101 protein-coding genes (2 of these 101 running past the window's edge) are annotated in these 115343 nt (G+C 44.0%); 38 read left to right on the forward strand and 63 right to left on the reverse strand.

Annotation, left to right across the window (positions count from 1 at the left end; all coding sequences use genetic code 11):
- The 7 genes from CSH92_RS04410 to trmJ form a co-directional block, all read right to left on the reverse strand.
- Positions 1–930, reverse strand: partial view of a RodZ domain-containing protein gene (locus CSH92_RS04410; RefSeq protein ID WP_100656408.1) — the 5' portion only. Its footprint begins 81 nt before the window's first position; 930 of the gene's 1011 nt are visible here — the first part of the coding sequence; its start codon is at positions 928–930; the stop codon falls past the left edge of the window.
- 10 nt (positions 931–940) lie between these two features.
- Positions 941–2266 carry a type IV pilus biogenesis/stability protein PilW gene (gene pilW / locus CSH92_RS04415; RefSeq protein ID WP_100656409.1) on the reverse strand — a complete coding sequence of 442 codons (1326 nt, stop codon included), beginning with the start codon at positions 2264–2266 and terminating at the stop codon, positions 941–943.
- Between the two features lie 96 nt (positions 2267–2362).
- Positions 2363–3496 (reverse strand): dual-specificity RNA methyltransferase RlmN, encoded by a 1134-nt coding sequence (rlmN, locus tag CSH92_RS04420; RefSeq protein WP_164084666.1) that lies wholly within the window; start codon positions 3494–3496, stop codon positions 2363–2365.
- 110 nt (positions 3497–3606) lie between these two features.
- The gene (ndk, locus tag CSH92_RS04425; RefSeq protein WP_100656411.1) at positions 3607–4038 is read right to left on the reverse strand and encodes a nucleoside-diphosphate kinase; all 432 of its coding nucleotides are present in this window, start codon (positions 4036–4038) and stop codon (positions 3607–3609) included.
- 93 nt (positions 4039–4131) lie between these two features.
- Positions 4132–5310, reverse strand: a complete 1179-nt coding sequence (locus CSH92_RS04430) for an IscS subfamily cysteine desulfurase (RefSeq protein WP_100656412.1) — start codon at positions 5308–5310, stop codon at positions 4132–4134.
- A gap of 26 nt (positions 5311–5336) precedes the next feature.
- Positions 5337–6167 (reverse strand): serine O-acetyltransferase, encoded by an 831-nt coding sequence (gene cysE, locus CSH92_RS04435; RefSeq protein ID WP_100656413.1) that lies wholly within the window; start codon positions 6165–6167, stop codon positions 5337–5339.
- Between the two features lie 12 nt (positions 6168–6179).
- Positions 6180–6935, reverse strand: a complete 756-nt coding sequence (gene trmJ, locus CSH92_RS04440; protein WP_100656414.1) for a tRNA (cytosine(32)/uridine(32)-2'-O)-methyltransferase TrmJ — start codon at positions 6933–6935, stop codon at positions 6180–6182.
- A 213-nt stretch (positions 6936–7148) separates the two neighbouring features.
- Here trmJ and suhB point away from each other — a divergent pair, with 213 nt between their 5' ends.
- Positions 7149–7922 carry an inositol-1-monophosphatase gene (suhB, locus tag CSH92_RS04445; protein WP_100656415.1) on the forward strand — a complete coding sequence of 258 codons (774 nt, stop codon included), beginning with the start codon at positions 7149–7151 and terminating at the stop codon, positions 7920–7922.
- Between the two features lie 115 nt (positions 7923–8037).
- On the opposite strand, the gene secF is transcribed toward suhB, so the two are convergent.
- From secF to CSH92_RS04475, 6 genes are all read right to left on the reverse strand, one after another.
- Positions 8038–8979 (reverse strand): protein translocase subunit SecF, encoded by a 942-nt coding sequence (secF, locus tag CSH92_RS04450; protein WP_100656416.1) that lies wholly within the window; start codon positions 8977–8979, stop codon positions 8038–8040.
- 11 nt (positions 8980–8990) lie between these two features.
- A complete protein-coding gene (gene secD, locus CSH92_RS04455) occupies positions 8991–10835 on the reverse strand; it encodes a protein translocase subunit SecD (RefSeq protein ID WP_100656417.1) in 1845 nt (614 codons plus the stop codon).
- Between the two features lie 43 nt (positions 10836–10878).
- Positions 10879–11214 carry a preprotein translocase subunit YajC gene (gene yajC, locus CSH92_RS04460; protein ID WP_100656418.1) on the reverse strand — a complete coding sequence of 112 codons (336 nt, stop codon included), beginning with the start codon at positions 11212–11214 and terminating at the stop codon, positions 10879–10881.
- Positions 11215–11237: 23 nt separating this feature from the next.
- Positions 11238–12350 carry a tRNA guanosine(34) transglycosylase Tgt gene (tgt, locus tag CSH92_RS04465; protein ID WP_100656419.1) on the reverse strand — a complete coding sequence of 371 codons (1113 nt, stop codon included), beginning with the start codon at positions 12348–12350 and terminating at the stop codon, positions 11238–11240.
- A gap of 66 nt (positions 12351–12416) precedes the next feature.
- On the reverse strand, positions 12417–13451 hold the full coding sequence (gene queA / locus CSH92_RS04470) for a tRNA preQ1(34) S-adenosylmethionine ribosyltransferase-isomerase QueA (RefSeq protein ID WP_100656420.1): 1035 nt from the start codon (positions 13449–13451) through the stop codon (positions 12417–12419).
- Between the two features lie 219 nt (positions 13452–13670).
- Positions 13671–13934 carry a DUF6471 domain-containing protein gene (locus CSH92_RS04475; protein ID WP_100656421.1) on the reverse strand — a complete coding sequence of 88 codons (264 nt, stop codon included), beginning with the start codon at positions 13932–13934 and terminating at the stop codon, positions 13671–13673.
- Positions 13935–14125: 191 nt separating this feature from the next.
- On the opposite strand from CSH92_RS04475, the gene CSH92_RS04480 reads away from it, so the two are divergent.
- The 8 genes from CSH92_RS04480 (at position 14126) to CSH92_RS04515 (ending at position 20182) form a co-directional block, all read left to right on the forward strand.
- Complete coding sequence (locus CSH92_RS04480; RefSeq protein ID WP_100656422.1) at positions 14126–14524, forward strand: YjfI family protein; 399 nt, start codon at positions 14126–14128, stop codon at positions 14522–14524.
- Between the two features lie 17 nt (positions 14525–14541).
- Positions 14542–15222 (forward strand): PspA/IM30 family protein, encoded by a 681-nt coding sequence (locus CSH92_RS04485; protein ID WP_100656423.1) that lies wholly within the window; start codon positions 14542–14544, stop codon positions 15220–15222.
- Between the two features lie 8 nt (positions 15223–15230).
- Positions 15231–16286, forward strand: coding sequence for a potassium channel family protein (locus CSH92_RS04490; protein WP_205662121.1), 1056 nt, complete (start codon positions 15231–15233; stop codon positions 16284–16286).
- A 3-nt stretch (positions 16287–16289) separates the two neighbouring features.
- The gene (locus tag CSH92_RS04495) at positions 16290–16934 is read left to right on the forward strand and encodes a YjfK family protein (RefSeq protein WP_100656424.1); all 645 of its coding nucleotides are present in this window, start codon (positions 16290–16292) and stop codon (positions 16932–16934) included.
- 174 nt (positions 16935–17108) lie between these two features.
- Complete coding sequence (locus tag CSH92_RS04500; RefSeq protein ID WP_100656425.1) at positions 17109–17525, forward strand: DUF350 domain-containing protein; 417 nt, start codon at positions 17109–17111, stop codon at positions 17523–17525.
- A 9-nt stretch (positions 17526–17534) separates the two neighbouring features.
- A complete protein-coding gene (locus CSH92_RS04505) occupies positions 17535–18152 on the forward strand; it encodes a DUF1190 domain-containing protein (RefSeq protein WP_100656426.1) in 618 nt (205 codons plus the stop codon).
- Position 18153: 1 nt separating this feature from the next.
- Positions 18154–19344 (forward strand): glutathionylspermidine synthase family protein, encoded by a 1191-nt coding sequence (locus CSH92_RS04510; protein WP_100656427.1) that lies wholly within the window; start codon positions 18154–18156, stop codon positions 19342–19344.
- Between the two features lie 250 nt (positions 19345–19594).
- Positions 19595–20182: a BON domain-containing protein gene (locus CSH92_RS04515; protein ID WP_100656719.1), complete on the forward strand. Its 588-nt coding sequence runs from the start codon at positions 19595–19597 to the stop codon at positions 20180–20182.
- A gap of 77 nt (positions 20183–20259) precedes the next feature.
- On the opposite strand, the gene CSH92_RS04520 is transcribed toward CSH92_RS04515, so the two are convergent.
- Genes CSH92_RS04520 through CSH92_RS04530 form a run of 3 tightly spaced genes read right to left on the reverse strand, consistent with a single transcriptional unit; the run spans position 20260 to position 25139 of the window.
- Entirely contained in the window at positions 20260–20925 is a 666-nt protein-coding gene (locus CSH92_RS04520; RefSeq protein WP_100656428.1) for a CerR family C-terminal domain-containing protein, read from the reverse strand.
- Positions 20922–24011, reverse strand: coding sequence for an efflux RND transporter permease subunit (locus CSH92_RS04525; protein ID WP_100656429.1), 3090 nt, complete (start codon positions 24009–24011; stop codon positions 20922–20924). The genes CSH92_RS04520 and CSH92_RS04525 overlap by 4 nt, the downstream gene beginning before the upstream one ends.
- Positions 24012–24026: 15 nt before the next feature.
- The gene (locus tag CSH92_RS04530; protein WP_100656430.1) at positions 24027–25139 is read right to left on the reverse strand and encodes an efflux RND transporter periplasmic adaptor subunit; all 1113 of its coding nucleotides are present in this window, start codon (positions 25137–25139) and stop codon (positions 24027–24029) included.
- A gap of 276 nt (positions 25140–25415) precedes the next feature.
- On the opposite strand from CSH92_RS04530, the gene CSH92_RS04535 reads away from it, so the two are divergent.
- Entirely contained in the window at positions 25416–25565 is a 150-nt protein-coding gene (locus CSH92_RS04535; protein ID WP_100656431.1) for an entericidin A/B family lipoprotein, read from the forward strand.
- Between the two features lie 38 nt (positions 25566–25603).
- Here CSH92_RS04535 and CSH92_RS04540 read toward each other — a convergent pair whose 3' ends face one another.
- From CSH92_RS04540 to CSH92_RS04570, 7 genes are all read right to left on the reverse strand, one after another.
- The gene (locus CSH92_RS04540) at positions 25604–25990 is read right to left on the reverse strand and encodes a hypothetical protein (RefSeq protein WP_100656432.1); all 387 of its coding nucleotides are present in this window, start codon (positions 25988–25990) and stop codon (positions 25604–25606) included.
- Between the two features lie 54 nt (positions 25991–26044).
- On the reverse strand, positions 26045–26965 hold the full coding sequence (locus CSH92_RS04545; RefSeq protein WP_100656433.1) for a mechanosensitive ion channel family protein: 921 nt from the start codon (positions 26963–26965) through the stop codon (positions 26045–26047).
- 5 nt (positions 26966–26970) lie between these two features.
- A complete protein-coding gene (locus tag CSH92_RS04550) occupies positions 26971–28302 on the reverse strand; it encodes a DUF2254 domain-containing protein (protein WP_100656434.1) in 1332 nt (443 codons plus the stop codon).
- Between the two features lie 87 nt (positions 28303–28389).
- Entirely contained in the window at positions 28390–28608 is a 219-nt protein-coding gene (locus CSH92_RS04555; RefSeq protein WP_100656435.1) for an HVA1 family protein, read from the reverse strand.
- Between the two features lie 4 nt (positions 28609–28612).
- A complete protein-coding gene (locus CSH92_RS04560) occupies positions 28613–29050 on the reverse strand; it encodes a hemerythrin domain-containing protein (RefSeq protein ID WP_100656436.1) in 438 nt (145 codons plus the stop codon).
- 156 nt (positions 29051–29206) lie between these two features.
- On the reverse strand, positions 29207–30556 hold the full coding sequence (gdhA, locus tag CSH92_RS04565) for an NADP-specific glutamate dehydrogenase (protein WP_100656437.1): 1350 nt from the start codon (positions 30554–30556) through the stop codon (positions 29207–29209).
- A 2-nt stretch (positions 30557–30558) separates the two neighbouring features.
- Entirely contained in the window at positions 30559–32208 is a 1650-nt protein-coding gene (locus CSH92_RS04570) for a diacylglycerol kinase family protein (RefSeq protein WP_100656438.1), read from the reverse strand.
- Positions 32209–32319: 111 nt separating this feature from the next.
- Here CSH92_RS04570 and CSH92_RS04575 point away from each other — a divergent pair, with 111 nt between their 5' ends.
- On the forward strand, positions 32320–32844 hold the full coding sequence (locus CSH92_RS04575) for a DUF2878 domain-containing protein (protein WP_164084652.1): 525 nt from the start codon (positions 32320–32322) through the stop codon (positions 32842–32844).
- On the opposite strand, the gene CSH92_RS04580 is transcribed toward CSH92_RS04575, so the two are convergent.
- The 8 genes from CSH92_RS04580 to CSH92_RS04615 form a co-directional block, all read right to left on the reverse strand.
- On the reverse strand, positions 32833–33351 hold the full coding sequence (locus CSH92_RS04580; RefSeq protein ID WP_100656440.1) for a hypothetical protein: 519 nt from the start codon (positions 33349–33351) through the stop codon (positions 32833–32835). The two genes, CSH92_RS04575 and CSH92_RS04580, sit on opposite strands and share 12 nt — an antisense overlap.
- Before the next feature lie 361 nt (positions 33352–33712).
- Positions 33713–33904 carry a hypothetical protein gene (locus CSH92_RS04585; protein WP_100656441.1) on the reverse strand — a complete coding sequence of 64 codons (192 nt, stop codon included), beginning with the start codon at positions 33902–33904 and terminating at the stop codon, positions 33713–33715.
- Between the two features lie 58 nt (positions 33905–33962).
- The gene (locus CSH92_RS04590) at positions 33963–34139 is read right to left on the reverse strand and encodes a DUF1328 domain-containing protein (protein ID WP_100656442.1); all 177 of its coding nucleotides are present in this window, start codon (positions 34137–34139) and stop codon (positions 33963–33965) included.
- 173 nt (positions 34140–34312) lie between these two features.
- Positions 34313–36253, reverse strand: a complete 1941-nt coding sequence (locus CSH92_RS04595; RefSeq protein WP_100656443.1) for a response regulator — start codon at positions 36251–36253, stop codon at positions 34313–34315.
- Between the two features lie 9 nt (positions 36254–36262).
- Positions 36263–36673: a response regulator gene (locus CSH92_RS04600; RefSeq protein ID WP_100656720.1), complete on the reverse strand. Its 411-nt coding sequence runs from the start codon at positions 36671–36673 to the stop codon at positions 36263–36265.
- 19 nt (positions 36674–36692) lie between these two features.
- Positions 36693–38207, reverse strand: a complete 1515-nt coding sequence (locus tag CSH92_RS04605) for a sensor histidine kinase (RefSeq protein ID WP_100656444.1) — start codon at positions 38205–38207, stop codon at positions 36693–36695.
- Entirely contained in the window at positions 38200–38430 is a 231-nt protein-coding gene (locus CSH92_RS04610; RefSeq protein WP_100656445.1) for a hypothetical protein, read from the reverse strand. Before CSH92_RS04610 ends, CSH92_RS04605 begins: the two co-directional genes overlap by 8 nt.
- A gap of 24 nt (positions 38431–38454) precedes the next feature.
- On the reverse strand, positions 38455–39792 hold the full coding sequence (locus CSH92_RS04615) for a sigma-54-dependent transcriptional regulator (protein ID WP_100656446.1): 1338 nt from the start codon (positions 39790–39792) through the stop codon (positions 38455–38457).
- 144 nt (positions 39793–39936) lie between these two features.
- Here CSH92_RS04615 and CSH92_RS04620 point away from each other — a divergent pair, with 144 nt between their 5' ends.
- Both CSH92_RS04620 and CSH92_RS04625 read left to right on the forward strand, forming a co-directional pair.
- Positions 39937–40479 (forward strand): rhomboid family intramembrane serine protease, encoded by a 543-nt coding sequence (locus CSH92_RS04620; protein WP_100656447.1) that lies wholly within the window; start codon positions 39937–39939, stop codon positions 40477–40479.
- A gap of 47 nt (positions 40480–40526) precedes the next feature.
- Entirely contained in the window at positions 40527–41249 is a 723-nt protein-coding gene (locus CSH92_RS04625) for a VC0807 family protein (RefSeq protein WP_100656448.1), read from the forward strand.
- Positions 41250–41273: 24 nt separating this feature from the next.
- Here the strand turns inward: CSH92_RS04625 and CSH92_RS04630 are convergent, their stop codons facing one another.
- Complete coding sequence (locus CSH92_RS04630; RefSeq protein ID WP_240612746.1) at positions 41274–42662, reverse strand: alkaline phosphatase; 1389 nt, start codon at positions 42660–42662, stop codon at positions 41274–41276.
- 102 nt (positions 42663–42764) lie between these two features.
- Entirely contained in the window at positions 42765–43721 is a 957-nt protein-coding gene (locus tag CSH92_RS04635) for a chemotaxis protein CheV (RefSeq protein ID WP_100656449.1), read from the reverse strand.
- A 283-nt stretch (positions 43722–44004) separates the two neighbouring features.
- Between CSH92_RS04635 and CSH92_RS04640 the strand changes: the two genes are divergently transcribed.
- Positions 44005–45600 carry an isocitrate lyase gene (locus CSH92_RS04640; RefSeq protein ID WP_100656450.1) on the forward strand — a complete coding sequence of 532 codons (1596 nt, stop codon included), beginning with the start codon at positions 44005–44007 and terminating at the stop codon, positions 45598–45600.
- A 63-nt stretch (positions 45601–45663) separates the two neighbouring features.
- Here the strand turns inward: CSH92_RS04640 and CSH92_RS04645 are convergent, their stop codons facing one another.
- Both CSH92_RS04645 and CSH92_RS04650 read right to left on the reverse strand, forming a co-directional pair.
- Positions 45664–46458 carry an esterase/lipase family protein gene (locus CSH92_RS04645; protein WP_100656451.1) on the reverse strand — a complete coding sequence of 265 codons (795 nt, stop codon included), beginning with the start codon at positions 46456–46458 and terminating at the stop codon, positions 45664–45666.
- Positions 46455–47918 (reverse strand): WS/DGAT/MGAT family O-acyltransferase, encoded by a 1464-nt coding sequence (locus tag CSH92_RS04650; RefSeq protein WP_100656452.1) that lies wholly within the window; start codon positions 47916–47918, stop codon positions 46455–46457. The genes CSH92_RS04645 and CSH92_RS04650 overlap by 4 nt, the downstream gene beginning before the upstream one ends.
- Before the next feature lie 397 nt (positions 47919–48315).
- Here CSH92_RS04650 and CSH92_RS04655 point away from each other — a divergent pair, with 397 nt between their 5' ends.
- The 4 genes from CSH92_RS04655 (at position 48316) to CSH92_RS04670 (ending at position 53793) form a co-directional block, all read left to right on the forward strand.
- Complete coding sequence (locus CSH92_RS04655) at positions 48316–49257, forward strand: LysR family transcriptional regulator (RefSeq protein ID WP_100656453.1); 942 nt, start codon at positions 48316–48318, stop codon at positions 49255–49257.
- Between the two features lie 135 nt (positions 49258–49392).
- Positions 49393–51576: a malate synthase G gene (locus CSH92_RS04660; protein ID WP_100656454.1), complete on the forward strand. Its 2184-nt coding sequence runs from the start codon at positions 49393–49395 to the stop codon at positions 51574–51576.
- A 92-nt stretch (positions 51577–51668) separates the two neighbouring features.
- Complete coding sequence (locus tag CSH92_RS04665; protein WP_100656455.1) at positions 51669–52502, forward strand: patatin-like phospholipase family protein; 834 nt, start codon at positions 51669–51671, stop codon at positions 52500–52502.
- 166 nt (positions 52503–52668) lie between these two features.
- Positions 52669–53793, forward strand: coding sequence for an acyltransferase family protein (locus CSH92_RS04670; RefSeq protein WP_100656456.1), 1125 nt, complete (start codon positions 52669–52671; stop codon positions 53791–53793).
- Positions 53794–53900: 107 nt separating this feature from the next.
- Here the strand turns inward: CSH92_RS04670 and CSH92_RS04675 are convergent, their stop codons facing one another.
- The 3 genes from CSH92_RS04675 to CSH92_RS04685 are packed head-to-tail and all read right to left on the reverse strand — an operon-like array spanning position 53901 to position 57025.
- Complete coding sequence (locus CSH92_RS04675) at positions 53901–54917, reverse strand: NAD-dependent epimerase (RefSeq protein ID WP_100656457.1); 1017 nt, start codon at positions 54915–54917, stop codon at positions 53901–53903.
- Positions 54918–54926: 9 nt separating this feature from the next.
- Positions 54927–56207 (reverse strand): Vi polysaccharide biosynthesis UDP-N-acetylglucosamine C-6 dehydrogenase TviB, encoded by a 1281-nt coding sequence (tviB, locus tag CSH92_RS04680; protein WP_100656458.1) that lies wholly within the window; start codon positions 56205–56207, stop codon positions 54927–54929.
- Between the two features lie 41 nt (positions 56208–56248).
- Positions 56249–57025, reverse strand: a complete 777-nt coding sequence (locus CSH92_RS04685; protein ID WP_100656459.1) for a S1 family peptidase — start codon at positions 57023–57025, stop codon at positions 56249–56251.
- A 207-nt stretch (positions 57026–57232) separates the two neighbouring features.
- On the opposite strand from CSH92_RS04685, the gene CSH92_RS04690 reads away from it, so the two are divergent.
- The 3 genes from CSH92_RS04690 to CSH92_RS04700 are packed head-to-tail and all read left to right on the forward strand — an operon-like array spanning position 57233 to position 59946.
- Positions 57233–57979: a PEP-CTERM/exosortase system-associated acyltransferase gene (locus CSH92_RS04690; RefSeq protein ID WP_164084653.1), complete on the forward strand. Its 747-nt coding sequence runs from the start codon at positions 57233–57235 to the stop codon at positions 57977–57979.
- Positions 57980–57991: 12 nt separating this feature from the next.
- The gene (locus CSH92_RS04695) at positions 57992–58852 is read left to right on the forward strand and encodes a ThiF family adenylyltransferase (protein WP_240612734.1); all 861 of its coding nucleotides are present in this window, start codon (positions 57992–57994) and stop codon (positions 58850–58852) included.
- An 8-nt stretch (positions 58853–58860) separates the two neighbouring features.
- Positions 58861–59946 (forward strand): hypothetical protein, encoded by a 1086-nt coding sequence (locus CSH92_RS04700; protein WP_100656462.1) that lies wholly within the window; start codon positions 58861–58863, stop codon positions 59944–59946.
- A gap of 77 nt (positions 59947–60023) precedes the next feature.
- Here the strand turns inward: CSH92_RS04700 and CSH92_RS04705 are convergent, their stop codons facing one another.
- Both CSH92_RS04705 and CSH92_RS04710 read right to left on the reverse strand, forming a co-directional pair.
- Positions 60024–60734, reverse strand: coding sequence for a hypothetical protein (locus CSH92_RS04705; RefSeq protein ID WP_124916916.1), 711 nt, complete (start codon positions 60732–60734; stop codon positions 60024–60026).
- A 113-nt stretch (positions 60735–60847) separates the two neighbouring features.
- Positions 60848–63784, reverse strand: coding sequence for a tetratricopeptide repeat protein (locus CSH92_RS04710; protein WP_124916917.1), 2937 nt, complete (start codon positions 63782–63784; stop codon positions 60848–60850).
- 271 nt (positions 63785–64055) lie between these two features.
- Between CSH92_RS04710 and CSH92_RS04715 the strand changes: the two genes are divergently transcribed.
- From CSH92_RS04715 to CSH92_RS04730, 4 genes are all read left to right on the forward strand, one after another.
- The gene (locus CSH92_RS04715) at positions 64056–66791 is read left to right on the forward strand and encodes a tetratricopeptide repeat protein (protein WP_164084654.1); all 2736 of its coding nucleotides are present in this window, start codon (positions 64056–64058) and stop codon (positions 66789–66791) included.
- A 147-nt stretch (positions 66792–66938) separates the two neighbouring features.
- Positions 66939–67802, forward strand: coding sequence for a PEP-CTERM sorting domain-containing protein (locus tag CSH92_RS04720; protein ID WP_100656466.1), 864 nt, complete (start codon positions 66939–66941; stop codon positions 67800–67802).
- 474 nt (positions 67803–68276) lie between these two features.
- A complete protein-coding gene (locus CSH92_RS04725) occupies positions 68277–68984 on the forward strand; it encodes a GDSL-type esterase/lipase family protein (protein WP_100656722.1) in 708 nt (235 codons plus the stop codon).
- On the forward strand, positions 68933–70009 hold the full coding sequence (locus CSH92_RS04730; RefSeq protein WP_100656467.1) for an acyltransferase family protein: 1077 nt from the start codon (positions 68933–68935) through the stop codon (positions 70007–70009). Before CSH92_RS04725 ends, CSH92_RS04730 begins: the two co-directional genes overlap by 52 nt.
- A gap of 177 nt (positions 70010–70186) precedes the next feature.
- Here the strand turns inward: CSH92_RS04730 and wecC are convergent, their stop codons facing one another.
- Together wecC and wecB are read right to left on the reverse strand one after the other, a co-directional pair.
- Entirely contained in the window at positions 70187–71428 is a 1242-nt protein-coding gene (gene wecC, locus CSH92_RS04735; RefSeq protein WP_100656468.1) for a UDP-N-acetyl-D-mannosamine dehydrogenase, read from the reverse strand.
- Entirely contained in the window at positions 71429–72547 is a 1119-nt protein-coding gene (wecB, locus tag CSH92_RS04740) for a non-hydrolyzing UDP-N-acetylglucosamine 2-epimerase (RefSeq protein ID WP_100656469.1), read from the reverse strand.
- A 105-nt stretch (positions 72548–72652) separates the two neighbouring features.
- Between wecB and CSH92_RS04745 the strand changes: the two genes are divergently transcribed.
- Genes CSH92_RS04745 through xrt form a run of 3 tightly spaced genes read left to right on the forward strand, consistent with a single transcriptional unit; the run spans position 72653 to position 76319 of the window.
- The gene (locus CSH92_RS04745; RefSeq protein ID WP_100656470.1) at positions 72653–74149 is read left to right on the forward strand and encodes an oligosaccharide flippase family protein; all 1497 of its coding nucleotides are present in this window, start codon (positions 72653–72655) and stop codon (positions 74147–74149) included.
- Between the two features lie 53 nt (positions 74150–74202).
- Positions 74203–74928, forward strand: a complete 726-nt coding sequence (locus CSH92_RS04750) for a hypothetical protein (RefSeq protein ID WP_100656471.1) — start codon at positions 74203–74205, stop codon at positions 74926–74928.
- Between the two features lie 29 nt (positions 74929–74957).
- Positions 74958–76319 (forward strand): exosortase, encoded by a 1362-nt coding sequence (gene xrt / locus CSH92_RS04755; RefSeq protein WP_164084655.1) that lies wholly within the window; start codon positions 74958–74960, stop codon positions 76317–76319.
- 14 nt (positions 76320–76333) lie between these two features.
- On the opposite strand, the gene CSH92_RS04760 is transcribed toward xrt, so the two are convergent.
- Entirely contained in the window at positions 76334–77356 is a 1023-nt protein-coding gene (locus CSH92_RS04760; protein ID WP_100656473.1) for an endonuclease/exonuclease/phosphatase family protein, read from the reverse strand.
- Positions 77357–77412: 56 nt separating this feature from the next.
- Between CSH92_RS04760 and CSH92_RS04765 the strand changes: the two genes are divergently transcribed.
- Positions 77413–78777 carry an alkaline phosphatase family protein gene (locus CSH92_RS04765; RefSeq protein ID WP_100656474.1) on the forward strand — a complete coding sequence of 455 codons (1365 nt, stop codon included), beginning with the start codon at positions 77413–77415 and terminating at the stop codon, positions 78775–78777.
- Between the two features lie 139 nt (positions 78778–78916).
- On the opposite strand, the gene CSH92_RS04770 is transcribed toward CSH92_RS04765, so the two are convergent.
- Together CSH92_RS04770 and CSH92_RS04775 are read right to left on the reverse strand one after the other, a co-directional pair.
- A complete protein-coding gene (locus tag CSH92_RS04770) occupies positions 78917–79975 on the reverse strand; it encodes a glycosyltransferase family 4 protein (RefSeq protein WP_100656475.1) in 1059 nt (352 codons plus the stop codon).
- Position 79976: 1 nt separating this feature from the next.
- Positions 79977–81212, reverse strand: coding sequence for an O-antigen ligase family protein (locus CSH92_RS04775; protein ID WP_100656476.1), 1236 nt, complete (start codon positions 81210–81212; stop codon positions 79977–79979).
- A 221-nt stretch (positions 81213–81433) separates the two neighbouring features.
- Between CSH92_RS04775 and CSH92_RS04780 the strand changes: the two genes are divergently transcribed.
- Positions 81434–83731 carry a hypothetical protein gene (locus CSH92_RS04780; RefSeq protein WP_100656477.1) on the forward strand — a complete coding sequence of 766 codons (2298 nt, stop codon included), beginning with the start codon at positions 81434–81436 and terminating at the stop codon, positions 83729–83731.
- Positions 83732–83849: 118 nt separating this feature from the next.
- Positions 83850–84797, forward strand: coding sequence for a sulfotransferase domain-containing protein (locus CSH92_RS04785; protein ID WP_100656478.1), 948 nt, complete (start codon positions 83850–83852; stop codon positions 84795–84797).
- A gap of 160 nt (positions 84798–84957) precedes the next feature.
- Here CSH92_RS04785 and CSH92_RS04790 read toward each other — a convergent pair whose 3' ends face one another.
- The 9 genes from CSH92_RS04790 to CSH92_RS04835 all read right to left on the reverse strand — a co-directional run bounded on the left by CSH92_RS04790 (position 84958) and on the right by CSH92_RS04835 (position 95903).
- Complete coding sequence (locus CSH92_RS04790) at positions 84958–87051, reverse strand: acyltransferase family protein (protein ID WP_100656479.1); 2094 nt, start codon at positions 87049–87051, stop codon at positions 84958–84960.
- 339 nt (positions 87052–87390) lie between these two features.
- Positions 87391–88320 (reverse strand): GNAT family N-acetyltransferase, encoded by a 930-nt coding sequence (locus CSH92_RS04800; RefSeq protein WP_100656481.1) that lies wholly within the window; start codon positions 88318–88320, stop codon positions 87391–87393.
- Entirely contained in the window at positions 88317–89318 is a 1002-nt protein-coding gene (locus CSH92_RS04805; protein ID WP_164084656.1) for a polysaccharide deacetylase family protein, read from the reverse strand. Before CSH92_RS04805 ends, CSH92_RS04800 begins: the two co-directional genes overlap by 4 nt.
- Positions 89311–90507, reverse strand: coding sequence for a hypothetical protein (locus tag CSH92_RS04810; RefSeq protein WP_164084657.1), 1197 nt, complete (start codon positions 90505–90507; stop codon positions 89311–89313). Before CSH92_RS04810 ends, CSH92_RS04805 begins: the two co-directional genes overlap by 8 nt.
- Positions 90507–91655, reverse strand: a complete 1149-nt coding sequence (locus CSH92_RS04815) for a glycosyltransferase family 2 protein (RefSeq protein ID WP_240612735.1) — start codon at positions 91653–91655, stop codon at positions 90507–90509. The genes CSH92_RS04810 and CSH92_RS04815 overlap by 1 nt, the downstream gene beginning before the upstream one ends.
- Positions 91652–92158, reverse strand: coding sequence for a serine O-acetyltransferase (locus tag CSH92_RS04820; RefSeq protein WP_100656483.1), 507 nt, complete (start codon positions 92156–92158; stop codon positions 91652–91654). Before CSH92_RS04820 ends, CSH92_RS04815 begins: the two co-directional genes overlap by 4 nt.
- A complete protein-coding gene (locus CSH92_RS04825; RefSeq protein WP_164084658.1) occupies positions 92155–93282 on the reverse strand; it encodes a glycosyltransferase in 1128 nt (375 codons plus the stop codon). The genes CSH92_RS04820 and CSH92_RS04825 overlap by 4 nt, the downstream gene beginning before the upstream one ends.
- Positions 93272–94480 carry a TIGR04063 family PEP-CTERM/XrtA system glycosyltransferase gene (locus tag CSH92_RS04830; protein ID WP_100656485.1) on the reverse strand — a complete coding sequence of 403 codons (1209 nt, stop codon included), beginning with the start codon at positions 94478–94480 and terminating at the stop codon, positions 93272–93274. The genes CSH92_RS04825 and CSH92_RS04830 overlap by 11 nt, the downstream gene beginning before the upstream one ends.
- A gap of 10 nt (positions 94481–94490) precedes the next feature.
- Positions 94491–95903 (reverse strand): TIGR03013 family XrtA/PEP-CTERM system glycosyltransferase, encoded by a 1413-nt coding sequence (locus CSH92_RS04835; RefSeq protein ID WP_100656486.1) that lies wholly within the window; start codon positions 95901–95903, stop codon positions 94491–94493.
- Between the two features lie 151 nt (positions 95904–96054).
- Between CSH92_RS04835 and CSH92_RS04840 the strand changes: the two genes are divergently transcribed.
- From CSH92_RS04840 to CSH92_RS04855, 4 genes are read left to right on the forward strand one after another with little or no spacing between them, the layout of a single operon-like run.
- Positions 96055–96681 (forward strand): XrtA/PEP-CTERM system exopolysaccharide export protein, encoded by a 627-nt coding sequence (locus tag CSH92_RS04840; RefSeq protein WP_100656487.1) that lies wholly within the window; start codon positions 96055–96057, stop codon positions 96679–96681.
- Between the two features lie 51 nt (positions 96682–96732).
- Positions 96733–98334, forward strand: coding sequence for an XrtA system polysaccharide chain length determinant (locus CSH92_RS04845; RefSeq protein WP_100656488.1), 1602 nt, complete (start codon positions 96733–96735; stop codon positions 98332–98334).
- Positions 98334–99263: an XrtA-associated tyrosine autokinase gene (locus CSH92_RS04850; RefSeq protein ID WP_100656489.1), complete on the forward strand. Its 930-nt coding sequence runs from the start codon at positions 98334–98336 to the stop codon at positions 99261–99263. The genes CSH92_RS04845 and CSH92_RS04850 overlap by 1 nt, the downstream gene beginning before the upstream one ends.
- Positions 99260–100891, forward strand: a complete 1632-nt coding sequence (locus CSH92_RS04855) for a TIGR03016 family PEP-CTERM system-associated outer membrane protein (protein WP_100656490.1) — start codon at positions 99260–99262, stop codon at positions 100889–100891. The genes CSH92_RS04850 and CSH92_RS04855 overlap by 4 nt, the downstream gene beginning before the upstream one ends.
- A gap of 70 nt (positions 100892–100961) precedes the next feature.
- Here CSH92_RS04855 and CSH92_RS04860 read toward each other — a convergent pair whose 3' ends face one another.
- On the reverse strand, positions 100962–101999 hold the full coding sequence (locus CSH92_RS04860) for an XrtA/PEP-CTERM system-associated ATPase (RefSeq protein ID WP_100656491.1): 1038 nt from the start codon (positions 101997–101999) through the stop codon (positions 100962–100964).
- 79 nt (positions 102000–102078) lie between these two features.
- The gene (hldE, locus tag CSH92_RS04865; protein WP_100656492.1) at positions 102079–103500 is read right to left on the reverse strand and encodes a bifunctional D-glycero-beta-D-manno-heptose-7-phosphate kinase/D-glycero-beta-D-manno-heptose 1-phosphate adenylyltransferase HldE; all 1422 of its coding nucleotides are present in this window, start codon (positions 103498–103500) and stop codon (positions 102079–102081) included.
- Between the two features lie 43 nt (positions 103501–103543).
- Here hldE and CSH92_RS04870 point away from each other — a divergent pair, with 43 nt between their 5' ends.
- Entirely contained in the window at positions 103544–103861 is a 318-nt protein-coding gene (locus CSH92_RS04870; protein ID WP_100656493.1) for a GIY-YIG nuclease family protein, read from the forward strand.
- Here the strand turns inward: CSH92_RS04870 and CSH92_RS04875 are convergent.
- Positions 103848–104756 (reverse strand): DUF350 domain-containing protein, encoded by a 909-nt coding sequence (locus tag CSH92_RS04875; protein ID WP_100656494.1) that lies wholly within the window; start codon positions 104754–104756, stop codon positions 103848–103850. The two genes, CSH92_RS04870 and CSH92_RS04875, sit on opposite strands and share 14 nt — an antisense overlap.
- A 115-nt stretch (positions 104757–104871) precedes the next feature.
- Here CSH92_RS04875 and glnE point away from each other — a divergent pair, with 115 nt between their 5' ends.
- The gene (gene glnE / locus CSH92_RS04880) at positions 104872–107769 is read left to right on the forward strand and encodes a bifunctional [glutamate--ammonia ligase]-adenylyl-L-tyrosine phosphorylase/[glutamate--ammonia-ligase] adenylyltransferase (protein WP_100656495.1); all 2898 of its coding nucleotides are present in this window, start codon (positions 104872–104874) and stop codon (positions 107767–107769) included.
- 12 nt (positions 107770–107781) lie between these two features.
- Here glnE and CSH92_RS04885 read toward each other — a convergent pair whose 3' ends face one another.
- Both CSH92_RS04885 and lpxL read right to left on the reverse strand, forming a co-directional pair.
- The gene (locus tag CSH92_RS04885; protein ID WP_100656496.1) at positions 107782–108390 is read right to left on the reverse strand and encodes a toxin co-regulated pilus biosynthesis Q family protein; all 609 of its coding nucleotides are present in this window, start codon (positions 108388–108390) and stop codon (positions 107782–107784) included.
- A gap of 59 nt (positions 108391–108449) precedes the next feature.
- Entirely contained in the window at positions 108450–109376 is a 927-nt protein-coding gene (gene lpxL / locus CSH92_RS04890) for an LpxL/LpxP family Kdo(2)-lipid IV(A) lauroyl/palmitoleoyl acyltransferase (RefSeq protein WP_420807490.1), read from the reverse strand.
- Between the two features lie 159 nt (positions 109377–109535).
- On the opposite strand from lpxL, the gene CSH92_RS04895 reads away from it, so the two are divergent.
- On the forward strand, positions 109536–112640 hold the full coding sequence (locus CSH92_RS04895) for a PAS domain-containing hybrid sensor histidine kinase/response regulator (protein WP_100656498.1): 3105 nt from the start codon (positions 109536–109538) through the stop codon (positions 112638–112640).
- On the opposite strand, the gene CSH92_RS04900 is transcribed toward CSH92_RS04895, so the two are convergent.
- The 4 genes from CSH92_RS04900 to CSH92_RS04915 form a co-directional block, all read right to left on the reverse strand.
- A complete protein-coding gene (locus CSH92_RS04900) occupies positions 112628–112891 on the reverse strand; it encodes a DUF3081 domain-containing protein (protein ID WP_100656499.1) in 264 nt (87 codons plus the stop codon). The two genes, CSH92_RS04895 and CSH92_RS04900, sit on opposite strands and share 13 nt — an antisense overlap.
- 166 nt (positions 112892–113057) lie before the next feature.
- Positions 113058–113597, reverse strand: coding sequence for an outer membrane beta-barrel protein (locus tag CSH92_RS04905; protein WP_100656500.1), 540 nt, complete (start codon positions 113595–113597; stop codon positions 113058–113060).
- A gap of 16 nt (positions 113598–113613) precedes the next feature.
- Positions 113614–114849 (reverse strand): hypothetical protein, encoded by a 1236-nt coding sequence (locus CSH92_RS04910; protein WP_240612736.1) that lies wholly within the window; start codon positions 114847–114849, stop codon positions 113614–113616.
- Between the two features lie 29 nt (positions 114850–114878).
- A protein-coding gene (locus CSH92_RS04915) for an outer membrane lipoprotein-sorting protein (protein ID WP_100656501.1) crosses the window boundary here: on the reverse strand, positions 114879–115343 show its 3' portion. The gene runs 345 nt beyond the window's last position; the window shows 465 of its 810 coding nt (coding positions 346–810); the start codon falls outside the window, past its right edge — the gene reads right to left on this strand; it ends in the stop codon at positions 114879–114881.

The following is a 115343-nucleotide window of genomic DNA, read 5'->3' on the forward strand; positions in this document are numbered from 1 at the left end:
TGCCACATTCTGTGGTGCACCAAGGGTAACTTCAAAAGGTGGTACACCGCTAATTGGCATCACCCGACCACGGACTTTGGTTCCGTAGGCAATGGCTTCACCCGTTGCGTCAGTGATATTAACCCAACAGTCATCATTAAAGGTAAAAACCAGCTCAACCTGCTCGCCCTCTGCGGACGTTTCCTCCAGCGCACTCTGGGTATCTGGCGAAGTATTGCTCGCAACCACATTTTCTGCAGTTGCGACTGGATTGTTGCCAAGTGAATCTGCTGCTGTATCAGGTTCCGCCCCGTCAAAAACGCCTTCACCCGCAGTGACGGGTGCCACATCATCAAGTGATGATTCTGCTGGTGTTGAATCATCGAACGACGACTCTGTAAGTGTTGACTCTGGCTCTGTTTGACTTTGCAGCAATTGCTCTGCACTTTTTTCCACATCGCTTTGCTCGCTAGAGTCAACTCCTGCTTGACTAACAAAGCGCGCACTCGGATCGTCGTTTAGCTCCATCGCTGTAGTTTCAGCCTGCTGATACCACCATAGAATAAACAGCGCAATAACGACAATCAAAATGAAGTACGTCAACATCATCCAGCGACTGTCATTCGCTTCTTTAGAAACCCGCTTAGAGAAACTTTGCAGCTTATGAGGGGTCTTTTGTACATTCGCATCTTGGCTTAACTCAGCCAGTAATGGCTCCGGATCAAGTCCAACGTTCTTCGCGTACAGACGAACATATCCCTTAATAAAAGTCGGAGACGTGCCTTGGCTGGTGTCATCAGCCTCTAATTGCTCAATTACACTGAGCTTTAAGAATAACTTGTCCGCCAGCGCCTGCTGCGAAAGACCTTGAGCCTCGCGGGCAGCCTTTAGTTGTTGCCCAACGCTCGGCCCTGACTGCTGCTCTTCTTGTTCCGCTTGGTTTTCTGTCATAGAAATCGGTTTACTCGTTCGATAATGTTGCTGGGTCTACTACCCAAAGTGTCATGCCTCTTTGAATTGACCCGTTCTCGGGTAACTGGTTCCATTCAATTAGGCTGCTCATTTTAACGTTGTAACGCAGAGAGATTCGATACAAATTTTCGCCAGCGCTCACCACGTGTTGAGTGCTCGATTCGTCTGCGGCAGATTCGCTTGCGTTAGTTGTGCTTTGCGTGGATGCCTGCTCTTCCAATTCTTTAGTTACTGATTGCTCACTATCTACTAGCGGATTAGCCTCTGTTAAAGGTTCTGTTGATATGGTGGTCACATCTGCCGTTTCATTGACAGCAGTGTCAGTAGTACCCGCCGCACCTGCTTCATCGTTTTCACTTGCAGATTCATCTGCTTTAACTGCTGAAATCTCGTTATGCTCTGAAGCTTCACTCGCCTCAACTATGTTACTTGTCTCTTCGTCAGCAACCGGAAGCGTAGGTTCATTCGTAATCGGACTTTCTGACTCTACTGGAGGCGCTGGCTTGCTTTCGACTGTGGGTTGCGCTGCCACTTTATTTGTAACTTGTGGTTTAGTTAAGTTAGCTAAGTAACGTTGGGTTAACGGGTGTCGCGGATACATCCGCATCAGCATCTCACCATACCCTTTGGCATCATCCTGTTGGTCTAATCCTTGGGCTATTTGTACTTGCATCCATAACGTTTCGGCAGAGACCCGTGCTACCCGCTGATAACGTGCTAGCGTCTGTTTCGCTAACGCATATTGCTCTTGATCAATTTGCAATTCCGCGAGTAAAAACAAACTTTTGGCACGTGTCGGCTGATGTTTAAGTGCTGTTTGCAGATACTCAATAGCTTCATTTGGTCGCTCTTGGCTCAAGCTACATAGCGCGATGTTCTCATAAGTTTCTGCTGAGTTAGCGTACGTCTGGCTATTAACCGCTTGCATAAAAAACTTTTTCGCCTGATCGTAGCGCCCTTGCTGACAAAGGAATGCGCCGTAACTATTGGCGATGTCTGGATTTCTGGGGTCTAAATCAAGGGCATTTTGGTAGGATTGTTCAGCACGCTTCACTTCTTCAACGAGCTGATAGTAATAGGCCAAACTGTAGTGCGCATCTGCCAGCCGTGGCGCAAACTCCAACGCTTTATCTAAATTGAGTTTCGCCTGAGTATAATTGCCGTTTTTTAAATACGTTAGGCCAAGAGAAATTCGGGTCTTTGCGGCTTCAACCTGATCAAAATCATTACTTCTTTCGAAGCCTTCTGGCAATGGCTCACTAACACATCCAGCTAAAGTCAGTAAAAGCAGAAAACCTAATATTCGTCCAAACATTCAAATGCTCATTCAGGTCGTTAGAGTTATCTACGCAAATCTATCAGAATAGCGGCTAATAACAATGGTTTATCGGGTTAAAATCGGTGAATACGGCTATTCAGAGACTTTTACTGCGATAGGTTGACCTTTCTGCTGCTTTTTCATCAGTCGTTTGGTTCTGTCAACCACATCACCAACGAGCTGTCCACACGCTGCATCAATATCATCACCGCGCGTCTTTCTGACCACCACCGTAAACCCATAACTCATGAGTACCTTGGCAAAGCGATCAATACGCGAATTACTCGAACAGGTATAGGGGGAACCTGGGTACGGATTGAATGGGATCAAATTGATCTTACTAGGCGTATCTTTCAATACTTTTGCTAATTGATGAGCTTGGTCAGTGCTGTCATTGATTTGATTTAGCATGACATACTCAACTGTCACTCGACCTTGGTTCGCTTTAGACTTGGCTAAATAACGGCGTACTCCGGCTAAAAATGCATCAATATTGTACTTTTTGTTGATTGGCACAATTTCATTACGCAGTTCATCGGTAGGCGCATGCAGTGAAATGGCCAAAGCCACATCAATCTGGTCGCCCAACATATCGAGCGCAGGTACGACACCTGAGGTAGATAAAGTGACACGACGCTTAGATAAGCCAAAACCAAAATCATCTAACATAATATCCATCGCTGGCACGACGTTTTTGAGATTGAGTAATGGCTCTCCCATTCCCATCATAACCACGTTAGTGATTGGACGTTTACTGCTATCGTTAGACAAGCCTAACGTGGTAGCCACTCGCCAAACCTGACCGATAATCTCGGCAACCGATAAATTTCGATTAAAACCCTGTTGCGCGGTTGAACAAAAGGTACATTCAAGGGCACAGCCCACTTGAGACGATACGCACAAAGTGGCGCGGTCAGTTTCTGGGATCCATACTGTTTCTACTTCTTGACCGCCGTCAAGACGCAAGGCGAACTTGATGGTTCCGTCAGTAGCATTTTGCTGATAAGCAATTTCCGGTGCACGGATCTCACATTGCGCGGATAATTTTGCGCGCAATGATTTGTTCAAGTTGGTCATCTTGTCAAAGTCATGCTCGCCGTGCTGATAAATCCACTTCATCAGCTGATCGGCACGAAATGGTTTTTCACCAATGGTGGCAAAAAATTCACGCAGTCCAGCTCGATTAAGGTTCAGCAAATTAACGCGCTTCTGCTCTGGCTGTGCCATTTGAACAGAATCTGATTGAGTTTCGACGTTTGCACTAGTTGACATTTTTAGGCCTCATTGAATACGCAAAAAGGGAGCGATAAGCTCCCTTTATCGATTCTAGCTAGTAATTAGCGAGTGCGAGGGCAGATTTCTTCTTCAGAGAAGAAATAAGCAATTTCACGAGCTGCTGATTCTGGCGCATCTGAACCGTGTACCGCATTTTCATCGATTGATTCAGCATAATCGGCGCGCAGAGTGCCCGCAGTCGCTTCTGCTGGATTAGTTGCACCCATGATTTCGCGATTACGTACAACCGCATTTTCGCCTTCAAGCACTTGCACCATTACCGGACCAGATGTCATGAAGTTAACCAATGCAGTGAAGAAAGGACGCTCTTTATGCTCAGCATAGAAACCTTCAGCCTGCTCTTTGCTCATGTGCAACATTTTAGAAGCAACAATGCGTAGACCAGCAGTTTCGAAACGGTTATAGATTGCACCGATCACATTTTTAGCTACTGCGTCAGGCTTGATGATTGAAAAAGTACGTTCTAGAGCCATGCTCCATCTCCGAAAAAATAGGTTAATAAAATTTTGGTGGCGGATTATATGCAATTACGCCGCAAATGCCTAGTGTTGCCGTACAACTATTCATCAAGAGTTATGTATTGATGCCCGTTCACGCAGTTTGGGAACGACATTTTGGATGCAGTGCACGGCATAATCAATTTCAGCTTCAGTAGTAAAGCGCCCGATACTAAAGCGAATTGAACTCAAAGCGTCTGCATCGCTGAGCCCCAAAGCCTTGAGTACATATGAGGGTGCCACTGTTGCACTGTTACACGCAGAACCGGAAGATACCGCCAATTCACCCAGCGCCATTAGCAATGACTCGCCATCAATGTCGGGAAAACACACATTGAGATACCCGGCGCAGCGCTTGTCCCTATCACCGTTAAGTCGCATCATTGGAATTGTTGCTATGCCTTCCCAAAAACGCTGGGCTAGCGCAGCAATACGCTTTTGTTCTGCCGCCATCTCTTGGCCGGCCAGTTCAAACGCGGTGCCCATTCCCACAATCTGGTGCGTCGCCAACGTGCCCGAACGCATGCCTCGCTCGTGCCCACCACCATGGATCAGTGCTGCTACGCGCACTTTCGGCTTGCGACGCACAAACAATGCTCCAACGCCTTTTGGACCATAACTTTTATGCGCAGAAAATGACATTAAGTCGACAGCTAGGCTTTGCAAATCAATCGTTACTTTACCGGTGCTCTGGGCCGCGTCCACATGGAAGAGAATGCCTTTTTTACGGCAAATTTCACCAATCGACGCAATATCTTGGATAACACCAATCTCGTTGTTGATATGCATGACTGAAACCAGCACCGTATCGTCTCGCAGGGCTGCGGTGAGTTGTGCTAGGTCCAATACCCCATTGGGTAGCGGTTGCAAATAGGTAACCTCATAGCCTTCCTGCTCAAGCTGTTCACAGGTATCCAACACCGCTTTGTGCTCAGTGGCGAGAGTGACAATATGTTTGCCTTTCTCCGAATTGGCATAAACTGCCCCTTTAATCGCTAGGTTGTCAGACTCTGTCGCTCCGCTAGTAAAGATAATCTCTCTGGGATCGGCATTGACTAAATCAGCGATTTGTCCACGCGCAATGTCGACTAATTCTTCAGCTTGCCAACCGAACTTATGTGAGCGTGAAGCGGGGTTGCCAAACGCGCCATCAAGGGTCAAACACTGCATCATTTTTTCCGCCACCCGCGGGTCAACCGGCGTGGTCGCAGCGTAATCGAGATATATCGGAGTCTTAACAGAGTTCATTTCAATCTCATATGCAAAGCAGCCGCTTAAATTTGCGGATCGAAGGCTTCTTTTGCCTGTTCTTTCGTCAAGTTCACGGTGGGTTTTAAGCCGGTCTCAGCAAAGTCATCCACTGTTAACGAATGCAACGACTTAGTACACACGTTGCCCCCCATCGCTTGGATGGCGGCACACATTTCTTCTACCTTGGCATCCATTAAATGGACATGCTCTAACATTACGCCCATCGCGTTGGCCACAGGATCGGGATTGTCCGCAGCCACAGCGTAGGCGTCGAAGCCATATTTTTGTGCGATTTTACTGCGTCTCTCATTATCCACTGGATTGGCTGTTGTCGTCTCTGCTTTGGCAGCGATAATTCGCCCAGGGATCCCAACAGCAGTAGCCCCTGCGGGAACATCGCGAACTACAACTGAGTTTGAACCAACCTTGCCACCTTCTTCAATGGTGATTGGGCCTAACACCTTTGCTCCGGCTCCTACAACCACGTTATTCTTTAAGGTCGGGTGGCGTTTACCGCTTTTCCACGTCGTACCGCCCAGAGTTACCCCATGGTAAAGAGTGACGTCATCGCCAATCTCAGCCGTTTCACCAATGACCACACCCATGCCGTGATCAATGAAAAAACGACGCCCTAAGGTAGCACCGGGATGAATTTCAATGCCCGTGAGCCAACGTGAAAACGTCGATATCGTGCGTGCCAACCATTTCCAGTTGCGCCGCCACAACTTGTGACTCAAGCGATGGATCCAAATGGCGTGTAATCCAGGGTAATTAGTTAATATCTCAAAGGTATTGCGCGCCGCCGGATCTCGATGAAAGACGCTAGCGATATCTTCTTTGATACGCTCAAACATACGGCTAAAACCTTAACTATTATCAGCAGGCGGCTGGTCTGCCGCTGTCGTTGAAACTGTGGTGGATTTATCGATTGACGACAAGATACCACGCAAAATGTTTAACTCCAGAGACTCTGGACGCGCGCGATTGAACAATCGACGTAACTTAGTCATTACCATACCCGGATGGTTTTTAACGATAAAACCGGTTTTAGTGAGTGACTGCTCTAAATGTGTATAAAATCGTTCCAAATCTTCTGCAAGCGGATACTCTTCTTCTACGCTAGGGTGTGAGTCTTGCTCTAAGAAGGCCATGCGCACTTCGTAACACAAGGTCTGCACCGCTGCGGCCAAATTTAATGAGCTGTATTCTGGATTTGCCGGGATACACACATGAAAGTGACATTGCTGCAGCTCTTCATTAGTTAAGCCATTGTTTTCACGGCCAAACACTAACGCCACAGGATATTTCTGTGCTTCAGCGACCAGTTTTACCCCACAACCGCGCGGCTCTAACATCGGCCAGGAGTGCGTGCGCGAGCGTGCTGAAGTCCCAACCACCAATCCACAATCTGCGACAGCCTCTTCGAGCGTACTGACGGATTTTGCTGCAGCTAATACATCACCCGCACCCGCCGCCAAAGCTGACGACTTTCCGTCTGGGGGCGAGACTGGGTCAACCAATACCAATTGACTTAACCCCATAGTTTTCATCGCCCGCGCAGCCGAGCCAATGTTGCCTGTGTGTGAGGTGTTGACCAAAACGATACGAATGTTGTCTAGCATAAAACCTTATTGATACGTCACGTATTCCAGTAATAATGGCCGGAGTTTAGCACATTCGTATGTGACTGGCAGTGCCAAAACGATTTAACTCAGAACCGGAGTTTATGGATTAAATGATTGCAAAAAAGCGCGGTTCTGATAGTATCCGCTCGTTTTTTGGTCGCGCTATCTGGCGGACCGTTTTCTGTTCTTTGACAACTGATGGTGACTACAATGCATCCTATGCTAAACATTGCGGTGCGCGCTGCACGCGTGGCCGGAAATATTATTGCTCGCGGGTTTGAAAACCGTGACGACCTCGATACTCAGTCAAAAGCCAAAAATGACTTTGTGACCCGCATTGACAAAGAAGCTGAACAAGCCATCATCAGTAAAATCAAACAGTCTTATCCCGACCACGCCTTTTATGGCGAAGAATCTGGCAAACAGGGTAGCGACGAAACCTTTACTTGGATCATTGACCCGCTCGACGGCACAACTAACTTTATCAAAGGCATTCCACACTTCTGTGTATCAATTGCTTTATTGCACAAAGGCCGCTTAGATCAAGGCGTAGTATTTGACCCTATCCGCGGCGAACTATTCACCGCAAGCAAAGGCGCTGGTGCGCAGTTAAACGGGTACCGGATCCGTACAGGTAAGCAAAAAGATCTAGAGCAAACGGTCTTAGCAACTGCCTTCCCTTTCAAACAAAAAGATACGCTGGCAAGCTATACCGATAGTTTTACCCGAATTTTTACCGCAGCAGGTGATATTCGTCGCACTGGCTCTGCGGCACTGGACATGGCTTATGTTGCAGCTGGTCGCTTTGATGGTTATTGGGAGCGCGGTGTACAGCCTTGGGACATCGCAGCAGGTGAACTTTTAGTGCGTGAAGCTGGTGGTTTGGTTACTGACTTTAAAGGCAACAATGATCCACTTTACGCTGGCGAAATGGTGGCAGGCAGCCCGCGAGTAGTTCAGCAATTAGTTAAGCACCTTAAATAACGGCTTATTGCGAGAAGGTTAAAAGTGAAGCGTACTCGCAAGCACAATTACCAATCGACACTGACAAACAAAAAAACCGCTCGTTGAGCGGTTTTTTTTGCTTAGCGATTATCCCTTAGGGCATCGCGTCAAATTCTTCACCTTCTTTTTCCACTTGAGGTGGCATCAAATCTTCTTTGCTAATACCCAGCGACAACGCCACCGAACTGGCAACGTAGATTGATGAATAAGTACCAATGATCACACCAAACAACAATGCGGTTGCGAATCCGTGGATCAATGCACCGCCTTTAAAGAACAAGGCTAGCAATACTAATACCGTAGTCAATGAAGTAACGATGGTACGGTTCAACGTTTGGGTTAACGAGATGTTGATGATTTCTTCTGGCGTGCCTTTGCGCACCTTGCGGAAGTTTTCACGAATACGGTCGGAAACAACGATGGTGTCGTTCAGCGAGTAACCGATTACGGCAAGCACGGCCGCTAGGATCGTCAGGTCAAACTCTAGCTGCAGCACCGCAAACAAGCCTAAGGTTATGATTACATCGTGCGCCAATGCGCCAACTGAGCCCAAAGCAAAACGCCATTCAAAGCGCATGGCAACGTAGATCAAGATACAGATCAGTGCGACTAACATCGCCAATCCGCCCTGCTCGGTTAACTCTTCACCCACATTTGGACCAACAAACTCGATCCGACGCATATCCACTTGCTCACCTTCAGCGCGCAATGCAGCTAAGATCTGATCACCAATCGTGGCAGAGTTAACCCCTTCGCGCGGCGCAATGCGGATCAATACGTCTTGGCTGCTACCAAAGTTTTGTACGATTGCATCGGCAAAATCTGCTTCCGTCAACTGCACGCGAATTCGTTCTAAATTCGCGGTATTAGGGTAACCCACCTCAATCAAGGTTCCACCAGTAAAGTCCAAACCCAAGTTTAATTTATTGGTGGTTAATGCCACGATAGAACCAATGATCAAAATTGTCGATAGGATCATCATTGGCATGCGCAAGCGCATGAAGTTTACGGTTTCGGCTAATTTAAGTAATTGCATGATGATTCTCCTTAAATCGCCAATTTGCTTACTTTACGGCCACCCCAAATGAGGTTAACCAAAGTGCGCGTTACGATGATGGCTGTGAACATTGAAGTCGCGATACCAATCATTAAGGTCACTGAGAACCCTTTGATAGGACCCGTGCCCACAGCAAATAAGATGAGACCAGCAATAAAGGTGGTGATATTCGCATCAAGGATTGTAGAAAACGCACTATCAAAACCATGATGGATCGCCTGCTGAGGACTACGTCCTTCTGCGAGTTCTTCTCTTATCCGTTCAAATATCAGTACGTTGGCGTCAACTGCCATACCAACAGTTAGTACAATCCCAGCCATTCCCGGCAGGGTTAGCGTTGCGCCTGGGATCATCGACATAATGCCCACAATCATAACCACGTTGCCGATTAGCGCAATATTGGCTACAACGCCAAAGGCTTTGTAGTACACCAACATAAAGGCTAAGACCAAAACCATACCCCACATGATGGCTTGCATACCTAATTCAATATTCTCTTTACCGAGGCTTGGGCCAACGGTGCGCTCTTCAACGATTTGAATCGGGGCAATCAGCGCACCCGCGCGCAAAAGTAAAGATAGGTCACGCGCTTCTTTGGGTGAATCTAAGCCGGTAATACGGAAACTGCTACCCAGCTGAGCTTGAATAGTCGCGACGTTGATGACTTCCTCGTGCTTTTCGAACACCAACTTGCCATTCGCATCACGTTCATCAGTGGCCTTGTATTCAATGAATACTGTCGCCATTGGCTTGCCAATGTTACCGCGTGTATTACGGGACATTTTATTGCCACCGTCACTGTCTAACGAGATGTTGACCTGTGGAATACCATATTCATCCACGCCACTACTGGCGTCGATAATGTGGTTACCAGTCAGCATTATGCGTTTTTCCAGTAACTGTGGCACGCCATTACGATCTTCCAACAATTGTGAACCCGCCGGTACACGGCCATTCAATGCATCACGAATATCGTTGCGCTGATCCACCATACGAAACTCTAGCGTTGCCGTGGCATTAAGAATTTCTTTTGCGCGGGCAGTGTCTTGAATACCAGGCAACTGCACTACAATGCGGTCAGCACCTTGTTTCTGCACCAGGGGCTCAGCAACACCTAATTGGTTAACCCGGTTACGGATAATGGTGATATTTTGCTTAACCGCGTAGTCACGAATTTCTGCCAAACGAGTTTCAGAAAAAGTCGCTTCGATGCGCAAATCGCTCTTTTCTTCAAAGACTAAGTCACGATTGCGGTTACGTAAGAAAAACTCAGCGCTGTCCAATGTTTCTTGGTCACGAAAAACAATCTCAACACCATTCTCGATAGCGCGCACAGAGCGATAACGCAAACCTTCTTCACGCAACGCTGTGCGGAAGTCACCTTGCGCGTCCTCTAAGGCTTTTTCGATGGCCGAATTCATATCGACTTCCATCAAAAAATGTACCCCACCACGCAAGTCCAAGCCCAGCTTCATTGGTGCACCACCAATGCTAGAAAGCCATTCTGGCGTGTCCGGCGCAAGGTTCATGGCAACAAAGTAGTCATCTCCTAGCGCTTGCTGCAACACTTCACGCGCGACTAACTGCACATCGCCATCCGCAACGCGCACCAAAATTTGGTCATTGGCGAATTCAATACGCTTGCTGGCAATGTTATTTTCTTCTAGCGTGGCATTGATTTGCTCAACCATGCTTTGCGTGACTTGAGCGTTTCGCCCAGCGGAAATTTGCACCGCGTGATCTTCACCGTATAAATTAGGCAATGCGTAAAGTGCACAGCCAAATACAACGATTAATACCAACAGTGTCTTCCAAATTGGATTTTGATTTAACACAACAACATTCCTTTGAAGCCAAGCTCGCTTGGCGTCATTTCAATTAAATAGCTTTCATTGTCCCTTTGGGCAGAACAGCGGTTACCGCAGCTTTTTGCACCACGATGTTATTCGTTTCATTAAGGGCTATTTCAATGAAATCTTTGTCTTCACTCACTTTGGTGATCTTGCCGACAAGGCCACCTTGGGTGAGCACTTCATCGCCTTTACTCAATGATGCAACCAGGTTTTTATGTTCTTTAACGCGCTTCGCTTGTGGACGATACAACAAGAAGTAGAAGATCAGACCAAACACCACCAACATGATGATCATTTCAAAGCCGCCGCCTTGTGGGCTACCAGCTGCTTGCGCGTGTGCGTCAGAAATAAAAAAACTCATATCATTCCCCGTTTATTTTGTTGTTATAACGCCGGTACCGGCATGTTTTTCTTTGCATAAAAATCTTGTACGAAATCATCGAGTTCATTGGCTTCGATGGCATCGCGCAACCCTTGCATCACGCGCTGGTAATAGCGCAGATTATGGATTGTGTTCAGTCGTGCACCCAGTATCTCGTTGCACTTGTCTAAGTGATGTAAGTATGCACGAGAATAATTTTTACAAGTGTAACAGTCACAATTTTCATCCAATGGTGCGGTATCGGTTTTATGCGCAGCGTTGCGGATCTTGATAACACCCTCAGTGACGAATAGGTGACCGTTGCGCGCATTGCGCGTTGGCATCACACAATCAAACATATCGATACCACGTCTAACCGCTTCAACAATGTCTTCCGGTTTACCGACTCCCATTAAATAGCGTGGTTTATCCGCAGGAATTTTAGGTGCCGTATGTTCAATAATCCGGATCATATCTTCTTTGGGTTCACCGACCGATAGCCCGCCAATGGCATAACCATCAAACTCGATATCCATTAAGCCAGCCAACGAGACATCACGCAGGTTTTCGTACATACCACCTTGTATAATCCCAAACAATGCCGACTCACTATCACCATGCGCGTCTTTACTGCGCTTTGCCCAGCGCAGTGATAATTCCATCGATAGCCGGGCTTCTTGTTCCGTCGCTGGGTATGGCGTGCACTCATCGAAAATCATCACAATGTCAGAGCCTAAATCGCGTTGCACTTCCATGGATTTTTCCGGCGTCAGTAAGATTTTTTCCCCATTGATCGGCGAACGAAAAGTAACGCCTTCTTCTGTGATCTTGCGCAAATCGCCAAGAGAAAAAACCTGAAAACCACCACTATCAGTTAGGATAGGTTTCTGCCAATGCATAAAATCGTGCAGATCGCCGTGCTGGCGAATGATCCCGGTGCCGGGCCGTAACATGAGGTGAAAGGTATTTCCTAAACAAATATGCGCACCTGAAGCGTCAAGCTCTTCAGGCGTCATGCCTTTGACTGTACCGTAAGTACCTACCGGCATAAACGCAGGCGTTTCGACGACGCCTCTTTCGAACACCAATTGGCCGCGCCGCGCGCCTTTATCAGTGTTTAACAGTTTAAACTGCATGAATATTCCGACAACTGTGTTATTGCAAAAATTTGGGGCGCGATTATACCAGTTATCTCAAGAAGGTCATGTGTTATCCGCTTTTTCAATGAACATTGCATCGCCGTAACTAAAGAAGCGGTACTCATTTTCAATAGCTTGCTGATATGCGGCCATGACATGATCCCGCCCAGCAAAGGCACTGATCAGCATCATCAGGGTCGACTCCGGCAGATGAAAATTAGTAATCATGGCATCGACCACGTTAAACCGATAACCGGGATAAATAAAAATACTGGTATCATCAAAAAACGTGGCTATTTCACCACTACTGCCGGCGGTTTCTAATGACCGAACTGAGGTCGTACCGACGGCGACTACGCGTCCACCATTGGCTTTTGCGGCTTTTACCGCCGCAACCACGTCTTCGGGAACCTCAGCATATTCAGCATGCATTTGATGTTCTTCTATGTTTTCCACACGCACAGGTTGGAAGGTGCCCGCCCCCACATGCAAGGTAACAAAGGCTAACTGAACCCCTTTTTTGCGCAGCGCTTCCAGTGTTGCGTCGTCGAAGTGCAAACCCGCAGTAGGTGCAGCAACGGCTCCCGGCTTCTCACCATAAACCGTCTGGTAGCGAGTTTTATCGGAATCTTCGTCAGGTCTGTCAATGTAGGGCGGTAAGGGCATGTGCCCATACTGATCGAGCATGGCCAAAATCGATTCTCCGCCCTTAAACTCCAGCTCAAATAGCGCACCTTGACGTCCCACCACTTCAACATCAATGGCGTTCTCAAGTCGCAACAGGGTGCCAGGTTTCGGGGCTTTGCTTGCGCGCACATGCGCTAAAGCAGTGTTACTTTTTAAGATACGTTCGATCAATACCTCGACCTGACCGCCTGTCGCCTTTTGCCCCATCAACCGAGCGGGAATAACCTTGGTATTATTGAATACCAGCAAATCATTTGGCTGTAATAAATCCAGAATATCAGTAAATTTACCGTGCTTTACCTCACCGCTTTTACCGTCTAGCTGTAACAGCCGACTCGCAGTGCGTTCCGGGGTTGGATACTTAGCGATTAAATGTTCAGGTAACTCAAAATTAAAATCTGACAATTTCATAGGTATTCACTATATAGCGGTGGGTTTAGTCGAAGGGAAACTTACAGTGTGCGGATTTTACGTATCATTTCTAATACCTGCAATGCGTTTTTGATACTCTAATTGCATCGATAATCCCGTCGTTTCTGGCTAAAGTTTATACAACTTCACTTCTTCCATGTTGTAAACAGACAGTGTTGTTCTCCTAACTTCCTTATTGCTCGCTCCGGCGAGCTTTTTTTATTGTTGGATATCATCCAAGATTTCAGTAACGCTTTCAAAGTCTAACGAACGTACATTAAGTACAGACATAATTTGTAACAAAAGGTCGGCACCTAAAATTCCTTTATTAATTTTGTTGCGTAAGTTGTCTGCACTTTGCTGGATCCCAATGGCGTCAAGACGCTCACTCAACGCCTGATAAGTCACGTCCCGCTTGGACATTTCCATTTTGATCACACGTTGTAATGCAATGCGCCAAAGAGCATTCGTTTTTGCAGTCATGATACCTCACAAACGTAAATTATAATTCACAAATAGACTGTATTTGCTACTTTTGTTTAAAATTAATATTGACACGTTTAACCTCAAATGACTACACTTTTGAGCGTGCATTAACTGATACCCAAGACATAGTCTTATTTCTCGATTAAGGGTAGAGTATACACATAGTCCACAGTAACTGGAGAAAGTGAATGAGCTGGAACTTGCAACAACTGACGGAACTGCTTGCTGAGCAGGGTCAATATGTAGTCACACAGGAAGAACACTGCTTATTGATAGCTAACGAAGATGGCATTGATGCCTGGTTAGCCATTAGTGGCGAGCAAATTTTAGTCGAAAGCTTACTTTTCGCGGTTTCTGAAGTGACTGATACTAAAGCCCTAAATGACGAGATCTTACGCACCCATATGATTTTCCCATTGACGACCGTCGGCATCTCAACGGTAGGCAATGAGGATTATTACACTGCCTTTGGGTCGTTAAGTGCACAATCAAAAGCTGAAAGCGTGTTGATCGAGATTGAGACCCTGTTTCAAAACGTCGCAGGATTTCTCGATGCGTATCAATCTCACCTCAGTGTTAGCGTTTAATCAGTCAGGAGATTTTTATGTCAGTATGGCGAAAGTTAGTCACCGCGGTGAAAGGTGGTGCCACAGAAGCAGCGCAATCGGTTGTGGACAGTCAAGCAATCCGTATCCTTGAGCAAGAGATCCGTGAAGCGAAAGAAGAATTGCGTAAATCCGACCACGCGCGCACGCAAATTCTGGCTAAATGCAAACTCGCTCAACAAAAGGTGGATAGTCTTGACGCGAGCATCGCACAATATGAAGAACACGCGCGCAAAGCAGTAGATACAGACCGTCAATTGGCCTTGGACTGTGCGCAAAAAGTCTCTGATTTAAAAGCAGAACGTGAAGCTGAACAAAGCTATCTTGACCAGTTTAAAAAATCGGAAACTCAACTCGCGCAAAATATTTCCCAAGCGAAAGCCAACTTGCGCCGCTTGGAACAGCAAGTTGATATGGTTAAAGCCACAGAGTCTGTGCAAAAAGCTCAGGTAGCAGTTTCATCAAGACACATGGGTGCGAATAGCAAAATGAAGACGGCAACGGAGTCATTGCAGCGCATTCAAGAACGCCAAACTCTGCGCAACGCTGAATTGGAAGCAGCAGAAGAACTCGCCAGCAGCGAATCTTCTGATGATTTGGAAAAGCGTCTTGCTGCAGCGGGGATCAAAGGCGGGCAAAGCTCTGCAGATGATGAGTTAAGTCGTATTCTTGGCAAATAGAGACCACTATGAATTTGTGGGGTAAAGTCCGCAAAGTAATGTTGCAATACTTCGCCGAGGCGCGCTGGTACACCATCGCCTTGGTGTTAGTATTTTACGCCATAAGTAGTTGGTGCCTACTCTATTTAGCCGACGAAACCGCACTGCTGAGTGCGCATGATTTTATTTATTGGTTGGCCGTCACCGGTTCTACCGTGGGTTATGGTGATTATTCACCGGTAACCCCTGCGGGTAAAATGATTGTCGCGTTCTATATCATCCCTTTAGGTTTAAGTATTTTTGCGATGGTCGTGGGCCGCATTGCAAGTTGGGTTTCGCGCCAATGGCAAAAAGGAGTGTTAGGTTTGAAAAGTCTCAACGTTCAGGAGCATATTCTGGTTATCGGTTGGAACGACAACCGAACCTTACAATTACTCAAATTACTGCTGCAAGAGCGCGCTGACTCAAGTGATGCGCCTGACATCGTCTTGTGTGTACGAGCCGAAGTGAACAATCCGCTGCCAGGCGAGATCGAGTTTGTCAAAGTCGCGTCTTTTAATAATGATGAGATGGATCGTGCCGGTGTCGCCGATGCGAAAACCATTATTATCGATAATCCTTTGGACGATGTAACAATGACGACCGCATTGTATTGCGCGCAACGCAATCCCAATGCGCACTTGGTCGCCTACTTTCATGATGAAAACCTATCTAAACTGCTCGAAAAACATTGTCCGAATGTAGAGTGTACACCGAGCGTGGCGGTGGAAATGCTAGCAAAATCAGCATTTGATCCGGGTTCCAGTGTGCTCCATCACGACTTATTGGATGTCCAAGAAGGCCAAGCCCAATACTCTGTTACTGTGCCGCCAAGCGTAACTGAACTCTCATTAGAGGCGATATTTATCAATTTAAAGCGCCAGTACGAAGCCATTTTTATCGGTTACGCGCCGCAGGGAGATTATCGCCAAATGCGTGTCAACCCAGTGCTTAGCGAGTCAGTCTCTGGCGGCGACAAGCTCTTTTATATCGCTGATAAACGTATACCCTCAGTGGATTGGCAGCGCTTGGTGGCCGAGGGGTAATGCATGTTTAAGAAATGGTTCTCTAAACCTGAAGAAAATACGCCCAAAGCGCCAGAAATTATGGGCTTGTACTTGGGTGGTTCGTTTGAGTTAGATGCGCTAAAACTGCGTTTGCTGGTGCCGCAGCTGTTGATAGAAAATCCCGCCAGTAAACACATTATTCAAGCAGTTGGTGAAGTCGAGTTGGATAGCGGTGGCAAAATGCTGCGTTTTTATACTGACGATGATGCGTTTTTACAAGTTGTCCTTGATGGTGGCGACACAGAAGCGCATATCACTGACGTGAAGCTATGGTATTTCTACGATACCCAGACCATTGGCAATGATCAGCAATGGCAGGAAGCGTTGGCATCGGGTATTTCACAGCCAGAATACACTCTGGACGGTACTGTTTTCTCTCGGGTTTGGAATGCCGTCGGTGAAGTGTCTCCATCCGTTGCCTTTACCGAGACAACCTATGAAGAAGATGGTGATACCAGTCAGACTGATCAGTTTATGATGCTGTATGAACGGCAAATCGATGCAGATACTTTTGAATCTCTCTTAGTTGCCGGTGAAGAGAAAATCGTTAACCACAATGTAGACCGGTGTTTAGTGCGCAGTACCGGCTTTGATATTCAACCTGCGGATATAAAAATCAACGGTTAAAACAGGCTGGCGTTTAGGGATTAAGTTGATACTCTATTGCTCATAGTCAATAGAATGCAGACCTTGGCTTAACGCGAATAAGCTTACGCAAGGTCTTTTTTTGACCGACATTGGTGTTACAGAATTAGAGCCAATTTTTGCACTTTGCAGCATGAATTTAAAAAGGAAACTCATATGGACGCACTTTACGCATCAATCTCAAATCTAGACTCTTTTGCGATGTATTTCGCAATCAGTATCGTATTCTTATTTGTTTTTAAAATTATCTACGCCTTTGTAACCCCTCACGATGAATGGCATCTCGTCAAAGAGCAGCGCAGTGTTGCCGCAGCGATCGGTTTCGGTGGCGCAATGGTCGGGTTCGCCATTGCACTGGGAGGCGCGGTAGCAAATTCGCAATCACTCATTGATTTTGGCGTGTGGGGAGTCGTCGCGATTATTGCTCAAGCGCTGGCCTTTGCAGTGCTGCGCTTTACCTTCATGCCTAAGATTGCTGAACGGATTAATAATGATGAGATATCTGCAGGGGTTATGTTAGCCGCAGTCTCTATCGCAGTAGGTTTACTCAATGCAGCATGCATGACGTACTAAGGGGGGCTTATGTCAACACGTAAACGCTCTGGCAGTATTAATTTGCATCGTATGCGCAAAATGTTTGCGCTGAAACCCGTCGCCGTAGGTGTTGCTTCGATTTTCCTGACCGCTTGTGGCGATCGTCAGGAAGGGATCATCTACACCTCACTAGATGAATGTGTCAATGACAATCCGGCGTCGGCTGCTGATGTCTGCCGCGCAGCCTATGAAGAAGCATTAGCCGAGGCTGAACGCACAGGGCCCAAATTCGCTTCAGAGAATGACTGTGAATACGAATTCGGCCCCAATCAATGTCGCTACGTAGATACCAATCAAGGTTCATTCTTCATGCCTTTCATGGCCGGCTACATGGTTAGCGAATTACTATCACCGAAGAAACGCTACTATACACAGCCGATGTATACCTCCTACTCCCGCTATTCACCGTTTCGTGGGCGCTGGGCAATGGCAGATGGTTATGTATTTGACGGTGATATCCGCAATAATCGTTACCGTGTACGTGAATCAACCTTTGAGAAGAAACCAACGGTTGCACGCACTATCAAGCGTGGTGGGTTTGGCAGTACGGTAAGAGCCAAGTCCAGTTGGGGAAGCTCATCACGTAAAGGTAGCTGGGGCGGCTAATTTGTTACGCATTCCTATCGCTGAGCGCCCGCGCTGGCGCCAGCGGGCTGCTGAGTTCGGCTTTCATTTCCATACCATGTACGGTGAGCCCTATTGGGATGAAAGTGCGTACTACCAATTTACCCTTGCACAAATAGAAACTGATATTGAAGATCCAACGGCTCAGCTACATCAGATGTGTTTGGCAGCAGTTGCAACTGTGGTCAATAGCGATGAATGGTTACGTCGATTCCAAATACCTGAGACTTTTTGGGATCCAGTGCGTGAGTCTTGGCATACTCAACAGCCCTCGCTTTATTCAAGGCTTGATTTAGTCTATGACGGCAAAAGCCCGGCTAAGCTATTAGAAAACAATGCCGATACACCGACGTCTCTGTACGAGTCTGGCTTCTGGCAATGGCTTTGGCTAGAGGACAATGTGCAAAAAGGTGCGTTGCCCCGCCAATGTGACCAGTTCAATTCCTTACAAGAACGTCTGATCCAGCAACTTCGAGTGATTGCTAACTATTATCAATGTGAACACATGCATTTTAGTTGCTGCCAAGATACTGAAGAAGATCGCGGTACCGTGCAGTATTTACAAGACTGTGCCAGCGACGCGGGATTACAAAATAGTTTTGTGTATATCGAAGATATTGGCCTTGCAGAAGATCATTCTGGCAAGCTGATTTTCTCTGATCTCGACGATGCAGCAATCGCGTGTTGTTTTAAGCTGTATCCTTGGGAGTTTATGCTACGTGAGGAGTTCGCAAGCTCAATTGTTGAGGCGAAAACCCGCTGGATCGAGCCATTATGGAAATCCATACTCTCAAACAAAGCATTGTTGCCGCTACTTTGGCAGCTTTATCCCGACCACCCTAATTTATTGCCGGCTTATTTCAGTGCTGATTGGCAACAATTAAGCCATGCAGAAAAACAATCTCGCTGGGTGAAAAAGCCCATTTTTTCGCGTGAAGGTGCCAATATTAGTGTTATTCAGGGAGATGCCGCACTACTTAGCACTGATGGCCCCTACGGAGAGGAAGGATTTATCATGCAAGCGCATCACGCGCTACCACGCTATGCTGACAACTATACCTTAATCGGTTCATGGCTGGTAAATGACCAGCCCGCAGGGATTTCTGTGCGCGAAGATACCTCACCGATCACGCAAGATCTATCACGCTATATGCCCCACGTGATCCTTGGCTGAGCTGAAAGTACATTAAGCTACCTAAATCTACGCTCTTACGAATTGCAACGCTGAGTCCATGCACTTCGCAGTATTAAAAATGTTGCGTAAGGGTAACACTGGGTAATTTTTTCAGCCTCCCCTGTAAAGCTGCAACTTTGACTAGACCCACAAATTTACAATAATTAATTTTTTCATTATTAATCAATACCTTACCTGTTGGTACGCGATTAGCATGAGTAGTATTGAATTTTTAACGGAGGAAAAAATTATGAAACGCACATTACTTGCACTATCAATCGCTGGTCTTTTCACTGTAGCTGCACAGGCTAATCACCACAATGCAGCGATGGATAAAAACTCAAGCACAACCAATGCATGGCAGGATACTGCAATGGACGCTTGGATTGATGGTAAAGCCGAGGCGACATTGCTGTTCAACGGTAATTTAGATTCGTTCGACATTAATACCGATGTGAAAGACGGTGTTGTTACACTCACGGGTAAGGTTGATAGCTCAGTCGACATGAAACTTGCAGAGGAGTTAATTACCGGGATTGACGGAGTCAATGAAGTAGACAATCAATTGGTTGTGGTTGAGTCAGAAAGAGACATGTCAGACAACGATTCGATGCAATCCTTGACGGACGCCAAAATCGCGACTGTAATCAAAACGCGACTGTTATTTGATACCGATATTTCTGGGACAGATATCAACGTGGACGTAAATGATGGCGAGGTAATGCTCAAAGGCGTAGTAGATTCGTCTACCGAGAAAGACCTGGTGGTTCAAATTGCGGAAAATGCCACTGACGTCCGTTCAGTATCCGCTGACATTGCTATCGCGGAAACAGAATAGTGTGATAGCGTTATCGAACGTCATATGGCGTTCGACTTCAGACTAAGAGAAAAAAGAGCGCACTAGCGCTCTTTTTTTTATGCGTTCTGAATTATTGCTTTAACTTGCGCCTTGACAACATTCCTGATGAGCTCAATATGCTGCGTTTCAATGTGCGATATTTGCATGCCGCGGAGCAATGACTCTCGCGCAACCAAAAAAGCTAAAACCTGCCCAAATACGGCATGGCATTGGACCTTTACTCGATCACTATCAGCGGATTGACCGGTACACTGCGCCCAAAGCCTGTGCTTCAGTGCTTGCGCGTGGCAATAGTAGCGTTGATAAAAAATATCGTACGCGGCAGTTGGGGTAGCGTGCTCGCGCATTATAAATTGCGACCAGCGAATACTGTCTTCACCTTGTAAGAACAACTCACAGAAGGAGTCAATCAAACCCAGAAAAACAGTTTCTGCTTGCTCAGCATCTAGCTTGTCTACCTGCTCTATTGCATGTGCCAACGGAGGGCCTATTTCCTGCCAAATATTGTCAACAATGTAGTGCATACAAGCATCATATAAGCCACGCTTACTGCGAAAATAGTATGGGATTGACGCGATATTAGCGTTTGCTTGTTCTGCTACGTGCCGAGTCGTCGCCTTTAATCCAAATTGTCCGAATTGATCAATGCCGGCTTCCAGTAATGCAACCGCAGTTTGGCTGGCTAAAATGTCAGAACCAATAACAGATGGTGGAATAATCATACATACTTCTCGATTTTAAACATTAGACTGTAGAGCACCGGCACGACCCCTAAAGTTAACAAGGTCCCCACGGCTAAACCAAATGCAATTGCCCCCGCCATGGCGTAAAACAGAGCATCCTGGCCAATAATCAATGGCATCAAACCGAGAATGGTTGTTGCCGTTGACATAATAATTGGACGCAAGCGACGCACACTGGCGCTGATAATCGCATCAAAGCGTTGGCTTTTTTGCGTTGTATCATCCAGTTCTGCAATTTCACTATCGATCCGATCAATCAACACAATTGCATTATTAATGATGATCCCGGCCAGTGCATACAGCCCTAATATGACCATAAAACCAAAGTTACCCTGTAGCACATGCAAACCAACCGCTGCACCAATTATGATCAATGGAATAGTAGTAACAATGATCAAGGTTCTGCGGAATGATTTAAACTGACCGATCAATAACACCAGAATAATCGCGACACACAATGGCAAGTTCTTATTCAAAGACGCCTGCGAGTCTTTTGAGTCTTGGATCACGCCGTCATACTCAATGCTATACCCAAAGGGCAATGAAGCGCGTATCGCAGATATCTTTTGCTCTAACAAAGGCACCATGTCTTCTGCATTCATTAACGCATTCTTAGCCTCAATCGTCACCGTGCGAAACATGTTTTCTCGGGCGATGCGGGCGAAACCCGTTTCGTAATCCAATGTCGCCACTTGCATTAATGGAATGTTGCGCTCCAAACCAGAAGAGAACACCGTTGCCGTAGCTAACCGGTCAAGGTTAAAACGCTCTGATTCAGGGGCTCGAATGATAATTGGTAAAATATCATCACCCTCCCGAAACTCACTAACCACTAGCCCACTAAAGTAACTTTGCAACGACTGCGCAATATCTTGCGAACTCACGCCGGCGCGTCGCGCTTGCTGCTGATTTACGTTTATACGAATTTGCGTAACCCGATTTTCCCAGTTATTACGAATGGCATAAATACCGTCTATTTCACTGATATGTTTTTCAATTTCACGGGCCGTGTCGAATAAGTATTCCGCATCAGGCCCCTTAATCTGCAGTTCAATTTTGCTTGAATCAGACGGACCTAAGAACATTTTGGTAACCTTCGCCATGGCTTCTGGATACTCCTTAGCGAACATCTCGCGCAACGCATCAATCGTTGGCTGAGCATGCCGTCGATCGCCCACGTCCAGCATAAAAAACGATTTATGCGGCTCGGTATCAATCGGGGTAAGTGAGAGCACAAATCGGGGCCCACCAAAACCGCCATAGGCGACTTGTTGCTGAATGTATGGGAAGCGAGATTTGTCCTCTAAATCAACCATCACCCGTTGCATCAAACTAGTGGTCTCACGCATCGAGCTACCCGCTGGTAAATCTAAGTAGATTAAGACTTGTGAGCGGTCCGAATCCGGGAAAAATTTCACCGGAACTAGCGATAACGCATAGCCACCGAGGATGAACAAACCAAACATGGCGAGCAAGAACAAACTACGAAAACGCAATATTATACTAAGGCTTTTCTCGTAGGCTGGATTTAATTGATCGAAGACCGCATTAATTTTACGACGCACAACGCCGACGTCTTGCTCACGCTTAATTTTTACGAAGTGATAACACAGCAATGGTGTTACGGTCAGCGATAAAAACCAACTAACCAACAAGGAAATCAAAATGACTAAGGAAACCGAGCGGGTATACTCACCCGATGCGCTTTCTGCGAGCATTAACGGCAGAAATACCAATATGGTCGTAAGCGACGAGGTTAATAGGGGGATTGCTAGCGTCCTACCCGCCTCTGCTAGCGCTTGCTCGCGGCTTTCACCGTCCTCCAAGCGGCGTTTGAAATCTTCGGCAACAACGATGCCATTATCCACCAGTACGCCAAGTGCGATAATCAACGTGGCCAGCGACATGCGCTCCAAGGCCATTCCACTAAAGGCCATGACCGACATGGTTACCAGGATCACGGACGGTACAATAGAGCCAACGATCAAGCCTGTGCGCAATCCAAGAAACAGAATTACAACTGCTGACACAATACTTAATGTTTGAATAACGTTGAGACTCACGCCATTCACTGCAGCCGCAACCACGTCTGCTTGGCGCGTAATGGTGTGCAAACTAAAACCGGCGGGAATTGATGCCTGTAAATCTGCCAGTAAGGCCTCAACTTTAGGGGTATAGCTAAGCACATCGGCATTGTCATTTTTCGCAATCGCAAATACGACTGCTGGCTTTCCCCGATAAAATGCGGTTCGAACCGGCGGATCAACTTGCTTACGCGCAACTTTGGCGATGTCTTTTAATTGAATTGACTGCTCCAGCCCCGGTATTACGATCAGGGTATCCTCAATGTCCTCAATAGTGCGGTAGTTACCCGTAGGCTGAAGGGTTAAATTGGTCCCATTAGCATCAATTGCGCCACCTGGGCTGATAATATTTTGTTGCTGCAAGGCCTGTAATATCAGGTTCGGCGCAATGCCTAACTGGGCAAGCTTGGCGTTAGTAACTTCAATCACCATTTGCTCGGGTTGAACTCCCAGAATATCCACGCGCTTGGTGCCATCAAGGGTAAAAAGAAAATCACGGACATGCTGCGCAACATCAAACTGTTCACCCCAACTTATCCCTTCACTAGCCGTCATGGCGACAGTTAAAATCGCCACATCACCGAAGCTATCATTGATCCGAGGGGCTGATGAGCCTTGTGGCAATTGATTAACAACCAGATCAATTTCTTGCCGCAAGTCATCCCAAATTTGGTCCAATTCCGTGTATCTATCTTCAATTTGCACGTGAATAATCGACTGTCCAACTAAGGAAACAGAGCGTATCTCTTTGACCTCGGGTAAGTTTTGGATTGCCTCTTCTAGCGTTTTCGTGATCAGCAATTCCACGCGTTGGGCCGGAAACCCTTCCAATTGAGTCGTGACAACCGCTTCGCGCACGGTAATTTTCGGGTCCTCTTGGGCCGGTAAATTAAAATAACTAAACACGCCAAATAGCATGAGTGAAACGACCACCGCAATTAATAGGCGATTATAGCGTAGGCCTAATTCTGAAATATTCATGATAGTCGCCAACCTCTATTGGTTGATAGTTTGCGGATAAGCATCAGTGATGTGCACTTGCTGTCCATCGTGCAAAAAGTCCAGACCCACGCGGACAATCTGCGTTACGGGCTCGTGCGGAGTGAAAATCGCCATATCATCACGCATACTATTCACGTCAATTGCCACTTGTCTGACCCACGTTTTACCTGATTGCTGTTCAATCGCTAATACGTAGTGAGAATTACTCGATGCCGCTGCGATAGCTGACAATGGTGCCTGCAGAGCCCCCTCCGGAATAGCCAGATCATTCAGCGAAAACCTAACCTCAGCCGACATGCCTGGTTGTAAGGATTGTCCGAGGTTTTCTTCACCTAGCGCAATGGTCACAGGGAATGCATTAGCGCGTTGCGCTTGTTTTCCTTTTTCAAACACAGTCCCACTTAGTGATTGGCGTTGTTGATTCAGCAATACGTCAACCTGCACACTATCGCCTTTTTGCACTTGATTAATCATTGACTCAGGCACCAATACCGCGACTTCGAGCGCGTCCGACCCTTGAATAGTTAATATCGGTATATTCGGTGATATCTGTTGCGACGGTTCAACATGACGTTGAGCTACACTGCCAGCATAAGGCGCTACAAGTTGGGTGTCGGCGAGATCTTCTTGCGCGATTTCTAAGCGTGTCTGAGCCACACGGACTTGGTCAGCTAGCGATTGGAACCTTGAAGCAGCGAGATCAACTTCCGCTTGGGACACAGCTCCGGAGCTGACTAATTGCTGCTTACGCTTAAAGTCCAATTCCGCCTCAGTCAAACGTGCTTTCGCCTCAGATAATTGCCCCTGCTGCTGCTGTACAGCAAGCACGAATACTTTGTCATCAATCTGGGCGAGGACATCACCGCGAGCAAAGGTCTCCCCAAGGTTCACATTAACGCTTGCAACAACTCCAGGGATCTCAAAACTTAGTTCGCTCTGATCAACCGGTTGCAGTACGCCAGATAGCGTGCGCGATACCTGCTGCGACGAATTTATTGGATGATAGGCAATAACTGAACGAATGATAGGATCGTGTTGTGGCGGTTTAGAACAGCCGAGTAAAAGCAATAGCGTACCCGAAAAAATAACAATTTGGCGATAGTTCATGTGGTTCTCCAATATCCATTGACGACCATCTTAACAGATATAATCAACCGATTAAATCATTTGATTTAATCGGTTGATTATATTTTCTAAAGTTTAATTCTAAGGTTGATACCAGCGCATCGACTGTTCAGAATTAATACTGGGAAAAATTTTCCCAACCCCGGTACGCTTTACTTACTCGCTAATGGCATAAGCTTTTTTTTTATTAATTTTCAGCCACATAAAAATGGCGCGATTATCGCTTAAGAACAATCACCACTATCGAGGAGATATCAAATGTTGCAATCAAACTCATTCACAAAAACCAAACTTGCGGTACTTATCTTTTTTATTTCAACTGCACTGTCTGCTTGTGCCACCATGAAAGGATTCGGCGAAGACGTTGAAGCAGCCGGTGAAGCGGTGCAAGAAGCTGCAGAAAAATAATAAAAGCGCTGCTCCATGCTCCTGGAGCAGCACACCATTCATTTAGCTTGCTCTAACCACTCTTCCGCGAGGGAAAAAAGCTTTCCAATTGAGCGGTCCGCGACACAACGAGGTATATTAAACCTCTTAATATGCTGATTAATAATCGCTGCAGATGCAGTTTGATTGAGAATTAGAATACCCAAACAGCCGAACTCGAATAGTTGTACAAACTTTTTCTCAAGCGCAATTAAAGCATCTGGGGTTAGGCCAGCATTTTCATCCGGTATACACATCAAAACCCAAGATTGCCCTTCCTTGACCTCTGCCAGAATTTCGTTTTCGCACTGTTCTACTTCCTGTTTAGTGAAAAGTCGACTTGGTACATCGAAAACAATATTGTCATGGCTGAAAACCTTAACTTTGCCTTTCCAACTCACCATCATCGTGCCCTCATTGTTACCTTATTTTTGCCAAGGAAATTACGCAAAACGCTCTTCTTAATTAGCTGAGCTACTATTCGACGCTTGATACTGACTGACTATATTCGCTAATTTTTCGCCGCCTTTGGCGCCAAAATCCAGTGTCCTGATTGGGAATGGGATCAAGATATCGTGTTCTTTGAGCACATTATTTATAGTCACGATAGCGAGATGGCGAGCGTTCATGTAGCTCTCATCACCGGGATATTCAAGCCAAAACCACACGACGAGGTTTATACTACTTGCTCCAAATTCAGTAGCATAAACCGCTGTTTCGTCCTGTTTAATCACAAAATCCAGTTGATTAATTGCCGTGGTGATCACTTCAGCCGCCGTCTCAATATCATCGGCATAAGAAATACCCACAGGAATTTCGAGACGACGAATACCGCGCTTGGAGTAATTGGTAAGTATGTTGCGGAATAAAATCTTATTCGGAACGATTTCAACTTGGCCAAAGAAGGTTTCAACCAAGGTATTGCGCAGATTGATGGCTCGGACTTTACCGAATACTCCGTCTGCTTCAATGACATCATCGATCTGGAATGGCTTGCGGATCCCCATGGCAATCCCTGCAATTAGGTTTTCAGTCATGTCCTGAAAGGCAAAACCAATAGCCAAACCAACAATCCCAGCCCCAGCTAACAATGACGTAACAGTGCCGGTTAAACCGACAAACTCTAACGCAATGAACAATCCAACAATGATCACTGCAACCTTGACGACCGCGGTGAACAGGTCGGCGATTTGACGCGATTCGATACTTCGTCGCAACAGTTGTTGCACAATTCGCCCGATAAGCCGCGATAGCAAACCAAAAACAATGGCGATAACAATTGCGACAGCGATATTGGGTAAGTGCTTGATCCCAAGCTCTGCCCAAGTCTGAAGTTTTTCTTGGATGAGTAACCAAAATCTATCGAATGCAGTGATATCCATTATTATTACTCCTGGGCAGCTAGCAATTGGGCAGCGTTACACAGTGCCTCATAGCGCTGTGCTATATCGTTTGTATCCGCAACATGCATAGACTTCGTTTGAACGTGCTGAAACAAATGCTCGCCTTGTTGGAACACAATCGCCTTTTGCTGCTGATTACTGCATTGACGAGCTACGGTGGTCAGGACTTCGAGCATTGCAATAATCACGCAGGGGTGATCGACACACGCTTGTCGGATTTGGTCACAGGCGCTACGTACAATACCCTCGAAATCAATCACTTTGCGCTGCACGCGTACCACATCATCGGTATCTTTCACATTAGTGTGGGGAAATTCACAGTGACTTAACAAGCTCATTGCACTGCCTAAACGGTGTAAACAGGTGATTGCCGTCTGTGGATCATTGATACCTGGCGAGAGCGCGCGCAGAGCTAGCTCGACCATTTGCATAATCGCAAATTCAGGATCTTGCAACGGGGTTCGGGTGCGACCGATCAAAATATTGCGATGTAACTGATGCGCAATGTCACAGCGCACTTCACTGCGGACTGCGCCAATCAGCTCTCCTTTGACCACGTATGCACCAGGCTTAACATTCAATTCAAGGCCAGCATCAGCTTGCCGCAATGTAGAAACTAACGCTTCGATTTGAATGATCTGGATATAACCATCACGTTCGGCCCTTAATTCTTGACAATGAGAGCATGCAGCCCAATCAACATCATGAGAAACTTGCACTGTTGGCTGGCTAAGATACGGAAACATATTATGTAGATCACACGCCAAGTTGTGCCAGCATTGCTCAATAACGTTATCAGCCTGAATTGATGTGGCAACATGGTGGATTAAAAATACCAGGGTAAATACTGAGATAATTGCTAACATTAATGCTACACCGATGCCGAGGCCCGGAACAAAAGGGGTCTGGTCTCCCGAATTCACAAAACGAATGAGTGCTAAGCAGTAGGCAAACGTCGCCAGAAAGATGCCTAACGAGAGTTTAGTTTTCTGGTTCTGCATGAACGTGCGCAGTAGACGTGGCCCAAATTGTGATGAAGCCAATGTTAGTGTTACGACAATCATTGAAAAGGCAATACTAGTAACAGTAATAATCGCACTGGCGATAGTGGCTAAGACGGTACGGGCACCTTCCGGCTCAATCTCATACAAAACGCTTAATAGACCATCAGCTTGGGTTGGCAAAAGCCTATCTAGCCAGTGAGTCAGTGCGAGTAAAACGAATGCGAGTGACAGACAAATTAGAGGGATAAACCAAAAACTGGTGGAAACAGCATCAAACCCTTTCGCCAATTTTGGCCGCCAATAACTTAGCATATATTCCTCCGTGTCTAGCCAATCAGGTTAGTCGCTATTCGTTTGCGACTCCTGATGACTTGGATTTTTGGGATTTAAAGCGAATCCCTAGTTTGCTTTGCATATCTCAGACGCTGTTTTCAACACCATCGAACCATCGGTATGTTCGATAAGATAGGCCGGATAATTCTTGTCTGCATCCCGCGTAACCTCGGTACCGTTGAGCTTTTTAGTGACCCGCTCGGTATACTTGCGGCGAATATATCCTTCGCCGCAACCGTTTCCCCAAGGCCATTTCACTTTAGTATTAATTGCATAATGGCACATCGGTTTAAGCCCTTATTGGCTCCATCTCTGCACGATACTCTTCAGCAAGCGCTTCTTTCTCTGATTCGTCTAGAACACGACCCGCTTTTTGGAAAAACTCTTGTTCTTCTTCGTTCAAATGGTGCTCGACTTTATCTTTTAGCTGCTTAAATGTTTTCAACCACACTGGGCTACTCATATCAGTGTCATCAAGTGCTTCGATTAATTCGTCGATTTCATGATGTTCGGCGATGCCGTGTCGTGATTCTTCGATCGTTTTGTCGTCATCCATCAAGGGCTTATAGAAATACCGCTCTTCAGCCATCTCATGTTGCTTCAATTCTTTTTTTAACACGTCAAAGTAGTCTTTACGTGCTTCCGTTGCGCCGCTAGTTTGGACTAAGATTTTCATCAATAAGCGCTGACGTTCATGATCCTGGCGAATAGCTTCAAAAATTTGCATAAGTACCTCCTAGTTCAAAGATACTTCTTACTAAGCCATATTCGTGCCAGCCAAAAAACAAACGTATACCATTGATTTTTATGTGATTATTTCCACTCTAAAAATCACGAATCAAACACAACATGTAGTTTTTACAGGCTTTACAGAGTATTTTGCTCAGTAGCCCTGTGCAACAATTGCATCGGCGAGACGACGAAATCCAGCCACATTTGCACCGCGCACATAATCGATTGTCTTGTCGTTTAGGCTTGAAGGCATGCCATCACTCATGCACTGCTTATGAATATGCATCATCACCTCTTTGAGCTTGCCCTCCAATTGGCTAAAAGGTAATTGATGAAACTGCGCATTTTGCCCCATTTCAAACCCCGACATAGCAACGCCACCAGCATTAGAGGCTTTACCTGGCGCGTACAAAACCTGTGAGCTGCGTACAAGCTCCTCAGCATCTGCAGTTAATGGCATATTTGCCCCTTCAACCAAATACCTGAGTCCATTGTCAATGAGTTGCTCGATGTCTTGCTTGTTGACTTCATTTTGAGTAGCACAGGGCAACGCCACATCGCATTCAAATTGCCATGGCTTCTGCTTTTCTATCCACTTACCTACCCCCGAACTAGCTATTTGCTCAAGTGGGTTTTCACCTGCGCTGTTATCTAGCAGTGTCTGAATATTGCTAGCATTCAAGCCTTGTGCCACAAATAACGTCCCCTTACTGTTCGATAAGGTCCTAACGCACGCCCCACTGGCTATGGCTTTTTGCGCAGCAAACAATGCGACGTTGCCCGCCCCAGACACATTCACCTTCATATTCGCGAGCTTCTGATCTTGTTCTGCCAACATGCACTCGAGAAAAAACACCACACCATATCCGGTCGCCTCCAGACGAACATGGCTGCCACCAAAGGCCAAATCTTTGCCTGTGATAGTGCCAACAAATTCATTAGATAGGCGTCGATATTGGCCAAACAAGTACCCGATCTCACGTTGCCCCACGTTAATATCACCAGCGGGGACGTCAGTTTGGGGCCCAACGTGGCGATAAAGTTCGCTCATGAAAGCTTTACAAAAACGCATAATTTCCGCATCACTTCGCCCCTTAGGATTAAAATCACTCCCCCCCTTGGCGCCACCAAGCGATAAACCTGTCAGAGCATTCTTAAAACACTGCTCAAACGCCAAAAATTTCAAAATTGACTCATTCACTGAAGGGTGAAAGCGAAGTCCACCTTTATAGGGGCCCAATACATTGGATTGTTGCACGCGCCAGCCACGATTTATTTGTACGTTACCATTGTCATCCTCCCAAATGACTTTAAACGCGATAAGCCGGTCAGGCACCGCAAGTTGATATAATACGCGATGCGCCTTGTATTCCTCGTGAGCGTTAACAATTGGCACAACATCAGTCGCTATATCCGTGACTGCTTGGATAAACTCTGGTTGATGTGGGTTATGTTGCTCAGTATGCTCGATAAATGCATCAAAGTAAGACTGCTGTGCCATGTTTATTCCTTATTTTTTGATGTAGATGCGGCGCGCGTTGAGTCGCAGATTATGCTGAGTGAGTGTGGTTCACACTCTATTACTAAACGGTTATCCTGATAAACCTCGCCATCAAGCACGTAATCAATCGGTTGTTCAGCCTCAATCAAAACTTTTTTACTTTGATGAAATTCAATTGCATCACTAAATTGCCCATCGAGTAAGCCACTCACCGTTAGTTTCATTAGGGAATCTAAATCTGCGGTCAGCGTTGACGGATGTTTAAACCAGTTCACATCAAGTACCCCATCAACCACATTCGGGTTACCGCCGCCCTGTGCTAAAACTGTTGACGGTGGCGCTGCGTTGGCAATGATAAGGCTTTTGGAGAGGATCTTTCGTGGCGCACCATCGTCCAGCGCTATCGAGAGTGCGATGGGAGTTGCGTCTAGCATCGCACTTGCGAAATATTGTAAATATGCGCCTTGCCCTTTTTCGTCTTTTTCTGCTCGATCGGCTTGCTTGATCATGCTCGCTTCGACACCGATACCGCACACTAATAAAAAGCGACGCTGATTACATTTTCCAGTATCAATACGCTGGGTTTTACCATCCAAAATAGCCTCACACGCGCGAGCCACCGGTGCCACCTTACTCGACGAACCCAGCAGCACCATACTCAGTGCGTTTGCCGTACCAAGCGGAATTATGCCCATCGTTTGTTTGCTTCCCGCCAGCACATCTGCCACCTCGGCTAGCGTACCGTCGCCACCACAAGCAATAATCAGGTCAAAATTTTTAGCTAGCGCCGTCTCAGCTAATTGTTTCGCCGAGCAATCTTCACGCGTTTCATAGACCGTTAATTCATACTGCTCTGACAATCGATCCTTTATTTCGTCCTGTGCTTCTGGCCACTTACCACCGCCGGAGACTGGGTTAGCGATAATTGCAGCCTGCTGAGTCAGCTTCAGCCGACCAGCGCGCCGGACTTTTTCCAATGCCTTTTTTTGATTTTTATTTAGTCGCGCCGTACTGCGGGTTGACTGGATCTGCTGCATCGCGTCTTCCAATGTCAAAGCAGGATCTTGGCTTAGCATATAGGCCGCCGTAACAAATACGGAGCGCCCTCGTCCCAAGGCGCAGTGCACAACAACCTTCCCTTTGGTTTTGACTTCAGTATTGATCCAGTTGATCGCCTGTAATAATTGATCATCGTTAGGTGCGAGGTGGTCTAAAACCGGAATGTTTAAGTACCTTAGCTTCGCGTTCTCAGAGCTCCAGTCCAAACCATCAAATTCGGCAGTTACATCTAGAATGGCAGTAATTCCCTCATTTTTTAAGGTACCAATATCAGAAGGAAACAAGCGACAGGCAAGATAGACGTTATCGGTGATCTGCTGCAACGCCGGTACTTTGTCGCGCTTTCTTGCGACACTGTTGTATAAATTTGCACCCAATAAAAAGGGATAAAAAAGCCATCTTGTAACTAACGGAATTTGCCCATTTTCGCGCTTTCTGAAAATACTGGGGATGGCGAAAATATAGGCGAACGTAACGACACTTAGCGATACACCGCACCACAATAAAGGCACGGCAACGTAAAGGTTGTCCACTCGGTACGCTGCCCATAAAAAGACCGCACTGAGCAGCGCATAGTATTTGATCATTTTCATATTGTGCCTTGACTCCGGTTATGCTCGCTAAAATTGGTGACTGAGCAATCCATCGGCGAACTCTTAACGTAACGAATGACTCCATAGATATACGAGAATAAAGTTATAAACGTGCAGATAAATCGCCACACGGGAAAATTATTAATCAATGCCATCGGCTTCCAAGCCCTCTGGTTTTTGTGCGTACTCGGACAAGACTCGCTTATTTTGATACCCCTCGGAATACTGATTACACACATCAGTTTGAGTACAAACCGTAAACAGGAACTACTCATGATTGGCACTACCCTGCTCGTCGGGTCGATCTGTGATTCACTTTTGACGTATTGGGGAGTATTCAATTTTGCTAAAGATAACCTCATGTTAGGCATTATCCCTCTGTGGTTGGTAATACTGTGGGCAGGTTTTGGAGCTACCCTCAAGCACAGCTTAAATTACCTTTTTAAACATCTGCACCTGTTTCCACTGTTTTGTGCTGCCATTGCTCCGTTGAGCTATATAGCTGGAGAGCGGCTGGGAGCAGTATCGTTGCCGCTCCCTACGCTTCAAAGTTATGCAATACTCGCTGCTGCATGGGGCGTTGTCGCTCTGATTCTGCAATGGTTTGACCGACATCTTCCAGTACTAAATGATTGAGCGGGGTCCGCTATCTTTGATCACCGATACGACGTGTGCGCGGTCCACTTTATCAGTCAGGTGAACCACCACTGACCATTGCTTTTTACTGGCTGCGGCACGCAATTGTTCATTCATAACATCGTGATTGGGGCGCAAAGAAAATAATGCAGATACGAAAAGTCCAATAAACAGGCCTGGACTGATTAAGGCGATAAAAGTAAAGAGCGGGTTTTGCTGAGTAAAGGCAGGGCCATAGGCGATTAATAGCAGTGCTACCAACATTCCCATCAGTAGACCAGCCGAGCCCCACATTAGATGTTGCGCCAGCATATTCTGACCAATTGGTTTACTCTTACCTTCTACCTTACGACTAAATTGTTGATCATTAGGCGCGACAACGTGAACCTGCTCGCCGTCCAAGGCGGTGTTGTTAGTCACTTGGCGAGCCGCTGATTTCGCCTGGCTTCGTTCCGAAAATATGGCACCGACGCGCGGGTCCACAGAATGCATATTGATTGTAGACATAATGAATACCTCTTATTTGCTCACTTTCAAAACTGCAAGAGGCATACCGACTTTAGCTCTGGGCCCTACCCCTAGAATAAGTAACAAACTATTGATTTTATTGAGCTTATGAAATGGTGGGTCACTAACTAAATCTTCCTTAGCGGATCGCTATTGCAGAAATTACAGGCTACTCTGAGTTTTTTACTGACACCAATCAATGCGTATTACCCGAATAACAGGTGCTCAGTAAACCTAAACCCTGTGTTGTTTGAACAATAAACTATAGGCTTGTACTACTTGCAAAAAGAAAACCCCACATTGGCTATTCCAATAATGGGGTCTGGTCATGGGTTGATGTGCTTGGGCACGCATGTTTATGTTAGCAGTCCGTGTCTTCTGCCTTCACGCCTTCTTTAACATTTTCACAAGCATCTTCCACAGCATTCCCTGCGTCAGTGATCACTTCATCAATTTTCTCACCCGTTTCTTCAGCCGTATCGTCTCCACAGGCGCTTAAAAAAAATGTGAATGTAGCAACGGTAGCGATCTTAAATAGTGTTTTAGTTTTCATGTAATGTTCCTTTCAACTCTGTTAATTAAAAATGTTAATGGATTAAATGACGACTCAGCTACGCTGTGGGCGGTTTCCCCTTGATAGCGCGAACGAAAAGCGAAAGCACTAGCAAAAAGATAAATAAATAAAACAGGAACTGTGCGATGCCTGTCGCTGCACCTGCGATCCCACCAAAACCAAAAATGGCTGCAATGATTGCAATGACAAAAAAAGCAATTGCCCAACCTAACATGATGTTCTCCCTTTGCGATTTAGAATGACAATTAATCGTGCTTGTAATATGCCAAAATTTAAGTTGTTGTTAATTAGGGATTTATTTTAATTCAAAGGAAGCGTAAGCGCTGCGTCAAATAAAACTTACGCACGGGTGTGAACTTATTACAAAACGTTGGTCTGGGCTTTAGGTTAACCAAAAGATTCCAATAAAGCCGCTAAATCTAATTTGCTTACCGGCTTTAACAAAGCAGCATGCAGACCAGCCGTTGACTTTTCTTCAGCTGAGATTTCATACCCACTGATGAGTACGGTAAGTATCGACTCACGTTGTTTTGACAACTCAGTCGCAAACGCTAAACCATCGCCATCGGGTAGTTGACGATCAATCAAACACGCGTTATAGGTCTGATTTTGCCGCAGTTTTTGGTGCGCTTCGCTGATGCTAGCAGCAACATCAACCTGCGCTCCCATAGAATGCAACAAGATAGACATTAAGGCGGCAGCATCTTCATCATCCTCCAACAGCAAAATGTGCAGTGCAGATGAGTAAGTCGTCGGTAGACTTGGCAGAAATTCAACAAGCGTCTGAGCCATTGCGTTTGCGTCGATGGGTTTAGATACTACTGCACTAAATCCCTGTGCTAATAGCTCATCAGCGAGACTTTTGTGATTCGCTGCTGTTAACGCGATAACTGGACGCCTATCGTGTGCTGCACGGATCTCTCGAGTTGCCTCAATGCCATCCATCACAGGCATGTGAATGTCCATCATTACAGCATCTATAGGATCAGCCTCTTGCGTATTTTGCAGTGCGTGCAAAGCTGCAACCCCATTCTCAGCAAAACTGACTTTGGCCCCCATTTTTTGCAGTAAATGACCCGTTAGTCTGCGAATTTCAGGCATATCATCTACGACCAAGATGTGCCCCTCGATGTTTTGATAATTGGCTTGGGTCAGGGTTTGTTCGCTGCTTTTTAAAGCGAAATCAGTTACGCTGGTTCCATCAGGTAAATGAATAGGAACCATGAACGTAAAGGTACTCCCCTGCTCAACCTCAGAGTGCACTACAATATCTCCACCAAATCGGTGAACTATTTCCTGACAAATAGCCAGACCCAATCCTGCGCCTCCGCGCTCAGCCCTGATCACGTCATCAATCTGTTCAAAAGGCTTAAATATATTTGCCAGTTCTGATTGAACCATACCCACGCCGGTGTCGATGACGCTAAAAGCCAGTTGCGCATCCGCCTCTCGTTTATTGCAATCACGAAATTCTATCGACAGACGAATGCTTCCTTTATCGGTATATTTGATTGCGTTACTGATGAGGTTTATCAGTACCTGCCGCAATCTTACCTCATCAATCTCGATCTCCTGCGGAATCTTGCTGCTCGATTCGAAGATTAGTTGTAAGCCTTTATCATGCGCGGCGATCCGCATGAGGGAATAAAGATCTGTGAGAAAGCCATTAAAATTGATCTTACTCGGATTTAACTCAAACTTATTGGCGATAATCTTGGACATATCCAACAAATCATTAAGTAAACTCAGCAGGTGCTTCCCATTGTTTTTAATTACTTGCAGTTCATCTTTGACCGCAACCCCTCGTTCCTCGCTCAATAGAATATCCGTATATCCGAGAATAGACGTAAGTGGCGTCCGGAGTTCGTGCCCTAGATGGGCAAGAAAACGGTCTTTTGCCCGATTTTCAAGTTCTATCTTGGTGCGCTGCAAACGCGCATTTTCAACCTCTTTTCGCGCCAACGCATAGCGTAGAGCGCGTAAAAATCGATTAGAACCAATTTCTTGCTTGGCAAGATAATCGGTTGCTCCAGCCAACATCACATTCTCATCAATGCTAGGATCGGTTTGCCCTGATAGTACGACCACAGGTAAGTCAATATTGCGCTGTTGAAAATACGCTAAAACATCAAGCGCAGTCTCTCCCCCAAGCAGATAATCGCACAGGCATAAATCGAATACTTCAGCGTGCAGAAAATGACGCATTGATGCTGCGCTGTCAGCCCAAACGACATCAAAGGTCAAGCGCTCAACGTCGCGCAAATAATCTTGCGTTAGCAGATAATCATCTTCATCATCTTCAACTAACAGAATGCGAATAGCAGCCAATTATTTTTCCTAAGGCAATTCAACAATTTCGACCCAATAGCGGCCGAGACCACGCATCACCTCGACTAAGCCTTCAAAGTCGACAGGTTTGGAAATATAAGACGCAGCCCCTAAATCATAACCACGTAATTTATCTTCCTCTTCTTTTGACGTTGTTAATATCACCACTGGAATATTGCGTAACTCAGGATCTTGCTTAATTTCTTGCAAAGCCTCGCGCCCATCCATTCTCGGCATATTTAAGTCCAAGAGGATAAGCCCTGGACGTGGCGCAGCTTCAAGGTCGGTGTACTTACCTTGATGCCGCAGGAAATCTAGTAACTCAACGCCATCTTCAACACAGTAAAAATCATTGAGAACACGGCTTTCTTTGAGTGCATCGACGGCCAACATGCGATCATCTTCGTCGTCATCGGCCATCAAGATTGTAATACTTTTCTTATTCACTTAAATACTCTCCCTCGTCTTGAATACGTTCACTGTCAAATGGCTGATTCTGCGCAGCTAGGGTGATAATAAATTTAGCCCCGCGATTTGGCTCACTCAGTGCTCGAATCTGTCCATTGTGACGCTCGACGATACGTCGGCAAACAGCCAAGCCAATTCCCGTTCCGGCGTAACTTGAACGCGAATGCAAGCGTTGAAATGGGGTAAATATTTTATCTTCGTAGTCTTGATCAAAACCAATACCGTTGTCTTCAATGTAAATATCGAAATAGGTCAGGCTGGGATCTAAATCGCGCTCTGTCAATTCACTTTCCTTAACCTGACTAGCATACACATTGACAACTGGTTGTTGTTCCGGTGGCTGAAACTTCAGCGCATTTGAGACAATATTGAGAAACAATTGAGTGAGCTGTGAGCCGTCTGCTTCTATCGTAGGCAACTCGCCCAAATTGATGATTGCCGATTTTTCTTCAATCGCGACCTCTAAGTCAGAGGTCACTTGGGCCATAACCGCATTTAGATCAATGTCAGAAAATGGTTTACCGCGGGTCGACACGCGCGAAAACTCCAATAAATCACTGATCAATTGTGACATGCGGGCTGCAGCACTTAGCATGCGCGCTAGAAAGTCTTTGCCGCGCTCATCAAGCGCCTCCGCGTAGCCACTCTCTAAGCGATCACCAAACGCGCGTATTTTGCGCAGCGGCTCTTGCAAATCATGAGATGCTACAAAGGCAAAGTCTTCCAATTCGCGATTGCTTCGAGCAATTTCGTCAGAATACAGTTGCAGCGCTTCTGTCCTCGTTGCGACCTTATCTTCCAATTCGTTATTCTGTTGCTCTAATTGTTGTTGATACCGTTGCGCCTCTCGATTTGACCAATAGATAAGGCTAAACACTAAAAGCAATAAAATCGATGTGGTAATCGTTGAGATCACAAATGTAACTTTGGCACTTTTAGTAATTTGGCGAAGTTGTTGACGGTGCTGTTGCTGCAACGCCATTTCTTCTTTATTTATCTCGTTAAATAAAGCTTTGATTTGTCTATAGGTCGCAACCATCTCTGCGCCTGTTGCCGAATCTCTTTTGTTCAACTCTCCCTGTTTTGCTAACTCCACACGATTGACCGTTGTATTAAGCTTTTCTCTGGACAAACGTAACAACGCCTCTATTCGTTGCTGCTGTGGCTGCGCAGCAGAGCTTAAGGTAGCGACACTATTTAACTGTGCTGACATGTTATCCAGAGAACTGCGGTAATCGGCCAAATATTGCTCGTCTTGCGTTAAAAGGTAACCGCGTTGACCAGACTCGACCGTTAAAATAGCCACATGTAAATTGTTCAATTCATCGACAATGCGATCGGTGTTGGCAATCTTGGTCTCAGTTTCTGTCAGTTCATCGATGGTGTTTAACACCAAGAAAGAATTGGTCGTCAATACTATAACAACCATTAGACTAATAATGCCCCAACCATAGACCGTGCGAAAAAGCGCATATAATTTAGCCATTGCTAGATAACCGAGTTGCGATTAAGCGGCTTATCTCGCTCAAACAAGCGCTGGAGTCCTTACTTCCAGAGATAATGTTATCAAGCGCGACCAACGCCTTATCACGAGGGATTTCGTCATTTAAGGCCATTTTAATTAACTCCGCTTGCATTGCGAGCCGGTTTAAGGGCTTTCTGGCATCGTGGATCAGGGCGTCAAGCTGTGCTTGGATTGTATCTTCCACTACTTCCTCACTCCTTTTGCTGGCTTATTGGGGCTCGATATCACCATAGCTATGCAGTCGGTTATACAGCGTTTTCGTGCTTATACCGAGCATCTGTGCTGCAAGGGTTTTATTTCCATCAACCTTCTCCAGCGTGGCATAAATTAATTGTTTTTCCACTTCTTCAATGGTCTTTCCAGCGACTACGGCAAGATTATCTTGCTCTACATTGCGGGCAAAAGGTGATTCTATGCGTTGCGGTAACTGAATTTTGCTAGATTCAGGATCACTCATGATCACTGCTCGGTGAATAAAATGACGCAGTTCTCTAACATTGCCTGGCCAATCATATGCTTGCAAAAACGCAAACTGCTCTACGGTCCAGGCAAATTCAGTATCGTTCTCTGCATTCATTTGCTCTATGAACGCTTCAGCCAATAAAGGAATATCCTCTTTTCGCTCACGCAACGGGGGAATCGATATGGGGAAAACTGCCAAGCGAAAGTAAATATCTTCGCGCATGACTTTGCTACTCGCAATACTATTAACATCACGATTGGTAGCACTGATGACTCGACAATTAACCGGTAATTCTTTCGTTCCGCCAAGGCGCACAACAGTCTGATTCTCGAGTACTCGCAGTAAACTCGGCTGCATATCAATGGGCATCTCAGTGATTTCGTCTAAAAACAAAGTGCCATCCTGGGCTTGTTCAAAAACGCCTGTTTTCTTATTCACTGCACCGGTAAACGCCCCTTTTTCATGCCCAAATAATTCACTGCCGAGTAACTCCTTTGACAATGCGCCGCAGTTAGTCGCAACATACTCACCTTGGCAACCCGACGCTAAATGGATCGCCCTTGCGACAACCTCTTTACCAACACCACTCTCGCCCATTAACATAACATTCGCCGGTGTTTGGCTAACGCGTTCAATCATCAGATACAGTTCATGCATTACATCTGACTCACCAATCAGCCCCCCCATATGGCGCGTTACCTTAGAGCGCTGTTTCGGCGCAGATTTTACGACAGACTTGCCAGAAAGTACCCGTTCAATTTCTTCACGGTTTATCGGCTTAATCAAGTAATCCACGTTTGGGCCGGCTAGTTCGTTCACCACTTGTTTTACTGATGGGTGACCGGTTATTAAGGTAATTTTAGGTGAGTAACTTAAATTGCTAATATCATCAATTAAGTGAACGCCACTCCCATCGGGCAGCATAAAGTCGAGCAATACATGATCGATACGTTCCTGCTGCAACCACTGTCTTGCGTCGGCCAGATTGCTTGCCGTCAGTACTTCAAAACCGAGAAATTCAATGATGGTGGTAACGACGTCAGTAAACTCAGTATCATCATCAACGAGTAGTACAGTGAGCATAAAATCCTTGTAATTTGATACTTAACAATATCAATACGATACATCGGTAATTTGGATCTTTTAATCAACTTTTGTCAGAAATTCTTGTCGAACCCAAAACTGAGTATTGCAGTAAAAATCAAAAATCTGAATCGAGAGCGTTGCATGCAGCATGAATTAAAACAATCCGCGAAATTATTAGTTGCCTTTGCACTCGTACTTTTTGCTATTGAGTTAGTCAACCTGATCACTCAACGGGGACTTATCGAGTTTGGACTTTTCCCGCGCCAGTTAAATACCTTACCCATGATCCTTACGAGCCCCTTCATTCATGGCAGCTGGCAACACTTTTGGGCAAATTTTGTCTCGTTATTGGTATTCGCTGGGTTAATCCTATTACAAGGTAGAATGCGTTTTTTTGCGGTTTCACTGTGGATTATTTTATTCACCGGCTTGGCTGTATGGCTATTTGCTCGAAGTGCTATTCATGTTGGTGCTAGCGGCTTGATCTATGGGTACTTTGGTTATCTTTTACTGGCTGGTTGGCGTAGTAGACAAAAACGAATGCTTATTGTATCGCTGGTAGTCGCAGTGCTTTATGGTTCAATGGTGTTTGGCGTGCTACCCACACGCGGATTTATCAGTTGGGAATCACACTTATTCGGCTTTTTTTCTGGCTTAGTTGCCGCATGGTACTGGGCAAAATAAATTGCCACAGTATACTGGGCGTACAAGTAACTGAATGAAAATCGTTGATGTCTGAAGATAAGATCCCCAATAAACAATCCCAATCCGCCGAAAAGCCTAATAATGGTTTCTTTGGTAACTTGATTTTCAACATCATTATTCCTGTTGTGATCATGAGCTATGCCAGTTCGGATGAATGGCTAGGCCCAGCCTGGAGTATTGTCGCTGCCCTCAGTTTTCCTATCGGTTACGGTTTATGGGATTTGAAGGCGTCTGGTAAGGTCAATGCATTTTCTATTTTAGGGATAGTCAGTGTATTGCTCACTGGTGGGATCAGTTTGTTAGAGCTACCAGCAGAGTATATTGCCATCAAAGAGGCCGCTATACCGGCTATCATTGGACTGGCAGTAATAATTACGCAGTATTCGCACAAACCACTAGTCAAAATACTAGTACTCAATGATCAAATCATCAACTGGCCCCACCTCAATCAAGTCTTACATGAAAAAGGTAAAACTGAAGAGTTTGAGAAAAAGGTCGCGGTGAGCAGTTACATCGTGGCGAGTTCATTCTTTTTAAGCGCGGTACTCAATTACGTATTAGCAAAAGTCATTTTGGTTAGCCCACCGGGAACCACTGAATATACCGAGGAACTTGGCCGGATGACTGCACTCAGTTACCCGGTTATTGTCATCCCCAGCATGATCTTATTGATCACCGCATTATGGTATTTGTTCGCGCAAATTAAAAAAATAACCGGCGAAGATATCGAAGACTTCCTCAATCAATAAGCCCGCAATATGCGGGCTTGAGCACTACTCGCAGCGCCAGCTATCTTTGAACGAGCAGTCGCCATCGGAGCTTGCAGGATTGCTGGACTGAGTGTTGTCTTCGCGAATAACTGTAGTTGCGGCGGGATGCGCAGCAAGATAAGCAAAAATGCGTTTTGCAATATCGGTATTATCCATGGCACCGCGAAACGCTTCAGCCCCTTGCCCAAAAGCGAAAACGTCGACATCAACCCCTGTGTGCCCCCAAGTCGTCCAGCCAGTGTTAGTGCGCTGATCGATGATTTTCTTTAATTCCGCTTGTTGAGAGCGCTCGTCCAAGTTCAAATCGAGATTATTAAGGGTGGCTTTTTCCTCTTCGTTGAGGGTAAAACCAAACGCAGCTTCCACCGTTGCGATACGGTCATCTGATTCAGCTATCGCCTTGGTTGTTGCTTCAATCGAAGCCGTCATATTGTGTAAATACTCAGGGCTCCAACGGTAATCGCCATTGGCGCCAATAGTCAGACCGCCTGTGCTGTGATCGGCCGTTAAGACAACCAATGTATCCGGATTCTGCTTAACGTGCTCGCGTAAAAATTCCATGGTTACGGCTAGGTCATGCATTTCAGCCATAGCAGATGCAATATCGTTGGCATGCCCAGCCCAATCGACTTGACTGGCTTCTACTAACAAAAAGAAACCATTGGGGTTCTGTAAATGTTTAATTGCATGCTGAGTGAGGTAACGCAATCGATTGTGTCGCGTATCATCAAGGGCCCATGGCAAACCAACTGGGGCGAATAAGCCAAGCACGCGAGTTGGCTGAGTCAGTGTCGCGAGCTTATTGTATGTATCAACATATTGAAAGCCGGCGTCGATAAACTCAGCGGTAATGTTGCGCTCATCGCGCTCAAAGTAAATCTGCCCGCCGCCGAGAATAACATCCAGTGCAAAATCACCATTAATGCGGTCATCAAAATAGCTATCTGCGATTTGATTATAATTCCTGCGACTTTCATTCGCGGCAACATAGGCTGCTGGTGTCGCATGAACGACTTGAGAAGTCACTGCGACGCCAGTTTTCATACCTTGCAGTTTAGCTGCGTGCAAAACTGTTTTGACCGGTTGCTTATTGACGTCAACACCAATCGCGCCGTTGTAGGATTTAACGCCGCTGGCTAACGCCGTTGCGCTGGCAGCGGAATCAGTTACGTAGCCAGACACTTGAGCCGGATAAGTGCTGGCAGTACCAGTTAAAATTTGATCAAAAACGACATTTTCGACACGTGGTGTTGCCGGGTCATCGCGATAATTTCGATAGGCCGTCACGTATGCGGGACCCATGCCATCAGCAACCACCATAATAATATTCTTAGGCGCAGTGTTTGACTGCTCTGAAGTAGGCTGCAGCGCGGCTGTACATGCACTGACCATTAATAATACAGACGCCATCCCTAGAGACTGAAGTAGACGCATAATCGTAACTCTTGGATAAAAACGCAGCAATTGTAAAACAGCCGCTAGCAAAGTGGAACGTTAATTCTCGAGAAATTCCCGCATGCGCTGCTGTACCACGTCAACCAATAAATCGGGCTGGAATTTTGAGATAAAGCGATTACAACCGACCTTTTGCACCATCGCTTCGTTGAAACTACCACTCAGTGACGTATTCAGCGCAATAAACAAATCACTCATCCGCGGGTCCTCGCGCACTTCAGCAGTTAGACGATAGCCGTCCATTTCAGGCATTTCGGCGTCAGTAAACATCATTAATATTTTATCCGTCACTTTTTCACCTTGGTCAGCCCACGCGCGTAACCGTTTCAATGCCTTAAGACCGTCATTCTCTTCGATGATTTTGATACCCAGTTGCGCTAAGGTCTCACGTATCTGCTTCCGCGCCGTGGCTGAATCATCAACAATGAGCACGGTTTGGCCCTTCAAGTGCTCAATGACATTGTGATCGAGTACTTCCTCTGAAATCTCGATATCGTAGTCAATGATTTCTGCCAGCACTTTTTCGACATCAATGATCTCAACCAGCTCAAGCTTGTCATTAACTTCAATCTGAGTAATTGCGGTCAGGTAATTTGCCTTACCTATAGTGTTCGGTGGTGGTTGAATATCACTCCAAGAGGTATTCACTATATTCAGGACATCGCCAATCAGGAAGCCCTGCACACTGCGGTTATACTCGGTAATGATCACATTCGAATGCTGCTGAGCTGCGGCCTCCCCTTTCAGTGGTGCCATTTTGATTGCTTGGCGAAGGTCGATGATGGGGATTGCTGCACCGCGGTAATTCGTTACTCCTTTTAAGTTCGCGTGCGAACCAGGCATTTGGTTCAGCTTTGGCACAGTGATCACTTCTTTCACTTTAAATACATTGATCGCAAACACATGGCGAGTTCCCAACTTAAACATCAGTAGTTCAAGTCGGTTTTCCCCAACAAGTTTTGTGCGCTGATCAACAGACGCTAAAATGCCTGACATAAATACTCTTTATAATGCGTGCATCTTAGAAAGAATAGACCCTGAGATAACATCTGACAATTTTATCCGCTTGGCCACGCTAATCATCAGTTTTCATTGGGGTTTATCAGCATTTGCCGCATTTACCTGAGCCACTGAAGAGGTTTCAGCGGCAAAGCACCCACATAAACATTCACGCCATTTATACCGAACATGATAATTATACTGTTTCGTTATTCTGATAAAGCGCTTAGGATGCTCTCACACAACGATACAACCCTACTTCGACAGAGAGGAACTAACTATGTCACAGTATCAACAAGACTTAGCATCAGTAGCTAAATTACGCGACGCACAGAACGGCACATGGAATGGTATCAACCCTGATTTCGCTGCCCGTATGAAGGTGCAAAATAGATTCAAGACAGGTTTAGACATCGCGAAGTATACTGCGGCGATCATGCGCAAAGACATGGCGGAATATGATCAAGATAGCGCACAATATACGCAGTCTTTAGGATGCTGGCACGGATTTATCGGACAACAGAAGATGTTGGCCGTTAAGAAACATCAAGGCACTACTAATAAACGCTATTTATACTTATCTGGTTGGATGGTCGCGGCTTTGCGTTCTGAGTTTGGTCCTCTTCCTGACCAATCTATGCATGAAAAAACCTCAGTCGCTGCGTTGATTGAAGAATTATATACCTTCCTGCGTCAAGCAGATGCTCGTGAGCTCGGTGATTTGTTTAAGAAATTAGACGCGGCCAAAGCTGCTGGCGAAGATACTAGTGCTATCCAAGCTGAAATCGATAACTACGAGACTCACGTTGTACCCATCATTGCGGATATCGATGCTGGTTTTGGTAATGAAGAAGCGACCTACCTACTGGCGAAAAAGATGATTGAAGCCGGCGCCTGCTGTATTCAGATTGAAAACCAAGTATCCGATGCTAAGCAGTGTGGTCACCAAGATGGTAAGGTAACCGTGCCACATGAAGACTTCCTCGCCAAGATTAATGCCGTGCGTTATGCCTTCCTTGAGTTAGGTGTTGACGATGGTGTGATTGTTGCGCGTACCGATAGTTTAGGTGCAGGCTTAACGCAGAAAATCCCGGTGTCACAAGAGCCTGGCGACTTAGCTGCTCAATACAACGCGTTCTTAGATACAAAACCAGTGAATACTGTCGCTGACCTTAACGAAGGCGACCTAGTGATCAAACAAAATGGTCAGCTAGCTAAGCCTACCCGCTTACCCAACGGTTTATTTAAGTTCAAAGAAAACACAGGCTTTGACCGTGTAGTACTAGACTGTGTGACTTCATTACAGCACGGTGCAGACCTATTGTGGATCGAAACTGAAAAACCACACGTGGGTCAAATCGCTGAAATGGTGAATGCCATCCGTGAAGTAGTACCTAATGCGAAATTGGTTTATAACAATTCTCCATCGTTTAACTGGACGCTTAACTTCCGTCAGCAAATCTTTGATTTGTGGCAGGAGCAAGGCAAAGACGTATCGGCCTACGAGCGTAGCGCATTGATGAGCGTTGAATACGATGAGACTGAGCTGGCAGTAGCAGCTGATCAGAAGATCCAGTCATTCCAGGCTGACGCTGCACGTGAAGCAGGTATCTTCCACCACTTGATCACACTACCTACATACCACACTGCAGCGCTTTCAACCGATAATCTAGCCAAGGGCTATTTTGGTGATGAAGGCATGTTAGCCTACGTGCTAGGTGTTCAGCGTCAAGAATTACGCCAAGGACTCGCTTGTGTTAAACACCAAGCAATGGCAGGTTCAGATCTTGGTGATACGCACAAAGAATATTTCTCTGGTGACCAGGCACTAAAAGCATCGGGTAAAGACAACACCATGAATCAATTTGATGTTTAATCCCTTTCGAACGAAAACTTAAACCGTTAGTTCGATTTCCAAGCCCGCCACGTGCGGGCTTTTTTATGCCCGCTCGGGATTAGGGTAAAGCAACTTATGCATAATCTTCTGGCGGAAGGGTTGCCACGTTCCCTCTTCTTGTGCCAGACGATTGGCAATGATCCAGAGCACCTGAGGATTATGGCCCAAACCCATATGACTGCCTAAGACCTCAATATTTTCAGCGTGCTGGGACTCGTGCACCCAGTCATCACGACAGGCTTGCCAGTGCGCAATACCATCAGATTTGGAATAAATAGCGGATGAAGGCACTGGGGGTGGCTTCAACATGCGAGCCATTGAATCTGGTGAGCGTTCTGCAACATCGCCATTAATCAGTTTAAACAAGCGCGCAGCGATTGGCGCAGCGCCTTGTGGCCCGTTGAACGGACTACCTAAAGAAATCACCTGACGCACACAATCGGGTATTTCCCGCGCAATCTCGCGGGCTAAAATACCGCCTAAACTCCAGCCGACCAGACTAACCTTGACATCATATTTCACATGTTCAGTGATCACTCGATCAAGTAATTGATCGCTGATCACACGCTTACCATTGGTCACATGCGTACCCAAATTGCGCCCCAGTTCCCATCCACTGGCAGCATAGCCTTTCATCTTCAGGAACGTGCGCAACAAACCAGTGCTGCGGTCACTGGCCAGAAAACCTGGGATAACCATCACTGGGTGACCATCACCTTTCGGTGCACGCATTAACAAAGGCATCATCAAACCTGACGCCCCAAACTCCATCAATGCCCGACCTTCACGCAAGAGATTTAGCCTTGAAGGACGTTGGGTCGATAACGATTTACTCATAAATGTTGCTCTTCGTTACTAATCAATGCATTTAACGCTGCAAAGGCACGCACGCGCTGCTCCACTAACTCTTCGAGTTCCAACGCGGACTCCCGCAAGTAACGCGCAAACATATTCATGTCGGGCATAATGTTTGCTGCACTCGTTGGACTGATCGACAGCGTATTGGCGTAACTGAACACAGGAATAATAAGTCCCATGCCATCATAGACCGGTGCAGTGCCCATATTGACCAAAAGCTTGTGGCCTGACAGATAGACCGGAACTGGCGGCCCTGGCACATTGGTGATCACTAGATTGAAAAAAGGCTTATGTCGTTTTGCCAAAGCATGTTTGGCGTAAAACCGCGAAGCCACACCAGCAAGACCAAAGGGGATCAATTCAGCGAATCCCATTAAACTGCGCGCATCAACGGCTTCTTGATAACGTTTTTCAGCTTTAGTATTCGCAACAATGGCACGAAAGCGCTCCATCGGATCGGCTATCTCTGTGGCCAACTGCACATACATTGCGGCGACTTGATTACCCATCGCATTTTTTTCGTCTTCCGTACGCGTACTAACCGGTACCATAGCGACAATCGACTCGTCAGGTAATTGGTCTTTCTCCAACAAATATTTACGTATTGCGCCTGCACAAATAGCCAATACCGCATCATTTAAGGAGGCGCCTTTGACGCCTCGACGTAAGGCCTTAACGCGATGTAGTTCAAGCACCGCACTGTCCCACTTGCGCTCACGCTCAACAACTCCATTTAAGATTGATTTAGGTGCACTAAAAGGCAACGTAGGCGGCTTTATACCTTCAAAGCGGGTAAGGTAACTGGCTTTCAATGCCGCCTTTCCCGCATCCCAAATCAAACCGGGGATTTTACCTGGTCGTGTTACCCAGTTGACCGCTGACCGCCCTAATAATCCGAGATTCCCAGGGGCTTCCGGTGAGCCAACATTCTCCTCTTCCGGCGCTACGCTGTGTGGCTTGGGCGAGATATCAAACAGCATGCTCATCAGATCGGCACCGGACTTACCATCAAAGCCCGCATGATGAATTTTGCTGATCAATGCGATGGAGCCTTGCGGTACTTGCGCAATTGAATCGACTCCGCTGACGAAAACAAACTCCCACAAGGGTTTGTCTCGCTCAATTTGCCCAGAAAATATATCAGACGCTAATTGCCGTAATTCCTGCCACCCGCCAGGTTTAGCCAACGTTTCATGCCGAATATGCCGCTGCAAATCAAAATCCGGGTCATCTACCCAGTAAGGGCGGTCAATTCCCATCGGTACGCTCACCAACTTTTGCCGTAAGCGGGGAACTATGTGCACGCGCTGTTCGATAAACTCAACAAAGGTGTGATAATCGAGGGAGCCTTCAACAATCGCCACACCACCAATGTGCATGGGTATTGTGTCAGACTCTAGATATAAAAATGCGGCGTCTAGCCCGCTGAGCGACTCCATAATGGATCCTCAATAATTGTTAATTAGATGTTAATTGAGCTAGCACTGTTCATCAAGTCGCTTGTCTATTCAGAATTTCTATAAGCATCAGTCAAAATAAAGAATAAATGCCTCCCTTAAATTCAGCAAAGGCTTAATGTAACCATACAGCTATTGGCAAGTGCCGTTAATTGGGTCACCGCCTGTACCCAAATCATATCAGCACTTTTGATAACTGGATCCATACCGAAACATTGCGCTACCAGCGATTCATAAGCCCAGACACGTTGAATTACTTCGTCAGATAAATTGATACATATCAATCTGACTCATCTAAGACTAAAGACCTAGCTACTAATCTCTCGCAAAGTCTATATAATCATTTTTAAGAATAGAGCAAACCTAACCTATTTAAAGCATGAATATAGCAAAAGTGGATTTAAACCTATTGGTATACTTGGATGTATTGTTGCGTGAAGGCAGCGTAACCAAGGCGGCAAATCAACTCAGTATTACGCAGCCAGCCATGAGCAATGGACTTAAGCGTCTGCGTGATCTATTCAAAGATCCACTTCTGGTACGCACCAGCGACGGTATGACGCCAACCCAGCGAGCGTTGGAGCTCCAACCAATTATTCGTGATGTATTGGCGCGCTTAGAAACGTCTATTCAGCCAGAAACTGAATTCGACCCAGCCAATAGTGATCGCACATTTCGAATAATGACGTCAGACTACGCAGAATCGACCCTACTGTTGGAGTTAGTTGGGCGTCTACGTGAATTAGCCCCTAATATTACGCTAGATTTGATTACTCCTAGTGATGTTAACTTTCATGATGTTGAGCAAGGAAAAGTCGACATGGCGATAAATCGCTTTGACGAGTTACCTTTGTCGTTTCACCAAAAAGTCATTTGGTATGACACATTCTCATGCGTGATCAGTAGCAACAATCCACAGAAAAAGAATTTTGACTTAAACGCATACTTGAGTGGGCAGCATATTTGGGTAAGTAAAACTGGCTTTGGCGTAGGCGTGGGTATCGACCCGAACGAAGTACAAAAACTCGGGTGGGTTGACGCAGAACTAACCAAACTGGGTAAACAGCGGGATATTCGCGTGTTTACACGGCACTATCATGCTGCATTACAGATGGCCAAGACTCAAAACTTAATTGCGACGTTACCCAGTCGAGCAGCGCGCATTCTGGCAGATGATCCAGCAGTGAGCATTGTCGAGCCACCATTTGATATCCCACCCATTGCACTGAAGATGGCTTGGAGCGCGCTTTTACACCACGACGCGGGCCATATATGGTTACGCCGCTTGATTGCGGATGTGGGTAATGAAATCGCTAATTAAATATCACTGTCGCATTATTAGCCTGCAACTATCATTCACAGTGGTTATATTAGCCATGGAAGGCATAAATTAAACAACAGGCTCGATTCATGGTCTACTGCGCAATAATGTAATTATCGCGTGAGAGAGTTTTCTATGGCAATTTCAGAACAGCCAAGAGTTATTCGCAATCAACTGCATATCGCGCAGTGTCTATTTGATTTCATCGAAACAAAAGCCCTGCCCGGCTCAGGCGTCACGAGTGAGCAGTTTTGGTCAGGCTTTGCAGCTATTGCGGCCGAATTTACACCGCGAAATAAGGCGCTGCTAGCCAAAAGAGACTCAATACAAGCGGAACTGGACAACTACCACAAAAAACACCAGAAACTCGACCCTTCCGCATACAAAACTTTTTTGCAATCGATAGGTTACTTGGTGGATCCGCCTCAAGACGTAACCATTGAAACCCAAAATGTGGATGACGAGATTGCCCTAAAAGCCGGCCCACAGCTAGTCGTTCCGATCAACAATGCGCGTTACGCGTTAAACGCAGTGAATGCGCGCTGGGGCAGTTTATATGATGCGCTCTACGGCACCGATGTTATCGCTGAAACCGACGGTAAAGAGCGTGGCCAAGGCTACAACCCCACGCGTGGCTCCGAAGTTATTCGCCATGCAAGACTTTGGCTAGATACAATCGCTCCACTGCAACAAGGTTCACACGTTGACGCTACCGCTTATTCAATAAGTGAAGAAGGTTTGTTAGTTAGTTTGGCAGATGGCACGGTCACCCAACTAACAGAGCGCGGCGCTTTCGCTGGATATCAGGGAGATGTGACTGCTCCTTCAGCCATTTTGCTGCGCCATAACGGCCTCCATGCAGAACTTCAAATTGAGCCTGAACACCCTATTGCAAAGTCTGATCCTGCCGGATTAAAAGATATTTTACTTGAATCAGCCTTAACCACGATTATGGACTGCGAAGATTCAGTTGCAGCCGTTGATGCCGAAGACAAAACCTTAGTTTACAGCAATTGGTTGGGGTTGATGCAGGGCACACTGAGTATAGATGTCGACAAAGGTGGCAAAACCTTCACCCGCGCAATGAATGAAGACCGACACTATGATCGTTTACACGGTGGCAAGTATACCGTTTCAGGCCGCAGTCTTATGTTTGTGCGAAACGTCGGTCACCTAATGCGCAATGACGCCATTCTGTTCGATGGTGAGCCGATTTTCGAAGGGATCATGGATGGTGTCATTACCAGTTTAATCGGCAAGCATGATTTGCTCAGAAATAGCCCCTTTGAAAACTCAACGCAGGGCAGTATCTATATCGTTAAGCCGAAAATGCACGGTCCGGAAGAGGTCGCATATACGAACGACCTATTTAGTGCTGTTGAACAAGCGCTCACAATACCAGAGAATGCGATTAAAATGGGCATCATGGACGAAGAGCGCAGAACGTCAGTTAATTTGAAAGCCTGCATTAACGCTGCTAAATCACGAGTGGTTTTCATTAACACTGGGTTTCTTGACCGCACCGGTGATGAAATTCATACCTCCATGCATGCCGGTGCGTTCGCCGACAAAGCCACGCTTAAAACACTTCCTTGGATCAAAGCCTATGAACATGCCAATGTCACCATTGGACTGGAATGTGGGTTAAGTGGCAAAGCTCAGATTGGCAAAGGCATGTGGCCAATTCCTGATCAAATGGCGAATATGATGGAGGCCAAAATAGGCCACCCCAAGGCGGGGGCTAACACCGCGTGGGTGCCATCACCTACCGCAGCTACGCTGCATGCGCTGCACTACCATCAGGTTGACGTTTTTACTATTCAGGAGTCATTGCAAAGCCAAGCGTATGACGGATTAGATGATATCTTAACGATCCCTTTGGGCACGCCAGCCACTGACCTATCCGCTGAGCAATTGCAGCGCGAAATTGATAATAATGTGCAAGGTATTTTAGGGTATGTTGTGCGCTGGGTGCATCAAGGTGTTGGCTGTTCTAAAGTTCCGGATATAAATAACGTAGGCCTGATGGAAGACCGCGCCACGCTGCGGATCTCCAGTCAGCTTTTGGCGAATTGGTTGCTGCACAACGTGATAACAGCTGAACAAGTCATGCAATCTCTTGATAAAATGGCGGTAATGGTGGACGAGCAAAACGCCAATGATCCAGAGTATATTGCCATGGCCCCGGACCTTAACTCTTCAATTGGATTTCAGGCCGCGCGAGACCTTATTTTTAAAGGGTGCGAGCAACCTAGCGGTTATACCGAACCGTTACTCCACGCAAAGCGCATAGAGATGAAACGTGTGCTCGGACGCTAGAACAACAATACAGGGGCCTTTATCAGCATGATTTTCTGGCGTTTTTATTAAACGCAACTAGGCTTAGATCATCTGACTGGTTTAGGCTCGCTATGACAGAACAACCCATCGTTCCAATTTTTTCCGGAGGCGGTACTCGACTCCCCGCACACATTGGAATTTTGCAGGCATTGCATGATTTAGAACTTAGATTTGACACCTTGGTTGGCGTCTCAGGTGGTTCAATTGTGGCAGCGCTCTATGCGTCAGGGTTTAAGCTCGAGGAAATCTATAAATTAGCACTTGAGACCAACTTCAAGCAGTTCCGAGAATTCTCTATATTGCGTCTAATATTTCAAGGTGGCCTCGCCTCTGGGGAACGCTTTGAAAAATGGATGGATAAGCAATTAGACGGTCGTCTGTTTGGTGATCTGAATATGGACCTTAACATCTTAGCGACGGACATAAATGGCGGTGGACCGGTGGTGTTTAATCGTAGATTAACCCCCGACATTAAAGTGTCGAAAGCCATTCGCTACTCCATGTCTATCCCCTTAATTTTTAGCTTTCAGATCTACAAGCATCATGTAATGGTTGATGGTGCCATACTGGCCGAAGATGCTTTATTTGAGGACTGGCGTGGTGATGGCACGCCCAGTGTATGTTTTCGCTTAAAAAGTGAGATGCGCGAGCGCCCATTGAACGCGAAGCAACGGTTGATGCTTCCGCAATATGTTGGACTATTGATCCGCACCTTTATGACAGCGATTTCACGCGAATACGTACATGCCGACCACTGGCACAATACGTTAGTTATTAATACCGGCGATGCCTCTGCAGTGGACTTTGATATGACCGAAGAGCAAAAACACCAGTTATATCAAGTGGGTTATGAAACCGTAAAAAACTTCCTGCCAACGAAGTTACCTAAGGCTCGGAAAGCTTAAAAAAACCAAAGGTATTTCAACAAAAAGTTCGCCTATGTTCAAAACTAGCGTCCTCGTTCGAATCGTCATATGATAATTAGCCTATGTTACAAGCCTTGTAATTAAGCTTATACGCTGCCCAATAAGGCTTACCACTTCGATTTACGCGGCAAGGATTGATTAAGTTATGAATTTGATACCAAGGGAAAACCACTTTATTTGGATGCGGTACTTGGCAGCCTTTTCAATCATGCTATCTCATTCTAGACAGTTCAATACCGCACCAGACAATTACTCGTCGATCGCCGCTACTTTGACATGGCTTTATCCTGGCGTTCCGGTCTTATTCTTTATCAGTGGATTTCTTATTTCTTTGAGCTCTACTAATAGCAAGTCTTTGACAGAGTTTCTCGTCAAGCGAGTACTAAGAATTTATCCACCATTATGGGCTGCGTTTGGCGTTTCTGTCGTCACCATATTTGCCACCGGGATGGTACAGTTTGATACCTTAAACTGGTTATCTTTTATTGCTTGGAGTGCAGGCCAACTTACGTTTGTTTTCTTTTATCATCCTGATTTTCTAAGCCACGTGGGTACTGGTGTTTTTAATTGTAGTTTGTGGGTAATCCCCGTTATATTACAATTTTACCTAGTTGCGCCCATGTTAGGTCGCATAGACCGCAAATGGCAGGCCTCTAACAAACCATATCTGATTTATGGGGTGCTTCTTGCCTGTGCGATTTTTAACATAGTATTTCACTATTTCCACAATCACCACACCTCAAATGTGACCAAGGTTATTCATTTTTTAACGTTTCTGCCTTGGCTGTTCTTCTTTGTACTTGGCTACGTATTTGCCAGAGACTTTAGAAAAATTCAGCCTTTATTTAAAAGTGCAACATTCTGGGTGATCTGCCATTTGGTTTTGTTTTACCTACTAAACCAATTAGGCTTCAAGTGGGGTAGAAACGATATCAATCCGCTTCTTTTTGTGTTTCTTGCCATGTTTGTGATGAGCATAGGATTTAAACCGCAGAGTAAATTTAAGGCGTTTAATCAACTAGAAAATACGCTTGGACGGAATGATATTTCCTTCGGCTTATTCGTTTATCACATGGCTGTGCTTAATACGATAATGTATCTTGGGGTATTCGAGTCTAACTGGTTTGCTAGATGTTTATTATTCTTTGGTGTGACTATAGCGGTTTCGACAGCGAGCTTATTTTTACTGGAAAAACCGATAAGAAACCGCAGGGACAGCATTATTGCGCTGCTAACGTCGAGGCAAAAGAAAAGCTCTGATCCAGCCTAGAAAGGCTGAATGGGAATTAGATAACAAATAAAATCGTGGTCAGGATAGTCTGTCAATACAGTCAACCCAGACATATCACTGACCCAAAATAAATGTAACCTGGTGACCTATACCTGATAAAAGTCGCGATACCATTTTACGAAGTTACCAATCCCTTCTTGGATGGTGGTTTTCGGGCGGTAACCAACATCGTCAACCAATGCTTCGACATCAGCATAGGTATCAGGAACGTCCCCTAACTGCAGCGGTAACAAGTTCTTTTCCGCCGTCTTGCCCAAAGCCTTCTCAAGCGTTTCTATATATTCAAGCAAATGCACTGGCGTTTGCGCACCAATATTATACACCCGCCACGGCGCTTTGCTGGTACCCGGGTCAGGCTGCTTGCCATTCCAAGCATCATTGCTCGCAGCCGTATTATCGAGTGTGCGAATGATGCCTTCAACGATATCGTCAACATAGGTAAAGTCACGTCGATGGTTTCCGTAGTTGAATACATCGATAGGCTTGCCTTCAAGGATCGCTTTAGTAAACAAAAAGAGCGCCATATCTGGTCTGCCCCATGGGCCGTAAACAGTGAAAAAACGTAATCCTGTAGTCGGCAAACCATACAAATGACTGTATGTGTGAGCCATAAGCTCGTTTGCTTTTTTACTTGCTGCGTACAACGAAACCGGATGGTCCACATTGTCATGCACAGAAAATGGCATGCTCTCATTGGCACCATAAACCGAACTTGAGGATGCATAAACCAGATGCTGAACATTATTATGTCGACAACCCTCAAGGATGTTCATAAAGCCAACGATATTGGCGTCAATGTAGGCGTGTGGATTTTCCAATGAATAACGTACCCCTGCTTGAGCAGCTAGGTGCACAACTTTGTCAAACTTTTGCTCACTGAATAATGTCGGCATACCCTCACGGTCTTCGACTGCCATTTTGACAAAGCTAAAATTATGCCCATTTGGATGCGCTTTTACCCGCTCTAGTCGGGCTTCTTTAAGTGATACATCATAATAATCATTTAAGTTATCGACCCCGACGACTTCATCGCCACGCTCCAATAAATACAATGAAACGTGTGATCCAATGAAGCCAGCAGCTCCGGTTACTAATACTTTCATAACTTTTCCTTACAAGCGAATATCGACAGCCGCCTTGTCAAACATATATTTCAAATCAAAAATAACTGCATTGGGTTTGCATAAACCACGCAACTGCTCATTGCTCCAACTTTTAAACTGGTGGTGCGCAACCGCGCCAATAACCGCGTCATACTTCCCATTTTCTGGCTTGTCGATCATCGATAGGCCGTACTCATGATCAACTTCGTTTGCATCTGCCCATGGATCGAAAATGTCTAAATTCACATGGTAACTCTCGAGTTCATGAGCAATATCGACGACCTTTGTATTGCGAATGTCAGGACAATTCTCTTTAAAGGTGATGCCCAAAAGTAAAATATTGGCACCATTAACCATAATTTGCTTATTCAGCATAGTTTTCACTAAACGCGATACCACATATTCACCCATGCGGTCATTAATCCGGCGCCCAGCAAGAATGACATCAGGGTGATGCCCTAACTCTTCAGCCTTATGGGTAAGATAATAAGGGTCTACGCCAATACAATGCCCACCGACCAAGCCTGGTCTAAACGGCAAAAAATTCCACTTACTGCCGGCCGCTTCAAGTACTTCTTCTGTATCGATGCCGACCCGGTCAAAAATCATGGCAAGTTCGTTAATTAAAGCAATGTTTAGGTCACGCTGCGTGTTCTCAATGACCTTCGCCGCTTCCGCCACTTTTATCGACGATGCGCGATGCGTGCCGGCTGTGATAATTGAGCGATAGAGCGCATCAACCTTTTCAGATACTTCAGGGGTACTACCTGAAGTGACCTTGACGATCGTTTCAAGCCGATGCTTTTTGTCACCTGGGTTAATTCGCTCTGGTGAATAACCGGCATAAAAGTCTTGATTGAAAGTGAGCCCTGATTGCTGTTCTAAAATCGGAATGCACACCTCCTCGGTGGCGCCTGGATAAACCGTTGACTCATAGATAACTGTAGTACCCGCTTGTAATACCGAGCCGATCATTTGACTGGCCTTTTGCAGAGGAGTCATATCTGGCTGCTTATTTTTATCAATCGGCGTAGGTACTGTGACAATAATGTACTCACAATCCTTTATGTCTTGAGGATTGCTGGTAAAGCTAAGCTGTGAAGCGCCTTTTAGTTCTTCACCGGAAACTTCTAAAGTATGATCGACACCGTCTTTGAGTTCATCAATACGCGTCTGAGCAATATCGAATCCTACTGTTTTGTAATGGCGACCAAACGATACCGCCAGCGGCAATCCAACATAACCAAGACCAATAATGGCGATTGACACAGTCTTGTCGAGCTTATTCATGTGTTACCTATTCCTTGTTAGCATTCAAACGTGCTTGAGCTTTACAGTGCTACGTTATTTTTATTCAGTAAATCATATACATGTTTAATCGGAATCGCATACGTAATTCCACTGGGCGTTGAAAGTGCAGCTTCTCGCCCTCCCGATACCAATACTTTATTGATCACCCCAACCACCTTACCATCGCTTACCGCATACATGGGGCTGCCACTGTTACCGGGAAAAGCCGTTATATCCAATTGATAAACTTCAAAGGGCGAGCGTAAGCGCGACAACATCGCGATATCCAGCTGTTTACTATTGTTTGTAGGGATCACATCGGGTGCAATGGCTGCAATAATCCCCCGATGTGTCGCAGGATACAGCCCAATCACTGCTCCTATGGGAAAACCGGTGATCAAGATTTGATTACCCTCTGAACGAAACTCTCGCTCGGCTAGGGGCAAAGCGGGTAAAGCTTTAGCAATTTTTAATAGCGCGAGATCATGCGCTTTATCGATATCGATGATCTCTGCTTGAATAATGTCGGGGCGCTTACCAGTCCCACTAAACACCACTCGGTTTTGCACCACATTATCATCTAAAGGATCGGAAACCACATGATAGTTAGTAATGACATATTGGCCGTTTGCTACAACAAAGCCGGTTCCTGATAATACATTACTTGGAGATGCCAGGGGCGTTTGCACACCGACCCCGACGATCGAAGGCTTATTCTTTTGGATAACCGGGCAAAGTTCACAGGCATTTGCATTAAACTGCGCTGTACTGAGCAAAAGTACAAAAAAACTTAAGATTGTCGATAATGATTTATGCACGCGGTCTTCTCAAAACGAAGTCACTCTTTTTAAACAAATTAGTGACCTTTTTTTTGACTACTATACTATTGTATTAATATGCATTCTATTAATAATGCCGCCAGAGTCGAGATCGCTCGTATACAAAAGTACGACTCTACCAATGGATACCTGTGCGTAAACATTACAAGGCAATAAGTCATGCTCCAAAGGTTAAGGAAAGGATCCATGGATCAATCTATCGTAAAAGGCTTTAAAGAGTACTTCGACGTTAAAGTGGCGAGCAATCAAGCACTTAAAAACGAAGTATTCGGTATACGCCACCAGGTGTATTGCGAAGAGCTTAAATGGGAACCTGAGCGCGACAACAAAATGGAAGATGACAAGTACGATGGGCATTCAGTCCATTTGTTGCTACATCACACCACTTCCAAGCGATTTGCCGGCACGGCCAGACTAGTTATCCCAGGCAATAAACAAGATTGCACTATGCCGTTCGAGTCTTATTGTAAGGATAAAATTGATCCGGCTCTGATAGATTTTCCTGCGATTTCCCGGCTAGGGGTCAGTGAAATTTCGCGACTAGCCGTCCCGAAAGACTTCAGACGCCGGAAAGGTGAAGAAAACGTGCCCTTCTATATTGACCCAAAATCAAAGCCACACTTTTATACAGAGGAAGATCGCCGACTATTTCCCAACATCACAATTGGGCTGTATTTGGGGATCATAGCAGTGGCTAAGTATTATCAGCACTCCCACATGTTCATTGTAGTAGAAACTCGCTTGCAGAAAAGGCTCGGACGTCTTGGGTTTGTGTTTGAACCGTGTAGCCAGCCCTTCGAGCTTAATGGTCAGCGTGCGCTTTACTGCATGACAGAGGCGAATTTCTTATCGCAATTAAGTGAAAACATGCTTGCGCTGTATTATTGGATAGAAAAGTCCGTACACAAGCAATTGCAGAATCCGGCCAAATAACGAGGAATCATTGTGCCACATCCTTTTAACTACGATCTCGCATTTTCACGCAACCTAGGATGGTTCAGTGAAGCTGAGCAACGAACAATCAAGCAAACAAAGTTGGCAATATGTGGCGCTGGTGGTGTTGGTGCCTGGCATGCGCTTAATCACGCCAGAATCGGGTTTAGCCGCTTTTCCTTGGCTGACTTTGACCAATACGAAGTAGAAAACTTTAACCGACAAGCCTGCGCCAAGTTGAGTAATGTTAAAAAAGACAAAGTACAAGCGCTCGCGGATGAACTCTTGGATATTAATCCAGAGGCGGAAATTACCCTATTCAAAGACGGCGTACATGCAGAAAACGTTGATGATTTCCTCGATGGTTGTGATGTGTACCTTGATGGCCTCGACTTCTTCGCCATCGATGCACGTCGGTTGGTATTTCAAAAATGTGAGGAGAAGCGGATCCCTGCTTTAACTGCTGCGCCATTGGGCTTTGGTACCTCAGTTTTGTGTTTTGACGCTGAGTCTATGTCCTTTGAAGACTATTTCGGCTTTTCAGGAAAGTCGGAACTCGAACAATTTGCCCGTTTTTACTTTGGTCTTTCGCCTAAGGCAGGGCATTCCAGTTACTTAATTGAACCACAACGATTAGACCTTAGCGCGAAGAAAGGCCCGTCATTAAACCCAGGCTGTATGCAAGCATCTGCCGCGATCAGTGCCAATACTGTGAAGCTGATACTCGGGCGCGGCGAATTGGTTCGAGCGCCAGCCAGTGTGCAGTATGATGCCTTTACTAACTCCTCTGCCATTACTGAATTACCGCATGGTTTACATGGCGCAGAAATTGAAGCCGTTATTGGCCAGATCGTAGCTGCCTTTTCTAGTTAAGGATTGCAATGGACTCGCTTGATTTTGACCAGTTTCTAAATGTAACGCGCAAATACTACAGCGGTGATAATTGTCAGCCACTGCAGTTCAGTCTAGAAGGTGAGCAAATCGTTGTTCACTATCGAGCTGACATTGCCAAGCACACGTTAGTTTACGACTATCAAACGTTGATCATAACTCTCGGCGGCGCCCTCGAATATGCGCGCAATGCACTTGCTGCACAGGGGTTTAACAATGTTTCTGTTAACCTCGATAACAAGTTGCTCGCAACAATCGATGTGACTAAGGACGCACCTAGTCTTTGTTCGTTATCTATCGGCCAAGCGACCTTCGCCCTTCCCTCGGTTCCCTTGGCTGTATTGGCTAATCGTCATACTGACCGTCGCCCTTATGTTGCGCTTACTCATTTTGACCACGAGGCGCAAATACAGAGCCCGCTAACTTATGTTAATAGTCGAGTAAAAACTTCACTCGAGCCAGCATTGCTAGAATTCTTTGCTTGGTCTGACAGTCAAGTGTGGCGTTCTCGCCAACTAGGGCTCGATATTCTAAATGCAGTAGATTTCAGTAGTGATGAGCCTGAATGTGGACTGCCAAAAAAGAATCTCGGCGTTGGCGCGGCTGAGCTGTTGCCCATTAAACTGATACAGCGTTTTCCTGGGCTGTTTAACGTGTTTGCCGCAATTGGTGCGCAAAAAGGAATGCAAAAATCACAATTGGCGTTGTGGAAAAGCGCACAGAGCTGCCTTATATTCACCGTACCAAAGAATGCTTCCGTTGCTGACAAACTGTTCGCCAGTGTTGAAATGATGCACACCATCCTGCAGTTGAGCGCACAAGGCTACTCAATGCAACCATCAACCTTATCTACAGAGATTTTGAACTTACCTGTTAAGCAAGATCAAGCCAATTTAAGTGCTGCTGCGGGGATTGATTTTGCTGCTGATATGGAGCGCATTAACAGTGTTAGGCAAGCATTAGACATCGGCGCTGATACGCAAATTCTTTGGCTATTGCGGCTAGGTAAAACTGACACTGCGTTCCCAGACGACGCCAAGACTGGTCGTCGCAATATCACTAGTTTAAAGGCGTAAAACGTAACGCTAAGTTGGAGACAAAAAAAAGCGGTAATGGCCTTTTGCCGCTACCGCTTTTTGTACTTACCGGTTAATTATTTTTTGACTTGTCTGCGTTTAACTAGCACTAACAACGCACCCATAAGTAAAATAACGAAAGTCGATGGACCGCTAACTTCAACATCACCAGGGGTCGCTTCTTTGGCCCAAATAGTCAAATGCGATAGCGCGTGCTTGGTAATCATAGACATGGTGCCTACAATCGAAGTTACTTGCTTAAGCAGTTCTACCTGATACAACGCATAGTAGTTGCTGGATTTCATACTGAATACGAATTGGTCGTATAACAAAGGATCGACAACAAACTCTACGTCAGCAAAGTGCCATTCAGACGAACAAGCCACCGAGTCTAAATCTTCGTCCAAACAATTAGACAGATTAACCATACCTGACCATGAAGCGTTCATACCTTGGCCTTGCAATGTCTCTTCTTCGTATTTAGCCAAATGGATCCAAGTATCAGAACTGACGTTCGCGGGCAAATCATTGGTTAAAACACCATTTGCATCCCAGATCAATTGATTACTCAACCAACCAGAGTATGTCTCGTCGTTACCGTCAAACTGACCTGCACAGCCAATTACTTGCGCGTCAGGATCGTTGGGGTCGGTATGAATAACCAAATCGCTGAGACTACAGTCTTCAGGCGCCGATTGACTGTTACCATTTCCTGCAAACACTGAGGCTGACAACAACAACCCAAGTGTTAACATTATTAATTTAGTGCGTTGTAATAACATTGACACTACTTCTCCTAAAAATACTACCTACACTGAAGCAAAAAGTGCGCCACAAAAAAACACCAATTAAAACAGTCACCTAAACTTTAACTAAATGACGACTGTAAAATACTTTGACACTATAAACTCCTACACTCTCTACCCGTGAGTATAGCTGAAACATCGCCAAACTGCTCGCTTAATTCTGAGCCATCCGTACCTTGTCCGATATCCCTTAGCCAACGTTCAGCATCTTCACAGCGCCCTAATTTCCGCAGTACCACTGCCAACTGAAATGTTATCTTGGGATTTGCAGTATCCATGATATTCGCTTCGCGCAAGCGCGCTAGCGCACCATCATAATCACCATACAAAGCCAAGCTCCAGCCATATTCAGCAGCCACTTCAGCACTTTTATTGTTCGTTTCAAAGGCTTTCTTAGCATATTCGACTGCCAGTGAGGGAGAATCCTGTTGCAGCATGCGCGTTAACGCCAGCAGCACTGATTCGCGGCGATAAGTTTGATTTGACTCCTCATATTGTTGTAGTAACGGTAACGCTTCGGCCACCCGCCCTTGTCCGTAGAAGAATAACCCCAGTAGCCCTTCCATTGCGGGATCTAAAGTCGTACTCATGGCCGCTCTGAGTGAATTTTCAAATTTAGCAGGGTTAGTTCCTAAACTGGCTATATCAAACAATTTACCTGCGAACATCCGATTATATTGACTTGCTTCAAAACCTTGTTTAAAGCGCTGAAAGGCTAGCTCATTTTGGCCAACCTGAGAATGTACCTCCCCCGCCAGAAACAGAGCCGCAATGTTTTTCTCATCACTATTAAGCAGTCGATTCAACTCAGTTAATGCTATTTCTGACTGCCCGTTGAGCGCCAGCAATCTCGCCTTTTCCAGCTGTTGCGGTTTAGTTAACGGCTGCTCAGCGGCAATTCGTTCTAAATAAGCCAATGCTCCAGAATGGTCTTCTAATTGCTTTCGCAAGCCAAGTAATGCAGAAACATTTTGTGGGCTCATTGCGATTAAATTCTCGAGTTTCAGGATTTCACGCTGGGCCTCCTCGTTACGGCCCAGATTGATAAGAATCGCAGCTTTCTTGAATATGTATTCAGGGTTAGAAAATGAACTCTTATTTAACGTGTTGATTATCGTTAAAGCATCTTCATTTTGTTGTTTCTGTACGTACAAATTGACTAAGGCTTCATCTAATTGATAGTCACTGTCAAATTCATTTTTATATTTATTTAGCAAACTGATTGCGTCATCAAACAAGCTTCTCTTGCCAAGAAGCCTAGCCAATTGGATCACAAGGTCCTGACGATATGGCAACTCATTAATTAGAGCCTCTAATTCCTCCGTCGCTGCCTCAAGCTCGTTATTCGCGGTTAACGCTTGGGCATTTAACTTGCGGTATTGAATATTATTCGGTGAACTTTGTTTTATCTCTGCCAACAAACGCTGCGCACCTGTAAGGTTTTCACTGTTCAGTAGCACCTCGGCCTTAAGCAGTTTCAGGTCTGCATTGTCAGAATATCTTTGAATCAGATCATCAATAAGTGCTAGCGCTTTTTGGGTATCACCGGAAAGCAACCTTAATCGGGTCAATAATAATTGTTGCGCTAGAGAGAATGGCGCCTTAAATGTTTCATTAAACAACGCGATGGCTGAATTGACCTTGCCCTGCTGACGCAATAAATCCACTTCAAACAATTTCAAACTGTCAACGTTGCGGATATCTGGAGTGAGTTGAACTAATAAATCGTCGCACAAAAAGTGTCTATTTAATGCGGCATACGCTCGGCAAAGTGACTTAACCAGCTCAGCATCTTGCTTAACGAGCGTAATTTTACTTTCCAATAATACTTTGACTTTTCGGGGTTGCCGCGACAACTCATACAATTGTGCTAGCATCTGAATGGCATTGTCGTCTTCGCCTGCGAGAGTAAGGTACTGCTCAATTTGCACGGTACTGTCAGTATAATTACCGCTCAAATATGAAGTTAACCCTTTGAGTAAATTAAGTTTTGAGCGACTCGTAACATCATCAACAACATAGGTAGATAACTCACCGGAAAGGTCACTCAGTATGTTTTGTGCCTCTTCCTCTTGGTTGGTGATAAAAAGCAACCTTGCTTTGGTCAGCCGGACCAAAACATCGTTCTGATTTTCCGCTAAAATCGTATTTATGAGGTCAATTGACTCATCAAAGCGACGCAACTTGATCAACAAGAAGGCTTTCGTACGCTGTATAACAGGGTCATCACGCTGTAGGGCATAAGCTCGCTCTAACCATTCCAGCGCTAATTGCACTTGACCATCTCGACTCAGCCACAAGCTATAGGCGTGCATTACACGAGGATTGTTTGATTCTAAGGCAAGTGCCGCATCGATAAACTCTTTCGCCCGTTCTGCTTCATTATGCGACATTAAAAAATTGGCATAACTGGTCAATACACGAGTTGAACGTGGCGCAAGCGAATAAGCTTGCTGGTACCGTGAGCGCGCTGCATCTGTATTACCTGAATAATCAAAAGCGCTCGCTTTAAGCAACTGAACATAGGGCTCAGTTTTCTGATTCACACCTCTACATTCACAATCAATGACTCGCTGGTGTTGACCAGCCAATAGATAGGCTTGCAATAAGTTTTCAATCACCCGATTAAAATCCGCGCCTAATTGCAACGCTTCTTCATATTCATCTATAGCGTCAAGAACGTAGCCTTTACGCAAAAGCACATCTGCCATAAGCACCTTAGAAGGTAGGTGCTCTGGATATGCACTCATGATGTTTTTTAATTGGATATAAGCCTCGTCAACGTTCTCACTATTATACGTGCTAAGCGCTTGCTCATAGTCCTTGGACGGATCGGCGTTTACGGCAAAAGATGTGACACTGAGGCCAGCAACAAGCCCCCAGGTAAAATAAAAAGTACGAAATGACGCGCTAAATAGCATGCCTACAACCATTGTTAAGCCCTTTTGTTTATAATAGCGAACAATCCCTCGCCACGCGAAATCAACGTTCTGTTTAACTTGAACCACATATTCGTAAAGCTTACGTATCAAGTCTACATACTTAAGCAGCAATTTTCTTTACGTTCATATATCACTAAGGTAAGCCGAATAAACATCCTTCTTTCTTATCTACCAAATAAGTGATTGTTCATTCGAATTAAAGATCTAACAAGAAAATTTAGCTTTTTAAAAAGCTAGTTTCTTAAAGAAGAGTACTCTAAGAGCTCAGATGATTAAAGTAGCGGCAATCCAGTGGCACTGTTATGATGAAGGCTGTTGGAGATAAGTCTCACGAATAAAGCTAAGGAATATGGATACTCGTATGAATCATTGGTTAAAAATTCTCACCCTTGCACTATTACTTGTTGGCTCAATTGCCTGCACACGGATGACCCCAGAAGAAACCTACGCAGAGGCACAACGCCTGATGCAACAGCAAGAGTATGCAGAAGCCGCCATTCTTGCTAAACAATTAATTTCTGACGCACCTCGTGACCCAGCCTACCGAGTACTGATGGCACGCCTGCACATGCACGCAAGAAATCTAGATGCTGCAGATAAAGAATTTTTACGTGCTGTTGAGTATGGAGTCGATTTAGCCGAAATATCGCGCGAGCAGGTCGATCTTGAACTTATCACCAATAATTACGATTACGCGTATGAGCTACTGCTGGAACGCCAACGTTTTTTCGCGGATGCTGAAGAATGGAATGCATTAGTAGCCGCTGTTGCTCTGGTAATGAATGAGCCGGCGATACTGGAAGACTCCCTCAGCAAACTTAGCGAAAGGCAAAGTGACTTTAAGGCGGCGGCTGAATTGATTAGCGAACGCGAAGTCATACAAGCAGGACAATTGTTACTTGATTCTAATCAAGAATTCTATGCGCCAGAGATTTACTTTATTACAGGCTCTTCACTTGTAGATAGTCAAGAGCATGAAGTTGCACAAGCACTTATCGAAAAGTATACGACCGTTCGTCCGGCGAATCGGATAGCAAATTATTTTCTTGCTCGCAGCTACTTAGCTACTGATGAAATGGAAAAAGCACGTACACAAATTGATATTGTGCGGAATGGAAATACCAAAAACGCATTAGGCCTATATATAGAAGCTATTTATCAATTCCAAAATGATGACATTGATGAAGCTGCAAAATATGCTTCAAGTGCTATTGAAGCTGGCTTCAATAATCTTTCTTTGCATTTCATAGTAGGAGTACACGCTTTCCAAAATGAAAACTTTGAACGAGCCTTATCCTCATTCGAATACTTAAATTCAAGTTTGCCTGAAACGACCGTGATTCAAAGGTTACTGGGTGCAACTCAACTAAGATTAGGAGACTTCGCTTCTGCATCCAGTGCCATTACTCAAATTAAAGATCCTACGGAAACAGATATAGCGTTGATCCTCTCTTCTGGATTCAGTGCAGTTCAGTCATCACAATCTGACGAAGTTCTCAGCGAAGTAACAAGATTCGGACGTAATAAAGATATAGCTGATGTTGATAATGCTCTTGGGTTTGCGTTGCTCAGTTATGCCGAAGATAACGAAGCAGGGATCAAGCAACTAGAATCTACTCAAGTCGCAAATCCGGAAAGCTTGAACGCTTTCGCTCTGCTAGCAACTGCATATGTGCAATCTGGCCAGCTTGAATTAGCTCAAAACCTCATAGAAAAATTCCTTGATAACAGAAATGAATTAACGATTGAGACTCGAGAAGTATTAGCAAACGTATACTTACAACTAGGTGAGCTTGAGAAGGCAGCACGGCAATTCGGTCGAATTGCTGAGGCTGAACCTAAACGTCCGAGTGTAATGATGTTCGCTGTGATAGAGGCGGAAGCTAGTAAAGATTTTGAAGCGGCGTTGTTGGCAGTAAAACAATATGTTGCTGAAAACCCATCAAATATAAAAGGTTTTTTAAAGTACAATGACCTTTTAAAATCATTGAACGCCCCTCAGTCCGAATATGAATTACTTTACGGTGCATTATCGCAAGTCAATCAGCCTAAACATCAAATGCTACTTTCTGAACTGCTGATTGCGGATAATTCGTTATCAAGGGCTGAAGGTATTCTGGAGAAGCTTGACTTGAGCGAGTTAAAGCCTCGAGCAAACATGTTGCTAGCGCATATTGCTTTCGAAAGTGGCAATGAGAAGAAAGCTGAAGATTTAGTCTTAAATATTTTAAATGAAATTCCCAACGATACAAAAGCTCTTCAAATTGCGATGCGAGTATACGTCGAAAAGAAAGACTTTGTATCTATTGAAAATCTTATTAGCAAAGCGTTAGTGGTCGATCCCAATAATGCAGAAATTATCTATCTAGATGCACTTAATTCCACATTAAGTGGAGAGTTAGATAAGGCGCAGGCTCAACTAACCAAGCTCAGTGCAACGAATAATCAAATTGCAGTTCGTGCTCTGCAAGGAAAAGTTGACTTAGCTAAAGGTCGATACGATAAGGCGTATCCTAACTTGTTGGAAGCATATATGACTGAGGCTACCCGTTCGCGTTTAATGGATTTAGTAAAAGTAACGAACAAGTTAGGTCGAATAGAAGAAAGAAATAAGATTATAGATGCTTACATCGAAAACGTTCCAGATGACCTCGCTATTCAACTGATGAGAATTGAGTATCTTTTTGCTGATGATTTAAATGCTGGCGTAAAAGCTCTTGAATCGTTTATTCAGCAGCATCCAAAAAATGCTATAGCCTTAAATAACCTTTCTTGGGCATATCTTGAGCTTGGCGAGTTGAATAAGAGTATTTCGGCTATAGATCGTGCTTTGGTGATAGCACCTGAATACCTCCCCTTCATATATCAGAAGTCAAAAGTGTTAGCCGCACAAGGAAAACTGGATGAAGTCATATCTTTAATGACACCTAATGTCAACTTTGAAGCCAATCAACCAAGTAAATATGAGTTTGCTTATATCCACTTTCTGCTAGATGCTAAAAAAACTGCCGAAGCATCATTTTACTTCGAAAAACTAGTTCGTAACGGTGTTGATGATGATCGATTGGAAAAAATACAAGCTCGCTTGAATGAGTAGGAATGTGTCAGGAAATTTAACAACTTTTGAGGCGCAAAAAAAAATAAAAGCATAACCTTATGTTTTTATTGGGATTTTAAAGTTGGCACGCAGTTTGTATTACCTTCTAGGTATTCACAAAAAATTTGTTTTCACAAGGAGCAACAAATGAAAAAATTAGTAGCACTAGGATTAGCAACAGCTTTCGCGGCAAACGTTGCTCAAGCAGATCCAATTACTTTCGACCCAGATGGTTCTGGTACGGATTACTCTCCAATATTAGTCGATTTGTTCAGCTTGAACATTCGTCCAGCAACGGCATCGTATTCAGTTTTCCAAGACTTTGGCGCTGACAATGCATTGAATGATGGCGATACTTTCAGCGAAACTTTTACGTTCAACTGGACTGAATGGTCAGAAGGTTTAAATTTCGGCGGTTTTGGAACTGACGTACAATGGACTTTGACATTAGATGGGTACATTACTGACGTACAATACGATGCAGGTGTCCCGACTATTACTGACCCTCTAAACGATTTTACTGGCAACACGTCTTTCTTGGACGATCTTGCTAATACGTCGTTCCAAACAGTATTCAACCCAACAAGCGTAAGTCCTTCTGTAAACATGACAGCAACATACATGGGTAATGTGATCGGTATATTTGACTTGCTAGCAGGTGTATCTGGTACTCCAGTTGCTCTAGCTGATGATAATTCAGCTGCGTTTGTATTCAAATTCAAAATGAATGAAACTTTTGCTGCTAACTTCGCAGATTTCGATAATGTATGGAGCGATCACAATGGTGACCCGCTAGACCAAGATCTTATCTTTGCGGTTGGTGACGGTTCAACAACTATCAACGGTGTTACTGGTTTTACACAAGACCAGCAAACAGGTAATTGGGTAGCTGACATCTCAGTAAGCGACAACGGTGCAACTCTTGAGTTCAACGTACCTGAGCCTACTTCTTTAGCAGCTCTAGGTCTTGGTTTGCTTGGACTAGCCGGTTTCCGCAGATTCTCTAAGTAATCTAACAATATAATTTAATTTAAAGCCGGCGCAAGCCGGCTTTTTTATTTTAAGCTCATACACTTTTTAGGTTCTTAGGAGTCAGAATAATGGTTAATAATTTTAATTACTTATATTAAGCTCAACTCTGGTTCCCATGGTTATAAATGTCTTAGGAACTTAATTTGTGAGTGCTGATTTAAGAAACGTTAACATCAACAATGCGCAAGGATTCAATCAACCAACAAAATATAAATTCATAAATACTTAGAAAGACAAATTAATCATAAAGTATTTCACTAAAGACATTGACTGGCGAATTAAAATAGCGCTAGTAGAACTTTTATGTGATAGTCAATTATTACAATCTGACATAGATAAGTGCAGACATAATTTTGTACAAGTAGAGTTTAAGTTTCGGTCACATAATTTATTCAGATAAAACGTAAAACAACTCTTAAAGTACGTTAACTTTTCATTTTTAACTGATAGAACATGCTTAAGAAAATATCCTGGTCATATTTCATTGTTATTCATCTTGCCCTTGCCTTGGTAATCATCAAGTCTGATTTTTTGCAACGTGTTGAGCGGAAACTTGGGTTTAACCAAACTGAAATAACGCAGCATTATAAAACTATGACATCATTTCATGCGCGTATTGATAGTAATCTTCCTCAGAACTCAATTATTTTCATAGGTGATAGCCATATACAGGGCTTAGCAGTTTCAGCAATAAATGATCGAGCAGTGAATTTTGGCATCGGAAATGATACAACCTTCGGCGTTCTGCAACGCCTTGAGCAATATCGATCCATTCAGAGTTCTGCCGCGGTTGTAGTTTCTATCGGCTTTAATGATCTTCGATATAGAGAGAACGAAGAAATCATAGAGAATATTACTAAGATTTTAAACTTTATACCGAGTCACAAAAAAGTACTGCTGACTGCTTTACTCCCTGTAGGAAAAAAACTTCACAAAAAGTACAATGGACGAATAACTGCTATCAATAAAAGGTTATTCGATTTGACTCTCCGAAGGCACAATGTTCACTTTATCGAGGCTTTTGGCAGTTTTTTAAACAAAGAAGGTTATCTTGAGGAGAAATACCTCCTCCGTGATAATGTTCACTTATCTTCATTGGGCTATAAAATATGGATCATGGAATTACGGAAAGCGCTAAAACATCTTCTAGACACCGAATAGACTACTTAGATGGGCTGAGAGGTTTGGCAATAATACTCGTGATAGTTTTTCACGCATATACTCGATGGATTGAACTTGTTCCCTACGGCGATGCCTTTGCATCATTTCCGTTGTTTAAATTCGGATATCTTGGAGTACAGCTATTTTTCTTGATATCTGGTTTCGTTATTTTCATGTCCCTAGATGCGTCAAATGGTGCATTCAAATTTATTTATAAAAGATGGCTACGCTTGTTCCCCGCGATGTTAGCTTGTTCAATATTGATTTTCATCACAGCAAGCTTTTTTCATGCACGTCCTAATGGTATTCCTAATCCTATCGATGTAGTCCCAGGCTTAACATTCATATCCCCATACATGTGGTTTAAGGCTACTGGGATAGAGATGGCAAGTTTAGAAAATGCCTTTTGGTCAATTTATGTCGAAGTTAAATTCTATGTTTTAGCCGCTATTGTTTACTTTTTGCTTGGCCGGCGGTATCTCGTGCCAACTTTGTTTTTCTTTTATGTTATGTGGCTATTAAGTTCTCAGTTTACTGAAAACCAATTCGCAAATTTTGTGTATTCAGTTTCAATACTGGCCAGTTTTCAATACTTCGGCTGGTTTGCTGCTGGGGCCTCGTACTATCTATTCACAAAGAGTAGTCATATAAATTGGTTTTATCTGGGAGTTTTAATTTCTGCTGTCTCTGCGCTGGTGGAAGGGCAATTTGAACTACAACCTTCGATAGCTGCACTTATCATTTGTGCTTTCTTTGCACTCATTCTAAGAAACAGTTGGTTGCAGAATATGCTTAGTAACAAGCAACTCCTATTTATGGGTTTTATCAGCTATCCTCTCTATCTGTTGCATGAAAACATGATGATTGCATTAATCATTCAATTAGATGATTACCTACCGTATTCTTCGCCGTTAATACTGCCTTTAATAAGTATCACTTTCGTTTCACTTGTTGCATATATTATCGCTAAATACGCAGAGCCTAGAATTAAGGGCTGGCTATTGAAACTACCAGTTAAAAAATAAAGGTATAAGTATCACTTTATTACCAGGATTAGTATGAAACACCAGATGACGATGGCAATTAGGATCGTCAGCTGGTGAACAAAAGCACATTTTTAGTCGAAAAAGACCATAGACTCATCAAGTTAATGCATATTAATTTTAAGTTACTCATCAAAGCCTAATGTATTTATCTTTTTTTTAAACGATTCCACGTGTATCAATCACAATCTTGTTCTTGATCACCTCGATTGGCATCGCTTTAAACTCATCATGGTCGACTAAAACCACAATCACATTGCAGCGCTCTAGCGCGTCATGCAGTGATGTTAGTGTTACCTTATCTGATACGCCTTTGGGCAAAGCTGAAATGTTCGGTTCAACCGCGAGGATTTCACCAATCCCCTGCTCAGCTAAGTCATTGGTTATGGCTAAAGCAGGGCTTTCACGCAAGTCATCTATATTGGCTTTAAATGCCAGTCCCAAGCAGCAAATGACTGGGCGCTTGAACTCATCAGCCGCTGCTGTAACCTGACGCTTAACATAACCCGGCTTGCCATCGTTAATTTCACGAGCCGTGCGGATAATGCGAGCGGTTTCTGGTGCACTATCCACAATAAACCAAGGGTCTACCGCAATACAGTGCCCACCCACACCAGGGCCTGGATTCAAAATATTTACACGCGGATGACGATTAGCAAGAGAGATAAGCTCCCATACGTTAATTTTGAGCTCATCACAAATAATTGATAATTCGTTCGCAAAGGCAATATTAACGTCACGGAACGCATTCTCAGTCAATTTCGCCATCTCAGCCGTTCGCGCATTGGTTAACAAGCATTCGCCGCGAACAAAGGTTTTATAAAGTGCTAACGCTTTTTCAGAGCATGCCGGGCTAATGCCCCCAATAATACGGTCGTTAGACACCAGCTCTTCCAATACTCGTCCTGGCAATACACGTTCAGGGCAATGCGCAATTGAAAGGTCGGCTTCACCGGCACTGTTTAATGGATTAGTTAGATCAGGGCGCATCTCGCTAAGCCATTTTGCGACCTGCTCTGTTGCCCCCACCGGAGATGTCGACTCTAAAATAACCAAGTCGCCTTTTTTGATTACCGGTGAAATTGCCTTACAGGCTGCTTCGATATACGACAAATCTGGTGTATGACCTTCCTTAAATGGCGTAGGAACCGCGATGATAAAGACGTCAGCTTCCTCTGCTTCCAGAGTCGCTTTCAGTTTACCGGTGGTTACGGCAGCCTGTACCACCATATCCAAATCGGGTTCAACAATATGAATTTTGCCCTGATTAATGGTGTTAACCGCATGTTCTGATACGTCAACACCCACAACATCTAAGCCTCGCGAAGCAATAATTGCAGCTGTAGGTAAACCGATATAGCCCAGACCGATTACTGCAACACGACTAAACCCTTTACTCATTTATAGTTCCTCTAAATACGTTCTAATGCGTTCGCAGGCTTTCCCATCACCGTAGGGGTTGTGCGAATAGCTCATTGTTTCATAGGCCTGTTGATCATCCAATAACTGATTGGCCAACGAGACGATTTTATCGGTGTCAGTGCCGACTAGTTTCACAGTACCCGCTTCGACCGCTTCTGGACGTTCCGTAGTGTCGCGCATACAGAGCACTGGCTTGCCTAGCGAAGGCGCTTCTTCTTGAATACCACCGGAATCGGTCAAAATAATGTGCGCTCGCGTCATTAGATAAACAAAAGGCAAATAATCTTGCGGTGCAATTAAGCGCACATTATCGGCTTCACCAAGGATCCGCTTAACCGGCTCTTGTACATTCGGATTAAGGTGGACTGGATACACAATCTGCACATCATCACGCGCTGAAAGCGCCTTCAATGATTCACATATACGCTCAAATCCACCACCAAAACTTTCACGGCGGTGCCCTGTAACCAAGATCAGCTTTTTATTGGCATCAAGAAAATCGAAACGCTCTGCAAATTGTTGCGACAAGGCAGCATCCTGCTCAATTTTTTGCGTTACCCACAGCAATGCATCGATTACCGTATTTCCTGTAACCAAAATAGAATCAGGATTTACATTTTCCTTAAGCAACGCACTTTCAGACGTTTTGGTCGGTGCGAAGTGATAATTAGTTAACGCCCCAGTTAACTTGCGATTGGCTTCTTCTGGCCATGGGCTGTAAAGATCGCCGGTACGTAATCCTGCCTCAACATGACCAATCTTAATTTTCTTATAAAACGCAGCGACTGAAGTCGCAAACGTGGTCGAGGTATCACCGTGAACTAACACTACATCCGGCTCATAGTCTTCTAGTACTGGCTTTAAATTCAGTAGCACGTTGGCGGTAATGTCATACAAGTCCTGACCAGGCTTCATAATATCCAAGTCATAGTCTGGCTTGATTTCAAATAAGTCTAGTACTTGGTCGAGCATTTCACGGTGTTGAGCGGTCACACATACCCGCACATCCAGCCGCTCAGATTTATTTAACTCTAATACCAGTGGAGCCATTTTTATTGCTTCTGGCCGAGTGCCAAAGACGAGTAGTATTTTGTTCATAATCTAGTTACTTTTTATTTATATTTATGTAAGTCTATAGAGCTAAGCCTAGCTGTAAATAGAATATCTACCTTTTCCTCAAGAAAGTTGTAGGAATACCTCAATATGAAAAAATTAGTCCTACGTGGCTCCTTCTTTAGCCTAGTTGAAAGATTTGCGATTTTGGCTACAACTCTTTTTTTGACACCTTTTATCATCAACAATTTGGGAAAGGAAGATTATGGTCTTTGGCTATTGATACTATCACTAATTGGTTGGTTTTCTATATTAAACATGGGGCTGCCTCAGGCTCTCAGCAGGCAATTTATATTTTCTTTAGAAAAAGATAGAAGAAAACTGAGTGCGGTTTATTCAACCGGCTTGGTCATTTTTTTATGTCTAGCACTAGTCGCTTGCTTCGGCCTTTTCATATTATCAACATGGCCTGCTTTTTTTGAGTTGAATGAGCAAGATAACGATATATTTTCGCTCTCAGTAAAATTTATCGCACTAAAGGTGCTTATTGATTTCATCACTATCCCGCACAATGCTATTTTTTCTGGATTCCTACGGATGGATGTTGACGCCAAAATATCGACGTTAAACATTATCTTAAAGGCCGGATTGACGGTTATTTTCGTTCCCATCTATCATATTTGGGGAATGCTCATTGCAACTGTCGTTTCAGATGTTCTTACGCAAGCCATGAAAATAATTATTGCTGCTCGTATCGACCCCTCTATAAAGTTTAATTTGACATTGGTTAAGAAGGAGGACTGTTTAGAGTTAATAAATTTCGGGAAGTATGTTTTACTGATTCAACTTGGAAAGATCTTATATAAAAACTCGCCGGCTATTCTGATAATTAAGATACTGGATCTTTCCTCTTTAGCTATTTACGGGATAGCTAAACGGCTGATTGAGCAAGCAGAAGAAATACTTAACTCTGCATTTTCATCATTCTCTCAAATGTTTACCAAGCTATCCGCGCAAAACAAAGACCTAGAAAACTCGTTCTTGAGAATAACTGAAATCAACTTGTACTGCGGTATGGTACTCACTTTGCTTGTATGGTCTGCAGCTGAACCTTTCATAAACCTTTGGCTTGGCCCTGAGTTCAATGAAAGCGCATTCATTATACAAATCCTTTCAGGTGCGTTCTTGATTTCTTCATTTACGCGATCCTGTCAACAAATATTAATCGCCCAAGCAAATCACAAATTCCTCTCGTACACATCGGTAATCTCTCCAATTATTTCAATCGTCGCTTCAATGTTTATAGCCCCGGAATTCGGAATTACCGGAGTTGCCGTTTGCTTCATAGTTGCGAGTGCCATTACAAATATTTTCGGTGTTGCTTTTTTATTTTCCTACTATACGAAAATTTCCATGTTACTGACTATCCGACCATTCGCAGCTTCATTGGCAGTCCTTTTATTGATAGAGTACCTCGTAGATACATATATCGTTTGGAATCCTAACTCGTGGTTAATGCTAATGGTTTACTCCGCTGCATTGCTGTGCACTTCATTGATTATAGGATGGTGGTTTGTATTTAGCTCCAAAACTAGAAAATTGGTTTGGTCTGTGTTTACACAGCAACTTTTGAGCAAAGGTGATTGAGCTCTCCAAAATATAAAGTGGCTCGACTTTTAAATCTAAGAAACGGAACAACGATGTTAGAAAAAATACAAAATTTGGTGCAAATTCTTAAAGAAATTAGAAATTTACCGAAGGTCGATATTTCCCTGAAGTTCGAAAACGTGAAAAATACCGATCCATTCTATGAGAAAATCACAAAAGACTTTTACGACTACGCTACCGCTCGACATCGAAAGTTTTTACTGATTAAAAATTTTGAGATTGGCGTCGCATTGTTTGACTTAAGTAACCCCAAAGGCTATCGACAGTCCATTGAAAGTTCTGCCCGTAGAAACTGCAAAAAAGCAATTAGAAATGGTTTCACATTCGATAAGTTAGCGTATAACTTACACTTAGATGAGATTTGGGAGATTAGGCGTTCAACTCCCGTCAGACAGGGGGAGATGCCAGAAGATTTCCTGAATACTCGTCCGACCCCAGTCACAAACCCGTCACCACAAACGAATACGCACGATTATGTCTATTTTGGTGTTTTTGACGAAAGGAAAAAATTAGTTGCCTATGCAGGCTGCATGGTTGCAGGAGAGATATTGATGGTTCAGCATATTTATGGACACAACGACTATCTTTCTTTTGGTGTAGTACCCTACTTACTGGTATCAATTGCTGAAACATGTCAGGACCATTATCCAGAAGTTAGATACTTCAACTATGGGACCTTTTATGGAGCCCAGGCTACGATGAAGAGATTTAAAAAGAAATTTCAATTTTTACCCCATCGTGTAAACCTTACATTATAACTTTTGAGCTCAGTTGTATGATAAATAGTATGGCTAGTGTTGGTGCTAAAATAGTCGTTCCTTTTCTACTTATTCTCTCTGTTTTCTTATTCAACCCGATATTGTCTCGAGACTTGGTTAGTTTTAGCTTCGACGACGGCACTTACTCTCATGCTTACTTGATCCCCTTGATTATTATTTATTTACTATTTCATGCTGCAAAACATGGAGAACTAACTTTTAGTTGGAAACCTGTTTTACTTTTTCCATTAATTACCATCTTATCCTTATTGGTATTATTTCAAATCTCTCAGGAAAGTTTTATATTTCGATTTATAGCTCCTGTCGCGGTTTTCTTAACGTTATCAACAATATATAAAATAAATTCTGCAATTATAGTTTCTTCAATTTTGCTCTGGTTTATAACGCCAATTTGGGGGCCATTAATAAGCATATTGCAGAAAATTTCTGTGATTGCTGTCAGTGAAATTATGGGCCTTACTCCAATTTCCACTTATGTTGAAGGAAACACAGTGCATATCGCTGTTGGAGCGTTTGAAATCGCTGGGGGCTGCAGCGGTCTTAGGTACTTCATAACAGCAACGGCACTTTGTACGATATATTCTTACTTAAATTACACTCGTATTAAAAGTGTAGCTTTGTTGTTCTCGGTGGCTTTGATTGGGGCAATGATAACTAATTGGATCAGGATCGTTGTTATTATCCTTATTGGTCATTACACTGAAATGACCAGTCCAATTATTGAGGACCACAACTCGCTAGGCTGGTATATATTTATTCCCTTTATTTTACTGACATTTTATATTGCTGGAAAAATAGAACCCGCAAAGGATCTAGAAGAGAGTGAATCATCTCCCCTTTTGATAAAAAACATTTACCAACCATTATGTGTTTTGGTTCCTGTCGGGCTTATCTCCACATTATCAATTAGCGTTACATTTGATAAACCAGCTTTCTTCCAGATAAAACCATTAAGTCTCAACGTCGAACCGATGACAAAAGATTTGGCAGCACCCAAACCAACGATCTATGAGTATGTTTCAATTGAGCAACAGAAGTTTTCAATTGCAAAAATAGATTTTTCCGGCTTCAAGTTTAGGTTTTCGTCAGGTTCTCCAGCGAACAGACCAGATTTTTACGCTAATAAGCTTGTACCAGATGGGTTTTCGGTTTTATCAAAAAGTCAAACGGGCTCTTTTACTATAACAACAGTGAGAGACCGCAATGGTAGAACAGGTGAAATCATCTATGCTTACGAAATTGGAAAGCGAAAAACCAACAGTGTGTTAGATTTTCGCAAGGCTAGAGTCCTAGAAGCTTTTCACCTGACAACTGATAGTTTTCTTTATTGGGGCTTCAGGTATTGCGATACTGACTGTGGCATAAACTAAATAAGTTAAAAGGTCTAATTTTGGCATCTCTTTGGCAAGTATAATTCAACCAGCAAAGGACTGTGATTAGTACCAGTATTCTGCAAAACCTCGGTAACTCTTGATTCCCACTCGTCGTCGAATAAAACATGATCAATTCGAGCAGTAACAAGCTTTTCACTATATGTAACCCCAAAACCAAACCCAGAGTCATCAAATGCGTTATTATACTCATTCCAATACTTTCTATACATGAGTCCAAAAATATTGGTGTTGAAATCTCCAGCTATTATATCTGTCTGAAAAGTTGATAACCATGCATGCATTCGAATGTGATCCAACTCTCTAGCATTGTATAGCTGTAGGGAAGTATCACTAGAGTTACTTGAAAAGCCTAAAACTTTTCCGAGTATGAAGCGTGGCGTGTCTGGATGGACATTGACGACATTAAGTTTGCATTCCCGTATTCTAAGTTCATAAGAAGCAGCGAAAGTTCCCCAACTACCCGTATCGCGACGAGTCAAACTGTTAAGAAAAGTTACTTGATGCTTCGTTACTATGCATAATCCCCGGTCACAATGATAACTATAATCTTTTGGTAATTTATCAACGAAAAACGAGTCTGAGCTCTCTTGCAATAATAGTAGGTCTGGGTCGTGTGTGTTTAGTAAAACTAAAATCTCTACTATTTGCTCGTCTGAAGCTCCCATATTGAACGTTATTAATCTTAAGGTTTCCTTCAAATCCTTGCCGGGCAAATTTAAACGCAGGCCATTTACGACGAATAAATTTATGATGGTCAAGATCAGTAAGACAAACTTCTGCTTCGGACTGAATTGGACGAAAATTAAAAAAATAAGTGGGATGAATACTAGCCATCGCGGCATGAATTCAACTAACAACAATATTGGAGCTAGTGAGTTTTGTGGGTCTATCCAATTAGCTAAAATGAAGGAAAGTGTAACTAATCCATAAAGTCTTAATAACAATGCCTTAGACTCCAAAAGTTTCCGATAAAATAAATTATTAAGCGATGTTGACTCATTGTTTACATACATCGCACCGAACCAGTATACTAATTTTCAGAATTTAAATTTTATCTGAGTATTTTCCCATGAGTTCCGCAAAGAAAGTTATTCTTCTTGAGTTCAACGAGCTCTGCCCTCCTTTATTAAAGAAGTTTATTACTGAAGGAGAACTCCCCAATTTCAAAAAATTGTACGATAACTCCATCGCTTACACTACAGATGCATGCTGTGATGTTGAATACTTAGAACCCTGGATACAGTGGGTAACACTACACACTGGCCTTCCCTATGAAAAGCACCAAGTTTTTAGGCTTGGCCAAGCAAAGCACCTTTCGCATAAATCTGTATGGGATATTTTGTCCGAAAACGGACTTTCTAGTTGGCTATGTGGAAGCATGAACATTTCTTGGGATTCAAACGATGAAAAAATTACAGCTTTGCCAGACCCATGGAGTGTTGATGTAAAGGCTTCTCCGATAGAATTGCAAGAGTTTTATGAGTTTGTTCGGGCAAATGTTCAAGAACACACAAATGAAAAATTTAAACTATCTAAGATGAAGTTAATTAATTTTATGCTATTTATGTTCAGGCATGGACTTAGCGTTAAAACCGTCTTGCGCGGAGCTAAATTAGTAGGCAAACAAGTATTCAAAGCAGACGATAATTGGAAAAAAGCAACGATACTTGACTGGCTACAACTTGATGTTTTTAAGTATATCTACAAAAAAAAATCTCCTGCATTTGCGACCTTTTTCTCAAATAGCACGGCCCACTTTCAGCATAAATTCTGGCGATACATGGATCCCGAAAGCTTCACCTTGAAGCCAAGCGAAGAGGAAGTGAAAAGATTTGGGTCAGCGATTCTGTACGCTTACAAGAATCACGACCGAATGATCGGAGAGATTTTTGATTTGGCAGATCAAGATACGACTATAATTCTAGCTTCAGCATTAAGTCAGCAACCATTCACAGCAAAAGATGCAGATGGAGGTAGACGTTTCTATAGACCCAATGACATTACCAAAATAGCAAATACGTTTGCTTTACAAGGCGTTGAAAGTATAGCTCCAGTAATGTCCCACCAATTTCATATTATTTGTGACACACCTCAGCTTGCTCAGGAAAATTTTGAAATTCTGAGCGATGCAACACTGAATGATGAGCGCCTGTTTTCACTGCGACTAGAAGGTAAAAATGTTTTTGGAGGGTGTTGTATATCCCGCCCTATTGATATGAACCAGCTGATTTCCGTGAATGGACACAGTTTTAAATTTGGAGAAGTGTTTTACCTTGCTGATAACATTAAAAGCGGCATGCACAATCCTCATGGAGTTTTCTGGGTGTATCACTCAGATCAAAAACAAAAAATTGTTGAGAGCTCTATCCCACTTGAGCAAACGATGCCAATCATACTTGAGCAATTCGGAATTGCCCCCCCTGGAGTGGCCTAGTCACTTTAGGGCTTCATTGAGAACTTGAAATGTTTATGGCTTGAATTATTTTAATTTTGTTAAAAACGACGCACTTGGTAATTGCTTTCAACTTTCATTGTTTATTCTAATGATGTTGGAAAAACCTGTTTGGATCTAATTATTGATTTCGATCTTTGTATATATCGAAATACTGCTTAGCGCATTTATCCATTGAAAATTGGTCTGCGTATTTTTGAAATCCTGCATTTCCCAATACTTTTATAAGTTTAGTGTCTTTGAGAAGTACTAATAATAACTCGCTTAGCTTCTGAGTATCTCCGTAATCATATAGGAAACCGTTTACATTATCGCGAACCAGTTCAGGATTACCACCAACATTTGAAGCAATGACGGGCAATTTATTAGACATAGCTTCAAGAATAGCAAGTGACAGACCTTCAGTTTCAGAAGTTACGATAAGTGCGTCAAAGCTATTATAGATCTTATCTCGATCTGGTTCGTTCCCATGAAAAATCACCGTCGAACAGGGTAGTTTAGACTTAGTCAAGCGCACTATCTCTTCCATCAAAGGCCCTGTACCATAAAAATGCACGGTAATTTGAGATTGGGCATCACTGTGCAACAATGATAGCGCTTCGATTAGCTTTTCTTGGGATTTAAGTGGGACAAACCGCCCAACACTACCAATATGCAGACCTTGCCTACTAGCATCATTCTTTGCAATACGATTGACCCCATTCAATATCGTGTAAGTTAGCGGTTTAAACTTAGGGTATTTAAATTGAAATTTTTGTCTTGCGTTTTCCGCCACAAAAACGAACTTTGACTTCAATATATAGGCCAAATTATAAAAAAACGACCACTTTAATCCTGTATGTACTACTTCATTATGCCGTGTGTAGATGACTCGAGGTCTAATCTTGCAAATGCACACAGCTAGAAGTACTCGAGGTAATGCATGACTGCTATGAATATGAACCAAGTCGGCGTTGTTTACTACTCGTCTAATTTCGAGAATTTGCTCAACGACCCCTTGCTTTGACAGGCATTTTACACTCAGTCCCGCACTGCAAGCTTCCGTCTGTAATGGTTCATCGGGTTTCCCGAATGACAGTATCTCTATACCCGCCAATTCTTGCTGACTTGTGGCAAGGTCTATGACAAAGCGCTCAGCCCCGCCAACCTCTAAACTACTTACTATATGTACCACGCGCATTCTAGAGGGCCACCTTCAGAGCTAAATAAACCATTACAATCATGAGCCACGAAGCAAAACTACACATGATAACGTTCTTCAGGGTCATAAGTTTACGAATAGATGGCACTAAAAAAGCCACACGATAATGAGATGCGATAGTTACGCCCATAAAAACATATAGCAACAACGTGTACGCTCGGCTTAAAAAGAAGGCAGTAACCATGAAGCCTAATAGTGAGAAAAATAATGCTGTATTTAACTTCAATTCATCTGATAAGTTATTTTTGTTTTCAGCAATTTTTTTCTCCGCATCTGGAAGCTTAAAAATTCTAAATCCTAGCCAAACGGTGAACACAAGTGCTCCACCCCATAAAGTAAACCCCAAACCACCAAGCTCGGATGAGACAAGAACGTAGGAGTTATGGGCAGTTAAACCGTGATAGTCAAAGAAATTGCCTTTACCAATACCCAAGAGTGGGTTCCAGAACAAATAATGGATGCCATCATACCAAGCTTCCAGACGGCTTCTTGATGATGACTCACTAGAACTTAACCCTCCGAAACTAGACAACAAAGTAATAACGACTGGACCCAATAGTAAAGCAAATGCGATTAACCGCGCACCACCATGTTTAAACAATAAATAAAAGGCAACTAAAGAGCATGCTCCTAATACTGTGCCTCTTGAACCAGTCAATACAATCCCATACAAGAAAAAAACCATTATCGATAAGCATATAACTTTCGAAAAAAATTTACCTCTAGAATAAAAATATGCTAAGAAAGGCAGATTCATAACGAGAAGCATACCTAAATCGTTAGGATCAGAAAAAAAACCTAAATATTGTATTCTAATTTCTTCAGTGTATTTAACTACTATTGCCTCAGTACCTGTCCACCCTATACCTTGCGTTGCTTGTAGATGACCGTTATGAACCATTAAGACTGACGCCAATAGCGTTATTAACATTATTTTACGTTGCCGAGATGCTGTACTAATTAAGGTTGCATAAAGAAATAGCGGGATGTTACTAGACACAATCATTGATTGAGCATCTAAAACCCCTTGCCGTCCCCAACCATTAAAAACGCCTGACAAAACGATCACTAATAACAATAGCAACAGCATTCCTTGCTGCGCCCCCCACCGTAAAGGTCGTTGCAAAAATAAAGTTAAAATAAAGCAAATAACTGCGACTACTTGAATGATAGGGACACTTGCAAGTGAATCAAAAATCTCCTGTGGACGAATCATTACACATGCTGTATACGCACAGAGAAAGAAAAAAGCGGCACTCGAATTATTGGTCCGGGCTGCAATAGGTACTATACTGTTATTAGAGAAGGCGTGGTGCAAGACATTAACTCAATGTATAAAAGTAACATTTACTTGAAATAGTCTACTCGATTGTTGAGGTAAATGTCGACTTGGATAACCTCAAGATAAATTCCCATTCATTAGGTATGTAGCTCGACATGAATCATAAAAGAAACGCCCTATCGAAAAATTGCTTATTCGCGATATTTGTCCTTTTCGCAGTGTTCTTTACAACTGCAATAGCCGCTGAACCACTTTTGCTCACGAATGAGCGGATGCAGATGCTTAAAGATAAAATGACGAAAAAAAGTGAAGACTGGGTCTATTTTAAAAATAGAGTCGACGGCAATTTGGAGAGGTTCCCATATAGTTCTGGAGAATTTGCAGCGGCGTCAGCGCTGCTATATCTAATAACAGCGGAACAGCTCTACCTAGAAAATTCAATCCGACTGAATGACTATGCATTTCATTCTGAACCCGATGTCGGATGGACAGATTTTGACAAAAGAAATCCCTTCAGAGTCCGAGCACGTTGGGCTTTTTTAACATTCATTTGGTTAAAACAATCATTGAGTATAGAGCAGATCCAACTCTATGAGTCACATTTTGCTATCTGGGGAGATTATTGGCTAGGTCAAGTAGGTTTATCTGATGATGAAGGAAAGCTTAGGACTTCAGACACAGACAATGTAACCTCATTAGTTGAAAACCTTTTTTTACTTGGGACGATATTATCAAATTCTTCAACATACGGTGATCTAGGGAGTCTTCTCCGCTTAAGAGCAGAGGATATATTTGAAAACATTATCGTTCAGCAATATATGTTGGACATCATGAGTGGAGGTGTGTGGGCGGAAGGTGTTGATTACAGTTCACAAACACAAGTGCACTGGGCATTGACTGCTTTAATTTACAGCCAATTAGGAATCGAAGACAAAGTTAATGACTATCCTTTGTTAACCATAAAAGCTCTAAATCAAATGACACTTTCTGGATTTGATGATACGTACAAATATGGCTCTGTAGGGAACGCAAAAAATTACTCCGACGTTAGCGAAGATGGCAGATACCAATTCGCACTGGTGGTACAAGAGTTCTTAAGTAATGAAGACCGAAGCCTGTACTTTTTTCCATGGTGGACTAAAGTGATTAAAAAGTATGGTCATCCAAGCCGTTCGATAGATACGGGGATTTGGCGAATTCTTTTTGAGCCACTCGACATAAGTGGCTCTGAAAAACCGTATGACACATTCAATAAAGACGAAATGTTTTACTCTCCCGGCGTTGGTTTAGTAAGTCTTAACTACAAGGATGATGACAGTGTTGTCGATTTGTATTTTATTAATAGAAAATTACGAGTAGATCATGAGCATCAAGATGCCCTCAGCTTTGATATTGCATTCAATGGCGAGTGGGTAACGAAAGAGGTTTCAGGGTATTCAGGCTTAGCGTCAACGTCAGTCGCACATAACACAATTCTAATAGAAAACGCCGACCAAGGCTCATCTAGTCCAACGCGAAGAGCATCTGGTAACCCTTATTATTACATAGTTCATAACACAGATGATTTTTCTCTATTATCAGCTGAGGCTGCGCCTGCATATAATATGAGTGGTTATTACGCAGCTAAATATACAGAGCAAGTGAGCCGACAATTAGTTTTCATTAAACCCAATATTATTGCGATTTATGACCGAGTGATAACTGATCCAAATGTTTATAATGACCTAGAAAAGTATATCGATAAATTTATAGCTCCTCGAAACGGCCGATACAATAGGTCCGTACAACTAGTCCAACACTTTCTTAAAAAGCCCAAGGTTTCAATTGAAAACCCTCTGTATTTTTCATTCAGCAATAAAAAGAGCGACGTCGATTATAGAATTCTTTACCCGAAATACCCCAACATAAAATGGGTAGATGAAAAGCTGTTTTGGTCTGATGTACCAAAGTACCAAATTAATGAGAATCAAAAAAATTGGCATATAAAGGTTGAATCAGGTAACGAAACGAATGATAGCGAATTCGTCACATTTTTTCGCCTTCAGAAAAAGCATGATTGCCTGACCTCAGTCGAAATCAATTTTGTGTGTGAACTAGATGCTTCTTCGGCAAGACTGAAAACTAAAACGATCGCAAAAGAAAGCATTATTGAAGGAGATATTATCGGCCTGAATATTCATGATGACGCCCAGAATCACACCTTAATTTGGAATAGAACGCCTAGCACTCCGCTTGAACGTATCCAGGTGCAACTACAGCCTACTTCGACTGAGTTACTCATTACTGGATTATATCGTAATTCACAGTATGAAGTGATATTGAGTAAATCATCAAGCACGCATGACCTATTAATTCGCAGAATAACGTCTTCTGATTTTGCACTAACTTTAGAATCACAGATATATATAAGCGATGAAAGTGGCTCCTTGAAACTAGACGAAAATTCACTCTAAAGCGTTAAATATGTAGAATCACTAATTTAAACTAGTCAGCTCGGGTTCAAGTCACTTTGAGATTGTTAGCAACGCTAAATAACTGTAATATCGAACTAAAAGTAATAAGAATATAGTTATGTCTATTAAGTATCGCGTCAAAACTTTCTTTCGCCACATAGCAAATAACACGCTTGGCAGATTACAACGACGTTCGGGTGAGGCAAAAGAAGACATCATCGTGTTTTCCACACGTAGAGGAGGAAGTACATGGTTGATCGAATTACTGAGTGCTGAGCCTCACGTTAAAAGAGCAGTAGAAATCTTCGATGTAACTTTAAACCACAACCCGTATAAAAATCGGCTACCTTTATCAAAGGGTGGTTTTTACATTGATCTTAGCTATGAGCAAAAGGCCCTTTTGTTTGATTACTTTAATGACCTGAGGTTAGGAAAAATAAACTACAATACCCAGTGGAAATTTTGGCAAAAACCGTTTAATTATTCTTACAATAGAATGCTATTTAAGGTATTTTACGCTAAGAATTACATCGTTGATTTTAGTATGTTAAAAAATACTAAGATTATCTTTCAAGTCAGACATCCCATTCCTACCTCGTTATCTATTTGTAAGCAAAAATGGCCAAACGCGGCTGATTATTTTCTTAAATGTGAGAACTTCAAACATCAGCTTTCTACAAAACAATTAAAATTATCAAACGATGTCATGGAAAATGGCGCTGAATTAGAAAAATACGTGCTTGGCTGGTTTTTAGAAAATTGGATTCCTATTCTCGAATCTCAGAAAAATAACGATTGGTTGATTTTAAGATATGAAGATATGGTAATGAATCCAGAATTAACGATCAGCACCTTAAAAAAGTTTTTAGACCTAGAATCAGCTGAAGCAGCAAGAGAAATTTATACTAAACCATCGTACAACGCTTTTGCTTCGAAAAACAAAATTCTAAATGCCTCACCAGAGTACCTTTGTAATGGATGGAAAGATAAGGTTGATTTTGAAGAGCATAAAATGCTCATCGAGATTTTTAATGCATTCAAAAACCCATACTATAGTCTTGACTAAAGGAATTAGGAAATCTTAGTTGGTTGTGTAACAAATTTTTTGCCCTTGATACTCAGCGGAAATTTGATGAGCTTACAATTATTTTGAGTCCCTGTTTTATAGTGCAAATTTAATAGGGTTGGTCTTCGCCTTAATAATTCAATTTGCATAGCAGAATGCTTCATGGGACATCCCTTTCTTGATTTTCAAACTCTTTTATCTTCGCAAAAGCTGGAGGTATATCTCCAATGGTATCAATAATTTGATAACCAATCCTCCAAGAACCACTTAATGATAAATGTGAAGCATCAAAATATAAAGGGATGCCATCTTTGTCTGAGGACGAACACACACCATTCTCGCATATAAATTCTACGATATCGAAATACTCCACATCTTCGTTTTTACTAGCAAATCTCATTAAATCACTGTTAATATTGGAAATTTCAGATAGCATTTCCACTTTGGTTTCTTTATTGCATTCTACAGTATTTAAAAGTATGGATTTTTCAAGGCATGTTCTATCAAAACCCCGCACATGAGGAACATGACCCAAAATAATGACCGAACCGCCTCGCTCTCTAATAGCATCAACAGTACTAAAAAAATCATCAAGAAAATGCCCCGTTGTATTTATGTAATTAATCCACGCTGCTGAAATTATAATAATGTCATACTGCATGACTTCCTTTGACATGTATTCTAAGGATTCAACGCAACTAGCTTCTCTGTTTGGCGGTATAAACTCTGTTGGGCTCGAAAGTAAGGGGGGACAGCTGGAGTGTTGCAGATTCGTAAACGAAAACTCAGAATGTTTTGCAAAAGCGCCTAAAACTCCAACGTAATGCGCTGCATTAGAATCGCCCCAAAGTAATACCTTCACGTTGTTCCCAACATCCCTATCTCCAACCTCACAATTTCGCTCATTCTTGAGTTCTTCATTAATTAACCAATCTTGACAAACATAATCATATCGAAAGGCAGGTTTTGTATATTGGTAGACCTCGCGCAGTTCTGAGGCCTTATAATGCATAAAAAAGCCTTCAGACTTGATAATAAGTAAACAAAAACCGGCAACGATAATGCTCGGTGCAACTAGATATGAAGAAAAGATGAAGCTCGAGGATTTCTTAATTTTCCGAGTTGGCTTTTCAACGTATTGATAAGATAAGTAAGCGAGAGCGAACGTAGTGGCGAATATTAGTAGGCCAGTAGTAAAGTTTATTGGAATTTGAGCGTATTTCAAGAAAGAAATTATCGGCCAATGCCACAAATAAGCTGAGTATGATACAAGCCCAACTGCTACTAATAGCCTGCATGTCAAGACGTTATTCACATAGCTGATATTGTGAGCTCCAGCATATATTATCAACGCTGTTCCTATTGAAGGAAAGAAAGCATTCAAACCAGGAAAAACATCAGATTTTGAAATAAAGCAAATAGAATAAATTAATAGCAGCACACCTGATGACGAGATTGTCAAACAAGCATTTTGGGAGAGTGTCCTAGCATTATCTTTATTCAATAGAACTGCTGTTATACCTCCGATTATCAAACCTCCAGCTCTTGTTGGAAGCATGTAATATGCAAATGATGGAGAGTAAAGATATGCTATCTCGCCTAATACGAAAGCTAACGCTGCCAAAACAAGTAAAAGAACCAAAGTTTTGGGGAAAGATCCCAATTTACATATCAACAAAAGCACAAATGGCCAAATAAAATAAAATTGCTCCTCAACTGCAAGGGACCATAGATGAAGCAAAGGCATTTCGTGGCTCGATGTTGAAAAGTAGCTACTTTCCAAGAACCACCAAAAATACACATTCGCCATCGATAACAAAGAGAACAGACCACTTTTAGCCACACCGATCGTATCTTCGGGCCGATGGAAAATCATACTAACTGAGAGTGTCACTACAATTACTAAAATAACCATAGGGACAATTCGTTTGACTCTGCGAGCGTAAAAACTTAGGAAGGAGAAGTTACCAGAGAATACATCCCTTAGCAGATGCAATGTAATGAGGTATCCTGAGATAACAAAAAACATATCAACACCGACGAATCCACCGGGTAAAAGGACTGGATTAATATGGAATATGATTACTGCAAGGACTGCGATAGCTCTTAAGCCATCAATATCAGCTCTATATCCCTCTTTGTAGTTTAGTTGAAGTGTTTGCTTTCTATTTGCCATGTTTTTGATAACTTTAATTTGATAATTGTATTTTGTGTAAGGTAAAGAAATTAAGATACGCTTGCTTGCACCCTTCATAAAGCAAAAATTCTACCAAAACGCGCTTGAGTTCCCTCTTAATTGAGCTCAACAGAATTTGGTCGGAACAGATTTACATAACACATTTAAAAAACGATGCTAAGGTTAATCAAATTTCAAAATCACAGCCTGATATAGAGTTTGAGCTTTTCAAAAAGAACGTTTAGTTTTGTTTTGCAATTGATAATGAAATTTTTAGCCCTGCCAAAATATAAGGCTCTACCCTTGACGCATCTGACATTAAACATTTCGTCTTTTCCTGTAGCAAAGTCTTTTTTATAACTTCCGGTCTTCCCATGCATTAAATCATAGTACAGGCAACCTTTCTGCCTTGCCATACTAATGGCTTTTAAGTGAAGAAGGCTTCCGAAACTTCCCCCCCCCCGCTCGACGAATAATTCCACTTTGATAATAAAAAAGAGTGCTTCCATAAAACCAACCATAAAATGATGCAACCAAAGACTCATTAACCATTATAGAAAAAAGGCATACCTCTCGTGTTTTCGATATTTGGCTAATAAATTTTTGATGAAAATCACTAAACTCACGAGAAGAAAAAGCGCCCCTTTTCCCACGAGCATTCCAAGAGTTCGAATGAAGTTCTTTGAGGAACAAAAACTCGCTTTCTGCAGAGCTGATATCATTTGCTATTCGCACTTTCACTCTATCGCTTGAATTTCTCCACTTCCTAAACTGACGTCTTAATTGTGCACTTGGAAGGGAATCAACTTGGTTAGACTCAGACTGAAAAACATCTAAAACAAATCTAAAACCAATTGATTCTATTGATGTATACCATTTACGGGGTAGTAAACTAGTCCAATATAAGATGTCTGAACGAGCAAGCAATCTTTTGAAAACTATCGATGTAACATTATCTAAGCGCTCTAACTCATCTGTAAGTTTGGCAAAAACTTCCGTTTTATAAGGCTCAAGAATTGCTACATCCGGATACTCGCTGCTAACTTCCATTGCTTCATCTTCACCATCACCAAGTATATGCAATGCGTAGCCCTGAAACCTCCCTATATATTTTAAGTAGAAAGGGGCGTACCCAACCAATTGTCCATCTATCTCAAAAATATGAGCCCAAACCTTACTTCTTGAATCCATAAAAATACTGATCCACGGCAAAACCCAATCTGGCTTGAGAAAAAAATGACAATCCTTTTGGTGCTGTAAGAAACTATCTAGCTCAGATGCAACTTCCTGCATTTGCTCTAAAGTAGTAAGAAGCCTATGCGATATATTTTTTGAATCATGGCTCATTTGGCTAAAGTCCGAGCCCCCATAGTACTTAGCACCACCTTCGCTAAATCATCGTCATTCACAGAGAAACGGTTAATATCGAAGGGATCAATAGGAGCTACGTTAAAATGCGGTTCATTATTAAACGCCAAGGCATAACCACTTTGTTGGACTATCGCTTTGGTTGTGTCGTCAAAACAATGATGTCGACCGACGGGATACGCAATCACCTTTACTGAGTTATTCAGTTCTCGCTCGATGATCGCTTTCGATTCTGCGATTTCGTAACGTTGCTCATCTTCACTCAAGCGAGAGAGGATATGGTGGTTAATAGTGTGCGATCCGATTTCCATGCCATCATCAGCCAATTGCTTAACTTGCTTCCAATTCATAAAAAGCTGCTGCTCAGCTGCTTTAGACTTGGAATCAACATTTGGAAACTGTGCACGCAGGTGCTCTAAAACCTGCTGCGCGGTATAATTCTCCAGACGTTTAGCTCGGTAGATAAAACTGCGAATGTCTTTATCAAGCGTCGCTTGGCTTATCGGTACTGCTACGTCTTCGCCGGGAAAGGTGACCGACTGACCGACATTGCTACGTAAGATATAAGCCATTTCATCCCACCACGGGATCTCTGTACCACTGATCAAGCTTGTTGGCAGGAAAAACACCCCCTTAACTGCCGCTTGCTTCATCGCTGGGTAGGCTAAGGTGTAATTATCCAAATAACCATCATCAAAGGTAATGATTGCATATCGCTTACTGACTTGGGGAGCTTGCACAATCTCGGCTAACTGAGCCACATCGACAAGCTCAAAATGGCTACTAATGATTTCTAAATGCTTCTCAAAAGTGCTTTGACTGCAAGAAAAAATATCTCGGTCAAAGTCAGTTGCAGTGCTGTCGCCAATCCGGTGATAGTTGAACACATAAACACCGTTGGGTAAAAACCGCCACACAAACCGACGTAATTGAGTCGTCGCGATGACACGCCTGATCAGGCGTTTTACTTTATTCACCGGAGTCAGCCATTTGTGCTAGCGAACGAAACGTCGGTTTCGGTAACAAGAAGTCGCGGTAATCATTAGGGTTGCCCGACTTACCGGCCTCCGCGGCTTTCGCAATATTATACATTTCACGGGCAGACACATAATGTAGCATGTAGTCCTTGCCGTCATTGTAATGAGTTTCTAGATAATCATGCATTTGATGCCGTGGCGCCCCCAATAACGTTTCCTTGTCTTGTTCCTGAGTACCATGAGTATGCACTTTAACGAAAATCCATTCCGGCCGTCCTTTTACGTGAATATTCGACTCAACCCACTGTTTTACTCGAATATCGAGTGGTGGTGCCGTCTTTCTCACATCTGCATTCTCAATATGCGGCATTCCTGATGCGGTTTTCCACTTAAAATTCAAACCGATCGGGCCTTGGATCAGCATCAAGTCACCGCTTGGGGCCTTCCCAACCTCTACATCAACCCCAGTATCATGGGATTTACAAGCGCCATCTTTTCCTTGCGCATAATAAATTGAATTTATCTTGCTGGTCTGCGCTGGGCTTGGTGCGCAAGGCAATGTCATATCAACATAACACCCCGACTCACGAAGTACCTTCAACTCATTGTCAACGCCGCAATGAATACCACCAGGCAGTGAATTATCTAATGCCCAGTTACCGTGAATAAACGCGTATTGGACTTGTCCTGTTTCAGGATGAACGGGTAATGCTCCGTGCTGTTCATGTAAGGTTACCGCAAAATCACTCAGTACTTTGTGTAAATTTTCAGCCGTATCATCAGCATGGTGTAGGTGGATTTCGATCTCACCAAATCCGCGCTGACATAGGTCAGAAAGCTTAGCTAAATGCTCATGCCGGTATTCTTCTTCCGGATAAAAAAAACTGTGCTTTGGATGGCATCCATCAGCATCAACGTGTTGTTTCGCCATCTCTGGATAGAGCGAATACCATCGATCCACACGCTCTCTCTCAAGTTCAATTGAATCATTTTTCCATTGCGGCTCAAAATGATCAACAAAGCAAAACAGGACGTGCTTGGTACCGTCAACTTTGGGTTGGCTAGCAAACAATGATTGCTTAACGTAAGGCCACAACCAACTGTCCATATTTTTTTTCTTTACAGCAACGATAAATAACGCCAAGGTCACCAAAACTACCGCACCAACAATTGCGATTGCCCAAATCATTATTTATTCTCCCCCTGGCGAGCCGTTGTTTTCCAGGCCCCAGACTGTCCTCCGCCGAGAAACTTAATAAACCCCTGCGCAAGGGCCAAGTTCATCGACACAAAAAAAGTAATAATCGCAACCAATGCGTTATTCCTTAAGCCGCACTTTTCACGAGCTAAACCATATACCGCGACGGTATAAAAGAGCAACTGCATAAATAGCACTAGCGCATAAAACGGTTGATGAATAAGTACAATGTTAGTCACCAACGCTAATAACATCAGGTGTGGCGCAAACCAGCGCAAAACTTTGTGCGAAAAAAAGCTTAAGGCTAGACTCAACCGCAGTGGCGAGAGCGCCCAAAGATTGGCAAAAAAGGCACGATAGTTGCCCAACCCGATCCGTACACGACGGCCAAATTCATCGTGCAACGACGGCGCAACTTCTTCATGGGCGACTGCGTGGTCATTGTAGATGACGTCATAGCCTTGTTTTTTAACGTTCATCACAATACAAAAATCGTCTACGACAGTGGTGCTTGGCAGAGGCTGATAAAGCTCACGACGAATCGCATAAACAGCCCCATTTGCCCCCAACAAGGAACCCATCGATGATTCACGCTTTTTCAAAAACTGTTCGTAGCGCCAATATAAGCTATCGTTGTTGTCATTACCGTCGGGGTTGTACAGGTGCAATTCGCCACACACGGCACCTACATTAGGCGTAAAACTCGCGACTAATTTTGTGATTGTATCAGCAGTGAACTCAGTATTGGCGTCAGTAAAAATCAACACATTAGCCTGGCAGTTTGCCACCAATTCATTCAATACGCTGACTTTACCGCGGTTCTTGGTATGAATATTCACATCGACTCGCGGATCCTCATTGAATGTCGACAGTATCGCAGGTGTGTTGTCTACGCTGCCATCGGATGCAACTCTTATCGTCAATTCACCGGGATAATCTGAGGCCAGTAAGTTTTCTATGCGTGCTTTGATGCAAGCCTCTTCATTATAGGCTGATAGCACAACATCAACAGCTGGCCATGCGTCAGGTGCGACCATGGCAACCGACTTTTCGGCAACCAAAAATTTCAAAAGTAAGGGGTACAACGCATAGGTATAGACCAGTAGAAATACCGCTGACCAAAACAATATTTCAATCACTGACTTTTTCCTATTGGGCGTGCTGGGATACCAACGACAGTTAAGTCATCCTCGACGTCTTTAACCACGACTGCGTTTGCGCCTATTTTTACATTATTACCCACTCGTACTCCACCCACAATCTTCGCACCTGCGCCGATAAATACATCGTTACCTATAACTGGAGCTTTGCCCTTCTCGTCACCGATCACGACACCGCTTTCGATAATAACCCGCTCGCCACCAATAACTTTCGAATTTACTACGATGCCCACCGGATGCATTAAAATCAAGCCTTTTCCGAAGGTCGCTCCAGCGCCAATCACACAGCCATTAATGACTTTGTTAAACCATTGGCATAGAAAGGAAAAAGGGATTAACTTGTAGCGCTGAAACCAGCTGGTCATGCGGTACAAAACATTGGCACTAGTGCCATCACTCATTAACACACGAATGCGCGAAGGTTCAAATCCTTGGGCCTGCCAAAACTCGCGCTTGTAGCGCAGGTCGTCTTTAATCTTCATAGTGGTTTTAATTCGGTCAACTTATCAACAACGGTTTGTGCATTCTTCGCCCAGTCAAAATTTTGCGCGTGCTGCGCCAACTTTTGTTTATTCCAATTTTTTGCGAGCGCAAGCCTCAATCCCTTCAGTAATTCAGCTGTGGACTGAGGCTCTACCAATACACCGGTCTCTGCGTTAACAATTTCAGGGATCCCACCAACAGTTGTCGCAATAACTGGCACGCCCGAAGCAAGAGCCTCAAGCAATACATTGGGTACACCCTCGCGATAGCTGGGCAGTACTAAAAAATCGGCCTGACGCAACTCACTAGCAACGCTATCGAGTGGCATAGCGCCAAGAAACTCAACCTGAGATTGGATCCCATACTCTTGGCATTTAGCTTTTAGAGTTGCATCCTCGGGCCCTTTACCGATGATGCTCAACTGACAGTTTTCGTTTTCAATCAACTTACTGAAGGCTTCGATCAACTCAAAGACCCCCTTAGTTTGAATTAAACTACCGATAAAAATCAGTTTGGTTGATTCGCCTTTTACAGGCGGCTCATCCAACGGATAAAAGACGTCTCGATTGACCCCATTATAATTCACGGATACTTTTTGCGATGAAAATCCCAGCTCAACTAAACGATCGACCAGTGCTTGACTAGGACAAAACACATGGGCAAGCGCAGTGCGGATCGACAACACTTTGCGCACTTTATTGACGTCCTGTAAATGGTAATTCACGTCTGTACCATGAGTCTTAGCGATGCAAGGTATTCCATTATGCGCAGCGAATTTAGCACTTGCGACCACGTCGGGGTATAACCAGGCAGCATATATCGCGTCAGGCTTCTTGCTCAAGAGTTTTCGCTGATATCTCCTGAGTGCGATATATTGAAAGAAAGGCGCTAAACGAGCGCCTATTCTGGGTATGTGAAAATATGGGATGAACAGCAGATCATCACTTTCAGAAATTTGCTTGCGATGGCGCAACCATTCAGGGAAAGTGACCAAAACTGCGATGGTCAAATTGACCGATTGCCCTAACCTTTCAAATTGTTGTCGGTTAAATGCTGCTCGCGTCGGATCCCAAGGCGTCGGATAAAGATTAGTGATCGCCAAGAGATTAAAATCAATTCGCATCCAACAATTCCTGATAAGCTTTTTGATATTGCTTAGCGGTATTGTGCCAGTTTCTAACATCCGTCACGAAGGCCAACCCATTTTCGGCCATCTGCTGTAGCTTATCGGTCTCGTCAATATTTGCTAAAACGGCTTCCGCGATGGCTTGTGGCGAATCTGGCTTGAACAAAATCCCCGTCTTGCCATGTTCAATAAGCTCGCGATGGCCGCCAATATCTGAAGCAAATACGGGCTTCATTTGCGCCATTGCCTCTAATGGTTTGAGTGGTGTTACTAATTCAGTTAAGCGAATACTTTCGCGTGGGAACAATAATGCATCGGCAACACTATAATAACGACTGACTTGGTCGAAAGGCACTCGCGGAACAAAAGTTACGTAATCTTCAACTTGTAGTGACTGTGCCAACGCTCTTAAATTTGCTTCCTCGTTGCCGCCCCCTACTAACAGTAAGTGTACATCTTGGCGCTGTTTAATAATCGCTGGCATTGCATTTATAGCGATCGCTAAACCTTCGTACTTAAAAAAAGTACCCACGAAAGCTAACACCTTTTTGTTTGTCAGATTGTACTGCTGCTGAATTTCGTGGTCGGCTTGCGTGATGACTTTAAACTGCTGGATATCTACTGCATTTGGCGTAACAAATAATTTTTGTGCGCTGATACCACGGGAACGCAAATCCTGTTCTAACCCTTGACAAATACAGCTCACTTTATTGACAGTATTAAATGCGTGTTGTTCTATGGCTTTAATTAATTTATAGCGCAGACTGCCTTGTTTGGTTTTTCCCGTATCAACCGCGGCATCTTCCCACAGCGCCCGAACTTCATAAGCCACAGGAACACCATATTTTTTACCGACTTTAACCGCCGCCAAAGCGTTAAACATTGGACTGTGCGCTTGAATAACATCTGGTTTTTCTTTTAGATACACCTCTTCAACGCGCTTAGCCAAATGATTAATATACGCCAAATATCCGACTAAAGGGATCTTGCTGAACACTGACTGAGTGGGTGGGGTCCGGTAGAAACGCATGCCCTCTACGTCTTCTTCCAGTGCACTAAAGTCTTGAAACCGTTGACTTGTCATTTGACACGTTTCGATGCCGATTTCACGTTGATGTTTCAAGATTGCACGCGAACGCAACGAATACCCACTGATGTTTGGTGGCGAGTATTCCAATACATGTAAAACTTTCATGATAATGTCCCTAACGCCCTTTGCCAAAGAGCACAACTTCTACGGTCCTGATTAAAATCAGCAAGTCCAATAGCAAACTTTGATGCTTTACGTAGTACAAGTCAAATTTCAATTTTTCCAAGCTATCTTCGATACTAGCGCCATACGGGTAGTTAAGCTGAGCCCAGCCTGCTAAACCAGGCTTAACATTGTGACGCTGATTGTAATAAGGGACTTCCTTGATCAATTGCTCCACAAACTCTGGGCGTTCAGGACGTGGACCGATGAAGGACATCTCACCTTTGAAAATATTAATTAGTTGAGGTAATTCATCGATACGGTACTTGCGAATAAAGTTACCAATCCGGGTGACTCGATTGTCATTCTTACTCGCCCACTTGGCACCGTCTTTTTCTGCATCAGGGCGCATACTTCTGAATTTGATAATTTTAAATAACTTGCCATTCATTCCGACGCGTTCTTGTTTGTAGAAAACGGAAGTTTTGGTTCGACGTCCGTCATCCAGCCAGATGATCAACGCGGTCAAAAGCATAAATGGCCATACAAAAAACAACACACAGAACGCCATAGTGGCGTTTAGGATATAATCGAGTCCATCGCGCAGATAGTTCTGTGAAGAAAACCCATTCGAATAAATTACCCAACTCGGATACATCAGATTCACGACGATCTGCCCAGTTTCTCGTTCCATAAAATCGAGTAAATCGGTAACTTCTACACCACGAAAACGACAGTCAAACAAAATGTCAATTGGCAAAGTCCCACGTCTTTGGTCACAGGCGATGACAACTTCATCAATATCATTGTCTTGCAAAAAGCGACGAAAATGGTTGTCGACTTTAATTTGGATAAGCTTTTCGTTAATAATCCCTTCTTCGCGGTTATCTCCAGGAATAGGCACAAAGCCGACTAATTCAAAACCCATCCTATCGACATTGCGACGCATCCTCTTTTCAATAATCGAAGCCCTTTCGCCAGCACCGAGCACTATAATCCGAGTGCGACCGACACCAAGTAGACCTAACCGAGTAGTAAAGTAACGAAAAACTACCAGCGACAGGATAATCGTACCAATGGCTGAGGGTAAGTAATAAGGATGTAATTGCAGCTTTTGCAACAGGGTGCTGGTGAGTATTTCCACCACGAAGTACGCTAATCCTGCGCTAACGAATATGCGCCGGATGATGCCGCGAAATGTGACTCTCAGCTTGGCTTCGTACAACCCTACGGATAAAGCGCAAAGTTGGGTAAAGATGATGAGCAATCCAACATTGACCACAACCGCTTCCAAGCTGGGTGCCGGGATATCGAATGCTTCTGCTAAGACAAAGCTGACAAGGTAGCTCACGTAACCAATGATTACCGCTTCTGTAACCACAAGTGCATTAGAACGTCTAGACTGGTTAGCTTTCGATATTGCCACATTAACTCCTTAATCGTATTCCTCGACAAATATCGTAGGAATGTGCAAACAAATCGGGTAGACTTCTTTAAAAATCCTACGCATTATATGCCATCTAAGCACAGGGTAAACAATAAGTTTATTTGACGATTGCCATAAAGGGAAAGTTGCGATGCTCTACAGGTTTATAGTTATTACATTCATGGTTCAAAGCTTGATGTTTTTGGTGGGGTGTTCAACGAACAAGCTTCCACCTGCTATTCCAGCGGCTTCCTTAACCACATCTGTTGACAATTATTCCTACCTGATTGGTCCAGGCGATACATTAAACATATTCGTATGGCGTAACCCTGAAGTGTCGGGCTCATTTATTGTGCGACCTGATGGCAAGATTACGACGTCTTTAGTAGAAGATCTTGAAGTATCGGGCAAAACACCTACTCAACTCGCTCGCACCCTCGAGGAAGAGCTAGCGAAGTATATTCGTGAGCCAATAGTAACGGTGAGTGTGACCGGCTTTGTAGGCCCATTTAGCGAGCAGGTACGTGTTATCGGCGAGGCAGTAAATCCACGTTCAATTAACTATCGTGAGCGCATGACGCTACTTGATTTGATGATTGAGGTTGGAGGCCTTACTGAGTTTGCCGACGGTGATGGGGCTAAGTTAATTCGAGTCATCGACAACCAACAACGCGAATTCGATATAGATATTGACACATTAGTGAGACGGGGCGAAATAGAGGCTAATGTCGACCTTTTACCTGGGGATATTATTATCATACCTGAAGCGTGGTTTTAGGAATAAAAGACGGTGAAAATGTCTAAGCTTACGAAGTAGGGTAAAGCGAGAATGGAAGAACTAATAAAATCTCTAGAGGCTATCAAAGAGTACGTTGGTGGTATTTGGTTTAAGAAACGCTATGTGATTATTAGTACGTGGTTAGTTTGCCCAGCACTAATGTTTGCTGTTTTTATGATGCAGGACCAATACGAGTCTGAAGCAAGCGTTTATGTTGACACCAGTTCAGCCCTTAGACCGCTCTTGCAAGGAGTTGCTGTACAGTCTGATCCTGATCAAGAAGTTGCTATGATCGTTAGAACGTTACTCAGCAGACCAAACATAGAAAAATTAGCTCGTGAGACAGACTTAGATATTCAAGCTAAATCCGAAATAGAATACGAAGAACTTATTGTCGATCTAATGAACGACATTAAAGTTCGCTCAAGAGGCGGACGTCGTGAGGATAGAATTTATACTATTCAGTACACTCACGACAACCCGCAAACTGCGCAAAGTGTCGTCAACGAAACCTTGGATCTATTTATTGAAGGAACATTGGGTGAATCTAGAGTTGGATCAGACACCGCTAACCGTTTTCTTGATGAACAAATCGCTGAGTATGAGGCTAGGCTATCTCAAAGTGAACAACGATTAGCGAACTTTAAACGACAGTATTCATATTTACTGCCTGTTCAGGGTACTTTCTATTCTAATCTTGCTGAGCAACGTGAAGCTCGGAATGAGGTTACCTTGAATATTGGAGAGGTAACGAAGCAAATAGAAGCTCTTTCTCAAAGACTAATATCAATATCTTCTTCAGTAAATTTTGAAAGCGGATTAGATGAAGACGACAACCGATTAGTTAAAACAGAGTACGACGCAAGAATTGATTCCCTGCGAGCCCGACTTGACGAACTACAATTAAGATATACTGATCTCCACCCTGATGTGAGAAGAGCTAGCGACCTTTTAACTGACCTAGAAGAAAAAAGAGCCAGAAAAGTTCAGGAATATATGGCTACTTTAAAGTCAGACTCTTCATCTGCAGCTTCTAGTAATAATCCGTTTGCGCAACAACTGGGAGTCGAGTTGAGTAAGTTGGAAGCTGAGCTCGCTTCATTAGAGGTTCGTCAACAAGATTTAGATCGAGTTATTGAAGATTTGACCAATAAAATCGATCAAGTACCCTTGGTAGAGGCAGAACTTACAGCTTTAAACCGGGATTACGACATAACAAAGTCAAAGTACGAAGAGTTACTTTCAAAAAGGGAATCAGCAACCATTTCTCGCAATGCCGAAATTTCAGATGACGATATCAAGTTTCGTGTAATCGTCCCGCCAACGCTACCAACAAAACCTTCGGGCCCTAAACGTATACTATTTTACACTGGAATTTTGATATTAGGTTTTGGTGCTGGCTTCGCAATAGCGTTCGTTATTAGTCAAATATCGCCTGTTGTATTGTCTGCGGAAAATTTACACCGTTCAACTGGAATCCCAGTACTTGGTGTAGTGGAAGATATGAACAAAGCCACTAAGTTGAAGCAAGAACGGATTAGAGTTGCTTTCTTCGCACTTTCTTGTTCAGGTATTTTCACTATTTACGCTGGTTTCGTACTTATTGAGTTGCTAAATATTGATTTAATATCAAAATTTGAGAGGTTTCTATAATGAGCACCATTGAGAAGGCTTTGGCCAAAAAGGGCGCTAAGCAAGCAGCTCAAGACACAACTAACGCGGGTCAAAACGAAGCTGCTAAAGAAACGACAATTGAAAAAGCCTCCTCTTCGACTGAACAAGGTGGTCAGAAACAATCCAAATCCACTAGTCATAAAAAAACTACGACACCGGATGGTTTGTTTCTTGAAATCGACAATGATGCATTAATTTCTAATGGTTATTTGTCAATCCACGGGGATCGTTCTAGAAAGTCAGACGAGTACCGCGGTATCAAAAGAAAAGTGTTAAGTAATGCTTTTGGACCTTTGTCAAAGACACTGAAAAATAGCAACATAATAATGGTCTCAAGTGCTAGGCCCAATGAAGGGAAAACGTTTACAGCCATCAATTTAGCAATTAGTATCGCGTTAGAAAAAGATAAAACCGTACTGCTTGTAGACGCAGATGTACTGCGGCCATCAATATCAAGAGAGTTAGGCGTAAAAACCGAAAACGGTTTAATGGAATACCTCTTGGATGAGTGCCATTCAATAGCTGATGTTTTGTATAAAACTAACATCGATAAGCTGCGTGTTATCCCAGCTGGACGGTCTCACCACCTTTCGACAGAGTTGCTCTCGAGTGAAAAGATGTTAAAAGCAGTCGATGAGTTCTCTAGTCGTTATTCCGATCGTGTTGTTATCTTTGACACCCCACCATTGTTGGGTATAAACGAGTCAGCGGTCCTTGCAAATCTTGCGGGTCAAGCGGTGATAGTAGTTGAAGAGAATGAATCAAAGTTACGCTTAGTGCAACAAGCAACGGAATTGTTATCTCCAGATATGGCTAAAGGATTCGTCGTTAATAAAGCTGTTAGAAGTGGCAGTGCTTCAGGTGATTATTATTATGGTCATTATTATGGAGCTAGCGATAAAAAATGAGCAGCCTTAAGCACTCATTGGGATCAGTAAGCACCTTATATTCTGTAAAAATACTTCCACTTCTGTTGATAAGCTTTTTTTCACCCTCTGTATTAGCAGAAATTGAATTCGACGGAGTCATCGGCACTTCCCTAATTACGGCGAATACTAACAGTGACGGAACTCGTAGAACTAATGGGAATACAAACTCTTTTCTCTTAAACCCATCGCTAACACTGAGTTATAGCGGCCCTGTCGCAGAGTTTTTTTGGAATATTGACCATACTTATCTATATCAAGACATAGACAAAAACGATACAAGTGAGGATCGCTCCTTTACCGAATACCAGATTTCTGGTCAGGTCGATATTATTAAAAATTATCTACAAGTTAATGCGGGTTCTCAACTTCGGTATCAAAACTCAGATCCTTCTCTCGTATTTGCCGACGATTTTGTTTCAGGTGCGCAGAATCTTGGTAAATTTCGAACATCATTTGGTTCGCTTCTATTCACTTCAGCATCACAACGTTGGTTTGATGTAAATTGGGAGATTAGAGCTAGTAAAATTGAAAGTGATCAATCTTTCAGCTCATCTGCAAACCTAAATAACAATGATTTAGGTACATACTTTGAACTTTCTCAGGGTCGAGAGTTTAAGCAAATTAGATGGACTGTTACTAACACATTTCAAGATACTGATGGAAGAGTTAACGGAAACGACCTTAAATCACGTGAAAGCTCGGTAGATTTCGGTTTAGGAATCTATGGGCCCCTAGGGTTATATTTGGTCGCACAAGACGAAAGGAATCAATTTGACGGAGCTTTAAACTTAGGCTTAAGAGACTATACGAGCTATGGCGCTGGCTTAGAATGGTCGCAGTCTAGAAATAGGCGAATATCACTTGCCTTGAATCGGTCTGAAGAAACCAGCACAGGCGATAAAGATGAATTTTTGTCGCTGGATATGGTTTGGGCTTTTTCTGCTCGAACTCGCTTGGAGGCAAAATTTGGACGGCGCGCTTACGGTGATTCAGGGCGATTTTCATTCGTCTACAACACAAAAAAATTGAGAGTAGCAGCAACATACGATGAAAACGTAACGAACTTCAGTCGCTTGGTCAGCAATTTCGAAGAGCTCGGCGTTTTTGTGTGTCCGGTTGGGGCAACTGAGCAGAATCAATGCTTCCTGCCAAGTTCCTTGGCTTATCAATTACAACCCGATGAGCAATTTAATTCTCTATTCCAAAATACGCCGGAAATAAGCGAAGAAGTCATCGAGCGAAGACTCGGGCAAATTAGTGCAGGGTTTGAAGCTAAAAAATTGACACTTTCACTTACGGTAGCTGGTGGTAGAACTCAATTTTTGCAAACAAACCGAACTCAAGACAATGTTACGTCGACACTAAGCATGAACTATAACGCCGGTGTAAAGACTAGCTTATATTCAACAATTAACTACAATAAAACGGACTTTTTAGATACTAATACTAGGAACCAAATCTTACGAGCTGAGAGTGGAATACGACATCAATTGACCCCTGAGCTTTCTATTTCTTCACAATTGACATACACCGACAGTGACACTCGAAGTAGCGTAACAAACTACCAAGAACGAAGAGTATCGGTTTCTATGAGCTATCAACTCTAACTTAGGATTGATTTAGGTTACACACAATCAAAAAAGGTTGGCGCTGCCAACCTTTTTCGTTAAGACTGAATTATTCGTCTTTCAACCGCACATACGTGCGGTATTTCTTTTTCAATAGTTTGTCAATGTACTGGGTCAGCTTAACTTTATGGCTAATCGCGCTGTCTAGCGCATCCACAAGCTCATTCAACATGGTTTTATAATACTCCACATCTCTGATCTCAGTACCAGTATCAGTCATGCTAGCAGGGCCACTGACTTCATCTTTTAATGAACGAGGAGCCACTGGATCCGGCGTGAACATCTCTTCTTTGACTTCATTAACCACTGCATCAATGGCATTTTCGTCCAGTGTTTCAAGCTCTTCTAAAAACCCATACAACAACACGCGGTCCATCAAGGTATTAATCTTTCTGGGGACACCGGTAGTGAAGGCATGAATGCGATTAAACGCCTCATCAGAGAACAACGAAGTGCCTTTCCACCCCGCATTATGCATACGGTGCTCAATATATTCTTTAAGCTCATCGACAGATAATGGTGCTAAGTGACATGACGCTACGATCCGCTGGCGAAACTGCTCCATATTAGGTGCGCGCAGAATGGGCTGCAGTTCCTCTTGGCCAAGCAAAAAACTTTGCAGCAATGGCTTACCGTCTTTTTGGAAGTTGGACAACATACGTAGCTCTTCAACGGTCTCTAACGGCAAATTTTGTGCCTCGTCGACCAATAGCAATGCACGACGCCCTTCACGGCTTAGGCCTTCCAAGAAATCCTCAAGGGCTTCTAAAAGGTCAGTTTTGGTTTTGTTGGCAACATCGATACCAAACTTTGAGGCTACCATCTTGACCAACTCATCGGGATTCAACTTGGGAGTCACGATTTGTGCGGCAACGATATCGTCTTCTATATCGGCAAGTAGGCTGTTAGCAATCGTAGTTTTGCCGGTCCCGATGCCACCGGTGATCACAATAAAGCCCTCGGCCTGTGACAACCCGTATTGTAAATAAGACATAGCTCGCTTATGCCATTTGCTGGCGAAGAAAAACGCTGGATCAGGCGTCAGTTGGAAGGGTTTTGAAGTCAACCCATAATGAGATTCGTACATGTAAAATCGCCAATAAGTAAAGCACAGCTAAGTAGCGCTAGCTTACAAGGCTAACGCACTGGGATCAATCGATTGTCGATTAAGCGCGATCGACGATTTGGCGGATGATGCCTGTGGTTGAAACACCTTCTTCAAATAGCAAGACCTTCACCTCACCGCCATTGGCCAGTACTTCCTGACCACCAGCTATTTGCTCAATGGTATAATCCCCGCCTTTCACCAACACGTCAGGCAGTATTTCGCCGATTAGACGCTGTGGTGTATCTTCGTGAAATGGTACTACCCAATCTACGGCAGCAAGCCCTGCTAATACGGCCATGCGCCGTTCCACTGAATTAATAGGACGTCCCTCGCCTTTGAGCTTGCGTACTGAATCGTCAGTGTTGACTGCAACAATTAGGCGATCACCTAATTTGGCCGCTTCGGTTAAATAGGCAACATGGCCGGAATGTAAAATATCAAAGCAGCCATTGGTCATCACCACCTTTTCACCGCGATGTTTGGCGGCAAGTACCGACTGTTTAAGTTGCGATTCACTCATCACACCACCATCTGGGTGCGCTTCATCACGCAAAGCAACAGCTAATTCAGTAGTTGATACCGTTGACGTGCCCAATTTCCCGACCACAATACTGGCTGCGATGTTGGCAAGCACGCAAGCGTCAGCTAGAGAACTCCCCGCACCAATACTGGCAGCAAGGGTTGAGATTACCGTATCACCTGCACCAGTCACGTCATAGACTTCTCGAGCTTTCGCCGGTAGATGTAACGGTGAATCATGCGCAGCAAAAAGCGACATTCCGTGTTCTGAGCGAGTTAATAGCAACGCGTCTAATGCCAGTTTGTCTCTAAGCTTCTGCGCCTGTTGCTCAATAACCGATTCATCCTCGATTTCCCCGACAATCTGCTCGAACTCTGTCAGGTTTGGTGTCACCACAGTTGCGCCGGTATATTTAGAGAAATCATTGCCCTTTGGATCGACGACCACAGGTACCTTGTGTTCGCGTGCAATAGCAATTAAATCCGCTGCAGCACTCAAGCACCCTTTAGCGTAATCGGATAAGATGACAACATCCGCTTGGCCGATGGCACTGTGAAATTGCTCAGTTAATGATTGCTTGTCAACGGCTTCAAAGCTCTTCTCAAAATCTAAGCGCAACAGCTGTTGATTGCGGCTCAAGATACGTAATTTGGTGATGGTATCAAATCCGCTAACCTGGGCGAATTGACACTGAATATTTGCCGCGTTGAGTTTCCCCATCAACACTTGCGCCGTTTCATCTTCCCCAGTCATGCCTAACAAGGTGACCTTAGCCCCTAGCGATGCCGCGTTTAAAGCAACGTTTGCTGCACCACCTGGACGGTCTTCGGTGTCCCCCACTCGCACCACAGGAACCGGTGCCTCTGGAGAAATTCTCGCCGTCGAACCCTTCCAATAGCGATCCAACATTAAGTCGCCAACAATGAGGATACGCGCCTGGCTAAAATCTGGTAGATTCATGAGTGTTAAAATTCAAAGAGTATGAGATGGGCAGAGTATACCAGTGAATCAAGAAAAATCAGCTGCGCAACCCGCACAATCAAATTGGTATGTTTACATTATTGAAAATCGGCTGGGTCAATTATATACCGGAATTACAACTAACGTTGAGCGGCGCTTAAGCGAGCATGCAGGCAAACCACAAGGTGCTAAAGCTTTGAAAGGCAAAGGACCGCTGCAACTCATGTATACCTGCCCCTTAGCAAACCGCTCGATTGCATCAAAAGCTGAGCGCTGGATAAAGCAACAACCCCGGCAAAATAAGCTCGCATTAATCGCTGGCAAACTGGATTTGCCAGACTTTACTATTATGCCTGAGTAAAAATTCCGATCACGATAAAGGCGATACCTATACTTAACACGCATTGGATTGCTGCCACGCCAATATTATGCTGCTGATCCACTTCTTGCTTCCAATTTAGGCCATTCAGCACGACTCGCTTAGCAATAGTGACTAAAACCAGCAATGCAACGGCCAGAGCTAAGCTAGTAATCAACCAGCCAGTAATATTACTTACGTAGGTTTGCGCATCATATTGCAACAATGTCGCAGCGGTAGAGACCACTAGCGCAGTGCCGATTAAGTTTCCAGAATGTTCAATCGCTGCGGCCATATGCCCTTTACACAATACTTTTTGAAACGAATCATTTTGATTATTGCTAGCGAAGCGGAGCTCGTAAAAGCGCGTCATCAGTAACAACACCACAAGCACTACAACGAAGCCTGAGGTTATTGCAATAAGCGCATTTACATCGGTTCCTTCGACCCACTGCAACATACTTTTGAGCATAATTGCGCTAGCAATTGCACTGGCGGCATCCACGATTGCGACACTGACGTTTTTCTCGTCAATCATCTTGTCTTTATCGAGTCGATTAAGGACGAGTTTGTCGTGCGCGTATCGACCTATTCGCACGAGTCCGATACCAACAAAGCCAAACAATATCATGCCGATTGCAGCACTTTGGTAACCCTCTCCCACATGACGACCAACCACCGAACCCAGCACCAAACATAGTGATAACATACGCCCGGCCATACTGATCCCGAACGCGAAATTGTCTTTACTGCCCAATTCATTGGTGACACTAACACCGCTGATGCGACCCGAAAACCAGCGAACTATAAATAACAATACAAACGCGATACTGATATCAATAGACAAATAAACCCAGAGATCACTGGGTAGAGGGTTAAGCTTCACCAAAGTATCCATAACGCTCCAAGTTACGTTTTATCGCACACTACATTTTTTGTGCATACGATCATTGTTGTTCATCAGCTGAATATGCCACACTTGCATGATGCAGCTGTGAGCTTTCGTTTTTATTATGCCAACCAATTCTGTAAATGACACTTCTTTAGCGCAACAATCCCAATTCCATATAGATTGGTTAGTTGAGCAGGATATCCAACTGTCATCGCAACAATGTCGTTGCCTTGCGGATTTGTTCAGTATGAGCGAGTTTGCTCGTCGTATTTGCTATCAATACCCCAGTGTTTGCTCGTATATCGTGCAGTTTTCCCAACAATTAAGGGAGTTTGAGAGTACTGATAGCTTAACCATTGGCCTGCAATCTGCCATTGCTCAATTCACTGCCGACGTCAGCAGCGAAGTTGATCTAATGCGCCAGTTACGCATCGCACGTCACTCATTACTAGCTACGATCACTTACCTGGATTTGATCGAACAACAACCCATTGCCGTCTCATTACAGCAAGTATCGCTGCTTGCTGATGCGCTGATAATGGCTGCGTACAACTGGCAATATAACCAATTACAAGCGCGTTACGGGACTCCGCATACCGCAGACAATCAGCCGCAACCCTTGTGCATCTTGGCAATGGGCAAACTTGGCGGGCACGAGCTCAATTTTTCCTCTGATATTGATTTAATTTTTGCCTATCCGGAAAAGGGCGAGACCTGCGTGGCGACTGATAAGAAACAAAGAGTCCTTGAGAATCAGCAGTTTTTTACCAAGCTCGCGCAACGCATCATATTTACCTTGGATACCGTAACTGCTGATGGCTTTGTTTATCGCGTAGACATGCGCTTGCGCCCGTTTGGTGAAAGTGGCCCGTTAGTCGCAAATTTTGACGCTCTCGAGGATTATTATCAGCAACAAGGTCGAGATTGGGAACGCTATGCCATGTTAAAAGCGCGGATCATCAATCCGCCCTCACCCTTTCATCAGCAATTAACCCAACTGTTGCGTCCTTTTGTCTACCGGCGCTACGTTGACTTCACTGCGCTTGAATCGCTACGCAGTATGAAACACATGATTGAGAAGGAAGTGCGCAGAAAACGCTTATCTGACAATATCAAGCTTGGCGCTGGCGGAATCAGGGAAGTCGAATTTTTTGTTCAAAGCATGCAAATCATTCATGCAGGCAAATATCCACTATTGCAAACCTCATCGCTATTAGAGGCAATCAACGGGCTGGTACACGTCGATATTCTGAGTGCAGCAGAGCGAGACGAATTGCTGACTGACTATTATTTTTTACGCAAAGTCGAACATTGCTTGCAACAAGTTGATGATCAACAAACCCAGCAATTACCCACTACAGTAAACGAACAGGCACGCATTGTAGCTATGCTAAGGCAAACCGATTGGAACGCACTTTATGCCAGTATTAATGCGGCTCAAAAGCGGATCAATAGTTACTTTCATCAACTTATGGAAACCCCTGAAGAGGCGATAGACAAAGCTGATCCCTTGTATGCATTGAGTGAAGATTTATGGACAGTCGAGTTATCCGCAGAAGAGTGGCAGCAATTACTCTCACCCTATATGTCATCAGCGCTCATTTCTGATCTTTTCACGCATTGCCAACACCTGTCACAGCGCTTAACCAAAATACCCATGGGGCAACGCGGTGCGGATGTATTTAACCGGCTTATGCCAGCAATCTTGTTTGATATTCTAAGTGTCCCTTCGCAGCAGTATGCGATGCAGCAAATTGTGGCTATTTTATGCAGTATCGCTGGTCGTACAGCGTATTTGGATTTACTCTTGGAAAATCCACCCGCTCGCCAGCAACTGCTTTTCCTCACCGGTCAAAGCGCGTGGATTGGCGAACAAATTGCGCGCTTCCCAATGCTTTTGGATGAGTTGCTTGATCCCAGTTACCTCGCTCATCGACCCACAACGATTGCAGCGATTCGGGACGAACTTCAAAGCCAACTGCAACAGTCGATGTTACGCATCGATCCGGATGATCTTGAAGCCGTGATGAATGCCTGGCGTCAGTTTAAGCTCAGTCAACAACTGATTATTGCTGCTTCCGACGTATGCGATACGCTGCCCACCAATGCAGTAAGCGACCATTTAACCGCATTGGCTGAAGTATTACTGGACAGCGTTATACGTTCTGCATGGCGAGATATGAGTAAACGTTATGGCGAGCCCGAAGGTGAGACGATAGAAAATGCCGGACTGTGTGTGGTTGCCTATGGTAAATTTGGTGGCTTAGAACTGGGCTATGGCTCTGATCTAGACTTGGTTTTCCTGCACAATGCAAATTCAGAGCAAAACACCACAGGCGTAAAATCGGTAAGCGCTACGCAGTTTTATGTCAAAGTCGTGCAACGTGTTATGCATTTAATGGCAACGACCACCCAGCTAGGTCATATCTATGAGATTGATTTACGTCTCAGACCCAACGGTAATTCTGGCATGCTGTGTAGTCATATCGAGAGCTTTCAGCAATATCAATTGGAAAACGCCTGGACGTGGGAGCATCAAGCGTTAGTGCGGGCTCGTCCGGTATGGGGGCAATCTCACCTCAAGCAATCCTTTGATAAAGTCAGACAAAAAGTTCTATGCCTCCCTCGTATAGACAAAGAATTAAATCAAGCGGTTTATGAAATGCGGGAAAAAATGCGCGCTCATTTGTTTAAACCATCAGCGCAGGGCGTTGACCTTAAGCAAGCGCCGGGTGGTATTACGGATATCGAGTTTTTAACTCAATTCTGGGTACTCGCACATGCTCACAAGGCCCCAGAACTAATGGAGTGGCCAGATAACTTACGAATCTTAGATAGCGCAGTAAACGCTGGAGTGATTACTCAGCAACAAGGGGAACAACTTAAGGGCGCATATTTAACTATGCGTCAGGCAATCCATCAAGGTGCTCTGAATGGCGAATCGGCGGTGCCTGACACGCCGGAACTTCAGCAGTGTAGGGAGTTTGTGAGTAAATTCTACCAACGAACATTTCAGTAAACGGCCGTTTAATTAATTTGCGCGCACACAATGCTCGGTTAAATATTCAGTGTCATTGGCCGTGATCACCAGAGAGCGTTGCTTAGGGCATACATAACCGTGCACATCGCCAACGAAGTTACTGTCGACGGCATTAGCGATTTGTTTTACCGCTCTAGCAATGGTCGAATCCATTTGGAACTGATGCTTCACCACAAAATCCTGATCCAAATCCCAGATCACTTGCATACCTTCTTGCTGCGCAAAAGAAGAAAGTGCCTCCCGCAACGTGTTCCCGGCTTTGAAGGTGCGGTATTTTTTCTCTCCCACCCATCGCCCACTAACAGGCCGCGCTTCGCTGGTCATGCTTTGTAAACGTTGATCGAGCGGGCGTTCATCGGCACCTAACTCCATCACAAAGTCGCCGGCCTCCTCCTTGATTGGATCATTAGAGCTCATTCTAAACTCTTGATAGAACGCACTTAGGCCACTGGCAACCGAACGCTTCGCCGGTGCACCTTCAGGCTCGGGTGTCGACACTGTTTCTTCTTGCAGGGTAACGACTACCACGGCTATGACGATCAACGCCACCGCGAGCCCCAAATGCTTAACCCAAAACAATGTGTTCGAACTTGTATTCATACTAACTCAGCTGCTCTTATCGCGTAAGTGAACGCCAACTAACTTCCAACCTATACTATTTAATCATATAAACTTGGATAATGCTCGCTAGGACGCGTTTTGTAGCGTTTATGCATCCACAAATAACTTTCTGGCTGCTCTTTGACCAACGCTTCAATCTGCTGGTTCAACTCGATTAACGCGACTCTGTCCTCTTTATCGGCAAAATCCGGCATTGGTGGATAAAATTTTACTACATAGCCATTTTTACTGTATTGCGGAGAAACCATTAGCGGAATGCAATTCGCTCGGCGTGCAAACATCAAGGTTGCTGTGGTAGTCGCGGTTTGAGCAACGCCACCAAACGGAACAAAAATACTCTGTAAGCGACCATAGTCTTGGTCCGGCAGGTACAAACACAATTCCTTTTCATCCAGAGCCCGCAACAATGCCTTGGCATTGCGCTTATGGATCATATATTTGTTGGAGCGATTACGGCCGTGATATTGCAAGTAATCCATCAATGGATTGTTGTGTTTGCGATAAAACGCGATACTAGGATGACGATAGCCAAGTATGCGGCAGGCTAATTCTAGGTTCATATTATGAATGGCTAAGCCAAATGCGCCTTTTCCTTGGGCCAGTATGGCCTCAACATGTTCGTAACCCTCGACGCGCCCCAACCGTTTTATCCGCCATTCAGGTGCCCACCAGCCTAAAGCAGTCTCAAATATTGCCATGCCAGCACAGGCTAAATGCTGATCTAAAAGGCGCTCTCGTTCCTCATTTGATTGCTCAGGAAAAGTTAACTGTAAGTTTCTGCGCGCCACAGCAACGCGCTTTTTGACTAATTTTTTAAGCAACCATGCATTACCCTTTGCCAAAACCCTGAGCACGCCCAGCGGCAGCCAACTGATCAGATAAAGTAATACGACACCGAACCAGATCGGCCAAAACTGCGGTAATAAGAAACGCCATTCAAATTTGGGCGGCTGTATTTTAGACACAAAAACCATCACTTAAAGAATTTGACTCAAGAATAGCATGGGGCTGAAAGGGTTCAAAAAAAACTGCATTACCTTGACTTGCAGAAGCAAACTCGCTTTCTGTCAACCAAACTGCTTAAATATAAGAAAATTGCTTAACGTTTGGATGGATTAAGTTAGATGGATAACGCCTTCTATCAACAACTCGTCGCCAAGTCTGCGTGTGGTATCTTGACCGTCGATCGAGAAGGCCAAATTCATTTTGCTAATCAATATGCCCATGCCATGTTCGGATATTCAGAGCCTGAGTTAATCGGCGCAAATATCCAGCAATTACTACCTGAAGAATACCGTGCGGGACACAATAATCTAATTGCCGGCTTCTTCAATAAAGAGCAGCCCCGTGAAATGGGTAAAGGCAACAGTTTCCCAGCTTTAAACTCTAAGCAGCATATCTTTTACATCAGTGTGAGTCTGACACCCACTGACGATCAAAAACAAATGATAGTAACGATAACTGAGACCACCAAGCATCAGCGCAAAGAGGAAGTATTGCAATCGCAAGCGCGACAATTGAGTGCTGATAAGGAACAGTTAGTTGCGCTAACTAAACAATCAAAAAGCGCACTTTTTGTTGCTGATGGTCAGCTGAATATCATTTTGGGAAATGAAGCGTTCTCTCGTTTGACGGGGCAATTAGAAGGAGAATTTCAGAATATAGTCGACCTGACAGGGCGCAATACCAGTCTGTTAGAAATCCAAAAACTCCAGCAGGCATGTCACGAGCAACAAGACATTTCCAGTGAGTTATTACTTTATAACAAGAGTGGTAAAGAGTTCTGGGCCATCATTGAGTTACACCATACTGTCAACTCAGCAGGTGCTCACCAGTATATGGGTTCGTTGACAGATATCACGGAGCAGAAATACCTCGAGCGCCGCTTGATAGAAACCAGTAATTTACAACGGGCCATCCTTAATAGTGCACCGATCTTACTGCTTTCAACCAATGAAGCAGGTACCATAACATTATCCAATGCCTGTGTTACTGAAAGGCTGGGCTACTTAGCCGTAGATTTAGTCGACCAGCTTACGCCATTTGATTTATTAACTGGCAAGTCACTCGCCGCGTTAAAAGTGCATCTTGACCTTTCGTTTGATGCAACAAATACCGAACTATTAGCAGCTTTGCACCGCAAACTCTCACAGCAAAGTATGTCATTGGATTTAGCACTGCAAAGTGCCGAGCACCAATCACTAGACGTGGAGTTAACCCTCACCGCGATCAGTTCAAGCGGAAACAGAAGTTCCGGTACGTTATGGTTAGCACGCGATATTACCGAACAACGCGCGGCAGAACGTGAAGTTTCACGCATCAATCAATTGTTAGAAGCCACCGGAGAAATCGCCAAACTTGGTGCCTGGGAATTGGATTTAGAGACCAATAGACTTTGGTGGTCAGATGAAGTTTACCGGATCCATGAAATTCCGATTGGGACCGCTATCGACGTAGCGGCCGCGATTAACTTTTATGCACCTGAGGCTCAACCCGTGATCGAAGCAGCAATCGCTGAAGCCATTCAAAATGGTTCAACATGGGATGAACAATTACCCTTTATAACGGCTAAAAACAACCGAATTTGGGTACGTGCAGTCGGCTTTGCAGAATATAAAGATGGGCATCCTGTTAGCCTTCGAGGGGCTTTTCAAGATATAACCGACATCAAACGTGTTGAACAAAAAGCGCTCGCAGCCAATCAGGCCAAGAGTGAATTTTTAGCTAATATGAGTCATGAAATCCGCACGCCATTGAATGGTGTGTTGGGTATCAATCAATTACTGGCGGCGACGCAACTCGACGCTAAACAGCGTGAATACAATCAGTTAATTGCGGCTAGCGGGCGTAATTTGTTGGCGATTATTGATGATATTTTAGATGTTTCTAAGATTGAAGCGGGCAAGCTTGCAATCAGCGAGCAACCTCTCCATCTGCGCGACTTATTTACCGATATTGAAAATAATACTCGCGCCCAGTTGAAAGAAAAAAGTCAACCAGTAAGGGTTGAGCTTAGCATCGATGATAATGTGCCCAGCGCAATTTTCACTGACCCCAACCGACTCCGACAAATTATTCTAAATCTGATCAGTAATGCTATTAAATGCACCGATATGGGTATGATCGGCATTCACCTCTCGTGCAACAAGGAAACTATTTCATTCGCCGTATCTGACACTGGGATTGGCATCCCCGAAGCGGCATTAGACACACTTTTCGACAAATTCACTCAGGTCGACCAAAGCTCTAGCCGCTCTCGCGGGGGGACTGGTCTTGGATTATCCATCTGTGAAGAACTTGCCAAGCTATTAGGCGGTGATATTAGCGTAGCCAGCACCCTTGGCAAAGGAACGACCTTCACTCTCACTCTCCCTTTAAAGGTTGCGCAGATTGATAAACACACTCCTACGTTACCGCTCGTGGTCTGCAGTGATGTCGAGACAGCCGATGTTTGGCGGGAGTTTGCCGCCACGAATAATTTGCAGGTTGAAATTCAACCCTCTGCACCAGCCGCGTTGCAATGGATTAAGAGTCAGCTCAGTCAGGGTAATATGTTCCGAGTGATCATATACCAAGATTTGGTCGGTATGGCCGGCATCGAGTTCATCAAAACCCTGATGCACAAAGGGATTGTTTCGGCTGATGCCATTGCATTTGTGGATGGCAATAATGGCAGTGATTTACAAGAAACCTGTAACTCTTTGGGCGTTAACGCCTGTTATTCGATGCATCAGGGGTTAGCCCCATTAACCGAATTTGTTCAAGCTACCAATCCAAGCTCACAAGTTGTCAGCCAGGTAGAACAAACCACTCAGCAACCTTCGCCTAACTCTGAAATCAACATTCTTTTAGTGGAGGATAATCATATTAACCAGTTTGTAACCACTGAGATGTTAACTCAACTGGGATATAACTGCTGTGTTGCCAATAACGGCCTAGAAGCATTAACCATTTTTGAGACCGAGATGGAGAACATCGATATTATCTTAATGGATTGTCAGATGCCGGAGATGGACGGGTACGAGACTACTAAGCGAATCCGCCAGATGGATAATCCCAAAGCTCATAATATTCCGATTATTGCGATTACAGCGAACGCGCGAGATGAAGATGTTCAGGCTTGTTTAAACGCAGGAATGAACATGCATATCTCTAAGCCCTTACTTATCGAAGAATTAAAACATGCGTTAGAACAGGTACGTCAGCGAACAAGTCACTACGACATATAATTTTTATCTATCTGTTTTAGTTTTTGTTCAAACGCTTCCATGTGTTCCTGTTTTTCATAGTCAAAATGGTATTGATTATGAAAACCAAAGCGAAGTTTAACCAACGCGTCTTCAATAAAAACAGTGTAGCCATCAAAATCGGTAAAGGCCTTCACACCTTCCAAGTGGTATTCGTTGTCTACGACCTCTCCGTGCTGCCGGATCTTGTCGAAAACGCCTAAGATAAAGTGACTATCGATTTCATTCTTCAAACGTTTACCTTTGTCGTTTAGATGTATCTAACGGTCAATACGCTAAAGAGAGCATTGTAAGATCAAACTGTTGGGTGTACTCAGAGCGCAGAATAACTGATTAATTGGCTGCGCCGAGACGGCAGGAGCTACTAGCAATCCCCGCCGCTGTAGCGCATAAAAGCGTCTAGTTAAAGTTGTAGCGGAAGCCTAGATAAACCGCGCTGGACTGAAAATCATCTTCACCACCGATATATTCAGCCTCTAAACGTACCATCGTGTTAAGGCCGACATAATAATCAAAGCCTATGCCTACGATACCAGCCATAACGCCGTCATCGTAAGGTTCGACGATATCGTCAAATACAACGCTTCCTTGTAAGTCTGCGCGCATTACGCCCACTCGATAAAAAAGTTCCCCTTCGCGTGATGCGGCTTTACCTAGCACCGAGACAAACAATGCATCCCCCTCTAAACCGTTCGCGGGATTGCCGTCACTCGCAGCATCGTCTGCGATGCGTTGATAACCGCCCTCTACATACCACTGCGGATGGAATTGATGGCCAACGGCTAGTTTGTACGCAACACTGCCATCAGAATATTGGGCAAACTCATTATCTGCATATCCGGCACTGACAACTGCGTACATCCGTTCAGTAGCAGCCGCATTGGCTGCGACGAGCAAAGCAGCAGCAGTCAAAAAAGAGCTGAGCAAACGACGTGACATAATTCAGGTTCCTTGTTTAAAAATAATATTCCAGGGTGAACTGGATAAAGTCTTCTCTGCGAATAAAGAATAGCGGGTCGCTAATATCATCGCTGGCAAAAAAGTAGCCATCGAGTTTCCAACGCCATTGATCGGTTATACGACTAGAGGCTTCGATAAATCCAGTATAGCTGCTTGAGTTATCTAAGTCTTGTACGACGCCAATTAGAAATTCTGTGCCGTCAATATCATTAACCACAATCCTAAACCCAACCATCAGATCATTTTGACCAAATACAAAAGCCGTTTCTTCACGCTCGTCAAACTGGTATTCGACCAACCAACCCAAATCGTATTGGGTATTGAATATCCCAACCTGAGTAAACTCAAAGCCCGCTACTGCGGCGAAAAACTCATCTTTGACTTGATCGCGCAATGCATCTGGCACATTTTCCTGCTCATCACGGCGGTAAATACCCTCGAATTTAAACAACCATGCATCGACTACCGCCAGCGCATCAATAGCTATTTGTTGAATTTGTGAATAGTACGGTTGTACTTTCACCCGCCCGGTATCTGGATCTATCGAAGGTGCTAAATAAGGATCACGATTAGTGCCAGCAAAATACGATATTCCGAGGTCGAGGCTACCGTAGGTTTGCTGCCAACGTAAGGCGTAATCAATATTGGATTGCTCATTATCAGATGCATACAACGGATTATCAGTATCAATTAAAAACGGTGGTGTTACCCGGCCATCCAGACCTGCAAACGTGCGCTCACGAAAATAAGGTAAAACAAAGGCTGAAAACCTGCCGTGTTCACTGAAGTAAGAAAAATTAAGCATCGGCTGACCAAGTTTGGTCTCGCCGTCAACCGAATCTACATAATCGGTTTGGTTGATCACATCAACCAAATGCAATGACTCCGTTTGCCCCCAAAAAACTTTACTGATCCCTGCAATAAACTCCCAATCACTGGCAAGATGCAACCAATGAAATTCACGCAGGTCAAAATGCGTGCGCTCACCGTCATGTTGATCGACCCGCGCAAAGGGTTTAATCACTAAGCGATCATCGCCTTCGTTCCCGCTATAATAAAACTCTGGCGCGGCATACAACGACCCTTGCGCTCGCTCTTGCTCGGGTAGCAACGGATCTTCAAAATAATAGCGTTGTTCAACCCCTGCTTCTCCGCTGATTTCAAAGTCCTGCGCTAACGCCGTAGCAGATATACAAACTCCCCCTAAGGTAAGGATTCTTAGCATTTTCATAGCAGAAGGCAAAAAACAAATTTGCATAATTAGCGCACGTTTCTCAATTTGTTGCTGTCAAAGTCAGCCTCGTTCAGGCCCACATCAAACCGAAACTCATCTACCATCAACAGCGTGCTTTTACCCGATTGTTCGTTATACATCTCAGCACTGTGGGCGCGCCAGAATTTGCCTTTGTACTGCTTATAATCAGATAAGGTTAGGGTTTTCAATAAACTGTCTTTGCGGTCATAGAACTCAGTTTTGTGAACATAAAAATGTTCTTGATCGACCCACGTCTTCTGCCGCGTATATCCTGAATTCGGATCCAACGGAACTTGCTCTACGACAAAAGCTTTACGGCCATTGATGGATTCTTCGCCAATGTAGTTGAAACTATATTTCTCTATCTCAAACGAGGTCATGTCTTCGAACGCGAACTCGCTGCCCATAAATGGGCCGGACTTATTCTTTGAATTGATGCGCTTCACTCGTTTAATCGCCGGCAAATAAAT

The sequence above is a fragment of the Neoalteromonas flava genome (genome assembly GCF_002807685.1).
Classification (GTDB): domain Bacteria; phylum Pseudomonadota; class Gammaproteobacteria; order Enterobacterales; family Alteromonadaceae; genus Alteromonas_E; species Alteromonas_E flava.

Bases quoted from the DNA above. Each gene is read 5' to 3' on its own strand.
- pilW (WP_100656409.1), bottom strand. From the start codon at position 2,266: ATGTTTGGACGAATATTAGGTTTTCTGCTTTTACTGACTTTAGCTGGA.
- tgt (WP_100656419.1), bottom strand. From the start codon at position 12,350: ATGCAGTTTAAACTGTTAAACACTGATAAAGGCGCGCGGCGCGGCCAA.
- CSH92_RS04615 (WP_100656446.1), bottom strand. From the start codon at position 39,792: ATGCTCACTGTACTACTCGTTGATGATGATACTGAGTTTACTGACGTC.
- CSH92_RS04570 (WP_100656438.1), bottom strand. From the start codon at position 32,208: ATGAAAATGATCAAATACTATGCGCTGCTCAGTGCGGTCTTTTTATGG.
- CSH92_RS04585 (WP_100656441.1), bottom strand. From the start codon at position 33,904: ATGAAAACTAAAACACTATTTAAGATCGCTACCGTTGCTACATTCACA.
- CSH92_RS04855 (WP_100656490.1), top strand. From the start codon at position 99,260: ATGAGCAGCCTTAAGCACTCATTGGGATCAGTAAGCACCTTATATTCT.
- tviB (WP_100656458.1), bottom strand. From the start codon at position 56,207: ATGAATAAGCTCGACAAGACTGTGTCAATCGCCATTATTGGTCTTGGT.
- CSH92_RS04645 (WP_100656451.1), bottom strand. From the start codon at position 46,458: ATGAGTAAATCGTTATCGACCCAACGTCCTTCAAGGCTAAATCTCTTG.
- CSH92_RS04580 (WP_100656440.1), bottom strand. From the start codon at position 33,351: ATGTCTACAATCAATATGCATTCTGTGGACCCGCGCGTCGGTGCCATA.
- CSH92_RS04550 (WP_100656434.1), bottom strand. From the start codon at position 28,302: ATGCTAAGTTATTGGCGGCCAAAATTGGCGAAAGGGTTTGATGCTGTT.
- CSH92_RS04670 (WP_100656456.1), top strand. From the start codon at position 52,669: ATGAATTTGATACCAAGGGAAAACCACTTTATTTGGATGCGGTACTTG.
- wecC (WP_100656468.1), bottom strand. From the start codon at position 71,428: ATGAGTAAAGGGTTTAGTCGTGTTGCAGTAATCGGTCTGGGCTATATC.
- CSH92_RS04850 (WP_100656489.1), top strand. From the start codon at position 98,334: ATGAGCACCATTGAGAAGGCTTTGGCCAAAAAGGGCGCTAAGCAAGCA.
- CSH92_RS04840 (WP_100656487.1), top strand. From the start codon at position 96,055: ATGCTCTACAGGTTTATAGTTATTACATTCATGGTTCAAAGCTTGATG.
- secF (WP_100656416.1), bottom strand. From the start codon at position 8,979: ATGCAATTACTTAAATTAGCCGAAACCGTAAACTTCATGCGCTTGCGC.
- CSH92_RS04715 (WP_164084654.1), top strand. From the start codon at position 64,056: ATGAATCATTGGTTAAAAATTCTCACCCTTGCACTATTACTTGTTGGC.
- ndk (WP_100656411.1), bottom strand. From the start codon at position 4,038: ATGGCTCTAGAACGTACTTTTTCAATCATCAAGCCTGACGCAGTAGCT.
- CSH92_RS04655 (WP_100656453.1), top strand. From the start codon at position 48,316: ATGAATATAGCAAAAGTGGATTTAAACCTATTGGTATACTTGGATGTA.
- CSH92_RS04790 (WP_100656479.1), bottom strand. From the start codon at position 87,051: ATGAAGGGTGCAAGCAAGCGTATCTTAATTTCTTTACCTTACACAAAA.
- CSH92_RS04885 (WP_100656496.1), bottom strand. From the start codon at position 108,390: ATGAATACAAGTTCGAACACATTGTTTTGGGTTAAGCATTTGGGGCTC.
- CSH92_RS04500 (WP_100656425.1), top strand. From the start codon at position 17,109: ATGGACGCACTTTACGCATCAATCTCAAATCTAGACTCTTTTGCGATG.
- CSH92_RS04875 (WP_100656494.1), bottom strand. From the start codon at position 104,756: ATGGATACTTTGGTGAAGCTTAACCCTCTACCCAGTGATCTCTGGGTT.
- CSH92_RS04625 (WP_100656448.1), top strand. From the start codon at position 40,527: ATGTCTGAAGATAAGATCCCCAATAAACAATCCCAATCCGCCGAAAAG.
- CSH92_RS04560 (WP_100656436.1), bottom strand. From the start codon at position 29,050: ATGCAAATTTTTGAAGCTATTCGCCAGGATCATGAACGTCAGCGCTTA.
- CSH92_RS04635 (WP_100656449.1), bottom strand. From the start codon at position 43,721: ATGTCAGGCATTTTAGCGTCTGTTGATCAGCGCACAAAACTTGTTGGG.
- CSH92_RS04650 (WP_100656452.1), bottom strand. From the start codon at position 47,918: ATGGAGTCGCTCAGCGGGCTAGACGCCGCATTTTTATATCTAGAGTCT.
- CSH92_RS04535 (WP_100656431.1), top strand. From the start codon at position 25,416: ATGTTGCAATCAAACTCATTCACAAAAACCAAACTTGCGGTACTTATC.
- hldE (WP_100656492.1), bottom strand. From the start codon at position 103,500: ATGAATCTACCAGATTTTAGCCAGGCGCGTATCCTCATTGTTGGCGAC.
- CSH92_RS04530 (WP_100656430.1), bottom strand. From the start codon at position 25,139: ATGAACTATCGCCAAATTGTTATTTTTTCGGGTACGCTATTGCTTTTA.
- suhB (WP_100656415.1), top strand. From the start codon at position 7,149: ATGCATCCTATGCTAAACATTGCGGTGCGCGCTGCACGCGTGGCCGGA.
- CSH92_RS04620 (WP_100656447.1), top strand. From the start codon at position 39,937: ATGCAGCATGAATTAAAACAATCCGCGAAATTATTAGTTGCCTTTGCA.
- CSH92_RS04590 (WP_100656442.1), bottom strand. From the start codon at position 34,139: ATGTTAGGTTGGGCAATTGCTTTTTTTGTCATTGCAATCATTGCAGCC.
- glnE (WP_100656495.1), top strand. From the start codon at position 104,872: ATGCCAACCAATTCTGTAAATGACACTTCTTTAGCGCAACAATCCCAA.
- CSH92_RS04485 (WP_100656423.1), top strand. From the start codon at position 14,542: ATGTCAGTATGGCGAAAGTTAGTCACCGCGGTGAAAGGTGGTGCCACA.
- CSH92_RS04910 (WP_240612736.1), bottom strand. From the start codon at position 114,849: ATGAAAATGCTAAGAATCCTTACCTTAGGGGGAGTTTGTATATCTGCT.
- CSH92_RS04895 (WP_100656498.1), top strand. From the start codon at position 109,536: ATGGATAACGCCTTCTATCAACAACTCGTCGCCAAGTCTGCGTGTGGT.
- CSH92_RS04605 (WP_100656444.1), bottom strand. From the start codon at position 38,207: ATGGCTAAATTATATGCGCTTTTTCGCACGGTCTATGGTTGGGGCATT.
- CSH92_RS04810 (WP_164084657.1), bottom strand. From the start codon at position 90,507: ATGATTTGGGCAATCGCAATTGTTGGTGCGGTAGTTTTGGTGACCTTG.
- CSH92_RS04430 (WP_100656412.1), bottom strand. From the start codon at position 5,310: ATGAACTCTGTTAAGACTCCGATATATCTCGATTACGCTGCGACCACG.
- CSH92_RS04830 (WP_100656485.1), bottom strand. From the start codon at position 94,480: ATGAAAGTTTTACATGTATTGGAATACTCGCCACCAAACATCAGTGGG.
- CSH92_RS04490 (WP_205662121.1), top strand. From the start codon at position 15,231: ATGAATTTGTGGGGTAAAGTCCGCAAAGTAATGTTGCAATACTTCGCC.
- xrt (WP_164084655.1), top strand. From the start codon at position 74,958: ATGGCTAGTGTTGGTGCTAAAATAGTCGTTCCTTTTCTACTTATTCTC.
- CSH92_RS04540 (WP_100656432.1), bottom strand. From the start codon at position 25,990: ATGATGGTGAGTTGGAAAGGCAAAGTTAAGGTTTTCAGCCATGACAAT.
- CSH92_RS04475 (WP_100656421.1), bottom strand. From the start codon at position 13,934: ATGACTGCAAAAACGAATGCTCTTTGGCGCATTGCATTACAACGTGTG.
- rlmN (WP_164084666.1), bottom strand. From the start codon at position 3,496: ATGGCACAGCCAGAGCAGAAGCGCGTTAATTTGCTGAACCTTAATCGA.
- CSH92_RS04750 (WP_100656471.1), top strand. From the start codon at position 74,203: ATGTTAGAAAAAATACAAAATTTGGTGCAAATTCTTAAAGAAATTAGA.
- CSH92_RS04905 (WP_100656500.1), bottom strand. From the start codon at position 113,597: ATGTCACGTCGTTTGCTCAGCTCTTTTTTGACTGCTGCTGCTTTGCTC.
- CSH92_RS04845 (WP_100656488.1), top strand. From the start codon at position 96,733: ATGGAAGAACTAATAAAATCTCTAGAGGCTATCAAAGAGTACGTTGGT.
- CSH92_RS04630 (WP_240612746.1), bottom strand. From the start codon at position 42,662: ATGGTCAGTGCATGTACAGCCGCGCTGCAGCCTACTTCAGAGCAGTCA.
- CSH92_RS04760 (WP_100656473.1), bottom strand. From the start codon at position 77,356: ATGTATGTAAACAATGAGTCAACATCGCTTAATAATTTATTTTATCGG.
- CSH92_RS04555 (WP_100656435.1), bottom strand. From the start codon at position 28,608: ATGTGCCATTATGCAATTAATACTAAAGTGAAATGGCCTTGGGGAAAC.
- CSH92_RS04700 (WP_100656462.1), top strand. From the start codon at position 58,861: ATGGACTCGCTTGATTTTGACCAGTTTCTAAATGTAACGCGCAAATAC.
- CSH92_RS04505 (WP_100656426.1), top strand. From the start codon at position 17,535: ATGTCAACACGTAAACGCTCTGGCAGTATTAATTTGCATCGTATGCGC.
- CSH92_RS04725 (WP_100656722.1), top strand. From the start codon at position 68,277: ATGCTTAAGAAAATATCCTGGTCATATTTCATTGTTATTCATCTTGCC.
- gdhA (WP_100656437.1), bottom strand. From the start codon at position 30,556: ATGGCACAGCAGTCTTACTTTGATGCATTTATCGAGCATACTGAGCAA.
- CSH92_RS04800 (WP_100656481.1), bottom strand. From the start codon at position 88,320: ATGAGCCATGATTCAAAAAATATATCGCATAGGCTTCTTACTACTTTA.
- CSH92_RS04675 (WP_100656457.1), bottom strand. From the start codon at position 54,917: ATGAAAGTATTAGTAACCGGAGCTGCTGGCTTCATTGGATCACACGTT.
- CSH92_RS04745 (WP_100656470.1), top strand. From the start codon at position 72,653: ATGAAAAAATTAGTCCTACGTGGCTCCTTCTTTAGCCTAGTTGAAAGA.
- CSH92_RS04690 (WP_164084653.1), top strand. From the start codon at position 57,233: ATGGATCAATCTATCGTAAAAGGCTTTAAAGAGTACTTCGACGTTAAA.
- wecB (WP_100656469.1), bottom strand. From the start codon at position 72,547: ATGAACAAAATACTACTCGTCTTTGGCACTCGGCCAGAAGCAATAAAA.
- CSH92_RS04820 (WP_100656483.1), bottom strand. From the start codon at position 92,158: ATGAAGATTAAAGACGACCTGCGCTACAAGCGCGAGTTTTGGCAGGCC.
- CSH92_RS04600 (WP_100656720.1), bottom strand. From the start codon at position 36,673: ATGGCCGATGACGACGAAGATGATCGCATGTTGGCCGTCGATGCACTC.
- CSH92_RS04515 (WP_100656719.1), top strand. From the start codon at position 19,595: ATGAAACGCACATTACTTGCACTATCAATCGCTGGTCTTTTCACTGTA.
- CSH92_RS04780 (WP_100656477.1), top strand. From the start codon at position 81,434: ATGAATCATAAAAGAAACGCCCTATCGAAAAATTGCTTATTCGCGATA.
- CSH92_RS04640 (WP_100656450.1), top strand. From the start codon at position 44,005: ATGTCACAGTATCAACAAGACTTAGCATCAGTAGCTAAATTACGCGAC.
- CSH92_RS04730 (WP_100656467.1), top strand. From the start codon at position 68,933: ATGGATCATGGAATTACGGAAAGCGCTAAAACATCTTCTAGACACCGA.
- CSH92_RS04520 (WP_100656428.1), bottom strand. From the start codon at position 20,925: ATGATTATTCCACCATCTGTTATTGGTTCTGACATTTTAGCCAGCCAA.
- CSH92_RS04825 (WP_164084658.1), bottom strand. From the start codon at position 93,282: ATGCGAATTGATTTTAATCTCTTGGCGATCACTAATCTTTATCCGACG.
- CSH92_RS04775 (WP_100656476.1), bottom strand. From the start codon at position 81,212: ATGATTCGTCCACAGGAGATTTTTGATTCACTTGCAAGTGTCCCTATC.
- CSH92_RS04660 (WP_100656454.1), top strand. From the start codon at position 49,393: ATGGCAATTTCAGAACAGCCAAGAGTTATTCGCAATCAACTGCATATC.
- CSH92_RS04785 (WP_100656478.1), top strand. From the start codon at position 83,850: ATGTCTATTAAGTATCGCGTCAAAACTTTCTTTCGCCACATAGCAAAT.
- cysE (WP_100656413.1), bottom strand. From the start codon at position 6,167: ATGTTTGAGCGTATCAAAGAAGATATCGCTAGCGTCTTTCATCGAGAT.
- CSH92_RS04525 (WP_100656429.1), bottom strand. From the start codon at position 24,011: ATGAATATTTCAGAATTAGGCCTACGCTATAATCGCCTATTAATTGCG.
- CSH92_RS04545 (WP_100656433.1), bottom strand. From the start codon at position 26,965: ATGGATATCACTGCATTCGATAGATTTTGGTTACTCATCCAAGAAAAA.
- CSH92_RS04765 (WP_100656474.1), top strand. From the start codon at position 77,413: ATGAGTTCCGCAAAGAAAGTTATTCTTCTTGAGTTCAACGAGCTCTGC.
- CSH92_RS04720 (WP_100656466.1), top strand. From the start codon at position 66,939: ATGAAAAAATTAGTAGCACTAGGATTAGCAACAGCTTTCGCGGCAAAC.
- CSH92_RS04495 (WP_100656424.1), top strand. From the start codon at position 16,290: ATGTTTAAGAAATGGTTCTCTAAACCTGAAGAAAATACGCCCAAAGCG.
- trmJ (WP_100656414.1), bottom strand. From the start codon at position 6,935: ATGCTAGACAACATTCGTATCGTTTTGGTCAACACCTCACACACAGGC.
- CSH92_RS04770 (WP_100656475.1), bottom strand. From the start codon at position 79,975: ATGCGCGTGGTACATATAGTAAGTAGTTTAGAGGTTGGCGGGGCTGAG.
- CSH92_RS04860 (WP_100656491.1), bottom strand. From the start codon at position 101,999: ATGTACGAATCTCATTATGGGTTGACTTCAAAACCCTTCCAACTGACG.
- queA (WP_100656420.1), bottom strand. From the start codon at position 13,451: ATGAAATTGTCAGATTTTAATTTTGAGTTACCTGAACATTTAATCGCT.
- yajC (WP_100656418.1), bottom strand. From the start codon at position 11,214: ATGAGTTTTTTTATTTCTGACGCACACGCGCAAGCAGCTGGTAGCCCA.
- CSH92_RS04480 (WP_100656422.1), top strand. From the start codon at position 14,126: ATGAGCTGGAACTTGCAACAACTGACGGAACTGCTTGCTGAGCAGGGT.
- CSH92_RS04665 (WP_100656455.1), top strand. From the start codon at position 51,669: ATGACAGAACAACCCATCGTTCCAATTTTTTCCGGAGGCGGTACTCGA.